We start from the raw sequence: 115343 nt of genomic DNA, 5'->3' as shown, positions 1-115343 counted from the left end.
CGGTCGACCGTAGCGCTTCATTGGTTTCTTGAGGAATTTCAATGCCGCCTTCTTGTCCCGCGTCTTGGTCACGAAGCTCTCGAGAACCTCGCCCTCACGATCGACGGCCCGCCAGAGGTAGTGCCGCTCGCCGTTGATCTTCACAAACATCTCGTCGAGATGCCATTGCCACTGCGGCCCAGAACGCAAGCACTCGGCACGTTTCTTGCGGATCTCGGCGTCGAACATCGGTCCGAAACGCTGCCACCAGAACCGGACCGATTCATGGCTGACGTCGATGCCACGCTCGTGCAGCAGGTCCTCGACGTTACGGAGCGAGAGCGGGAAGCGCACGTACATCATCACCGCCAAGCGGATGATCTCGCGGCTCGTCTTGAAGTATTTGAACGGGTCAGGTTTCGACATCAAGCGGCGCTAGTCGGCGCCCTGCCTCGCCGCAAGCCAGGTTCCTCTGACACCGCCCTCCGTCTTGTTCATCGACGAGGTCGATGCGGTCGGCTCCCGTAACGACGGCGACCGCCACGGGTCGAACTACCGCCGGCAGGTCATCAACGGCTTCCTGCAGCAGATGGACGCGATCTCCCAGCTCGAGGGGGTGATCGTCATCGCCGCCTGCAACTTCCCTGACGCCATCGACCCCGCCGTCCTGCGGCCGGGCCGGTTCGATCTTAAGATCGAGGTCCCGCTTCCCGATGCCGACGCCCTGGAGGGCATCCTGGCGTTACATCTGCGTGACAGATTTCCCGCAGCGGCGCTTGGGGACCTGGCCCGGGCCGCGGTCGGCAGCAGCGCCGCCGAGGTCGACGCGGCGATCCGCGCCGCCCGCGCCGAGGCACGGGCCGAGAATCGGGACTTGCGGCTCGAGGAGCTCGAAGCCCGGCTCGCGCCCGACGGACGCGGGCGCGGGACCCTGGAATGGCGCGTCGCGGTCCATGAATGCGGCCACGCGATCATCTGCGCTGCGCTTGGCCTCGGCACCGTCATGCGGCTCCTGGTTCGCCGCGATGGCGGCGAGATCCTTCGGAAACGCGGCCACAGCGAGACCCGGCTCGAGGATCTCGAGGCCGAGCTTGCCTACACGCTCGGCGGCCGCGCGGCGGAGCGGCTTGTCCTTTCAAGCCTCTCCGCCGGGGCCGGCGGTTCGGCCGACAGCGACCTCGCGATCGCCACGCGCCTCGCCGTCCACATCGACAGCCGCTACGGGCTCGGCGCCTGGGGGCCGATCCACCTGGGCGCCCCCGACGGCGCGCTCCTGCACGATCCCGCGACCCGCCAGTGCGTCCGCAACAGGATCGAGAACGCGGAACAGCAGGCGATGGCAATCCTCCGGGAAAACAGCTTCCTGCTGGGGCGGATGGCCCGGACCCTCACCGAAGAGCGGTTCCTGAGTGGCTTGGCGCTGGATGGGTGGCTCGGCCAAGTCCGCGTCGCAAGGCCCGAGTCCGGGGTGCCGCTCGATCCTTTGGCCGCGGAGCCGAGTTAATGAGGGAAGAGTGCGCGGGTGTGGACGCGGAGTTTCCCGAAAGAAACGGGCGCCGGACCGCAAAACTGAACGGTTCCGGGATGCGCTGGCGCAGGGCTTTGGCGTTGTCGCGACCATGTGAGATGCTCGCGCATGGGTGCCAGCGAGCTTTTTAAGATCACGCACACACCCGACGCGGGTGTACCGCGAAATGTACCTCGGATAGAAAGGAAGAAAATTTCATGTGCAAACCCAACAGCTTGGCCGAGTTCTGTGGCGGTGCTGGCAGACAAATTCGAACCAGTCTCAGCTAGGGCCGTGAAGCTGTCCCTTAGCCCGCGCAGAGACCGCGCCACTCGGCAAGAGCAGTGGCACGGTTGGCCTTGAAGAGGGGTCGGCTGGAGAGGCTGCGTTCCTGGTTGAAATGGTTGGTGACGGAGGCGTGGACGGAAGCGAACTTCTGAAGACTTCGCATCCGCCGGAACCGGAGCATGGCCCTCTCCCGTCGTCGGAATGGCAGGTGCGAGTTCTCCGCCCGGTTGTTCAGCCAGCGGCCCGTTTCCTGCCGGTCCTCGACACCGAGATCCTTCATCGCCGCGCCGTAGGACCGCAGCTTGTCCGTGACGTAGCGCGCGCATGGACCGTGCTTCTTCATTGCTTTCTTGAGGAACTTGAGCGCCGCCTTCTTGTCCCGTGTCTTGGTGACAAAGCTCTCCAGCACCTCTCCCTCGTGATCGACGGCGAGCCACAGGTAATGTCGCTCGCCGTTGATCTTCACGAAGATCTCGTCGAGGTGCCACCGCCAGTGGCTGGATTTCATGCCTTCGACACGGCGCTTCCGGATCTCGGACGCGAACAGCGGCCCGAAGCGATGCCACCAGAACCGTACCGTCTCGTGGCTGATCTCCACGCCGCGCTCATGCAGCAGGTCCTCGACGTTCCGGAGCGAAAGCGGGAAGCGGACGTACATCATCACCGCGAGGCGGATGATCTCGGGGCTCGTCTTGAACCACTTGAACGGGCTTTCTTTGGTCATGCCGAGAGGCTACCGAGCCCCCTGCCCCGCCTCAAGCCGGGTTTCTCTGACAGAGCCCTGGTTGATCAGATTCCCGCAGGGCGTTGTCAAAGGGACGGCGTGTCGGGAAGGTTGGAGTGTCTTCAGATCCACGGCTGCCTAGGCACTGGTTGCCGCCCAGTACAGAGCTGCGACAGTTCAGAAGGTGAACTTCGCTCCCAGAAACGGTCCGCTGAGCTCGAGTTCGTCGAACGGTCCGAACCGGTCAAGATCCCACGCCAAGTGTCTGTAACCGATCACCAGATCACCCCAGCCCATCCGGTAACCGGCAGAGGCAACCGCTTGCCAGGTCAGGTCGCTTTCCCCGGTGCCGATGTCTGCATAATAGGAGACATACCACCTCTCGCCGAAACCAGTGGTGCCGCGTAGACCGATCACGGCATCCCAGTTGGTCGCAACTGATTTTTCGCGAAGCGTCTGTCCGGCGATTGGGAAGCCGAATATTGCCTCGGTTGCATCCACTTCGACGGTGCCGTCGAACCACAGATAACGGATACCGCCCGCCGCATGCAGCTTTGTGCTCGATGTTTCGGCGATCTGGTACCCCGCTCCAAACGTCGTGGCGAAGGCCTTGAGGTCGATAGTGCCGCGCACCTCTGCGCTGAAGGGCCCCGATGTCGCAGTTGCACTGTTGGACTCGCCAATATCGATATAGAGCGCATCGGCGAACAGCGCCCAGTTCCCCCTCGTGGCGCCCAGAGTGGCCATCAAAGCGAATTTCAGGTTGCCAAGAATATCGTCGATCGAAAGGCTTACATCGCTTCCCGATGTCGTCTCTCCGCCAAGATCCGCACCCCAGAAGTAGGCTTCGGCGCTCCAGTCCCAGCCGCTCGACCCGGTGTCCTGGGCTGGAACGCATGTCGGCAGGAAAATCGCGGCACCAGACGTGATACACGCTAGTGAGACGAGGCATTTGAGGTTCATTTGCGATCTCGCAATTTGTGTGCCGATATTGATTTGTGCAGCACCAGGCTGCTGAAAGAAACCCGGTGCGGAGTTCTTCTCTAGACCTTTATCGGATCGCGCCTGGTAGCCCATACGTCGGTGGCGCGGTTCGAATGGCGGTGCAGGATCGATCGCGCTGCCACGACGCGTTCTTTGCGTGCTGGCAGACGAATTCGAACCAGTCCTCGCTAATCGGGTTGCATCTGTGAAGTGCTTCAGGCGGTTTGACCGCAGCGGCATCGGTGTCCCGGCCGGGTTCACTCTTCGCGCCGTGGTCGGCGCACCTGTCTGAACAGGGGCCGCCACAAGTTGGGACCAGAACAGGGTCGGCGCATCAATCTCAAAGGTAACGTGCTTTCCTTGGTGATCTTTGGAAGGAACAGCTGGTTCGACGATGTCACCGTGACCTGCGTCCTGGCAACAGCTGCGCCGACGATGCCAGCACGGCTCACCTGGAATTCCGTTCCATCGGTCCAGAGCCGGTGCAGGATCACCGCAAGGCGACGCGCTACCGCAATCTGTGCCCCCGGCGCATTTCCCGCCGCTAGGCGACCTGCATCGTCGAGATACCGCCTCCAGTGGCTGGACTTCATGCCCTCGATCCGGCGCTTACGGATTTCAAATGCGAAAATTGGACCAAAGCGATGCCACCAGAACCGGACGGTCTCGTGGCTGATCTCGACACTGCGCTCGTGCAGCAGGTCCTCCACGTTCCGGAGGGAAAGTGGGAACCGGGCGTACATCATCACCGCCAGGCGGATGATCTCGGGGCTGGTCTTGAACCACTTGAAAGGGCTGGGATTGGCCATTCGCTGAGGCAAGGCAGCGCCGTGCCCCGCCTCAAGCCAAGTTTCTCTGACAGAGCCGGACAATGCAGCATCAGAACACCGCGCGCACGCGAAGGCCGAGGACCAGGATTTCGTCCGTGTCCGGGTCATTGGCCGGGTTGGCGACATACTGCAGTTCCGGCGTGATCTGAAGGAAATCAGTGGCGTCGTATCGATAGAACGCCTCGATTGTGAACTGGTCTCGCGAACTTTCCGGGGCACGTCCCCAGTTCAGCCCGACCCCGGCAAGGTCCCTGCCATCGCGAGCGTCATACCCTGTTCCCAAGGTGACGCTCCGATCCATGGAGACGCCTCCGCCGTCGGCGTATCCCGCGCGGAAGAACGGCCGCCATGCTGCGATGCGGGTACTTGCGGCGAAAGAGACGCCATGGCCACCCTCGATCCCGTCGCTCGTCCGTTCGTCGATCTGCCAGAGGGTCAGCTGCACGGCATTGTCGAAGCGCTCGTCCCAATTCGGCGTCCAACCGACCGCGAAATGCTTGAAGGTCTCCCCGGTGTCGAAGAGCTCCTGCGCGCTGCCCACGGGATCGGAAGCGTCGCCGTTGGCGTTCCCGAAGCCGCCGAGCACCGCCCAATGGTCGTTCAACCGCCATTGCAAGGCCGCCCCAAGCCCCTGCCCTGGGCCGGCAAAGGTCTGCTGTTGCTCGAAGGCAAGGTTCGTGAAGCCTGTCCACGGACTTGCGAGGCTATTGACGTTTGTATAGTCGAAGACGTCAACCTGACCGAGGACAAAGCTTCCGCGGCCCCCTGCGAAACTCTGGCGCCAGTAGAAATTGGTCAACACCCAGCCTGCATCGCCAAAAGTCGAGGAGAAGAGCCCGGCGTATCCCAGAGAGGGTCCCAACGCCTGTGTCGAGATGTTGTCGCCGATGGCGGAGCGGTTCTCGATCTTGAATACCAGCGCCCCGTTGTTTGGCGTTCCTCGCCCCGTGGCCGTCCAGGTGCCGTATAGGCGAAAGACGCCGCTTGCAGCATCGGACGGGGTGCGATCGGAGTCCGTGCCGAGATACTGAGCCTGAAAGTCGAAACCGAATGACAGGCCGGTCCGGTCCTCGAGCTGCTGCTTCCAAGCGCTGTAGCCCTCCAACCGACCGGCGCCTTGACGTTCGGCCGTTGAAGCCAGGGTCCCCGGGACGCTGTTTGGGGTCGTGAAGCCATCCCCGACAAGATCCTGTGCCGAAGCGGCGCAAGCGGAAGATATGAATAGGAATAGCGCAAAGCAAAGGGACGCTGATTTGCCGCCCGTCCTCATAGAAAGCGTGTAAGGCACGCTCAAGCCAGGTGACTCCTGGTTGAAATGCGCCATTCCTTCCCCCTTCTTGCCTTCGAGGAACCGAGCTCGGCCCACGCCCCTCGCGGAACTGGCCTGCATTCGAGGCCAAGTCTGTCCCCCCAAATGCGGACCCTCTCTTGGCTAATGTCGACGCCGCGTTTGTGCAGGAGGTCCTCGACATTCCGGAGGTACAGCCGGAAGCGCACTTATATCTTCTCCGCCACAACAGCGGGCAAATAGGGGAAGTACCAGAAAACTGGCCCAGTTACCGGGGCTTGCGATGCCGGAGTAAATGTTGAGACGGGTTTGTAGACTGGCTGGCGGAAGGCATAGGCCTGACGCCCAACGCTCTCCCACTCTTAAGCTATTGATTTTATGTAATTTAGAAGGCTCCCTCTCAGACAGCGGGTGTTTTGGACGAACTCGTCTGGCACCGCATGATGCTTTCTTGGGAGGGCAGCTTCCGACCCATCTCAATCCGAGGTCTCGTGGATGCGACGCTTTCGCCTCCACGTGTAGTCCGCCATACCGAGATACCGATCGGTCCCATCCATCGGCGTTCATCCGCCGTACACCTCGACCAGCACCGGCTGCATCGTATAGCTGACAGAAACCGGGGCCTGTCCGTCGACATATCCGACGTCCTGAACCGAACTCTGAGCCACCATGGTTCCGGTGATCCAAACGGGGGTGAAGAGTCCATTGACCTCTATCCCCTCCGGATAAACGACATGGACGATCTGGTTGGCGGGCGGCGGAGGGGTGTGGATGCAGGCCCCGACCGTCGGCACGAGAAGGAACTCGACGGCCTTGCGGTCCTTGAATTGCAGGGGCAGCACATATCCGGGCAGGCGCACACTCGTGCCGACGAGGTCCTCGTTCACCGCCGAGGCCGCGGCTTCACGCTTCTCCATGATCGCCAGACGCGCGGCGAACAACCCGTCGACATTGAGGCCGTCCTTGGCCAGTTGTTCGCGTAACGCTTGCGCCTTGCTGCTTGCCTCGGCGTCATCGCTCCGCTCGGCCTGGGCCTCAAACCGCAGGATCTGACGGAGGCTGTCCATCTGGTCGTCGGTGAGGGTCTCGAACGGGTTCTCGATCACGGCGGCTGGGGGCGCGAGCGTATCCCAGGAGATCTCCTGAGGGTCAGCCGCCTGCGCCAGCCCCGGAGGAACGGCAAGCGAGAGCATCAAGACGAGACGGGCGAACATGGTCATGGAGAAATCCCCTTGATTTGTCATAGCCGAACCGACAGCCCGTCGGCCAGCGTCATGCGATAGACCCGGACTGCCGGGACAAGCGAGGCGAGAAGCCCTGCGCAGAAGATGACGAAAAGGGTGACCAGTTCGCGCGCCCCGAAGACATTCAATCCCAATCGCAGACCGAAGCGGGCAGAAAGGATCGGGTCGGTCACAAACGTGGCCACCGTAAGCAGAACAAGGCCCAGCATCAGCCCCGCGGCTGTGAGAATGGCGGCTTCGGTCACAATCAGGCCGAAGATGCGTGCCGGTGTCGCGCCGACAGACCGCAGGATCGCGAATTCACGGCGGCGGGTGTCGAGGGTTGCAGAGAGCATGACCACCATGCCGATCATTCCTGCCAAAGCCACGGCCCACGCCATCAGTCGCATCGCGCGCTCCGCTGTCCCGGTGATCCCCCAGAGCTCGGCCAGAGCGACCGCCGGGAGGACGGCGCTCAGGGCGTCGGTGGGGCGTTCGTTGACGGCCCGCTGCAGACCGAGGACATTCGTCCGATCTATCAGCCCAACGTAGACGGCATTGATCCGGTCCGGTTCGTGACCGTGTCCGACCTCCGTGCCTTCGTATTCGCCATGATCTTCGTGGTCTTCATGCGCCTCATAGTCGCCATGCGCGTCACGGGCGTCGTGCGCGTCATGGTCGTCGTGCGCGTCATCCTCACCATGACCGTTGGCGGGCGTGGCGGTCGAGTCCAGGGGGTCGGACAGCGGCGCGTCTTCCTGCGCATGAAGGGTGTCGAAGCCTTCGAGCGTAACGAAGACCATCCGATCAACTGCGGTACCGGTCGGCGCGAGCACGCCCGAGATGGTGAAGGGCGCGTCGTCGTGCAGGTCGAACGAGACCTCGCCGGAGCCATGGGCGTTGACGATCACCGCACCGGGGGCATAACCGAACCGCGCCGCGACCTCAGCCCCGATCACGGCGGCATCCGCCCCATCGCCGGTAAAGAACGTGCCAGCCGCCAGAGAGAGCGGCTGACCGCCGGAGTGCCGGAAGTGCTCGAAATACGAAGCATCTGTCCCGATCACCGGATAGCCGCGATGATTGTCGCCCATCTGGATCGGGACTGCCCAGGCCACCTCGGGCCGATCTTCCAACCACTCGAAGCTCTCCCATGTCATGCCTGTTCCGGTGCCGCCAACGCCGAAAACGGTGGCCATCAGGATCTGAACGGAATTGCCGCGCGGCGCCACGATCAGGTCGATCCCAGACGCGGAGTTGGCAAAGCTGTCGCGCGCGCCGTCCCTCAGCCGCTCGACACCGAGGATCAGCGCGACGCTGAGGCTGATGGCCAGCACGGTCAGACCGGCGACGAACTGGCGGTTCCACAGGCTGCGCAGGCTGAACCCCAGCATCAGGCGGCGCTCCGGTTCAGGGTGAGGAAGTCGACACCGCGGTCGAAATGACGCTCCAGGCTGCGGTCGTGACTGACAAAGAGCAGAGCGGCGCCCGCTTCGGCGCATTCCCGCGCCAGCAGGTCGACGAAGGCCGCCTTGGCCGCCTCATCGAGTGCCGAGGTCGGCTCGTCCGCCAGGATCAGGTCCGGCTTGCCGATCAACGCACGCGCGGCGGCAACCCGCTGTTGTTGCCCGACACTGAGCTCGTGGGCCTGCTTCGATGCCAGCGCAGGATCGGACAGACCCAATTCGTCAAGCAGACGCCGGGCCGTTCCCGCGGGATCGTCGCCGGCACGCGCGCGGCGACGCTGCGAGAATGTGCAGGGAAGAAGGACGTTCTCGAGCGCGCTCAGCCATGGAACGAGATTGAACACCTGAAAGATCATGCCGATGTGATCCACCCGGAACCGGTCCCGCGCACCCCCATTTACCGCGCCTACATCCTTGTCAGCGACCAGGATTGCCCCCGGTGAAACATCCACCACGCCTCCGATAGCCGAGAGCAGTGTGGATTTTCCGCTGCCGCTGGGGCCAAACAAGAAAACCCGCTCCCCCTGAGCAAGCGACAGGTTTGGTATGCGCAGCGTCGAATTCTCAGAGCCTGGCCAATTGAAAATCAGGTTTTGGACGAGCAACGCCCTCATTCGATACACTCAACCCGGCTACCTTGACACACCCCGCTTGGTCCAATGGGCCAAAACCCGACAACATGTATGAAGCAGCTAGAGCCAAGGGTAGAAGCCCCATTAAGACAGGTCATCTCCGCCTTAAGTTGATCAACAACGCCGGCTCGAAGCATTATGAAACAGTATCCTTTGGCAGCGTGTATTTGTAGATTCTCACTAATTCGCAACGGTAAACGTTGTGCTCTTGTCGAGAGGGTAGATGGGCTCCGTCAACTGCGTGTGCTCAAAAAGAGCAATGTCGCGACTGGTGGCTCCGGGAACATCAACGATCAGCACCTTGTCAGTGAAATTTTCATAGAACGCTCGGAAGTGATTCCCGCTTTTGACACCTATGACGTCATATTCCTGGATGGCGATGCCATGTGGCCTCGCTTGTGAATCGTCATAGGCCTGGACCAGGCCGGATATGACGATGACATCCACCGTATCCGCGATGACCAGCCTAACTGAGGGACCAAACGTGTAAGGGATACCGTAAGCGGTCCCCCCGCGAACGAACTCGTAGCCATCCGAAATTGACTTCACATAGGCCTTGGTTTTAATTGGTTCGCCTGCAATTGGCTCAAACTTGCCCCCGAGGTTCACATCGATTGTCGCTCCGACACCGGCAGCGACTGCGGCCTGTGCGGTTTCCGGATCGTGTATGGAAATGAAGGCGACTTTACCCAAGCCTTCTGTTTCCAAAAGGGCCCGCAGCAGGTGCGTCCCCGAGCCCCCCGCCCCACCACCGGGTTTATCCGCAGCGTCCCCAATCACAATCGGGGTATGATCGATGATATCGCCCTTCGTCGGCTGTTTGCGTTCGTAGCGGCCGTCTCTGTCGAGCATGGCCAGTACACTGTTCATGGTTGTGTCCAAATCATTCAGTGTATAAAAGGCCTCTTCCCTGTGATCCCATATCCACTGCGACAGTTCGTCCACCAGTTCTTGCGCCAGCTGAGCGTTCTTTTCGGTGGTGACCATCGGGTACACGCCGCAAAAATCGGTGTCCTGGTATGGGAAACCATGCATGACAGAGCAATTGAGAACACCGGGACGGTTTTCGATCTCAATACACTTTTCTTTGAGCTGATTTCCGAAAATGCCTTCCTCTTCGGTGTTACTGAGCGGCATCATCAGCGGCACCTTGCGATAGGCCGGGGTGGTATCCGACTCTCCTGCCAGGATCGCAGCGGCACGATACATTGCATCACGTGCAGCTTCATTCATATCCAGATGAGGATATTTTTTGCAGGCACTGAAGAAATTCATATTGTCCTTCATTTTGTCCGTGATCTTGCCATGCAGGTCGCCGGACCAGACGATCATCGTGTCCTTTCCCACAAGTTCTCGGACGGATTCCGCCAGATCTCCTTCAAGATCGGGCGTTTTATCGACAACACCTGCACCGTGTAGAGCGAGGTAAACGATGTCCAATGGCATCTGTGCTTTAAGCGTGTCGAGCATTTCTTTCTTCGCATCACTCCAGAATTGCGCATTCACCAGACCAAAGCTCGAATCTGGTCCGTATATTAGCCCCGGGAGCAAATCCCAGCCGTTTTCCTCGCACACATCTACTGCGCCGCCCAAGGCTGTTCCTCTGAGCGCCTTGATTTCATCACCCCGAAAAATACGCATGTTGTCCAGCGTGGTTTCGCCCATGCCTTCGGTGAGATAAGTGTTGGTTTCATGGAAGAAACCGACACAACAGACACGCAATTTTCCACTTTCTCCCGGTGAGCCAAGTAAAGGTGACGATATTGCAGTAACACCTGCAGAGACAGCCAATGTATTGAATGTTCTACGTTTCATGTATCGTCTCGTTCCCCCAGAATCCTCAAAAAGATGCTGCAGGCATTCTAGATAAACGCCTGTAGCAAAAAGTTCACTCAAGCGTGTTCTTGTAGATTACGCCGTCTTTCATGATGATTCTCAAGTTATCGACGTTGGTGACCGCCTTGAGGTCTTCAAGCGGGTTGCCATCGACCAGCAGAAGGTCAGCGTAACCGCCCACTGCAACCGTGCCAAGAGTGCCTTCCTGATAGGGGTTGCGCATATCGCCGCTCAGCTCGAACAACTCGCCCGCAGTGCTTGTCGCCATGCGCAGGATCTCAACAGGCTCGAACCACGGCAGCAAACGCTCCATCTGCTGCGTTTGTTTGGCGAGCTCTTCTTCGGGAAGGAAGAACAGGTCGGTCCCGTATGTCACCTTCAAATCGGGGAAATTCTTGATGGCTTTGTAGACCCGTTCTGTACCCTGACATACCAGCGCAAGCTTGGAGTTCGAGAAATCATCCAACTGTGGCTCTCTGCAGACTGTGAAGGGCTGGGTACTTAGGAAAACACCTTCGTCGGACATCCGCTGCAAGGTTGCATCATCCAGCAACTGGCCGTGCCCAACGTCCTTGATCCCCGCGTCAATCGCCCGGTTGATGGCGGAAGGGTGATACCCGTGAACGGTGACATAGGTGCCCCAATCGCCAGACGTATCCACGGCCGCCTTGATTTCATCAAAGGTGAATTGATTGCCCAGAAGAGGGTCCGCAGGGGACGCGTATCCGCCGCCGATCGCCAGTTTGATATGGGATGCGCCGTTTTTCAGGTTTTCGCGCACTGCTGCGAGCACCTGATCCACGCCATCCACATTATAGGCATGGCCCTGCCTTTCCCAATCGGGCGTCGTGCCGCCGAATTGAACATGGGGCTGGTTGCCGAACCGGAAGTCGAAATGCCCGGCTGTCTGGCCGATCAAGGCCCCAGGGGTATAAATCCTCGGGCCGGGAATAAGGCCTTCGTCAATGGCGGCCTTCAGACCGAAGACATTGCCGCCCATATCGCGAACACTTGTGATGCCACGCATCAACATGCCTTCGGCGTCCACAGTCGCGCGGATGTAGCCATAGGAAGCGTGACCCGTCAGCATTCGCATCTGAGAGATAGAGGAATAGGCCAGATGGGTATGTGTGTCGGACAGGCCCGGCATCAGCGTGCGACCGCCTCCGTCGATCACTGTGCCACCCGCAATCGCCAACGGTTCGGTCGACACTGCGGTGATAAGGTTGTCCGTCACCACGACGTTGGCATTCATGATCAAAGCTTCGTTCACGCCGTCAAAGACGTTGACGTTCGTGAACAGGATCGGCCCGGAGGCGTCTTGGGCGCCCGCCGGCAGGGCGACGCTGAAAGCGACGGCAAGCGCCGCGGTCAAGGTCTTCGGGTTTGGTTTCCGCATTGGACGTCTCCCGTTGTCGATGCAGCGCGTTCGATGGAGAGTTCGATCTGCGCTGTGCTGGATCGCCCCTCCACCGAATCCGTGGCTCTTACTCAGCTGGTTTGTCGAACACAGACCCGGAGAGGTCGAATTCATCGACCGCCCCGTCGCCCCGAATGAAGATCCGGTGGTTGAACCGCACGAAGTTGAGTTCGCCAGACGGATCTTCGAGCAATTCGCCAAGGGATCCCTCGTTCGGGCCTTCGGTGATGATAAAATAGCCCTCGGCCGTGTTGGCCACATTGGCAGGCGCGGGGTCCGCTCCCTTGGTCAATGCGGAGAACTGGACAAACACATATTTGTCGCCCTCTTTCCGGATCTCGATGTTCTGGGAATTCCCCTTGAAGACGCCGACGAAGGGATCGAGCACAGACGGATCAACGCCCGCTGCGACCGGAGAGTCGGCCTCGATTCCCGTGAAGGCTTTGACCATTTCGTCCGCAATTTTACTGTAGGCTTCGACTCCGCGATCGCTGTGGACCATGATCACCACCGCAAAGTCGTGTTCCGGGATCAGCTTCAGAAAAGACCGCGTGCCGGGCCAATTCCCCCCGTGGAAGGGGCTGGTGACGCCGCCGTAGTCGTGGACGAACCACGTCAGTCCGGTAAACTCGCCGGCCGCAGCGTCGACTGCCGGAGCATGGGCATAGTCCAGCGCTTCCATGGATAGCAGCTGGTTCCCGGAGGCGTCCTTGCCGTCCAGCTGAAAGCGGGCGTATTTCAACATGTCGGTAACCGTAGACCGGATTCCGCCGGAGGCTGCGGACTCTCTTATCAACGGAATGTAGTACGGCTTGAGATCACTGATGCTGCCTTCCCCGTAGATCGGCGGATGACCCCATGCGTAGTTTTCAGCCGGCGGGGTGGCGTCGTAATTAAAGGACGACGAATCCATGCCGAGCGGAGTCAACAGGTTCTCTTCGATCAGGGTCTCGATCGGTTTTCCGCCGACATGCGACACCACATGGGTCGCGAAGGTGATGCTGGTGTTGTTGTACATCCAGGTTTGACCAAACGGATAGATCTGCTCGACGTAAGCCGCCTGGAGCATGACCTTCTCGCTGATCGACCCACCCGGAGGAACAGGAAGGAACCCATGGTCGCCATACCAGCCAGCGTGATGGTGGAACAGGTCGACGACCCGCGCTTTCGACGTCGCGTCGGGATCCGCGACCCTGAACCACGGCAGGATGTCGACGACACGCGCGTCCAAATCCAGATCGCCCCGTTCGGACAGCTGCAGGGCCAGAGTCGAAAGGAAGGTTTTTGTCACAGAGCCAATTTGGAACTGCGTATCAGTGGTAACGGGCTCTCCGGTGGTTACGTTCGTGACACCGAGTCCGGCGCCGTAGGCGTTGGGCCCATGGATGACCCCGATACCAAGTCCCGGGATGTTCAGTTCCTTGATCAGTTCAGCAGCTTCGGCGACGACCGCATCAAAGGTCGCCTGGCCCTCTTCCTGTGTCATGGTCTGCTGTGCGAGTGCCGGTGTGACGCACAGTAGCGACGAAACAAGCAGGGCAGGTAGTGGTTTCATTCGGTTCTTCACTGGGTTTTTCCTTTTCATTGGAGTCTTCGCCGGATGTCTCCTGGCGGGACAACGATGGCTCTTCCCGGAGGGTTCTGTCTTCGCAGTGCAGGATCGCACAGGCAGAGCCTGCACGGCGAAGTTTCCCCGTTTACTGCTTCGCCATCTGCCCAAGGTAGAAGTAGTCGTAGAGCGACCGGGCGACCTCTGCAATTGCCCGATCCCTGTCCGGCTCGGATGTCTCGCTGCTCTTGGTGAACACGGCGATTGCGAACCGACGACCGTCGGGGAGCGTGATATAGCCGACGTCATTGGCCACTCCCCCTATGGTTCCGGTCTTGTGCGCCACGGGCGTTCCCCTCGGCAGCAGCCCCTTGAGCCGGGCAGCGCCGGTGCGCGTGCGCGACATGACATCAATCAGGAAGTCGCGGCTCTCGGCGCTGATCGCCGTGCCGCTGTCGATGGCAAGCAGGAGTTGCAGCATCGCAAGCGGCGTTGCGTGGTCGCGGGGATCCGCCTCGAAGTCCAGATTGCGGTCACCCATGATCGTCAGGAGCTCCGGCCGGGTCACGAAGGCCTCGGTGGCGACTTTCATCGTGGCTGGTCCCGGCAGGCCATAGAATTCCCCGATGATCTCGCCTGTCGTCCGATCAACCCTGAAATCGGTGATCCCGAGCCTGCGCAGATTTTCGGTCACGGCCGCGGGCCCGCCGGCCAGCCCCATCAAGGTGTCGGTCGCCGTGTTGTCGCTCTCGGTGATCATGATCTCCATCAGGTTCGCCACCGAAAGCTGAAGCCCGGGATGCACGAATGTGTCGCTCAGCGCAGCGTCCCCGATCATCATCATGTCGGGTGTGATGTCGACCATCTGGTCGAGGCTGAGTTCCCCCCTGTCCACGCGGTCCATTATCGCAGTGGCGATCGCAACCTTGTAGGTGCTGGCCATGGCGAAGGTCTCATCGCCATTGAACGCGATGACGTCGTCGCCGCCGATTTCCTGCGCCGCGAAGCCGATGCGCCCGGCAAGCCCCGTCGCGACCCGCTCGATCGCGGCCCCAACGGACTGCCCGTCGGATGTCTGGGCGTATGCCGGGGCGAAGGTCGCCGCCGCGGAAACCGCAAGGGCCATGATGGTGTTGCGAAGTTTCATTTCAGATATCTCCTGTCGGTGAGATCGATTTCAGGATTGTCCCGTTCGGAATTGAGAACCCGGAAAGCGCAGCCTGCGCGCAAGACCCGGGCGAAGGGCAGCCAGGAGTCGGAGATCAAGAACAGCATGATCCCGTCTCCTCGCCTGGATGTGTCGCGATCAGTTGCCACCGTCCGCGGGGAGGGCGGTGAAGTCACTGGGCATCCCGGTCGAGAATTCGGCATTCCACGCTTCTACCGAGACCGGCACGAAGCGCGGCGTGTCTTCGGGGTCAAACCGGATCGGCTGACCGGCGAAAACAGGAAGCACCTTGTCGTCACGCAACGCGACCTGACCGTTGACGATCACGGCCTTCATGCCCGTCGAAGGGACGGCACCCTTCTCGTAGGTCGAATTGTCTGTGAAGGTTTCGGGGTCAAAGACCACGATATCGGCGACCATGCCGGTCTGGATGCGACCGCGTTCCTGCATCGCCTTCAGGCCCGTATCCCCCAGATGCTTGGCCGCGTTATAGCTGAGGATCGAGATCAGCTGCATCATCGGGATGTTGTGTTCCCGACCGAAACGGATCGTGATGCCCCGGGTGCCCGCCGCGCGGGGGTGGGTGTTGCCGAGCTGGTCCAGCGGGATATCCCACGGGCCGAAATACGGTTCGGGCGGAAGCGCGTCGCTGGCCACGGTGACGCCCTTCAGCGTCAGCCATTTCGGCGCATCTTCGGCGGGCATCTTGAACACGACGATCGGCTTGGTCGGATTGGCGGCCATGTCGGTCTTGAACGTCTCCAGGGTGTAGTACTCGTTCGTGACCGGATCCAGCACTGTATCCTCATAGCGGTTGCCCAACTGCTCGACCCAGCTGTCCGGCTGCAGGAACGACGCATTCAACGTGGTGGACCCCGCAGCGTAGGGATAGATTTCACCCCAGATGTTGTGGCCCTGTTCCTGAAGCCCAACAATCATTTGCTGGGCAAGCCGCCAGCCGGGGTTGTTGAAGTGAAGAACGATCGCCGGGGCACCCAGCGCCAGGGCATTGGCGACGAGTTCCTGCGCACCGTTGTTCTCGGTCGTGTCGGTGCCAAGCGTGTAGCGTGTATGTGCGCCAGTCGGGCGGCCATAACGGGCACCGACCTTCTGCACCTCGAACATCTCGCGGGAAGAGACGCCCTCCCGCATATAGCCCACGGTGCTGCCAATGCCGGGTGCACCCGCCTGCAGACCCTTGTCGATCTCTTCGAGAATCGCGTTGCCCTGTTCCAGGGTCGGGCGCGTCACGCTCCAGCCCGATTTCTTGCGGGTTTCCAAAGCGGCAATGGGACCGTTTACCAGGAAATCGCCCTCTGCCCCGTCGAGCACCACCGCGCGGGCCAGTTCGTGGCTGACCGCGCAGCCATAATTGGCGTGGGACACACCGGCACGCGCCTCGTACCAGGCGGCGACATAGGATCCCGCACAGCCTGCCTCGAAATCCATGCTGCTGGTCAACCCGTCGCGCAAGCCGACCCGGTAGCCGATTGGCGTCTGCCAATGAAAATGGGTGTCGATGAAACCCGGCGCCACGATATGGCCGGTCGCATCCACCGTCTCGGCACCGGTCAGCGCGTCCTTGGTGATCGCGACAATCCGGCCATCCTTGATACCGACATTGGCGATGTCGTCATACAGGGTTTCAGGGTCCATGACCCTGCCGTTGTTGATCACCAGATCATAGTCTTGAGCCAAAGCCGGAACGGCACAGATGACACTCATCAAGAGGGTCCCGGCCAGGAGATGTCTTTGCTTCTTCATTGGTGTCTCCGCTTGGATTTTACTTCTATTCATTGCATTGGCACGAGGCTAGCGACCATCTTGAATGCACCATCAGATATTGGCCTTCCGGCACAGAGGCGGCGCAGCCCGGCGCCGCCACAAGCTGTCTCGATACTGGGGAAAGGTCCGACCATTCCCACCTCAACCCTCTGGCAACTCGACGGTTTCGGCGTCGAGGGTCCAGCCGCTCAGCATGCGCGACATTCCATCGAGGACGAATATGGTCTCATCGCTTGGCTCGACGCGCAGCAGCCCCGACACCCGAACCGGCAGATACAAGGATTCTACCTGCTGATCCGCGCGTAGTCTGACCCTGACGAGTTGGTTTGGCGGTGGCGGCGGAAGGTGGCTGCACATTCCGACCTGCGGCACCAGATAGCCGAACCCTCTGCCATCCGCGTCTGGTGGTGCAGGGATGATATAGCCCGAGATCGAGACCTCGACGCCGTCGAAAATGGGGTTCGTGGCCATGCGGGCGATCTGCCGCTTCCTGGCGACATCCCAGCGCTGCTCAAGCAAGGCACCAATATCGTGACCGCTCGCCTCGAGCTTTTCCTGAGCAGCAGCGCGGCGGGCTTCCAGACGCGTGCGTGTCTCCTCGTCAAGATCAGTGCCGGCGAGCTTCTCGTCCGACTGGACCAACACTTTCAACTCGTTCAGCATCTCGACCCCCATGGCTGCATAGGGGTCTTCAAAGGCAACGGCGAATGGGTCGGCAAGATCCTGAAACTCGATCGCCTCCGGTTCTGCCGATGCTTGTGTGGCGGCCAATAAGGCCGCCACGAAGACGGAAGTCAAAAACCGCATGGTCGCGACTCCTAGCTTGTATGTGATCACGATCAGTTGCCACCATCCACGGAGAAGGCCCCCGAGAAGTCGCTGGGCATCCCGGTCGAGAATTCGGCATTCCACGCTTCCAGCGAGACCGGCACGAAGCGCGGCTTGTCTTCGGGTTCAAACTGGATCGGCTGACCGGCGAAGACAGGAAGCAGCACATCGTCCCGCACGGTAACCTGACCGTTGACGATCACGGCTTTCATGCCCGTCGAAGGGATGGCACCCTGCTCATAGGTGGAATTGTCCGTGAAGGTTTCGGGGTCAAAGACCACGATATCGGCGACCATCCCGGTCTGGATGCGACCGCGTTCCTGCATCGCCTTCAGGCCGGTATCGCCCAGATGCTTGGCGGCGTTGTAGCTCAGGATCGACATCAGCTGCATCATCGGGATGTTGTTTTCCCGACCGAGTCGGATCGTGGCTCCTCGGGATCCGGCGGTTCGGGGGTGTGTGCCGCCCAGCTGGTCCATCGGGAAATCCCACGGGGCGTCGTACGGCTGTGCACCAACCCCATCGCTGGCCATGGTCACGCCCTTCAGCGTCAGCCATTTTGCCTGGTCTTCGGCGGGCATCTTGAATACGACGACCGGCCTGGTCGGTTCGGATGCGATGGTCGCCTTGTAGGTCTCGAGGGTATAGTACTCATTCGTGACCGGATCCAGAATGGTTTCCTCATAGCGGTTGCCCAGATCGTCGACCCAGCTTTGGGGCTCCAGAAACTCCGCATTGATCGTGGTGGAGCCTGCAGCATAGGGATAGATTTCCCCCCAGATGTTGAAGCCCCTTTCCTGCAACCCTGAAATCAATTCGTGTGTCACGCGCCAGCCGGGGTTGTTGAAGTGCAGGACAATCGCAGGCGCGCCGAGCGCGATTGCGTTTGCGATCAGTTCCTGCGCGCCGTTGACCTCGGTCGTGTCGTTGCCAAGCGTATAGCGTGTATGTGAGCCAGTCGGGCGGCCATAGCGTGCGCCAACCTTCTGCACCTCGAACAACTCGCGGGAAGAGATGCCCGCTCTCATATAGCCCGTGGTGCTGCCAATGCCGGGTGCGCCCGCCATCAGACCCTTGTCAATCTCTTCGAGAATCGCGTTGCCCTGTTCCAGGGTCGGGCGCGTCACGCTCCAGCCTGCTTTCGCCCGAGTTGTGTAAGCGGCTACGGGGCCGTTTATCAGGTACTCGGCGCCGTCTGACCCGTCGAGCACCATCGCCCGGGCGAATTCGTGGCTGACCGCGCAGCCATAGTTGGCCTGGGTCACACCCGCACGCGCCTCATACCAGGCGGCGACATAGGATCCCGCACAGCCCATCTCGAAATCCATGCTGCTGGTCAACCCGTCGCGCAACCCGAGGGAATAACCGATCGGCATCTGAAAGTGGAAATGCGTGTCGATGAAGCCCGGCGCCACGATATGGCCGGTCGCATCAATGGTCTCGGCACCCGTCAGCGGGTCCTTGCTGATCGCAACGATGCGCCCGTCCTTCACGCCGACATTGGCGATGTCGTCGAACAGCGTTTCCGGGTCGATGACCCGGCCGTTGTTGATCACCAGATCATAGTCTTGCGCGAAGGCCGCTGAAACGGTCAGCAGCCCGGCAATAAGTGTTGTTGTCAAAATGGTTGTTTTGGCTTTCATGGAGTGTTTCTCATCCACAGGTTGTTTTCTATCAGTTTGGAAGAGTTTCAGTTCACCACCGCATTACGGATCGCCCTGCCATTGGGAGCGTCCAGCACCAGCTCGCCATCGCGCACCGAGAAGCCGCCGTTCACGATCACGGTTTGCACGCCCACGGTCGGTTGATTGGCGTTCTCGAAGGTGGCCAGGTCGGCCACCGTGGCGGGATCGAAGACGACGATATCAGCGTCCATGCCCACTTGAAGCCGACCCTTGGTGCGCATTTGCGGCACGCTGTCTTCCAGCGTCTGTGCAGGCAGAAGCGACATCTTGCGGATCGCTTCGGAAAGCGACAATACCCCGCGTTCGCGCACATAGGACCGCAGGATCTTGGTATACGTGCCTGTTGACCGCGGATGGCTGAACACATTGTCGGGCAACGGCCATTCATCGCCTTCGTATAGCAGAATGTTGCCGTTTTCATCGAAATAGGACCAGAGCACGGAATCCGAGGCGATCGCTGTCGCGGGATTCGTCACCGAAACGTCCAGCAGCGACAGGGCCGCGGGATCGGACTCGTCCAGGAAATGCCAGACGATGAAGGTGCCGGGCTTGTTGGCCTGATAATCGGCAAGTTCATCCTCGGTCATCCGATCCGCGCCAAGCTGGAAGTTGTTGGCGGTCGAGTCCATCCGGTCGCGCCAGTCCGGGCCGCTGAACATGGCCGCGCCGACCACGGTGCTGGCTGCGCCGTAGGGATAGGCCTCGGTCGTGACGTTGATGCCCTGGGCCTGCGCCTTTTCCACCAGCGCCATCGTGGCCTTGATGTCCGACAGCGAGGTCGAATTGATGTGGCACAGATGCATGTGCGCACCTGTGATGGCGGCGAGGCTGATCAGCTCCTGGATCGCCTCAAACGAGCTTTGCGGCTCGGTGTTGCTGGCATACCGCACATGGGTATAGGTCGGGACATTGTATTTCTTGGCCAGTTCGGCCAGCGCGTAATACTCTTTGTGTCCAAAACCCGGCGCATAGCCGGCGTTGACGCCGATACCGAGCGCACCGTCCTTGAGGCCCTGTTCGAGCAGAGACATGATGCGCTCGGATTGTTCCGCGCTGGCGATGTCCTGCTTCCAGTCGGTGCGGCCCTGGGCATCCGTGAAAAACGCCGCCGTGGCCAATGGATCGGTATCGCTGAAGGTCGCAATCCGGCTGTGGGTCCAGCCTGCGGACGCGCCATAGTTCATCGGCAGTTTCTTCGTGGCCTGATCCTCATACCAGTCGCTGACCGGCACAATGCCGGATTCAAGCTCCAGCGCCGTGGTGACGCCCTGGATCACCTGCATCCGGTAGTCGCCGATGTTCTGGCCATGGGAATGCAGGTCGATGAAGCCCGGCGACACGACGTGGCCCGTGGCGTCGATCACCACATCACCCTCCAGCGGAAATTCACTGATCGCCACGATCTTGTCGCCCTCAATGGCGACGTTGCGAATGGCATCGAGACCGGTTTCGGGGTCGATCACCCGCCCGCCGGTGATGACGATGTCATTCGCCAGCACGGCCGAAGTCGACAACAGCAGAGCCACCATCGTGGCGGCTCCCAAGGTCCTTGTTCGCAGCATTTTCAGGCTCCCGCGCTTGCAGAGCTCACGAGCGCCGAGTACTCGTCGCCAGAATCTCTTCGTGCCTGGCCTGAGAGCTACCATGCCCGTGAGGTCAGGTCTTTGCATCTCATGCCAACGGTGGCACAATCCGGTCGCCCGGGGTTAACCCCTGAAAGATGAGGGAAGAGTCCGGATGAGCAAGCGATCTGCCCCGAAATTTACCCGAGCAATGTTGGTTTTGTTCCCGCTCGCCAAGGCATTCGCCTTGCGCGGCGGCGATATCGAAGCGTTGCTTGCCCGCAACGGGATTCCGCTCGTCGCGCTGAGCGATCCTTCGATGCTGGTTGAGGCGAGCGCCTGTTATGCTGCCATGGAGGACATGGCCGAAACCCTCGGCGACCCGTATTTCGGCGCAACGGTGGCGATCGAAACCGCCAGGAAGGGGACCCCCGGGCTCCGGGAGGCGGCGAGCCGTGCGCTCACCTTGGGAGATTTCCTCTCCCGGGTGGTGGTGGAAGTTTCGAAGCAAGTTGATAATGTACGGTATTCCGTATTCGTTTCGCACGACGTTGCAAGCTTGGAGATTCAGCGCACGATCAATGTGTCGAAGCCATCAAGACAGTTGGATGCAGTCGGCGTCGCCTTCTACGTGACCGTGATCAGACAGGGTATCGGTGGCACTTTTGACCCCAATGACATCGTCGTCACTGTGCCGACCACCGCAGGTCTTCCGCCGGGGTTTCTGCCGAAACAGGCGTTTATCACATCCGGGATCAACGGCTTGCGGATTTCGTTTCCGCCGCAATGGCTTTGGGCGCCATTCGCGCTGGACTGGGACCTGGTGGAAGCGCCACGAGGGGAATTCGCGCCCAGCGGCGCCAGCGAAGCAACCCTTTCCTATTTTCGCAGCGTGCTTGCGGATAACATCGCTCACCAAGATCTGAATCTTGATGTATTTGCCGCAATCTGTGGCCTGCATCCACGTCGTGTACAGCGCTTCTTACAGGCAACGGGCACCTCCTTCAGCCAGATGAAGGACGACGTGCGCCAGAGCGTCAGCGAAGACCTCCTGTCGAACACAGCGCTACCCATCTCGCAAATCGCCCTTCAGGTAGGCCTCTCCGGCCCGGCCGCCCTCGACAGGGCATTCAGGCGATGGACCGGCAAGACGCCGACAGGATTTCGGGCCGAATCCGAATCGGATCAGGATGCCCAAGTTGTGGATAACGGATCCGGGTCCAGTACCGGCAACGAACCGTAAAAGACGAGCCCAAACGCAGTGATGCACCGATCGTACCCTTCATGGCACTTAGCCCTCCGGCCCTCTAGCCCACCCGGACTTTCGCATCAGGTGGAGGATATCCGGGGGGTCACAGAAGCAGCGAACGGCGCCACGGCATCAAGGACGACTTTCAGAGCGCTTGCGCTCGAACCTTATATCCTGAACCTCGGCCGTTACCTGCAAGCCCGCCTCGCTTAAAGCCTTGTGAATGTTTGAAAAAAGCTCTTCGCGCCCGGCAAAGCTCGCCATGTAGCCGTCAAAGTGCACCCAAAGCGAATAGCGGTAGGGGAGTGACGAAGCGTCGGCCAGCCGGATCACGGGGGCCGGACGTGAGAGGAGCGCCTCACATTTCCGGGCCGCCTCCTCGAGAAGGGACTTCACGCGCTCCGGGTCCTCGTCACCGGAAACAAGGATTGTAAAGGTGTCCGCGTAAAGCTCACCAGGCTTCGGAAGAACCCGCAGGGTTTGACGTGCCAGCTGCGCATTCGGAACAAGGAAGATCGCTCGATCCCAGCCCCGAAGATGCGTCGCCCGCCAATCCATGTCGATAACCTCAGCGACGCTACCGTCCTCCAGCATCACCCAATCGCGGCGTCGGAAAGGGCGCTCGATGCCGAGTGCTACCCCTGCGACGACGTCTGTTAGCGTTTGCCGCAGCGCGAAGGCGAGGACCGCGGCAAACCCGCCAGTGACCACCGTCAGCCGTGGAAAATCGTTTGCGGCGAAGAAGACGAGCAGGCCTGCCAGGAGACAGACCCCATACAGAAAGGTACGGGAAAGCCGCGAGAGGCCATCGCCGTGCCCACGGTGCGCCCGTGAGACGGCCGCCGCCTCCACGAGCCTCCCCACGCTGAAGGAAACGGCAAGATACATGGCCAGCCTGACCAGCACACCCGGCTGGGCCAGCGCTTGATCCGGCACGAGGGCGTCGCGCAGGGCCTCGGCTGCTGTTCCAAGACTCCAGGCACCCGCCAGCACCAACGCAACCTCGATGATCGCCCTCGTAAACGGGTACTTCACCAAGACTCCATGCAGCGTGCGAAGACGGACAGAGAGGGCCCAAAGAGCGAACGCGACGATGGGCAATGCCACTTTCAGGAGGGTTTCGCCCGTCAGGGATGCCAAGGTCGTGTCAGCCAAGAGGATACCTCCATTCAATGGGAGGGCGACGCCCGTTCAACCTCACCTCGATCCGAGTTCGGTCCGGGTGAGCGTCGTCGTTTCCGGCAATCCAGGTCAACCAAGGGATCGTCTAGCGGATGGCCCTGTACGGACGGCGTCACCCCAGTTGCAATGGAATTCAAAACTCCCGATCGCCGCAAGGGCTCTCTGGAACGTCCGCTCACTCGATGATCTCAAGGGCGCCGCCGGCCCCGATGACAATCGCTTCGCCCAGCAATGTCGGGTTGCTGGCGGCATAGCTGTCCCCGACCAAAATACGCGTGCCGAGCAGTTGTACGACTTCGGGCGCATCGGAGAATTTGGTGTGATGGATCGAACTTGTGTCCCTCACCTGGCTCAGGTCGATGACGTTTACACCGAGTCGGGTCAATCGATCCGCGTCGATATTGCCAACCCTCGGGCGGCGGGCGAGAAATCCCGATAGGCGAAGTGCCTGGTCATCATCGGAAATGAGGACAAAGAACCGGCGCTTCTCTGGCGGTATGGAACTGACCTGTGCGGCAAACAATTCGTAGTCGATGTCGGGCGCCGCCAGAATGACATTTGCGAGCTTGCCGGTGGAATCGTAGACGTTCTGTTGGCTCCCACCCCGGATCGCTTCCATGGCTAGAAAGTTGCCCATGGAATGGGCCACGATGTCTATGGAGTCGAAAGATGACCGCCCCAGCGTGCTGGCAACCTCCGAAATCGCATCGCGGGCGATCAGGGCGCTGTTGATGTCGTAGACATAGCTGGTGAGGCGACCGTCGGAGGCCCATGAAAACAGCAGTGGAACACCATCATATCCGGTATCCTCGACGAATTGTGCGAGAAGCAGGGCAGCATCGGTCAAGGTCGAGTTGAATCCATGCACCCAGATCAACAGCTTGCGTTCGCCGCGCGGCCTTGTCCTGACGACCACCTCAGCCTCCGAGAGCAAACCCTTTCCGTCGAAAGTTTGCGGATTCGAAATGACGAAGTGCTTGTCGGGATCGGGTGGCAGGCTGCGCGGCCGTTCCACTTGACCGATCACGTGGTTCGGCGGGATCTGCACATCTACAGTCGCGAAGCTCAATTTCGCGCTGCGCTGCCCCGAGAAGAAGACCCCCGCCTCCGACGACGGGGCGCGTGTCGTTGCGATGAAGATCCTGTGCGTACGGAGCGATGCGTCCGGCCCTGCGCCCTGCATATCGGGCCCGACAGCGATCAGATGTCTCGGGGCCGAACATGCGCCTGCCGTTCCCGCCAGCAGAAATCCCATCACCGCACGCCGAGTAAGATCGAACCGCGGCTGGACCACGCCGGCATCTCGTCCGCGCGTCTTGTTCTGTCCTGTCACGGGCCCGACCTCGATGTTTCTCTCCAAGCGATCGGAAGCTGCAACCGCCTTGGCAAGATAAGTGCGTGCAGCCACTCGTGACTTGTCGTGGAAGATATCATCCAAGACGTGCCCGGGCACTCGCGCCGGTGTCATAGCATGGCGTTCAACGGCTTGGGAAGGGGCTGTTCAGGCCGATGAGATTGGGCCTTGGCAACGGAAGCGTGCGTTCTTTGGCAGCGCGGTTGGGGGGCTCCGGCCGTTCACCAGCAAAATCGTCGGCGGTGTCAGAGGAACCTGGCTTGCGGCGAGGCAGGGCGCCGACTAGCGTCGCTTGATGTCGAAACCTGACCCGTTCAAATACTTCAAGACGAGCCGCGAGATCATCCGCCTGGCGGTGATGATGTACGTGCGCTTCCCGCTCTCGCTCCGTAACGTCGAGGACCTGCTGCACGAGCGTGGCATCGACGTCAGCCATGAATCGGTCCGGTTCTGGTGGCAGCGTTTCGGACCGATGTTCGCCGCCGAGATCCGCAAGAAACGTGCCGAGTGCTTGCGTTCTGGGCCGCAGTGGCAATGGCATCTCGACGAGATGTTTGTGAAGATCAACGGCGAGCGGCACTACCTCTGGCGGGCCGTCGATCATGAGGGCGAGGTTCTCGAGAGCTTCGTGACTAAGACGCGGGACAAGAAGGCGGCATTGAAATTCCTCAAGAAATCAATGAAGCGCTACGGTCGCCCGCACATTTTCGTCACCGACAAGCTGCGCTCCTATAGCGCCGCATTGAAGGAGGTCGGTGCGGCCGACCGCCAGGCAACTGGTCGCTGGCTCAACAATCGGGCGGAGAATTCGCACCTGCCATTCCGACGACGAGAAAGGGCGATGCAGCGGTTTCGGAGGATGCGAAGTCTGCAGATGTTCGCCGCCGTCCACGCCTCGGTCGTCAATCATTTCAGTCAGGAACGCCACCTCTATTCGCGGCAAAACTTCAAGCTCAACCGCGCCGCCGCTCTCGCCGAGTGGCGCGGCCTCGGCGCGTCATAAGGGACAGCGATCCTGCCCTTGTGGAGACGGGTTCGAATTGGTCTGACACCACAGTCGCCGTTCATCTCGAGGATGTGGACATGGTGGGTCAGCCGGTCGAGTAGCGCGCCGGTGAGCCGCTCGGATCCGAAGACCTCGGTCCATTCGTCGAACGGCAGGTTCGATGTGATGATGATCGAGCCGCGTTCGTAGCGCTGCGAGATGATCTCGAAAAGGAGCTCGGCGCCGGTCTTGGAGACCCGGACCCAACAAGCGCGGGGGCCGCGGGAGACGCCGGACTGTGGGCCGGATCGAGCGCGGCGGTGGGGATGGCGGCGAACCCGCTCGGAGCCCACCAGGCCGGCTCGAGTTTTCGCCGGCTGCGCGGTCGCGCCTGCGGCTGCGTTCAACTCGGGGCGTGTCGGAGGTTGGGGCCACCCCTGCCCCGCCCCACCTGAGTGGTCCGTTTTGAGTGTTAGTGCATGATCGGCCTTTGGTCTATCGGGACGATGGTTTCAGGAGCCGGCGGACGGTAGCCCAGAGCACTGTGTGGTCGCTTCGTGTTGTAGTGCCTCCTCCATTGTTCGATCAGAATCTGCGCTTCTCGCAGGCTGTAGAAGATCTCCCCGTTGAGCAGCTCGTCGCGGAACCTGGCGTTGAAGCTTTCGCAGTATCCGTTCTCCCAAGGTGATCCTGGTTCGATGTAGGCCGGCCGGGCGCCGACGGCGGCAATCCAGTCCCGGACCGCCTGGGCTACGAACTCAGGACCGTTGTCGGACCGGATGTAGGCGGGCGCCCCGCGGAGAATGAACAGATCGCTGAGTGCATCGATCACGCTGGTGGCGTTGAGCCTGCGGTCGACCTTGATCGCCAGGCATTCCCGGCTGAACTCGTCGAGGATGTTCAACGTCCGGAATGCCTTGCCGTCGTCGGTCCGGCAATGCACGAAGTCGTAGCTCCAGACGTGGTTCCGATACTCAGGTCGCAACCGGACGCAAGACCCGTCGTTCAGCCAGAGCCTTCCCTTTCTCGGTTGTTTCATTGGCACCTTCAGCCCCTCCCGCCGCCATAGACGTTCGACGCGCTTGTCGTTCACCTGCCAACCTGCGTCTCTCAGCAGGGCTGCGATCCGGCGGTAGCCGTAGCGGCCGTACTGGCGGGCCAGCTCGATCATGTCGACGACCAGCCATTCCTCGTCGGCACGGCCGCGCGGCAGCTTGCGCTGTGTCGAGCGATGCTGGCGAAGAACCCGACACGCCCGACGTTCCGAGACGCCCAGATCTTCGCGGACAAGCTCGATGCAGGCACGACGGCGGGCGGGGCTCAGAAGTTTCCCCTTGCGGCCTCGGTCAGGATCAGCTTGTCGAGCGTCAGATCCGACACTGCCTTCCTGAGCCGTTCGTTCTCTTTCTGCAGCCGTTTGAGTTCCTTCAGTTGGTCGGTTCCCATACCGCCATACTGCTTGCGCCAGCGATAGTAGGTCTGCTCGGTAATGCGTACCTCGCGGATCGCGTCCACACGCGCCATCCCCTGTCCGACAAGCACCTCAACCTGCCGCAGCTTCGTGACAATCTCTTCCGGCTTGTGCCGCTTCGTAGCCATTCTGATCCTCCGTTTTCCTAAACATAACGGCGGACCACTTCATTGGGGGAGGATCACGGCGCTTCAACCGTCCGAGATTTCCGCACGCTTTCGGCCAATTCGGCGGCGAGCCTGTCCGGATAATTGGGACATATCTACATCTAGCCATAGGCAGAGCGGGCGAGGTTCGATGCAAAGGCGAGGCACGCATGACAGGCGATGACTTGAAACGGGAACGGCTCGAACGTGGGTGGAGCCAGCGCGACCTGGCTCGCCGCGCCGGGCTGCATCATCGCTCGGTGCAGTATTGGGAAGGGCAAGCGGAGATTGACCCGCTCGCCCATGCTGTCCAAGCAATCGCGCGGGCATTCGGCTGGCGAATTTCTCCGCACCAGCACGCACGCGCGCGATATGGGGTCTTAGACCGCGAGGCGGAGCTTGCCGCCATAGACCACTACTTCACGGGGGCGCTGCGGCGACGACTGCGCCGGATGGTCAACCGCCGAGTCATCTGCGGAGCCAAGACGCGCAAAGGCAAGCCGTGCCGGGCGAAGTCTGAGCCCGGCCGGAAGCGGTGCCGGTTTCACGGGGGCAAGAGCACAGGGCCGAGAACGTTGAAAGGCGTGGCCCGAATTGCCGAGGCTCAACGGCTGCGCTGGGCGCGGTGGCGGGCTGAGCGGGCAGCACCAAAATAATAACCTCGTCCTAGAACGGCGAGTGTGGACTTCGAGCCCAAATCGGCTGTTGGCGCGAAGACTCGGGTACCTCTGCCAGACCGGACAATCGGGTTGTTTGCCCGGCACCGTATTTCGTGGCAGGCTTCCGCGTGGGCGCTCACGACTACCCGACATACCCGACAATCAGAAACGCGCCCAAGCCCAGGGAGGAGCCGACAATGAACTTGCGACCCGATCCCACGTTTCACGCAACTTCGAAACTCGCCATGGAGGCACCGGCTGAGACGCTTGCCTTCACGCTCATGCTGAGCCCGGACGGTTCTCAGCCCGATGGCTTGGCGATCGTCGATGTCGACCCGAGCTCAGACACCTTTGGCCAGATCGTGCATCAGGTCATCATGCCCAACAAGGGCGATGAGTTTCACCATTTCGGCTGGAATGCCTGTTCCTCGGCGCTTTCGCCCCTGACCGGCCATGCCTTCCTCGAACGGCGCTACCTGATCATTCCCGGCATCCGCTCCTCGCGCATCTACGTCGTCGACGTGAAGGAACCGCTCAAGGCCAAGATCCACAAGATCATCGAGCCCGAGGAGGTCTTTGCCAAGACCGGCTATTCGCGCCCGCACACGATTCATTGCGGGCCCGAGGGTATCTATGTCTCGACCCTCGGCGGCGGCGGCAAGGACGGCACCGAGGGCCCTCCGGGCATCTTCATCATGGATTGCGAGAGCTTCGATGTGATCGGCCGCTACGAGATCGACCGGGGTCCGCAGGACAAGCAATACGATTTCTGGTGGAATCTACCGCGCGACTACATGGTCAGCTCCGAATGGGGCCTGCCGCCACAATTCGAGAACGGTCTCGTGCCCGAGGATCTCCTGTCCAACAAATACGGCCACCGGCTGCATTTCTGGAACCTTCGCGAGCGCAAGAATGTTCAGACCATCGACCTCGGCGAGAACCACCAGATGGCGCTGGAAGTGCGCCCCGCCCACGACCCGGTCAAGGAATACGGTTTCTGCGGCGTCGTGGTGGACACCACGAACCTCGAAGGCTCGATCTGGACCTGGTGGCGCGAAGGCGGCAAGTGGCACGCGAAGAAGACCGTGACGATCCCGCCGCAGCCGGCGAAGGCCGACGACCTGCCCGACATGCTGAAAGGCTTCGAAGCAGTGCCGCCGCTCGTGACCGACATCGACCTCAGCCTCGACGACAGGTTTCTCTATGTGTCCTGCTGGGGAACGGGCGAGATGCACCAGTACGACGTCTCGGACCCGATGAAGCCGAAGCTTGCCGGCAAGGTGGAGATCGGCGGAATCGTCAAGAAGGCGAAGCATCCGAACGGCAAGGATTTCGGCTACGGGCCCCAGATGGTGGAGATCAGCCGCGACGGCAAACGGGTCTACTGGACCAATTCGCTCTATTCGACCTGGGACGACCAGTTCTACCCCGGCGACCGGGGCGCGGCGATGGTCATGGCGAATGTCGGCGCCAAGGGCGGGCTGACGCTCGACAAGAACTTCTATGTCGAGTTCCCGAAAGGCTACCGCAGCCACCAGATCCGGCTCGAGGGCGGCGACTGTTCGACGGACAGTTTCTGCTACCCCTCCGTCTGACGCGTGGGCGGAATTGATACGGCAACGGCCCTGTGGTGGGCCGTTGTCGCTTCAGGCGTCTATCACGGGGTCAATCCGGGCATGGGCTGGCCGCTGGCGGTTTCGGCGGCGCTGCTGGAACGGAAGCGCTACAGTCTCTACAGCGCGTTGCTGGCGCTGGCCGCGGGGCATCTGCTCGCAATGGTGGCGATCCTGTTCCCGTTCACTGCGCTGCTGTTCCTCGCGAAATGGCAGCGCGAGATACAGGTCGGCGCGGCCTGCTTGGTGATTGGGCTCGGTGTTTACCTGGTCTTCAATCGCCGCCATCCACGCTTTCTCGCCCGCGTGCCGCCGACGCGGCTTGCGCTATGGTCCTTCCTCGCGGCTATGGCCCACGGAGCCGGCCTGATGCTGGTGCCGATCTATCTCGGCATCTGCCGCGCCACAGATACGGATGTCGGCCATCAGGCAGCGGCAGACCTGATGGCGGGCAATGCCGGGGTCGCGGCAGCGGTTGCCATGGTCCATACGTTTGCCATGGCATTTTCGGGCGGGTTGCTCGCGATTGGCGTTTACCACTGGCTCGGGTTGAGATTCCTTTCCAAGGGTTGGTTCAACCTTGATCTGGTATGGGCCCTGAGCCTCATTGTCGTGGGTGCAATCTCGCTGTTTGTACTTCTCTGATGCGCACGCTGTCTTCTCAAAGCGAGGGAGATTGCATGACCGTCTGCTTGGTCCGCTCAGCGGACCGACGCGGTTTGCAGACATAGCCAAAGCAATCAACAGCGGCGTGACTTCGCAAGGCGGGGGTAGGTGAATCTCTATGGTGTCAATCCCGGCGCAAAATTGGTCGGCGTAGCGGCGGAATAGTCCCCAACGGTTGGGACTATTGCGCGTCTTGACGCGTGTGCTCCCCACAAAGCTGACGCGCGGCAAGGCGCACTGGCCGAAGGCCAGTCCGGGCAGCATCGATCGTTGTGAGATCAGGTTTGGGCCTTGCGGCTCTGGCGCAGCCTGAAGCTGTCGCCGTTCATCTCGAGAATGTGGACATGGTGGGTCAGGCGGTCGAGGATGGCGCCCGTGAGGCGCTCGGATCCGAAGACCTCGGTCCATTCGTCGAACGGCAGGTTCGATGTGATGATGATCGAGCCGCGTTCGTAGCGCTGCGAGATGATCTCGAACAGGAGCTCGGCGCCGGTCTTGGAGAGGGGAACGAAGCCGAGTTCGTCGATGATCAGCAGATCCTGACCGGCGAGGCCCTTCTGCAGGCGCTGCAGCCGGCGGTCGTCGGCGGCCTCGATGAGTTCGTGGACCAGGCTTGAGGCCATGGTGAAGCGGACCTTCAGGCCCTTCTGACAGGCGGCGAGGCCGAGCCCGAGGGCAACATGCGTCTTGCCGGTGCCGCTCGGTCCCAAGGCGATAACGTTCTCGCGACGATCGACGAACTCGCAGCGCGCGAGTTCCATCGCCAGCGCCTTGTTGAGCGTGGGGATTGCCTTGAAGTCGAAGCTGTCGAGGCTCTTCGTGGCGGGGAACTTCGCCGCCTTGATGCGGCGCTCGATCATCCGGCGCTCGCGCTCGATCAGCTCGAGCTCGCAGAGCCTGAGCAGGTACTGCACATGATCCTTGCCTTCGGATGCGCATTGTCGGGCCAGCTTGGCATGCTCGTTCTGAAAGGTCGGCAGCTTGAGCTTCTTGAGATGATGCTGGAGCAGCAACTGGGGCGTGTCGCTCATGTCGTCGCCCCGGGCATCAGGCTCATGTAGCTGGCCGGCTTCGTGGCCTCGCCGTGCTCAACCTGACGCAGACCGACGTCTCGCGCGTGGTCAACGAACAGATCGATGGTCCCCTCCTAGAACTCGTTGAGGCCCTGTCCCGTGACGCAACGAGCGTGGCAGATGAGCTGCTTGCCAAGCTAAGGGCGATCGCGGCTCGTGGCTTGGTGCGGTCAGTAATGCCCGAGCGAGCAGACACGGCGATCGGTCGGACGCTGGACCACGGCGCTCGCACTTACTGATGCGTCCATTTGCGTTACGAGACACGGGCAGAGGCCCAGGAGGGTTTTCAGATGCGCTTGCACAGGCGTTGGAGCAGGGAGAGCGATGGCGCGCGCTCCCGGTGCAAGGCCAAAATCCCGGTTGAGCGCAGCGGCTAGGGCGGCGACGGTATTCGCGCGCCTAGGTGCTCGCGCCGGAACAACCCGATCGGCGACCTCGTCCCAGTTCCTAGCTCCCGCACCCATCGGGCAGAATGGATGTAGACAATCCAACGTGCTTTTCCCGGCTGGCAATCGCTACTCTTAATCCCCTGTCTATTAATCTCTTTTCCCGCGAACAAGCCGAGTCGCGGATGTCTTGGAAGGGAAGAGGCGCGAAGACTGGCGTTCTCTCCAATGGTGATGCCCAAGGACCGATGAATTAACCTTGCGTCAGTTGTTTTCAGCGATGGTTGGTTACATGGTTTGGAAAATCGTCATACCTCTGCGCGCGACTGCACGCCAACGCGTGCGGTTGCGGTTTATCTGCCTTGGTGTTGATGTGGCGTTGATGTGGATTGCCCATAAGCGAAATGCCCCGCGTGATGCGGGGCGTAACGCTTTGGTATTACTTGCTATTTTTGGTTGCGGGGGTAGGATTTGAACCTACGACCTTCAGGTCATGAGCCTGGCAATCGCCACCCGATCTTGCTCCCCGGGCATGGACGAAGCGACAGTGTCTCTGTTCAGCTATGTGACGCCGAGGGTCGCCCCTCGATCACATTGGAAGGGTTGCTCCGTGCAACCTGATCCAGAACCTGTTCTCGGCCCGGTCTGAGCGACCAACGGGTATTTGCGCTGGACCCGCCCAGGATCGAGGCGCAAGTACCGTTGGAGCCGACAAGTCCGGTTGATGCCCAACGGTGCGCGCCCCCGCCGTCAGCCCAACCGCCGCCGTTCGTTGGCCAATCCCGACGCAATCGGGCAAGCCCGACTTGACTTCACGTTGCCGGCAAGCATTCGTGGCGTCCCTTCCTTTTTCGTGAGGTTTCCCGAATGCGCACCAGTGCCACTCATCCCCTGCAGATCGCCACCGTATCGCCCAAAGCCGGGATGGGCCGAGTCGGCATCACGTTCTGCCCTGGCAAGAGGCAGCCGCATGCCGCAACCGGCGCTTGGGACCGACAGCTCGACCTGGACCTTGATGCATTAGCCGCCTGGGGCGCCGTCGCAGTGGTCTCTCTCGTCGAGTCGAGCGAGTTGACTGAGCTAGGTGTGCCCAACCTCGGCGCGGAAGTTGCCGCACGGCACATGGACTGGCTGCACCTGCCTATTCCGGACTTCTCCACGCCATCGGCGAAGTTTGAAGCTGCTTGGCGCAGTGCTGGAGAAGACATTCGCGGCCGCCTGCGCGCGGGTTTCGATATCGTCGTCCACTGCAAGGGCGGGCTCGGTCGGGCAGGAATGATCGGTGCTCGCCTCATGGCAGAACTTGGCGTATCTCCCGATCAGGCCGTGGCGGAGGTGCGCGCCGCCCGGCCCGGGGCGATCGAGACCGCCGCCCAGCTGGAGCATGTGTTGACCACCCCGCCGGTTCCGGAAGTTCAACCTGCCACGTCCTTCGAAGCGATCCGGGATCGTGCGGTGGGCAGCCTGCTCGGACTGGCCATGGGCGATGCCGTCGGCACGACCCTCGAGTTCAGATCCCGGGACAGCTACCCTTACCTCACGGACATGATCGGTGGCGGTCCGTTCGGCCTTAAGCCGGGCGAATGGACCGACGATACGGCGATGGCGCTCGCATTGGCCGACAGCCTCGCCGCGAACCCCGAACTTGACCCAAAGGACCTGATGACGCGTTTCTCCGACTGGTGGCGGAAGGGGGTCTATTCCTGCACCGGGCGCTGTTTCGACATCGGGATCACGACGCGCCAGGCAATCGGACGCTGGGAGAAAAGCGGCGATCCCTATGCAGGCTCCACCGATCCCATGACCGCTGGCAATGGCAGCCTGATGCGCCTCGCCCCCGTCGCGATCCGCCACTACAAGGATCGCGCCAAGCTCCGTGATGTCGCCGCCCGCCAGAGCCGGGCCACCCATGCCGCCTCCGAGGCGGTCGACGCCTGCGTGGCCTATGCCGAGCTTCTCGCCGATGCGATCGAAGGGGCGCAACGTTCGGCCGTACTTGCTCCGCGGGCGGGGTTCACGGGCAAGGTCGGTGCGTGCCTCGCAGGCGGCTGGCGCGGCAAGGCGCGCCGCGATGTCCGGGCCACCGGCTACGTGCTGCATTCGCTCGACGCCGCCCTTTGGAGTCTCGGAGCCTCGCCCGGGTTCCGGGGCGCTGTCCTCAGGGCCGCCAATCTCGGCGAGGATGCCGACACCACGGCGGCGATCACCGGGCAGCTGGCCGGGGCATTGGCCGGTACCACCTCGCTGCCATCGGACTGGTTGACGCGTCTCGCCTGGGCCCCGCGCATTCGCGGCATCGCCGAGACCCTCCTCTGATCCGTCGGCGCCGTCCTCACTCTCGGCTACCGTCCTCCCCGTCCCCGAGCGCATCCGTGAAGAGCTGGATCTGCTCAACCAACTTCTGCCGGGCTTCGATCAGGAACTTCCTCGTGGTCTCACACGTTTCGCTTTCCAGAATCTCATCCGCGGCCTTCACATATTCGCGGAATCGTTCGCGCAGCTCCCATGCTTTCTCCAGGGCGTAGCGCTCGGCTTCGGTGGCCGGCCCCTTGAGCAAGACCTCCCCGGACACGAAGTCGACCTCGATGTGGTCCGGATGCGGCAGCGGGATCTCGGCCGCCTGCGCCCGATCGGGGTTGCGCTCAAGTGCGCGGAGCCTCGTTTCATGGCTCTGCTTGTATTCGATCATGGTCTCAATCAGACGCTCATGCTGACGCCGGTCATAGTTTTCGACCTGGCCGGCCGCGTCCACGATCAACCTTGCGGAGCCAATCACGCCCTGCATGGCCTTGTTGATATGTTGGCGGATGACGGCCTGGATCGCCGGCATCTCGCGGTCCTCCCCGTTTTCGCGATACTTGACGGAGCGTTCGAGTTCGGCGCGCAGGCCTTCATGGAAGCGATAGCCATCGGGGCTGAGCCGCCGCGTCTTCGCACCGATCGGCCGCCCCCGGGGGTTGCCCGATACTCCTGGCTGGAAGCGGTGTTCCGCCGGCGGCTGGCCATACCCGACGCCCGCGCTTTTCGAGAGCTTCAGTTTGTTGATCGGCGGTAGCCCGAGGGCCGGATCGAGCCCGCCGACACCCGGCTTGCTCTTTTTCTTCCCAAGCGCATTCCTACGCGTCTCCTTGGCTTTTGCGGATTTCGACGCGCGATCTTCTTGCAGCGTCACGCCGTCGCGCTCGGTGTCCCGCTTCACATCGGGTTGCTCTTCGTCATGGTCGCTCATTGGTCAGCCTCCTCGTTATCTAGCCGGCGCGGCCAGCCGCAGACCAGCTGCACCGCATCTTCCTTCGTCGCCTTCTCAGCCCGCGCGAGGATCAGGTCGCCGTAGCGCGGATCGAGTTCGATCAAGGCAGCGATCCGCCCGGTCCTTTCGGCGGCGACCAGCGTCGTCCCCGACCCGCCGAAGGCGTCGAGAACGATGTCACCGCGCCCGGTGACGTCGCGGATCGCATCGGCCACCAGCCGCACCGGCTTGACGGTCGGGTGGGAGGCGAGATCGGAGCGGCCCTCCGCGGTAAGCGCTGTCGCACCGGGATATTCCCAGACATTGGTGCGGTAGCGCCCGCCCTCGCCGAGGCCGAACGTGTTGACATGGGGGGCCGTGCCGGCCTTGAAGACGAAGACCAGCTCGTGGCGCGACCGGTAGAAGGTGCCCATGCCGCCGTTCGTCTTGGCCCAGACGCAGAGGTTCTTGAGGACCAATCCGGCATCCCTGCCAGCGCGGACCATCTCGACCATGTGGCGCCAGTCCATGCACACCATGAGGATTGCCCCGTCGTGGCAATGACCGGCCATGCGGTCAAGAACGGTGCGCAGGAAAGCGGTGAACTGCATGGAGGTCATCTCGCCGACGGCCATATCGAATTCGCGGTGGCGGATCTTGCCGCCGCCGCTCACATGACCCTCGATCGGCACGTTGTAGGGCGGATCGGTGAAGACCATGCGCACCTTGCGGTCCTCGACAAGTACCTCGTAGGCCACGGGATCACGCGCGTCTGCGCAGAGGAGCCGGTGCGCTCCGATCTGCCAGAGGTCACCCGGATAGACGCGCCGCGGCAGAACCGCCGGGAGCAGATCGTCCTCCGGATCATCAAGCGCCTCCGGATCCTGCGCGCCGATCCGGTCATCGATTTCGGCCAAGGTGAAGCCGGTCACCTCGACCTCAAAGGTGAGATCCGGCTGGCTGAAGAGATCCTTGAGTTCCTCGGCCAAAAGATCGTCATCCCAGGTAGCGTCTTCGGCCAGGCGATTGTCTGCGAGGACGAAGGCGCGTGCCTCCTCGGCGCTCAAATGCGTCACCCGGAAGCAGGGCACGAACGACATGCCAAGACGTTTCGCCGCCTCGAGCCGCCCGTGCCCAGCCAGCACCATGTTGTCCTCATCGATCACGATCGGCGCGTTGAAGCCAAGGCTCTCGATCGAGCGCATGAGTGTGCGGATCTGTTTTTCGGGATGCTTGCGCGCATTGCGTCCAAAGGGCCTGAGCGCCCCTGGGTTCAGATATTCAATGCCCTGATCAGGCAAGATAGCCTCCAAATTGTTCCAGGAGCGATCTCCCGGTGAATGCGGGCAGACCACGACCATGAAGATGCGGGCAGTCCCGCAACCCCGTGGGCGCGATCAAAGCTGTGAGGTGGAGGAACGATTGGCCCGATCTACGACACTGTTGACCTTCGCTCTTCGCCTCCATCGATCCGGTCGTGTGGATCGATTGCAAGCCTGAGAACAAGGGGCGAACACGTCAACAGATTTCGCTGTCAGTTTTCCATTTTTTACAAATATTAACAGTGCTTTATCATGAACATGATACTTCTGCCATCGGCGCCGCATCGCGCGGCGGGCAATGAATATCACGGTCATGATAATTTCCTACAAAACCGAGCAAGCTCCAGCGCAAACCATTGGACTTCGAGCCCAAGTGAAGCGATGACTGATTCGCCTCGCCCACTCGGGGTTCGTCCTCGTAGCAGCGGCCAAACGAGCGCCGCCGGGCAGGAGGATGGACCATGTTCGATAAAGATCCGATGCAGTCCAATGTGCAGGCGCGGCTAGTCTGGCGCGTTCAAAAGAGGAGGCTGCCAAGCGTCCCGGACATCGCCGCGGCCGACCGGCAGACCCTGATCGCCTGGTGGCGGCAGATCTTCGGCTCCAACGTCCCGAAAGGGCTCAGCCAGGGTTTTCTGCGCCGCTTTCTCGCCTTCGAGCTCCAGTCCCGCCAGCACGGGGGGCTTCCAACGTCGCTCCTGGCCCAGCTCCGAAGGATCGACCTCGGCCACGAGCGACGGCCGACCGCATCGCTCCAGCCCGGTGCGCGCCTCCTGCGCGAGTGGAACGGTGTGACGCATGTGGTCGAGATGCTCCCGCGGGGGTGCCTTTGGAACGGCAAGTCCTACCGCTCCCTTTCGGCCGTCGCCCGCGCGATCACCGGCGCGCAGTGGTCGGGCCCGCGGTTCTTCGGCCTGACCGATCCGCGGACAGTCACCGACCAGAACAAGTCCCGGCGGACCACGAGGCCCGGTCTTCCGGTATCGCGGAGAGCCACGTGACCAAAGGTCCCACCATGATCCGTTGCGCCGTCTACACCCGGAAATCGTCCGACGAGGGGCTCGACCAGGCCTTCAACTCCCTCGATGCGCAGCACGAGGCCTGCGCGGCCTATGTCGCGAGCCAGAAGCACGAGGGCTGGAAGCTGCTTCCTGCCCGTTTCGATGATGGCGGCATCTCCGGCGGCACGCTCGACCGCCCGGCTCTGCAGCGCCTCCTTGCGGAGATCGATGCTGGCCGCGTCAACATGGTGGTGGTCTACAAGATCGATCGGCTGACCCGGTCCCTGGCCGATTTCGCGCGGCTGCTCGAGCGCCTCGAAGCGCGCAACTGTTCCTTCGTCTCCGTCACGCAGGCCTTCAACACCTCGACTTCGATGGGACGGCTGACGCTCAATGTCCTGCTGTCCTTCGCCCAGTTCGAGCGCGAAGTGACCGCCGAACGGATCCGCGACAAGATCGCGGCATCGAAGAAGAAGGGGCTCTGGATGGGCGGGCTTGCCCCGCTCGGTTATGACCGCCATCCCGATCCGCTGCGCCGCGAACTCGTGGTTAAGGCGGACGAAGCCGTCTTGGTGCGCAGGATCTTCGGCTTCCGGCGCGACGGGCTCGATCTCGGCGAGATCGAGGCCCGATGTGCGGCAGAGGGTATCTGCTCCAAGCGGCACCACTTTGCGTCCGGTGCCGAACGCGGCGGCGGTCGCCTCACGCGCGGGCAAATCCACTACATCCTCACGAACCCGGTCTACCGCGGGCTGATCCGTCACAAGGACGCCTGCTACGCTGGGACCCATCCCGCAATCATCGACGACGAATTCTGGCGGGTGGTCCAGGATGAGTTGCAGAAAGCTGCGCGCAAGCCGAGAGGGACAGCAGGTCTCTCACCACGGCCCGTGCAGGCAAAGATTGAGAGCGATCGGAATCGGCCCGCCTCGGAACACGTTGCGCCACTCAAGGGCAAGATCCGCGACGACACCGGGGACCTCCTCACCCCGACCCACACCCAAAGGCATGACCGCCGCTATCGATACTACATCTCCAATCGGCTTCTCTCCGGTGGCGCGGATCGCACGGCTTGGCGAATTCCATCCCGCTCGATCGAGAGCGCCGTTCGGGCTGCCGTCACCGCGCATCTCGTCGATGCCGCGCGGAGCCACCGACTGCTCGCCGCACCCGACGCCGCGCGCTCCCTCGAACTCGCGGCGCGGGTCGAGGATCGAATGGTTCGCCCGGAATCCGAGATGGCGATCGAGACACTTGCGCTCGTTCAATCCATAACGATCGCGCCCGGTAATCTCGACATAGCTCTCGATCCCGCGGTTGTCTCACACGCCCTTGATCTGGCTGGTGGGGAAATCTCCGAGGCGGCACTACGCTTTAACTGCAAATCCCGGGTTCGCCGGCGCGGCGTGGAGACAAAGATCGTTGCAGGTCAGATACGCCCTTTTCCTGACCAGACCTTGCGCCGGACCTTGGCCCTGGCGCATCGCTGGGTTGGAGATCTTCGATCAGGCAAGGGCCTCACCGAGATTGCGGCCGAGGGCGGGCATGCCGACTCCTATCTGCGCACCCGCGCGCCCTTCGCGTTCCTCTCCCCGAAGATCCAGGCCGCGATCCTGAACGGCACCCATCCACCCGACCTTACCGCCGAACGCCTTGCGCGCACACCTATTCCGCTCGACTGGGCCGAGCAGGAAGCCCAGTTCGGCTTCGCTTGAGATCGTCTCCGGTTCAGCAGGAATAGCTTCCGCACCCGGCCTGGTCGGCCGGCGCGTCATTTTGAATTTCCCTGTTAATTCCCTGTTTCCGGGGCAGGCCCCGAAAAACCGAAGCGTCTCGGTTGGCCGACTGAGACGCCTACGCATTCCGACCCACATGAGGCCGGTATGATCCGGTCTCGCGCGGCGCTTCGCAGTGCCAAGCCGCGGTTATGTCGCGAAGAAATGGCGCGCCATGCAAAAGTAACTGCACAATCAGGGGTGGCTGGCGGAGAGAGAGGCAGCCACAGTATATTCCGAGACAATCCAGAGACGTCCACGCATGCCATTGTTTATTGACATGTTTTATACTTCTGTGTCCTGACTATTCCAGTGCTATCTTGGGCATTCCGGCGCTTGCTGGGGGAAGAAAAGGGGGAAGTGGATCGTGACAGCCAAGGCGCGACGAAGCGCAAATGCTCTGACGGCGGCAAAGCTGACGGCGAATCTGGAACCGGGCAAGTATCACGACGGCGGCGGTATCGGGCTTTATCTCCGCGTTGACCCAAACGGAGCGCGGTTCTGGGTGCAGCGCATCACCATACAGGGGCGACGGCGTGAAATCGGGCTGGGGAGCCCGCCAATCGTTTCACTTGCGACCGCACGGCGGAAGGCGACCGACAACAAGCGGCTGGCCGTGGAAGGGGGCGACCCGCTGGCCGAGAAACACAGGGTCCGCGACGCCCTGACCTTCAGGGACGCGATGGAAAAGTATCTGGCGAAGAAATCAGCCGAGTTTGGCAACGAGAAACACCGCAAGCAATGGCGGGCGACGCTCGACACCTACGCAGTCCCGGTTCTCGGCTCCATGCCGCTGCAGGCAATTGAGGTGCGCGACGTGCTGCGCGTGCTCGAACCGATATGGCTTACCAAGACGGAAACCGCGTCACGACTTCGCGGACGTATCGAAGCGGTTCTAAGCTGGGCGACCGTTGCGGGCCACCGCTCGGGCGACAATCCAGCGCGCTGGGGTGGTAATCTGGCGGAACTTCTGCCGAAACCCTCAAAGGTTGCAAAGCCCGACAATCACCCCGCACTTGCGCTGGCCGACGTGCCGCGCTGGTGGGCGGCCCTTAGCCAACGCGAAGGAATAGCAGCACGGGCGCTGCAGTTCCTGACCCTGACGGCGGCGCGGTCGGGTGAGGTGCGCGGTATGACCTGGGGCGAGGTGGAGTTTGAGGGCTGGGACAAAACTGACAAAACCGACAAAACCTCTCTCGCAATCCGAAGCGCGGTTTGGGTTATCCCGGCGGGGCGGATGAAAGCGAAACGGGAGCACCGCGTTCCGTTGACGCGGGAAGCGGTCGCAATCTTGCTCGACGTCTCCGGCATGCCCTACGGCGACGGCTGGCAGAAGCCTGCTGCGAGCGCGCTGGTCTTTCCCGCTCCTCGCGGCGGCAAGCTATCCGATATGACAATATCAGCCGTCATGCGGCGGATGCAGGAAGCCGAGGAAAAGGCGGGGCGGGAGGGATACCTTGACCCGAGAAGCAAGAAGCCTGCCGTGCCGCATGGTATCCGCTCGACCTTTCGCGACTGGGCGGCGGAACGGGGCTATGAGCGCGACATGGCCGAAATCGCGCTGGCCCATACCGTCGGCAGCGAGGTGGAGCGCGCTTATCGTCGGAGCGACATGCTCGAACGGCGACGGGCGATGGGTGAAACTTGGGGGCGGTTCGTGCGCGGCGAAGAGGGGGCCAAGATTGTGCCCATAGGTGCGTTTTGACGCCGCACGGTGGTCGAGAGGCGAATCAACCGCCTGTCTGGGGGACATGACTCGCCGCGTAATTCCGGCCTTGTCGCCAGCAGCCGCAAACATGAGCAAAAAAAAATCACCAGCGCCTAATCGGACAAGGGGCGCAACCCGATGAAATCGTGCGGCTCCTCAAAACCCATAACTTATGGCTTTTCCTGTAAGTAGATGAACTAAAAAGAAATTATTGCGACTGCTTCGGCATTCGTTAATGTCTAGCTACTGGCTGATGCGAAACAGCTAATGGCCCCCAAGGCGGATTGCCGTCCGCCAAGGGAGCCGGGGTATAGGAGTATTGATGCCACCTATACCCCATTTCTCGCTCAACGCGGGTCGACTGGCAACCACAAACGCGGACCGGTGACCCGGAAACAGGATGGGGACAGATGAAAATCCTCCGACTACCCGAATTGAAGTCTCTCACCGGTCTTTCGCGGTCGACCATCTACGCCAAGATAGCTGACGGCACCTTTCCCGTTCCGATCAAGCTCGGGGCTAGAGCCGTGGGCTGGCCTGAGGTCGAGATTGCCGCATGGCTTGAGGGTCGCAAGGCCGACCGGGACGCGGCGTAATTCCGTGCGAAAAACCGATGGGGTCCGGAACCTGTGTCGACAGGAGTCGGACCGGAGGAACCGCTCAGCGTTTGCGGCGGACACTCCGATTCCGCCGGAACGGACAGAATTACAGGCCGAACAGGAAACAGCCGACAATTACGCACATGTGGTCGTTCGCCTCGGTGACAGGTGGCGTGTAGTCACATGTCGGGACGACCTACAGTGGATACTGCAACACCGAAAAAAAGGCGGCGCAGAGCGGCCCTGGCGCGGCAAGAGATACTTCCGTACCCGCGCGGCCCTAATCAAAGCCTGCGCCTCGTTCTGCGCGCCTGTTGACCCGGCCGCGCTGGCTGTATTGCGGGCACTTCCCGAGCATTTCGGAGAGGTGGCATGACGAACGCGCGCACCCTGACCGAAGCGCTAGGCGGGCGCTGGCATGGCTCCTACGGGCTTGCCTTCTGCCCGGCGCACCGCAACACCCGCACTCCCGCGCTGTCCCTGTCGGACGGAGCCGGGGGGCGGCTCCTGGCCCGCTGTCACGCGGGCTGCCGCTTTCCCGCGATTGCCGATGCGCTGCGGAGCCGAGGACTTCTGGACGGGGGCGTTTGCGCCGCCCCCGACCCTGCGGAACTGGCGCGCCGACGCGCCGAGGAGCAAGCCGAGGCCGAGAAGCGCGGGCGGCAGGCGCAAGCCCTCTGGCGGGAAGCCGGACCGATTTCGGGCACCATTGCGGAAGCCTACCTGCTCGGGCGCGGCATCACCTGCGCACTGCCCGACACGCTGCGCTTTCATCCGTCATGCTGGCACAAGAGCGCGCGGCGCTTCCCGGCGCTGGTGGCGCGCGTGGACGGGGCCGAGGGGTTCGCGGTGCATCGCACGTACCTTGCACCCGATGGCCCCGGCAAGGCCGAAGCAGAGCCCGCCAAGGCGATGCTCGGGGCCGTTAAGGGCGGCGCGGTGCGGCTCACTGACGGGCCGGGGACGCTGGTGGTGGCAGAGGGCGTAGAAACCGCCCTGAGCCTTGCCTGTGGGCTTCTGCGCGCCCCGGCGACGATATGGGCGGCGCTGTCAACGTCGGGCATGCGGGGGCTTCGGCTTCCCGCTCGACCGCAACGGTTGACCATCGCACACGACGGGGACGTAGCGGGCCGCTACGCCGCGCATATCCTGGCCGAACGCGCGCACGCGCTCGGCTGGGCGGTATCCTTTCTTCCCGCGCCGTCGGGGCGCGACTGGAACGATGTTCTCCGCATGAAAGGTGGTGACGCATGAACGTGCTCGCACACCAAGAAATCCCCTTTGAGCCCGATTGGCCAGCCCCCGACGACCGGCTCTTGCGCGCGGAAATGGCTGCCGCGCCGGAACTGCCACTGTGCGATGTGCTCGGGCCGCGTCTGGCGGCTTGGGTCAACGATGCGGCCAAGGCAAAGGGCGCACCGGCCGACTTTGTGTTCGCCGCGCTTCTGGCGGTCGCGGGAGCGACTATCGGCAATGCGCGCTGGGTGTCCCCGTGGCGCGGTTGGACCGAACCGCCGATAATATGGGCTGCGTGCATCGGACTGCCAAGCGCCGGGAAAAGCCCCGCAATCGACGCGGTACTTGCGCCGTTGCTCCGAGCGGAACGGCCGATGCGTGAGCGTGCGAATGCCGAACTGGCCGCATGGGAAGAAAGCGCCGAGGTTGCGAAGCTGGTGGAATCCGTATGGAAGGAATCCGTCAAGGCCGCAATCAAGGAAGGCAAGACTCCGCCCGCGAAACCGGTAGGCGCAACCCTCGCCGCAAAGCCCCATATCCCCCGGCTCGTCGTGAATGACGGCACAATCGAGAAGCTGGGCGCGATTGTCGCACGGCAACCGCGCGGGCTGCTGCAAACCCGTGACGAACTGGCGGGATGGCTTGAGGGGATGCAGCGCTATTCCGGTGGCGGGTCTGACCGCCCGTTCTGGCTCGAAGCCTATGGCGGGCGCGGCTTCACGGTGGAGCGCATGGGGCGTGAACCGCTGACCATTGACCGGCTCGCAATTGGCGTTGTTGGCGGCATCCAGCCTGACCGGCTGCGGAGCCTCCTGTTCAAGGCCGACGATGACGGGCTATTAGCGCGCTTCCTGCCGATATGGCCGGAACCCGCGCCGCTTAACCGCCCCAGTGCGTGGGGCGATGACGCATTGATCGACGCAGCGTTGGCAAGACTGCTGTCGCTCGACCTCGTGACCGAAGCGAACGGCGAAACCCACCCGTCTTTCCTGCAATTTACGGAAGGCGCACGCGACCGGATGGATGACTTCCGGCGCGCAGTGCGGGAATGGGAAGCCGGGGCTGAGGGATTGCTGCTTTCCTTCATCGGGAAGCTGCCGGGGTTGGTGGCGCGCCTATCGCTGGTTCTGGCAGTCCTCGACTGGGCGGCAGACGAGGCAGATGAGCCGCGCGAAATCACGGTCGAGCACTTTGGCCGCGCCGCGCAGCTGGCCGAGATGTATCTCCTGCCGATGGCACGGCGCGCTTATGCTGAGGCATCGGACTCGAAGCCGCTCCGCGCGGCGCGGCGACTGGTTGAGATAATCCGGGAAGCCGAATGGCAGCAGTTTACATCGCGCGATGTTCTGCGGCTCGACCGACAGGGGCTCGGCGCGGCGGCCGAACTCAATCCCGCCCTGACGATGCTCGAAGACGGCGACTGTATCCGGCCGGTCGAACCCCCGCCCGCTCCGCGAGGCGGCAGGCCGCAGCGCCTGTTTCTGGTGAATCCGGCGATTCATGCTGAACGAAAATGATGAGATGGCAGCAGGCCGCGAAGCAGGCGAGCTAGACGCTGGCGCAACCGACCGATGTAGGACTACCCGGTCCAGAAATCCGGGTATTGTCAGTTTCGTCAGTTTTGTCCCAGAGGGGAGCGGGCGTTGCCCCGCTCCCGGTGTCTGCCGACCATCCGTCTGCCGAAGCCTCTGTAAGCAGCGCAAGCCCGAACTGCGACGCGCGAACGTGGACGGGGCGCGTCGTGTCACTGTCTGAAAAGCAGCGACCGTGGAATGGGATCGCATACGCCAAGTCGGCGGCTGAATTTCGGCGATACTGACGGTTGGGTACAACCGTGCGAAGGATGAAACCGCTTTTCCTCTTCCAATCCTGAACTTGACCCGGCCATGCGCCGTAGAGATTCAGCGGGACATGATGCCAGCGCCCAAACCGAGCGGCTCGGACCCTAAGGTTAACCCTCATGATTTCTTGGTGGATAAGTGCAACATAAAATATTGATAATAATATACAAAGTTTGAAACTTTTGAGGTGAGGGGGCTGATTTCGAGTCAATCGTCAGGCTTAGAGAAAACACAACGGAATATCATACTGTTCCCGCCACATACTGTGGATACCGCTGGGCGGCGTCTCGCGTGATCCGGGGGGCGGCAGTGGGTGCCCCCGGCGGCGGCGGGAAGCCAATCCAAGGGGCACCTAGTTCAGACGCGGATCACCTAGCAGCTCGACGGCATATTGATAGCACGCCAAACTAATGCCGGGCACGCGATTAATAACGGCTTCAGGATAGCGCCCTTCGGCTTCGAACAACTCAATGTCCTGACGGTTCATGCTCGCCGCCAACGACGCGCCCGTGCACCTGCAATACTCGGTCGCGAAGAGCGACGCTCGATCTGCATCGGCTCCTTCGGAGATCATCCGTTCTGTTGTGCCGGGAACGCATGTGCGCATGGAGCCTGCGACGAATTTTTCGACATCTTCGGGGCTCAAAGTCTGGGCTGCTACGGGAGCCGGGGCAGACAGGCTGATAAGCAGAACAAGAAATCTTATCTGATTTTGAACTACCATCGGATGGCCCTCTCCTCAGAGATTGGCGTCATGATGTTGCGCGCAGCAGCCTTGGGACACGGCCATCGGGCAAGACCCGCCTTTGGCCAATGAACGCGCCGCGAGGAACGTAACAACAACCAATAAGATCGCGCGCATAATGGCAGGCTAACCTGTCACGAACATTCGGGAAAGATGCTTCGGTTCTGCCAGACGGCGGATTTCGAGTTTCTCTATTGCCAGCGCGCCATTGATGCACCAGCATTCGGCCCCAGGCATACATGAACGCTCGTTGGATGAGGGTGGTCTTATGAGACGTGTAATGGGCTGGTTATTCGTCGTGCTTGGCCTACTGATGGTTCTGGGCAGCGTGTTGTCGATGACCTTTTCCCCGGAGCCCGCATCAGGTGACCCGTATTTCGATGCCGGGTCTGTCGTCGGTCAGGTGGTTGCGATGCTGCTTCCGTTCCTGATCGCATACTTTTTGCTACGCAATCCGAGATCATGACATCTTCGCGACCGACCTAAGGGGCATTGGCTAGGTACTGAGTCTAATAAGGCGGCGCACCCGCGCGAAGATGCGGATATTCGGCCGGATTCCGAGGTGTCCAGCACCTAAAGGGGGAATTTTTGGGGGAAGATGAAAAATCTAAACTCAGAAAACCTTGTAATTTCAATCATATAGTAAGAAGTTGTGGCGGAGAGAGAGGGATTCGAACCCTCGAGACGGTTCCCCGCCTACACACTTTCCAGGCGTGCGCCTTCGACCACTCGGCCACCTCTCCGTTCGGCGCTGTTTATACGCGGCGCATGGCGTTGTGCAAGGGGCCGTCGGCGAAAACTATACGGTCATCCGCGCGCCGAGTTCGACCACCCGGTCCCGCGGGAGGCGATAGAAATCTGACGGATCCGCGGCGACACGCGTGAGGGCGATGTAGATCCTGTCAAGCAGGCGCAATACCCCGGCACGGGCGCCTAGAACCACCTTGCGGCGGCCGAGGAAGAACGAGGTCTCCATGACGACGAACTTCAATCCTTCGCGGCGGGCCTGGCCGAGCGCGCGGGCCACGTTCGGCGTCTCCATGAAGCCGAAGCGAAGCCTTAGCCGGGCGAAGCGTTCGTTGATTTCCTGGTACTCCGCGCGTTCCTCGTCGCCGACATGCGGCACCCGCGCCGTCTCGACGGTCACGATGATGTTGCGCACATGCATGACCCGGTTGTGTTTAAGATTGTGCAGGAGCGCCGGCGGGACCGAGCTCGCATTCGAGGTGAAGAACATCGCCACCCCCGGCACGACCTGGGCCGAGCTCGTGAGCATCGATGAGGCGAAACTCTCAAGATCCACCTTCTGTTTCTGGCTCAGCGCGAGCGACAATTGTGTTCCGCGCCACCAGTTTGCCATCACCAGGCCGAGACCGGATGCGATCAGGACGGGCACGTGACCGCCATCGAAAAGCTTGAGCAGGTTGGACTCGAAAAACGCCGTCTCCAGCACCAGGAACGGGACCGCCACGAGGATCGAAACGAAAAGCGGGATACGCCATCCGCGACTTGCAAAGACCACGGCCAGCACGGTGTCCACCAGCATCGCGCCGGTGACCGCGATGCCATATGCGGACGCGAGCGCCTTGGACGTGCCGAAGCCGAATACAAATGACAGCACCCCAATCAGCAGGAGCGCGTTGACGGCGGGCAGGTAGATCTGCCCGCTTTGGGATTCCGACGTGTGCCGGATCGTCAGACGCGGCAATAGGCCAAGCTGGATGGCGGCGCGCGCCATGGAGAACGCGCCGGTAATCACCGCCTGGGCGGCGATGACGGTCGCGGCCGTGGCAAGTGCGACGAGCGCGGGCAGGAGAGCGGGCGGCACCAGGTTAAGGAACGGATTCACGAGCGCGAAAGGGTCGCGCAGGACCAGAGCCCCCTGGCCGAGGTAGTTGAGGACCAGCGCCGGGAACACCAGCGCAAACCATGCGAGCATGATCGGCCGGCGTCCGAAATGGCCGAGATCGGCGTAGAGCGCCTCGGCCCCGGTCACGGCACGGAAGATCGCGCCCAGCACCACGAAGGCGAGCAGACGGTGCTCGATCAGGAAGCTGATGGCAAAGCGGGGATCGAAAGCCGCGAGGACGCCGGGTTCGGCCGCGAGCTGCAGCGCCCCGGTGATGCCCATCGTCAGAAACCAGACCACGGTGATCGGGCCGAAGGCAAAGGCGATTGCGCCGGTACCGTAGCTCTGGATCGCAAAGAGCGCGATCAGGATACCGATCGTGACCGGCAGAACGAAGGACTGGAAATGTGGAGCGACAAGGCCGATCCCATCGACGGCCGACAGCACCGAGATCGCGGGCGTGATCACCGCGTCGCCGAAGAAGAGGGCCGCACCAAGGATGCCGAGCACGAGGACGGGAATCGAGCGCCGTCCGATCGCCAGCCGTGCGAGCGTGTAGAGCGCGAGAATGCCGCCCTCGCCCTGGTTATCCGCGCGCAGCAGGATCAGGACGTACTTGACCGTGACGATGATGATCAGCGCCCAGATCAGGAGCGAGATCACGCCGATGACCTCGGATCGCACGAGCCCGTCCTGAGCCACCGGCCGCAATGCCTCGCGCAGCGCGTAAAGCGGCGAGGTGCCGATGTCGCCATAGACGACGCCGATCGCGCCGAGCGTCAGGGTGGCCAAGCCCCCGGTGGGCTCGTTATGTCCGTCGCTCACGACGTCGCGCGGCGCCGCGCGGCGCCGGCCCCGGTGATCGGGGCAAGTACGGGCTGGGTCATCTGTTGTTTCGCTCCGCCGGAGTGCCGTGATCGGGCATCGCCAGGCAGCTGTTCGGGCAGGTTGGGTGCCAAGGCACCGCAGGGCTCCGAATGATCGCGTCCGGCAGGAGACGCTCTGTGGGGAGACCGGTCACGTCAGGCAGAACGACTCGATGCGATATCCCCGTCGGCGGAGTATGCCGCATTGCAGAAATTCGTCAAGCGGCCTTGGCGGCGGCGTTCAATCCGACAGGAAGACGCTGACACGTCGATTCTGCCGGCCCTTTTTCTCGACCTTGCCAATCGTCACGTGCCCGATCTCGCCCGTGCGTCCGACATGGGTGCCGCCGCAGGGTTGCAGGTCCACCTGGTCGGCGCCCGCTCCGATCCGGATCAGCCTGACCCGCCCCTGCCCCACCGGCGGCGCGACGGACATGGTCTTGACGAGACCCGGATTGGCGGCAAGTTCAGCGTCGGTGATCCAGTCCTCGCCCACCTTCAGATCGCGGGCCACCAGCGCGTTCAGTTGCTCTTCCAGTGCCGCCACGTCTTCGGGTGGCTCCGGCATGTCGAAGTCGAGCCGGCCCTTCCGATCGCCGATCTGGCCGCCGGTCACCGGCAGCGGGATCACGACCGACAGAAGATGCAACCCGGTATGCACCCGCATGTGCCGGTAACGCCTGTCCCAGTCGAGCCGTTGCAGCACCGACGCACCTGCCGGCGGCAGCGCCCCCGGCGTTTCGGGGACGAGGACCACGGCACCGCCCTCCCCCTTGATCGCGGTGGATATGGCGACCTCTCCGCCGTCCCAGTCGAGCCATCCCGCGTCCCCCGGCTGACCGCCGCCGGTCGGATAGAAGAGGCTCGCGTCGACCACGATCCCGCCCTCGGGGGTCAGACCCGTGACGCGGGCCGGTGCCTTGCGCAGATAAGGATCGTCACGAAAGAGAAGGTGCGAAGTCATAGGTCGTCACCGTCGCCGCCATCACCATCAGGATCGTTGTGAACGAGAAAGCTGTCGGCCGGACCTTGTGATGACGGCTTCGCCTCAGCCTGCTTCGGTCCGCTCCGTCGGGGCACCGACCGGCTCCCGACGAGCGCCTCGGGATTGCGGATCCAGAGGTCGCGCTGCGCGAAGGGAATCTCGATCCCCTCTGCAGCGAAGCGTTCGGTGACCTCGTGCAGGATCTCGGTCTGCACGTCGAGCTTGTAGTTCACGTCCGACAGGATTGCCCGGACCTCGAAGTTCAAACTATCCGCGCCGAGCGCCACGAACTGCACCGAGGGCGCGGGATCGACCATCACCAGCGGCTGCGCTTCTGCTATCTCCAACAGGATCGCCTGCACCCTGCGGGTGTCGCTGCCATAGGCGACGCCGACCGGAACGATCAGCCGCCCGGTGAGGTTGCCACGCGTGAGGTTCGTCACCACGCCCGAAACGAGATCGGCGTTCGGCACGATCACGTCGGTCCGGTCGAAAGTCTCGATCCAGGTGGAGCGAACAGAGATCCCCTTCACGGTGCCGAACTGCCCGTTGACGTCGATCATGTCGCCTTCCGAGATCGGCCGCTCGATCAGCAGGATGATGCCCGCGACGAAATTCGAGACGATGTTCTGCAGGCCAAAGCCGATACCGACCGAGAGCGCACCGGCAACGATGGCAAGCGACGACAGGTCGATGCCGGCGCCGGTGATCGCGACCAGCGCGGCGAGGAAGATCCCGACATAGCCGATCCCGGAGATGAGCGCGTTCTGCACGCCCTTGTCGAGCCGGGTGCGCGGCAGCACCGCCGCCTTGAGCGCCGCCTGCGTCATCCGCGTGATCATGAAGCCGATCAGGAAGATCAGCAGGAAGGTGATCATGACCGTCGGCGACAGCCGGATTCCTCCCATCGTGATGCCCTGGCTGAACCGGGTCCAGGCTTCGGACAGGTCCGCGACCCGCGCCCCCCAGATCAGCGCGAAGACCGGCAGCGCCAGCAGCGTCAACGCAAATCCGGTGAGGACCGGGAAGAGCGCCTCGCGCCCCTCCTCGCCACGGCCGGTGACAACGAGATAGACGTCGGATACGAAGCGTTGCAGCAGAAGGATCAGGCCCATAAGGCCGAGCGATTTGGCCGTCGGCCAGATCAGCGCGTTTGCCGCCGCGACATAGCCGATGAGCGCCAGCGCCGGCGCCAGCACCGACACGACGATCACCGCCGTGCCGACGAGGCGCAGGATCCGCTTGCGGAATTCCACTCCGCCGTCGGTCACCGCAATCATGCCTGATCGCGGGCGGATGAGCTGGCCGAGCCGGAACAGGAACACCGCGACGATACAGACGAACGGCGCCGCCCAGACCGCCTGCGCGGCCATCGACAAGGGCGGTCGAACCTCGGTGATGAACGCGGTGCGCAACGCCTCCAGCGCCAGCATCAGCGCGATCATGTTCACATGGAACCGCGCCTCCAGCGGGCGTTCCGTCAGAAACGCACCTCCCTCGACGCGAAAGAGCCAGCTTCCGATCCAGCGGGTCGTGAAGAAGAGGAAAGCCGCCCGGGGCAACGCGCCGACCAGCGCCCCGCTGCGCGTTCCGGTCATACTGGTGTTCTCGATCGCGAGCACGAGCAGCACCATGCCGCCGACCGGAACCACCACCTGGCCGAGCGACAGGATCGCCGCAGCGATATTGCGCCGGCGGATCGAATCGCCGGTTGCAATCCGCGTGACCAGCCGCTCCATGAACTGCGGCCCGCGCAGCATGAGGACGCCGGCGATCGCGAGGTACAACAGGATCACCGGCAGGTTGTTCTGCAGTTCGGTCCGCCGCACCGGGTTCTGCCAGGCCTCGCGGGTCTCCGACAAAAGCGTCTTGAGCCCTTCGGTCAGCACCGCGAACCCGGCCGGCCAGTTGCCCGGATTGACCGGCGTTGGTGACAGCCGCAGAAGCTCCGAGGCCTGCCGGGCGCGGATCACCGCGTCGATCTGGCGGATCAGGCCGTCGGCACGACTGCGCGCCTCCTCGGCCTCCAGCCCCGGCGCCTGCAGCTGCGAGAGCTGGTCGTTCAGCGCCTTGCGACGGGTGGCAATCTCGGGCGCGTCCGGCTTTTCCTCACTCGGCGCCGGGCCAAGCGCAGCGATCTGGTCCTTCACCGTGTCGATCTGGGCGGCATTGGCGCTTTGAGCGGCGGAAAACTTCGCCCGCCAGCCGACGAGCTTCTCGCGCAAAATCTCGAAAGCCTGATTGCTCGCCGCCTTCGCGGCCAGGGCCGCTTCCGCGAGTTTCGCGTCGGTCTCCCAGTCATCGTAATCGGGCTCTTCGACCGCCTGTTGCGCCGCGGCCGCCACGGGAAGCAGCGTGAGTACGGCCGCAGGCGCCGCGCCGAGAACCAGCGCCAGCAGGAGGAGCCGGAACCAGCGCATCAGTCTTCGAACACGCTCGGCAGCGCGCGCGCCGCCTTGTCGAGCCAGTGCGGCACCGGCAGCCCCTTCGCCCGCAGGAAATCGGGATTGAAGAGCTTCGACTGGTACCGCTGGCCATAGTCGCAAAGCGGCGTGACGATGGTGTGACCCGGCCCCATTTCGCGGGCCATGCGGATCGCGCCGGCAACGTTGATCCCGGTCGAGCCGCCCATGCAGAGCCCTTCCTCTTCGAGCAGGTCGAAGACGATCGGCAGCGCCTCGGAATCGGGGATGTTGAAGGACATGTCGGGGCGGAAGCCCTCAAGGTTGGCGGTGATCCGCCCCTGCCCGATCCCCTCGGTGATCGAGGAGCCCTCGGCCTTCAGTTCTCCGGTCGTGTAATAACTGTGCAGCGCCGCGCCGTCAGGATCGGCGAGCGCGATCTTCACGCCCTTCGGCTGCAGCGCCATCGCCACCCCGGCGAGCGTGCCGCCCGAACCGACCGCCGAGACGAAGCCGTCGATCCGGCCGCCGGTCTGCTCCCATATCTCCGGTCCGGTCGTTTCGACATGGGCCTGGCGGTTGGCGACGTTGTCGAACTGGTTGGCCCAGATCGCGCCGTTCGGCTCGGTCTCGGCGAGCTTCGCGGCGAGCCGGCCCGAATAACGCACATAGTTGTTGGGGTTCTTATACGGCGCGGCCGGAACCTGGACCAGTTCGGCACCCGCGAGCCGGATCATGTCCTTCTTCTCCTGGCTCTGGGTCTCGGGGATCACGATGACGGTGCGGAATCCCATTGAGGCACCGACCAGCGCGAGCCCGATCCCGGTGTTGCCGGCAGTGCCCTCGACGATCGTGCCGCCGGGCTTCAGGAGCCCCTTCGCCACCGCGTCGCGGATGATGTAGAGCGCGGCGCGGTCCTTCACCGACTGGCCGGGATTGAGGAACTCCGCCTTGCCGAGGATCTCGCACCCCGTCAGTTCGCTTGCCTTGCGGAGCCGGATCAGGGGGGTGTTGCCCACCGCAGCGGCGAGATCGCTGTAAACACGCATGGCCAAACCTCCTGTCGCGTGCCCCATACCTAGGCCGGGCGACAGCGGACCTCAAGCCCCGCCGGCATCCTCGCGCAGCGCCGGCCGGCGGGCGGCGAGCCAGTGCGCCAGAAGCACCAGCGGACCGGCGGTGATCTCGCCGCTCGCGACCAGATCCATCAGCATGTCGAACGGCACGACATGGGCCCGGATATCCTCGTTCTCGCCCTGCGCGCCGCCGATCCCCACGATGCCGTCGGGCAGGTTGGCAAGGCCGACATAGGTGTAGAGGAACTCGGCCTTGGCGCCCGGCGAGGGATAGAAATGCGCCGCCGGCAGGAGGTCACGCAGCTCGAGCCCCGCCTCCTCCCGCGCCTCGCGCCGGGCGGCATCCTCGGGTGTCTCTGCCCCGTCGATCCGGCCGGCGATCGCTTCGAGGAGCCAGGGCTGCGGGTCGCCGCGCCCGTAAGGCCCCATCCGGAACTGCTCGATCAGGAGCACGCGGTCGCGGAAGGGGTCGTAGGGAAGCACCACCGCCGCGTCGCCGGACATGAAAACTGCGCGGTTGAGGGTCGGGCTCATCGTGCCGTCGAAGCGGCGGAACCGCAGGTCGTATTCCTCGACCGAGAAGAAGTTCGAATAGACCTCGGCGGCGCAATCCTCCTCGACGTCTCCCGGCTCGGCCCGGCGCCGGAGCCGGGTCGGACTGCCCTCGCGCTGCGCCCTGAGACGCGAGTCTCCGCGCACCAGCATCATCGGGTACCGCGCGAGGATCGCCGCGGCATCGGCACGGCCGATATGCCGCATGACGTCGCCTGCCGTCGTGACGACGACGTCGCCCCAGCGCGCCACCCAGTCATCGAGACTCCAGGGCGCGCCCTCCTGCCACAGGTCGGGCTCGGGATAGTAGACCCGCGCGGTCGCCGCACCGGACGCGGTCTCGACCGTGACCTCGCGGGTTCCATAGGCAAAACCGCACTCGTAGAAATCGAGCCGTGCCACATCCGCCGCGTCCAGGTCTCGAACATAGATGCCGTCAGCGACGCCCTCGGCCTCGACGAGCATCGGGAAGGACTTTCCCTCGGCCCAGAAGACCGCATGGCCCGCCAGGCGTGCCGGCTGCACGGTTACATCGCGCCCAAGCACCGCGCGCAGGAGTGGCAGGTGACACAGCGTCCCGTAGAAGAAGAATGCACTCACAGGTCTCAGTTCCAGCGCCGGGCCGCCCATTCGGAAAGAAGTCCCGCCAGTGCGCCGCCGACGACGAGAACCATGATCACGTCCCAGGCAATCAGCGAGACGGAGAACTCCACCGCGAGGTCGAAGATCCCGACAATCGCCTCCATCGGGGACTTGTAGGCCGGCCGGAAGGCCAGGCGCAGCATCTCGTAGGTCGAGAAGATCAGAAGCGCGAGTCCGACAGCGCAGGCCGAGGTCTTGATCCCCGAGTTCACCGCCATCCAGTTGCCGCGCCCGGCATCCGGCCCCATAACCCGCCAGCCGGCCACCACGCCGATCAGCGCGGAAACGAACGAGAAATACCCGAACTGGGTACCCTCGGGCATGTGCGGCTTGAAGACCTCCGCGGCGAAGAACGCCACGACCGCGAAGGCGAAGGCGGCAAAGAGCTTAGCTGCTGTGGGCATCTAGACTGCTGGCCTCGAGATTGTGATCTGCGTCACGTCGCAGTTTCCGCCGTGAAACGCCCCCGCGCAAGAGGCGAGGTAGAAATTCCACATGCGCTGAAACCGGGTATCGAATCCCATTCCGGCGATTTCATCCCAATGCGCGTTGAAAACCTCGTACCAGCGGCGCAGCGTCTGGCTGTAGCTTTCACCGAATTCGACCGACCCGACCAGCGCCAGCCCGGCATCGCGGATTTCCCGCTGAAGCGCGCTCCGCGACGGCAGCATCCCGCCCGGGAATATGTATTTCTGAATGAAGTCAACGCCTTTCCGGTAGATCTCGAAGCGCTTCTCCTGAAGCGTGATGATCTGCAGCGTGGCGTTTCGCCCCGGCTTCAGGCGCTCGCGGAGCGTGTCGAAATAGACCGGCCAGTACTTTTCGCCCACCGCCTCGAACATCTCGATCGAGGCAATACCATCGAACGTGCCGCGTTCGTCCCTGTAATCTTGAAGCCTCACGTCAACCCTGTCCTGAAGCCCCGCGCGGGCGATCCGCGCACGCGCGTATTCAAGCTGGGCCTGCGAGATCGTGAGCCCCGTAACCCGCAGCCCCCGCTCCCGCGCCGCGTATTCGGCGAAACCGCCCCAACCGCAGCCGATCTCGAGGATGTGGTCGCCCGGCTTCGCGCCCATGCCGTCGACGAGCGAGGCGTATTTCTGCTTCTGCGCCGCCTCGAGGCTCTCCTGCCCGGTTTTGAACAAAGCGGAGGAATAGGTCATGCTCCGGTCGAGCCATTTCTCATAGAACTCGTTGCCGAGGTCGTAATGGTAGGCGATGTTGCGCTTCGCCTGCCGGCGTGAATTGGACCGCAGATGGTGCCGCATGCGCTCGTAGGCCCGCAACACTCCCATTCCGGGAAAGCCGTCGTAGATCTCGTCATTGTCGCAATGGACGAGATCCATGAACGCCATGAGATCCGGCGTCGACCAGCCGCCATCGAGATAGGCGTCGGAAAAGCCCAGATCGCCCTCGCGGATCAGCCGCGCGAAGATGTCATCGTCATGGACATGGATCTCGGCGACCGGGCCGGGATTCGCGCCGTTGGCGCGGAACCTGCGGCCATCGGCGAGCACGAAATCGAGCCGGCCATTGCGCATGCCCTGCGCAATCCGGAAGACCTGCGCGAAATACCGCGGCAGACCAGACTGTCCTTCGGTGGTCGTCAACGCTTCCATCGGGACCTCCCTGATTACAAATATATCCTTGAAATCAAACACGACAACCGGGTTATCTCGCAGGCGCAGCATCCATCCCGCGATAGGCATCGAGAGCGCGTGCCCGGCTCGCCGCGAGGTCGGTCAGCGGAGTCGGGTAGCGATCGCCCGGCGAGAGGTTCCAACTTCGCGGAGCGGCTTTGAAATACTCAAGCGCCGTCTGGGGCGGCTCTGCCTGCCCCTCCGCGATGAACGCCGCCCGATAGCCGCCGTCCCGATCGAAGCGTTCGGCCTGCAGGCGCGGATTGAAGATCCGGAAGAAGGGCGCGGCGTCCGGCCCCGATCCGGCGACCCATTGCCATCCCAGCGCGTTCGCGGCCGGGTCCCAGTCGGTGAGACACTCCTGAAACCAGTCGAGCCCGACGCGCCAGTCGGTCAGGAGGTTCTTGGTCAGATAGGAGGCCGCGATCATCCGCGCCCGGTTGTGCATCCGGCCGGTCACGAACATCTCGCGCATCGCCGCATCGACGAAGGGCTCGCCCGTCATCCCGCGCCGCCATCGCTCGGCATCCGCGTTGTCGCCGCGCCAGGGAAAGGAGTCCCATCCCGTTCGCCAGTTCGCGCGGTCAAGGTCCGGCGCGTGGTACATCAGGTGCCAGGCGAATTCGCGCCAGCCAAGTTCGGAGAGGAATTTCTCCGCCCCCGGCCGTCCGGCCTGCCAATCCCCGAGCGCCGCCAGCCAGACGGCACGTGGCGATATCTCACCCGAGGCAAGGTTCTCCGACAGGCCCGACGTGCATTGTCGCGCCGGATGATCCCGCCCTTCGGCATAGTGCTCGAGTCGCTCGGCGCGGAACCTTTCCAGACGGTCGCGGGCCGCCGCCTCGCCGACCACGGCATGTCGCGCGAGGATTTTCGCGCCGCGATCCAACGCCGCGCCCATGTTCCAGCCCCTCAACGACTCCGAGGCGGGCCAGCTCTCCGGAGCGACAAGCGATGCCGGCAGCGGCAATGCCTCGCCCGGATTCCGCCCGCGGATCGCGCGCCAGAAAGGGGTGAACACCTTGTAGGCCGCACCCGATCCTGTCGAGACGTCCCAGGGTTCGAATACAGTCGCGCCGGCGAAGCTTCGCGCCTCGATCCCCGCGACCTTCAGCGCGGTTTTCACCGTGCGGTCCCGCGTGATGCCGTCGCGGTCGTAGACCCTCTGCCAGAATACCGCACTAGCCCCGACCTCGACTACGGTCGCGCGCAGCACATCCAGCGCCGTCCCCCTTCGCAGGATCAGGCGCGAGCCGGTCGCCTCCAGGGCCCCGACGAAGACGCGCAGCCCCTCGCCGAGCCGCCATTTCGCGGCCGCCCCGAGCGTCTCGACGGTTTCATCATGGATGAACAGTGGCACGACCGGCCGTCCGCTCGCCGCTGCGGCGCAAAGCGCCTCATGGTCGGATAGGCGCAGGTCGCGGCGGAACCAGAGGATGACCGGAGCTCTTCCCATTTCGCCTCCCTCGCGGTGTGACGCTCCCGGCGGCACCAGCGGCGCAGCGGCGCGGCGCTTACAGGACCCTGTCCAGGGCCGCGATCAAGCGCGCGACCTCGTCGGAGGACGTGTAGTGGACCATCGACAGACGCAGCACGCCCTCGTCCAGATCGACCCCCATCGCGGTCAGGGGCCGGACGGCGTAGAAGTCTCCGGCCCAGCAGTTGATCCCGTGGTCTGCTAGCGCCGCCGAGACCGGCTCGGCAGCCCGGCCCAGCGCCACGGCGACGGTCGGCGCCCGCCCCGCCGCGTTGCGCGGACCAATGAGCCGTACATCGTTGCGCGCCCCGAGGTAATCGAGGAGCGGCTGGCAGGCGGCAATCTCCTGCGCTCGCATCAGGTCATGCACCGCCCCGGCGCGCTTTGCCGCGTCGGGCTCGGGGGCGAAATGGTGATCGTGGAGCGCATCGAAATAGTCCGCGATCCCGGCCGAGGCCGCAATCTGCGCGTGATCCGGCCCGGCCGGCGTGAACCGCTTGTAGAGCACATCACCGTTGAAATAGTGCCCCTGGTTGGGCAGGCGCATCCCGAGATCCTCGCGGATCGCCATGATCCCCTGATGCGGCCCGTAGACCTTGTAGGCCGAGAAGAGGTAGATGTCGGCGCCGAGCGCCGCGACGTTCGGAATGCCGTGCGGCGCGTAGCTCACCCCGTCGACGCAGGTGACCGCGCCCGCCGCATGCGCGAGGGCGACGATCTCAGCGACCGGGTTGATCTCTGCCACCACGTTCGAGCAATGCGGAAAGCAGACGAGCCGAACCTTTCCGTCCGCCAGCAGCGGGACAAGACGCGCGGGATCGAGATGCCCGGTCTCCGGGTCAATCTTCCATTCGCGGATCTCCACCCCCTCCTCGCCGAGCCGCCGCCAGGGACCGGAATTGGCCTCGTGATCCTGATCGGTGACGACGATGGCCTCGCCGGGCTTCAGGTGGCGCCGGAAGGCCTGGGCCAGCACGTAGGTGTTTTGCGTCGTCGAGGGGCCGAAGCTTAGCTCATGAGTCTTGATCCCCATCATCGCGGCGAGGCGCGCCCGCGCCTCGTCCATCTCCTCCCCGCCCGCGGCCGAGGCGGCATAGGGGCCGTAGGGCTGCACCTTGCGTTCCCGGTAAAACCGCGTCAGCCGGTCGATCACCGGCTGGCAGGCATAGGAGCCGCCGGCATTCTCGAAGAACGCGCGATCCCTCAACGCGGGCTCCGAGAAGGTCGGAAACTGGCGGCGGACGAAGTCAAGATCGAGCGGCATGGTCCCTCCCGGAGCCGATTCCCGAACCGAACCCTGCCCGCTGGCGATCCGGCTTGCAATGCCGCGCTCCGCGGCGGCGAAGCCGGGACTCGATGACAGTTTTATGACGAACATGGCTGTATTGGTCGCAATCCGACTGGTGAATCGTCGCTTTGGTGCCAACCCTGCGGGAGGCCTTCCGACATATCCGGTCGCGCAGGGGGGAAAGGCCGGTTCCGGGCCAGGGGAGAGGCACCGGATCAGCGGACCGGACCGTTCTGTGGATCATTCCACACGGACAGGGACATGAATATCAAACCACCATTCACGGATATCGAAATCCGCAAGGCCGCGTCGGGCTTCTACGAAGGCTACAGCGTGCCGATCGCACTCATCTCGAAAGTTTCGATGACGCTTCTCGTGATCTGGGCGCTGGTCTGGCCGGCCAACGCCAACGGCGTGCTTGGCAGCCTCAACTGGCGCATCCTAGAGGATTTCAACGCCTTCTACATCCTCATCGTCGGCTTCTTCGCCTTCTTCCTTCTCGTCATCGCGGTCCTGCCGCGGACCGGGCGGCGGGTGATGGGCAAGGCCGGTGAGAAGCCGGAGTTCTCCGATTTTTCCTGGTTCTCGATGATGTTCGGCGCCGGTCTCGGCGTCGGCCTCATGGTCTTCGCCACCGCCGAGCCGCTCGGCCTCTGGGGCTCCAACCCCCTCGTCGTCGCGGGCGCGGTCGCGGGCAACACGCCCGAGGCGCTGGAATCGGGTTACCGCTACACCTTCCTGCACTACGGCTTCCATGCCTGGGCGATCTATGTCGTCACCGGGCTCAGCCTTGCCTACTACGCCTATACGCGTGACATGCCGCTGACGATCCGCTCGGCGCTGACGCCGCTGTTCGGGCGGTTCGTGAACGGCATCTTCGGCCATCTCGTCGACGTGCTCGGCGTCGTGGCGACCATTCTCGGCGTCTCCGTGACGATCGGCTTCGGCGTCAGCCAGTTCATCGACGGCATGTACGCGATCACCGGCATGGAGTGGATGATGGACATGGGCGGCGAGACCCCTGCCCCCGGCACCGTCGGGCTCATCGCCGGGCTCGTTGTGATCATGGCCATGTCCGTCCTGTCGGCGGTCTCGGGCGTCGGGCGTGGGGTCAAGTACCTCTCGAACCTCAACCTCGTCCTGTCGATCCTGCTGCTGCTGGTCTTCGTCGCCTTCGGCTCCTTCGCCTTCGCGATGACGACATACGGCGCGGCCTTCATCGACTACATCCAGCACTTCGCCCAACTCAGCTTCGGCCCGCATCTGCCGCTCTCCGAAGCAGAATTCGCCGCGAAACTCCCGGCCGAGGCCGCGCCGCTGGCGGGCGACCTCTATGCCGGCGCGACCAATGCCTGGGGCTCGCTCGACGGCTTCAAGGGCGATCTGACCGGCGCCGCGGCGGCACTTCCGGCCGCAACGCAGGAAGCCGCCTATGCGGCCGGGACCGAAGGCCGGCTCTTCGGCTGGCAAGCCGGCTGGACGACCTTCTACTGGGCCTGGTGGATCGCGTTCTCGCCCTTCGTCGGCCTCTTCCTCGCCCGCATCTCGCGCGGCCGGACCGTGCGCGAGTTCATCGTCGGCTGCATCTTCGCGCCCGCGCTCGTCTGCTTCGCCTGGATGACCATCCTCGGCGGAACCGCGATCGACCTCGAACTGTCGGGCGTGGCGCAAGGCTCGATCCTCGCGGCCTCGAACACCGCGAAGCTCTTCGTGACGCTCGGCCACATGCTCTCGGGGACGTTCCTGAACGTCATCACCGTGATGTGCGTCGTGCTGATCCTGACCTTCCTCGTGACCTCGGCGGACTCCGGCATCCTCGTGATGAATACGATCATGTCGGGCGGCGAGCAGGAAACCGGCATCAAGCACCGTATCGTCTGGGGCGTGATCCTGACGCTGGTCATCGGCACGCTGCTGATCGCCGGCAAGAACGGCGCGGGCGCCGACCCGATGGAGGCGCTGAAGAGCGCGATGATCATTGGCGCGCTTCCGTTCACCATGGTCATGGGCCTGATGTGCGCTTCGCTGGTCAAGGCGCTCTACCGCGACGGGCTGCGCGAGAAGCATGCCGAGCGGATCGAGAATCCGGCGGAATAACCACGCTCGACGCATGCACCATGACGGCGCCGGATCTCCGGCGCCGTTTTCATTGAGGCGCGCGGCCGCCCATGGCGGTGAGCCAGCGCAGCGGCCGGCCATCTGTCACCGCGAGGCCGAGTGCGATGCAGAGGGCGCCAGGCCATACTTCCGCCCCGAGCCTCTCCCCGAGGAACGCGGCACCAAGCCCGATCGCGAAGGGCGGAATGAGCAGCGTGACCAGCAAGAGGTTCGCCGCCCCCGCCCGTGCGAGGATCGCGAAATAGAGCAGATAGGCGAGCGCGGTGGACATCACCGAAAGCGCGACCAGCGCCCCCAAGGTGGTCGTCTGCAACGCAAGTGCGGGCGGCCCGTCGACAGCGACCACGACCGGCAGCATCAGCACTGTGCTGCCGACCAGCATCCCGAGCGCATTCATGATCGGCGGCTGTCCCGACAGCATCCGCTTGGCCCAGACGCTCGCAAGGGAATAGGACAGCGCCGCGCCGATCACGGCCAGTTGCGAAAGGCTGCGCGGGTCGAGCGTCATCAACGCGTCGCGCCCCATGATGACCGCCACGCCGAGGACGCCGAGGCCGGCACCGGCGATCTTGCGCGCCGTCAGCGGTTCATCGGCCAGAAGGAGGCCCGCCACCACCGCTCCGAATACCGCCGTGGTGGCGTTCAGGATCGAGGCGAGGCCGCTCTCGATATGGGTTTGCCCCCAAGAAGATGAGCGAGAAGGGAATCGCATTGTTCAGAGCTCCCATGACGAGGTAGGCCAGCCAGACCCGGGCGGATCTGGGTATCTCGATCCCATTGCCCAGCACCGCCGCGAGAAGGACCGGCACCGCCCAGAAGACGCGATGCAGCGTGATTGTCAGCGGCGGCAGTTCTCTCAAGGCGATCTCGGCGAAGAAGAAGGACCCGCCCCAGACCATGGCGAGCGCGACCAGCATCGCGCCGGACGTCACCTGCAGGGTCGGAGATACAGGTCTGGTCATTTCGAGCTCCCGGATTGCTCCCTGAATGGTTGCCATCGGGACACGGAAGTCGACCCGGTTCCTGCGCAACCGTCGGCGGGCGTCACCGCCGTACACCGACACTACTGCAATGAAACGCGCTGAGATCTCATATTATATTGTTAATTCAATCAGATGCATCTCATTGTGAAGGCAATGGCATTACGTTTTGGAGCCTTGCGCGCGCCGCTGCCCATCCCTATATTGGGCCCGTTCGGGACTTCCCGGACTATGGACATAAACGCGCTCGTAATAAGCGGATCGGACCCGGGGGCGGTACCCGGCGGCTCCACCAAATCCCTCGTTGGGGGCATCAGGGGCCGAAACAGGATCGACGAACGTCTAAAGGGGTTTGCTTTGTCCCGGTGAGGTACCACCGTTATCGGTCCGAAAAGTACAGTTGCCAACGACAACCGTGCTCCGGTCGCTCTGGCTGCTTAAGCAGCTCGAAGACCGAAACTTAAGCCCTTGCGCCTAGCAGCGTAAGGCGGGGTTCGCAGGCACCTGGCAACAGAAGCCTGCACTTTTCCCTTAACGCTTCGTCAAGACCTCGGAGGTAGGCTCGTCTCGACCGCCATATCCCGGCAAAGGACGGAGTGTCCGGCAGTGACGAAACTGGAATTTCTGCGCGACTGGTATCATCGGGTCTGGATCGAGGCCGACCTGAACGCGATCGACCGCTATTTCGCGCCCCGTGCGGGAGCCGACGGGATCCTCCCCGACGGCCAGGTCGGAGTCGAGGATTTCAGGGCGCTGGTGCCGGCGCTGCTGTCGCTCGTGCGCGACCTTGCGATCGACATCGACCGCAGTATCGAGACCGGCGAATGGCTCTGGGCACAGATCACGGTCCGCGCCGTCACGGCCCACGGCATGGACCCGATCCGCGCCAGCGGTCAGGTGATGGTTCGGATCGAAGACGGCCACATCACCGAGGCCTATAACTGCTTCGATTTCATCACGTTCTTCGAACAGGCCGGCCTCCTGCCGAAGGACGCCTTCCTGCTACTCCTGTCAGGGGAACGGCTCGGCTGATCCCCAGGATTCCAGCGGGGCTTGCCGGGCGGCTTCGGCCGGGGGATCATCGCCTCCATGAAGGCTGCATGGGCTGTTTACATCGGATGTCTGGTCATGGCGGTGTTTCGGCCCGCCATCGCCTCGGCCTGCGACGTGGCGCTCCTGCTGTCGGTCGATGTCTCGGGGTCGATTGACCGTGGAGAATACCGGCTTCAGGTCCAGGGGATCGCCGACGCATTGCGCGATCCGGAGGTGGCCGATGCGCTGCTACTCGGCCAAGTCGCGCTGTCTGTCGTGCAGTGGTCGGGCACCGCACAGCAAACCCAAGTACTGCCGTGGCGGCGGATGCTTGCCCCGAAGGATACCAATGACTTCGCCATCCGGGCGGAAAGGCTCGCACGGGCCTACTCCGGCTCGGACACCGCCGTCGGCGAAGCGATCGCCTATTCGGCCGGGCAGTTCGCCGCCGTATCCGATTGCCGCCGCAAGGTCATCGACATCTCGGGCGACGGGCCTCAGAACGCGGGCTTTCCGCTTGCCCCGGAACGCGGCGCGGCCGAGCGCGCCGGGATCGAGATCAACGCCATCGCGATCGAGGATGTCGGCCGTGCGAACCCGATCACGGAGTTCTACCGCCGCTTCGTCATCACCCGGAACGGTTTCGTGATTACCGCGCGGGGCCTGTCGGACTACCCCCGCGCGATCCGCGCCAAGATCCTGCGCGAGATCGCCAAGCCGCTCGGCTGAACTCTTGACGAACCCGGCCGCGAATGCGATTCTTGCCGCATGGGGCATCGCGACCGCGCCCCGTGAGGCCAAGGCCCAAGCGTCGCATCCTTCGTTAAGTAACAGAAAGGATGCCCTATGCCTGGCTTCTCTTCGATCTCCCCCAGCCAGCTCGCCCGCCTCGTCGGCACCCCCGACTGCCCCGTCCTGATCGACATCCGGACGGAGTCCGATTTTTCCGCCGATCCGCGGCTGATCCCGGGCGCGTTCCGCCATGCCTTCGACCGCATCGAAGAGCTTGCCGGCGGGCTGACCGGCAAACGCGCCGTCGCGATCTGCCAGAAGGGCCAGAAGCTCTCCGAAGGCGCGGCGGCGCTCCTGCGCTGCCACGGCGTCGCCGCCGAAAGCCTCGAAGGTGGCGCGCTGGCCTGGGCGGCCGAAGGGCTGCCGATGCTCCCCGCCGCCACCCTGCCCGGCTCGCGGCTCTGGGTGACGCGGCACCGGCCGAAGATCGACCGCATCGCCTGCCCCTGGCTCATCCGCCGCTTCATAGACGCGCAGGCGCGGTTCCTCTTCGTCGCGCCCTCCGAGGTTGCCGCCGTGGCGGACCGCTTCGGGGCCACGCCCTACGACGTCGAGGGCGTGCCGTTCTCGCATCGCGGCGAGCTGTGCAGCTTCGACGCCCTCCTCGACGATTTCTGCCTGCATACGGAGGCGCTCGACCGGCTCGCGCTCGTCGTGCGCGGCGCCGACACTGACCGGCACGACCTTGCGCCACAGGCGGCCGGGCTCCTCGCGATCTCGGTCGGGCTGTCGCGGCAGTACCGCGACGACCTCGCACAGCTGGAGGCCGGAATGACGGTCTACGATGCGCTCTACCGCTGGGCGCGCGACGGGTATGAGGAGGGGCACGATTGGCCAGCGACGCGCAGGGCGTGAGCGCCACTGAACCGCTCTGGCGGGTCTTCGCGCGGATCGGTTTCCTGTCCTTCGGAGGGCCGGCGGCGCAGATCGCCCTCATGCACCGCGAACTCGTCGAGACCCGGCGCTGGCTCGGCGAGGCGGAATACCTGCGGGCGCTGTCGTTCTGCATGCTCCTGCCGGGACCCGAGGCAATGCAGCTCGCGACCTATGCCGGCTGGAAGATCGGCGGGGTCCGCGCCGGGCTTCTCGCGGGGCTGCTCTTCGTCGCCCCGGGCGCGGCGGTGATCCTCGCGCTCGCGGCGGCCTACGCCGCCTATGGTCAGGTGCCGGCAGTTGCGGCTCTGTTCGTCGGCGTCAAGGCGGCCGTCGTCGTGATCGTCGTCGAGGCGCTTCTCCGGGTCGCGCGGCGGGCGCTGAAGGGGCCGCGCGAGCGCGCGATCGCTGCGCTGTCGTTCCTCGCGATCTTTGCGCTGGGCCTGCCTTTCCCGGCCATCGTCGCGACCGCCGCCATCGCCGGCGCGACGCTCCTGCCCCGCACCGCCGCCGAAGCCGCGCCCCTGCCCCGGCATCCTCGGCTCGCCGCCACGCTCGCGACAGGACTCGGGCTCTGGTGGGCGCCCATCGGGCTTCTCGCGCTAGCCGGGCAGGATTTCCTGGTCTCGCTCGGGCTCTTCTTCTCCAAGCTCGCGGTCGTGACCTTCGGTGGTGCCTATGCGGTGCTGGCCTACATGACGCAGGCCGTGGTGCAGGATTACGGCTGGATCGGAACGGCCGAGATGATGGATGCGCTCGGTCTGGCCGAGACGACCCCGGGACCGCTGATCCTCGTCACCGAATTCGTCGCCTATCTCGCCGGTGCCGCACACGGCGGCGCGGACCTCGCGGTCGCGGCCGCGGGACTGGCGCTCTGGGTGACATTCACGCCGTGCTTTCTCTGGGTCTTCGCCTTCGCGCCCTATATCGAATGGATCTCGTCCCGCCCGCGGCTCGGCGCGGCGCTGGCGGGGGTCAGCGCCGCCGTCGTCGGCGTGATCGGCACGCTCGCACTTTGGTTCGCGCTGCATCTCTTTTTCGCCGAGATCACCCCCGGCCCGCTGGCGCTGCCACTCCCCGAAATTCTCTCGTTCCGGCCAGTCCCGGCCCTGATCGCGGCGATCTGCGGCTGGCTTCTTCTGGTCCGCCACTGGGGAATCGTGCCGGTCCTCGCGATTTCGGCCGCGCTCGGGACGGTGCTGTCGCTGGCGCCGTGAACGCCAGGGAAGAGAGCCGCGCGCGCGGCTCTTTCAATCCGTTTCGAATCCCTTATGCTGGCGCTGAAACGAACCGGAAAGCGCGCCACATGTCTAAGTCCATCGACTACGGGAACCTCATGCATCGGGCCATGCGGGGTCTGATTCTCGAGGTGCTTCGGGCGGTCGAGCGTGAGGGGCTGCCCGGCCAGCACCATTTCTTCATCACCTTCGACACCCGGCATCCCGAGGCAGAACTCGCCGACTGGCTGCGCGAACGCTATCCCGAGGAAATGACGGTGGTGATGCAGCACTGGTACGAGGGGCTCGACGTCGACGAGGACGGCTTCGCGATCACGCTGAACTTCGGCGATTCGCCCGAGCCGCTCTACATTCCCTTCGACGCGATCCGCACCTTCGTCGATCCTTCGGTCGAGTTCGGCCTGCGCTTCGAGACCCAGGATCTCGACGAGGACGACGAAGAGGACGAAGACGAGGACGACGAACTCGACGAGGCGGACTCGCGCAAGGAAGCAGAGGTGGTGAGCCTCGACAAATGGCGCAAGTAGCCGGGAAGCGACTTTAGCGCCACCGTTACCGACATCGTCCTTGGCCTGCGGCGCGGAATCGCTTAGCTAGTGCGCGATCTCTGCATAAGGACCATGTCTATGCCCCAAACCCGCACCGAGACCGACAGCTTCGGCCCCCTGGAAGTTCCTGCCGACAAGTACTGGGGCGCACAGACCCAGCGCTCGATCATGAACTTCCCGATCGGCTGGGAAAAGCAGCCGGTGGCGATCGTGCGCGCGCTCGGCGTGATCAAGCAGGCCGCGGCCGAGATCAACATGGCGACCGGCAAGATCGAGCCTGAGATCGGCAAGGCGATGGTGCAGGCGGCCTCCGAGGTCGTCGCCGGCCGGTTCGACGACAACTTCCCGCTCGTCGTCTGGCAGACCGGCTCGGGCACCCAGTCGAACATGAACGCAAACGAGGTGATCTCCAACCGCGCGATCGAGATCCTCGGCGGCGAGATGGGCTCGAAGAAGCCGGTCCACCCGAACGACCACGTCAACATGGGCCAGTCCTCGAACGACACCTTCCCGACGGCGATGCATGTCGCGATCGGCATGGTGGCGCGCGACGTGCTCGTGCCGGGGCTCGAGAAGCTCCACGCGGCGCTCGCGGCGAAATCGGCCGAGTTCAAGGACATCATCAAGATCGGCCGCACCCATACCCAGGACGCGACGCCGCTGACGCTCGGCCAGGAATTCGGCGGCTACGCGCACCAGGTCGCCCAGGGCATCATGCGGGTGAAGAAGGTGCTGCCGGAGATCTACGAGCTGGCACAGGGCGGCACCGCGGTCGGCACCGGGCTCAACACCAAGAAGGGCTGGGACGTGGCGATCGCCGGCAAGATCGCCGAGATCACCGGCCTGCCCTTCGTTACCGCGCCGAACAAGTTCGAGGCGCTTGCCGCCCATGACGCGATGGTGATGTTCTCGGGCGCGCTGAAGACCGTCGCCGCCTCGCTCTTCAAGATCGCCAACGACATGCGCCTTCTCGGTTCCGGCCCGCGCTCGGGCCTCGGCGAACTGATCCTGCCCGAGAACGAGCCGGGCTCCTCGATCATGCCGGGCAAGGTCAACCCGACCCAGGCCGAGGCGCTGACGATGGTCTGCGCCCATGTCATGGGCAACGACGCCGCGGTGGGCTTCGCGGGCTCGCAGGGCCATTTCGAGCTCAACGTCTACAACCCGATGATGAGCTACAACGTGCTCCAGTCGATGCAGCTTCTGGGCGATGCGGCGTCGAGCTTCACCGACAACATGGTGGTCGGCACCGAGGCCAACATCGCGCGCATCGACCGGCTGATGAAGGAAAGCCTGATGCTGGTCACCGCGCTCGCGCCGACGATCGGCTACGACGCGGCCACCAAGGTCGCCAAGACCGCCCACAAGAACGGCACCACGCTGCGCGAGGAGGCGATCAACCTCGGCTTCGTCGACGGTGAGACCTTCGACCGCATCGTGCGCCCCGAGAACATGGTCGGCCCGGAGGACTGAGACCGATGGCCGAGATCGTCAACCTCCGCAACGCGCGCAAGACCCGGGACCGGGCTCGGGCCCGTGCGGAGGGAGACGAGAACGCCGTCCGTTTCGGCCGCACCAAGGCTCAGAAGCAGCGCGAAAAGGCCGAGGCCGACAAGGCCCGCGCCGAACTTGACGCCCTTCGCCGCGAGAGACCGGACGAGTGAGCCGTCCGGTCAAACGCTCGCTGACGCTGAACGGTCACCGCACCAGCGTGTCGCTGGAGGACGAGTTCTGGCTGGCTTTCCGCCGAATTGCCGATGATCGCGGTGTGCCGGTAAACGCGCTCGCGGCGGAAATCGACGCAGGCCGCGGCATAGACACGGGGCTCGCTACGGCAATCCGGCTGTTCGTGCTTGCCGCCCTGCAGGAGCGGCTCGACGCCCGTCGGGCGTGCTGAGGTCAACCGGCTGAGCAGGGATAGAGCGCATCGCGTAGCCGATCCGCGAGGTGCTGTTCCTCTTCCTCACCCGCGGTCAGATTCGCCGCGCGCGTATTTCTCGCCTTGAGCTCGCCACCGAACAGATCCTGCATCTCCTCGCGCGATACCGCCGCCGGCACGGGTTCGACGTCCGGCCGGTAATGAATGCCGATCAGACGCCAGGCCGGAACGGCTATGCGCAAACGCCCGGGCGCGGCGACCATCGACGCGGCCAAAGACTTCTTGGTCACGGTTTCCCCCAAAGGATTCTCGGCCGAACTGGCAGATTTCAGCCGACGTCATTCAATGTTTCGGAAACGGCCAAAACGAGCGGGATTCGGCCGTAAACTCACAACGCGCACACGAATCACCGATTGGTTCGCCCAAATTGCACCAAAAAAGCCTGGTCGATCAATTCAAGGCTGTATTACAGGATTGTTTCAGATTCTTCACAAATCATGACGTAGCGTCACGCCGGGCAACGCGAATCCGGATGCCGTTCCGCGACCGCACGGTCAAATGCGCGACCGGAACCGGTTCTGCTCCCTCGACCGGGGCGAAGCGCACGTGCTTTACCAGCAGCGCGAGAATGAGCGGGCCTTCCACCATTGCGAAGCCGGCCCCGGGGCAGACACGCGGCCCGGCCGAGAACGGCAGATACCCGTCGCGCGCCGCGTCGCGCCCCGCCCGGCTTTGCCAGCGATACGGATCGAACTTGTCCGGCTGGTCCCAGATCCGCTCGTGCCGGTGCAGATGCCAGGGCGACAGGACGATCTGCGCGCCGGGTGCGAGCGGGCGGTCGCGAAACCGCTCGGGGCAGCGATTCTCGCGCACCATCATCGGCACGGGCGGATAGAGCCGCAGCGCCTCGCGGAACACGTCCCGCGTGAAGGACAGGCCAGACAGCATTGAAAAGTCTTGCTGATCGCCAACCGCTGCCGCCTCCGCCGCGACCCGGTCCTGGGCATCGGGGCATACCGCGAGCAGGTAGAGCGCCCATGCCAGTGCGGACGCCGAGGTCTCGTGGCCCGCGAGAAAGAAGATCGCGACCTGATCGACCATTTCGGCGGTATCGAAACAGGCACCGGTCTCCGGGTCCGGCGTGGTCATGATCTTGGTGGCGAGATCATCCGGCGCCTCTCCGGCGCGGATCGCGGCCATCCGCTCCTCGGTGAGGCGCGTGATGAGCCGGCGGATCGCCCGCGCGGAGGCCCGCGTCCGGCCCCCGTGAAAGCGCGGCAGCAATGCAGGCAGCGGCAGGAAAGCGGCAAGGTTCAACAGCGGCTGGGCCCGCTGGTAGCCGCGGAACTCGCGAAAGACCTCGGCGGCGAGCCGGTTCTCGATCGGGATCGAGAAGAGCGTGCGGAAGATCACGTCGGCGGCGGCATGGCTCATCTCCTCCTCGATCTCGACCTCCGTTCCTGCGCGGGCGATGAGACGGTCCCGTGCCGCGAGTGCCGCCGCGTGCATGGCCGGGAACGTCTCCTTCAGGCGACCACGCTCGAAGGCGGGGTCGATGATCCGCCGCTGCGCCTCCCACTCAGCGCCGTTTGTGACAAAGACCGAGCGGCCGAGGAGCGGCGCAAGCCCCTCGCGCACCCGGTCGGATTTCGGGAAGTCGCCCGGCCGTTCCTTCAGCACCAGATCGACGAGGGCGGGATCGTTGCACAGATACGAGCGGAAGAAAGGGGTACGGAACTCGGCCATCCAGGCACGGTAGAGCCGCGCCGGCTGGGCCGAGAGGATATCGGCGCGAAAGAGCCGCAGGTAGCGCCAGAGCGAGACCTTGTCGGGGCGCGCAACAGGTTTCGGCGGGATCATGCGACGTCCCGGAAGCGGTTGAGCGGCACCTCGATCCGGCTTTTCGAGGGTGTCCGGTTCCGGAACCGGGCGGCTAGCGTTCTTGGACCCGCGGTGATCTGGAAATAATCGTAGTCGCCCGGCCGGTCGAAGGCGCAGAGATACTGGAAATGCAGCCGGAAGAAGCGCCAGCGCAGCGCCCGCCAGCGCTCGGGGCTCAAGGTCTGGGTGAAGGCGGCCGAGATCACCAGCGGCCAGCGTTTGCCCTCCGGGGCCACGCCGCAGACGCTAACCGGATCGCAGAGCGCGAAGGCGCAGCCGTCGCCGGGTGCAGTGACGTCGACCCAGGTCAGCTCGTCGCGGGCCGAGAGAAAGGCGAGATCGCCGCGCAGCCGCCGCGCGCGTGGGAGGAAGGCCGCCATCGGCACGACATGACCGAGCGACAGGAAGCCGAGCGCCGGGCCGTTCGCGGCCACCCTGCCCGCCCGGATAACGTCGGCAAGGACCGAGACCGCGAGATGCGCGCCCGAGGAATGCCCGACGACCAACACCTCGTCCCAGTCCTCGGCAAGTGCCGCAGAGATGCGTTCGCCGAACTCCGCGAGCCTGACTTCCAGCGCCTCGGGCACCGCTCCGCCGTCCTGCGCGGTGAACGCGTAGTCGTGCATCAGGTAATATGCGTAGATTCGCCCGTCCGCCTTGCGAAAGCGCCAGAGCACTGCCCAGACGAGCACCGGCATGGCGAGCCAGCCGATGCTGGCAGGCAGCCCGGCCGCCGCGAAAACCGTCGCGCAGAGCCAGGCGCCGCCCCAACCGGCGAGGAGCGCGAGCGCGAGCTGCGCGAGAAGCGCCACCACCGGGAAGAGCGCCGCGATGCTCGGACCCTTCCTCAGCCGCACGAGGCGAAAGATGGCGCCGGAGCCGACATAGGCCCGGACCGTCCGCGCCAGTTGAAGATAGGTCGCGAGGATTCCGTGGCTCATCGACTCGCGCACGATGTCGGACCAGACCAGAACCTCGATCTCCGCCGCGACCTCGTGACCCTCGGTCGTCGCCGCGACCTTCCAGCCGTGTCCTTGCCCGGCTTTCCCCGCCAGCGCGATGTCGTAACCGCTGATCGCCGCCTGGGCCGCGCTCTCGGTCCGGTAGAGCTCTCGGTAGCGCCGGGGATGAAAGGGATCATAGCCGGGTACATAGAACACCCGCCGCCGCCTCACCCGATCCGGGTCCCTGCCCTGCATGCCGCCGCCTGCCTCCTGCTCCCGCGCGATGCTAGCGAAGAACGCGGCGGGACACAAAGCCCCGCGCCCCCGGCGCTCAGAGGTCCTGGCCGGCCAGAACCGCACCCGCCGCCTGGCCGAGCTGGCGCGAGACGTCGACGAAGACGGCGTTGTATCCGGCGAACAGCGCCCGGTTCAGATCCTGCCCGGGCTTACTGCGCGAGAACGCGATATAGTCGGCCATCTCTGCATCCGAGAGCGGCGCATAAGCCATCGCGAGATAAGAGTGGATCCAGACGTCCGTCTCCTCCCGGATCGCGTCTTCCTGAGCCCAGACCTCCGAGATGATCTCGGCCTCGCCCATCTCGGCACCGAGCGCGCCAGCATCGCCAAGCCCGCGGTAGAAGGCGAAGTTCGCGTTCAGCCCCCCGGAGACATTAGTCTCCACGAGGTCGTTGACCTCGACGAACTCCTCGACGAGCGACAGCCGCGGATCGCGCTCCGCGCGCATCTCCTCGAGCTTGAGGCGACTCGCATCCTCGACCGCCTCATCGAGCAGCGCCCGGCGCGCCGAGATCTCGAGCGTTGTCACCCGGCGCCCGAGATCGGAGGAGAAGAAGTCCAGCATTGCGGCGATGTCGACCGGCTGGCGCGTCAGCTCGGCTTCGAAGGCGGCGTTGAAGTCGGGGAGCATGCGATCGGGCGCGTATATGTTTTCGACCGCGTCCGCCCATTGCCGGCCGCCGGATCCGGGGAACATATCCTCCTCGAGGTGCCGGCCGTAGGCGTGGCCTTCGTCGCTCATCACCGCGAAGACCTCGGTGAGTCGCAGCACCTCCTCGAGGGAGGCGGCGTCTCCCTCCGACGCGACCGCCGGAGCGGCAAGCAATGCGACGGACAGAATCGGTGCGAGAAGGCGGCGGAGCATGGCGGTACCTTGGTCGGGCAATGGACAACACCTAGTCGCGATGCGTTGCGCTGCCAAGCGGTAGCAGCAGAACTTTTGATGGCGACGCGGCATCTTGGCTCGACTGAAAAAAACGGGTTGCGCATGTCGTCGCCGACAGATAAATCCCGCCTCCACGACGACCCCCGATGCGGAGAGGTGCCGGAGCGGTCGAACGGGGCGGTCTCGAAAACCGTTGTGGGTGTGAGCCCACCCAGGGTTCGAATCCCTGTCTCTCCGCCATATCACCTAAATATCTCTATTAAATTCAATGAATTGCCCCTGACCGGCTGCATTCAATCCGCCATTTTGACCGCCATTTTAATTCCGCATGACCTTGGACGCGGCGATAAAATGTTGCGGGTTATGCTCGCCCAATTCCCGCACCGGTCCCAAGCCAGCAGGTCACAGGGATTGACCCCACCCCCGGTAGTCCATAGTCACCCCGCCACTGATTTCCTCTGATTGTTTTGGCCATGCCTGCAAACCGTGCCCGTCAGCCTTGCGGACAAAGCGGACCTTGACGGTCCAGGTCTGCACGGAACCTCGCCATGATGGTCCAACCACGCACGGGCGGCATGGGCGCTCGGGGTCAAATGAAGCAGCCGGACTTGCCAGATATGCCAGGCCGTGAAATCGTTGGCCCATGGATGATCCTGCTTCAGTCCTTGCACCCGCGGGTCGGGAATATCGTGGTTCGACCACCGATCCTTTGCGTTGGACGACCTGGAGCCCAAGAAAAGGCGACATCCTTGTCTGCACGCCGCCCAAGTGTGGAACGACCTGGACACAAACCATGCTTGCGATGCTTGTCAATGGCAGTGCGGATCTGCCGGACAAGGTACCGGTGCTGTCTCCGTGGGTTGACGCGGACCTTGGGGTTTCCGCCGATGAAGTGGCGACGACGCTGGCGGCACAAAAGCAGCGGCGGGTGGTGAAGACGCATACACCGGCAGATGGGTTTCCGATCTGGGAGGGTGTAAAAGTCATTGCTGTATACCGACACCCACTGGATGTCTTCTTTTCCCTACGCAAACACGAAGCCAACAAAAGAGTTGTCACGCCGGATCACCCGATGAGCTTGCCTGTCCCGGATTCCATCTGTCGGTTTATCAATGATCCAGTGGACCCGGACGATTTTGACAAAGACACATTGGCGTCCTTGACGCTGCACTATTCCGAAACGGTCCTTTCAGGACGCTATCCAAACCTGGACGTCTTTCACTATTCGGACATGTTGCGCGACGGTCACCGCACTGTGCAACATCTGGCCAAGGCTGCTGGCATTGAGGCCAGCGCAGAATTGATTGATCAGGTCGCAGCAGCCACGGTTTTCGGGGCCATGAAGGCTAGAGCAGTCGACTATGCTCCCGTGGGCGGAACCGGCTACTGGAAATCCGACGCCGGATTTTTCGACTCCGGTAGCTCTGGCAAGTGGGAAGGCCAGCTCTCGCCAGCAGAGATCGACCTTTTCAATACACGCCTTGCTGAACTTGTGCCCGACGAAAAGGCGCGAACTTGGCTGCTCGCGGGCGGCAGTTAGAGAGAACAGCCGACTCGGTTGCTCTGAGCTCGGCGTGGTCAATGACGCGGTCGAAAACCGGTAATCGCACTTCCAGAGATCATGTGTCCGATGAAACGTCCGCTCCGGGCTCGAAGCGGACCAACAGGTTTCGAAACATGGCCATTATTCTGGTGCTGCCCGCTCGGCCCGCCATCGCGCCCAGCGCAATCGTTGGGCCTCGGCAATCCGGGCCACCCCCTTCGATGGTCTCGGCCCCGTGCTCTTGCCCCCGTGGAACCGGCATCGCTTCCGGCCCGGCTCAGACTTCGCCCGGCACGGCGTGCCTTTGCGCGTCTTGGCGCCGCAGATGACGCGGCGGTTGACCATGCGGCGCAGCCGTCGCCGCAACGCCCCCGCGAAATAACGGTCTATGGCGGCAAGCTCCGGCTCGCGGTCTAAGACCCCATATCGCACGCGTGCGTAGTGGTGCGGGGAAATGCGCCAGCCGAACGCCCGCGCGATTGCCTGGACGGCATGGGCGAGTGGATCGATTTCCGCTTGCCCTTCCCAATACTGCACCGAGCGATGATGCAGCCCGGCGCGGCGGGCCAGGTCGCGCTGGCTCCACCCACGTTCGAGCCGTTCCCGTTTCAAGTCATCGCCTGTCATGCGTGCCTCGCCTTTGCATTGAACCTCGCCCGCTCTGCCTATGGCTAGATGTAGATATGTCCCAACTATCCGGACAGGCTCGCGGCCGAATTGGCCGAAAGCGTGCGGAAATCTCGGACGGTTGAAGCACCAGAAGCCCCGTTGACGCCGGTACCGTCCGAATTTTCAGGACGGGGCGTGCGAGATTTTCGGACGGGGTTCTGTTTTTCCTCCTGCCAGCGCATGAACGATTTGGTCGCGGGTTTGCCATCCCGCGTCGGTTCCTCCTCCAACGCCCACTTCGCCGCCTTGCCGATTCCGGACGGGCCAAGATGCCCGCCCTCCGTCAACCGGATGAAGCCGCGCTCGACAAGGTCTCGAAACGCTGTGTGCGCCGTGTCCTTGCTCACGTTGAGCGCCCGTGCCGCGTCCCGCACAGAGAGGAAGATGTCGCCGTTGTTCGCGCCGTTGAAGCGGCGGCGAAGCTCGATGTAGAGCGCACGCGGCGTCGGCTTCATCGTCGCCCATCGGTCAGTGTCCCTGCGGAGGCTGAATCATGTCGCAGATCCAAGATCAATGGGTCCTGACCCAAACGTGGACATATGCGCAGTTGCGGATTACAGAACTTGGTATTGAACAATTGCCGTCAATTCGCTCAAGGAAAACGGCTTCGGTAGGAACACCGAGTTCGGAATTCGCTCCCTTGTTTCGGTCAGGCTCTCTTCCGAGTAGCCGGAAACGAACACGACCCGTGTGTTCGGTCGCGCCTTCAGAGCCTCCCTTACCCATGTCGGACCATCCAAACCCGGCATGATCACGTCCGTAACAAAGACATCGACTGCGAGCGTTTCATCCTCGAGCGTTTTGAGGGCGTCTTCAGCGCTCTCTGCCTCGATCACGGTATAGCCACGCATCCGAAGTGCCCGGCTGGCAAACGCGCGCACGGGCGCTTCATCCTCCACCAGGAGAACGACACCTTCCCCCGATTGCGAACGGCGACGTGGAGTGGGTGTCAGTTCCGTCGCCGCAACCTCCACCTCCTCTGCCTCGTGAGCAGGAAAGTAGAGCGTGAACGTCGAACCCTGCCCCACCACGCTGTCGCAGAAAATGTATCCTCCGGTCTGCTTGACGATTCCATAGGCTGTAGAGAGACCTAGACCGGTTCCTTCGCCCTGCCGTTTCGTCGTGTAGAAAGGCTCGAAGATCTTCTGCAGCTTGTCGGGGGCGATCCCGACACCGGCGTCGGTCACCCGCACCGCGACGTAGTCGCCCGGAGGAATGGTGGCGCGGTCCCGCTGGAACTCATCGATGATCGTCTGCATCTCGGTTTCAATCCGGATCTCGCCGCCGTCCGGCATCGCGTCCCGGGCGTTCACGACAAGGTTCATGATCACTTGCTCAAGCTGCCGCTTGTCCGCACGGATCGTACTCAACGATGGGTCGTGAATCAGGCTCAGGTGGATCCGCTCGCCGACAAGACGGTTGAGCAGATGCGCGAGGTCGGACAATGCGTCGCGCAGGTCGATCACCTGCGGCTTAAGTGTCTGCTTGCGGGAAAAAGCGAGAAGCTGACCGACGAGACTCGCCGCGCGGTTCGCGTTCTGATTGATCTGAACCAGATCCGCATAGTCGGGGTCGCTCCGATCGTGGCGCAGAAGCAGCAGGTCGCAATGCCCCGATATCGCCGTCAGCAGGTTGTTGAAATCATGCGCCACGCCGCCTGCGAGCTGGCCGATCGCCTGCATCTTCTGGCTTTGGACAAATTGTGCCTCAAGCGTCTTCAACTGTGTAGCGTCCGACAGCACCGCCACCAGCGCCGGGCGTCCGTCCTCGATGTTCCGCGTGAGCGTCACTTGCAGGTAGACATCAGCGTCGGCATTCCGCACGCGCAAGACCTCCGGTCGCCGGTCGGCGCGCCCCGCCAGAGCGTCGGCGAGCCAGTCGTCGACGGGGCGTCCCAGTCCTTCAAGCAGAGCGGCAAATCCGGTTCCCGGCGCGATCTCGCCCAGGAGATCGCGGGCTTCCCGGTTGGCCTCTCGCAATTCCCCCGCCGCGCTCAAACGCAGGAGCGCGACCGGGACGGTCTCGAAGGCCGTCGGATCACTGGTTAACGACGGGGTCCCGTCCGACGCCGGAAGCAGGTAGATCTCGCGCCGCCCCCCGGCGCTCTCGATCTGCGCGGCGACCGCGCGGATCGGGCCTTCGGCGCCGGCGACCACATGCTCCTGACCCGGGCGCACGGGCAGGTCGCTGAAGATCCTGTCGATCGTCTTGACCCTGTCACCGAGCAGCCGCCGCAGCGCGTCGTTCATGAAAAGAACCGTCCCGCTCTTCGATACCGTCATCATCGGCAGGCTGATCGTTTCCGCACCCCGACCGCCGACCAATCGCTCGGCCATGTCTTCGAGCCGCCACAGGAACGCCCCCTCGCCGATCCGATGTACGGCGAGACGCACATGCCCCCGCCGGGTCACCAGATCCTCGCGCGCCGAACCGAGAGCCTCGGCCCGGTTCTGCATCCGGTGCAGGAGCGCGGCGGGGTTTGCGATGACCTCGCCGAGGGTTCGGGTCAAGGACTGGCCGCCGCGGCTACCGAACCGCTCCAGCGCGGCACCGTTCTGCGTGCCGATCTCGCCGTCGCCGTCGGTGGTGAAGCTTGGCGAGGCGTCGTTGGCAATGAAATCGGCGATCTGCTGATGCAGGTCAGACCGGGCATGGCCGTGACGCAGCGCAAGGCCGCCGATCAGGGCGGAAAGCGCGGCGAAAGCGCCTGCGGCGGAAATGACGGCGATGCCCGCGACGTGATCGGCGACGAGCCAGGCGATGACGGACGACAGTGCGGCAGCGGCGACAAGATACGCGTTGCGCGGCGCAAGCCGCAGCGCCGTGCGGGTCAGCGGATGCGGAGAGAGCGCCCGATGCGACACAAGCGTGACTCCTTTCAGATTCGGTTCCCGCAATTGAGGTCAGAAATGCTTAAGTCGCAATTAATCGGCACAAAACACAACCATTAAGTGTGTTTTGTTGCCCTCAGTCGCGCATTAGCAAGGCGCCGAAAAACCCGTCGCTGTCGTCGAGTGGCGAATAGAGACGGTTCGTGACCAGCCGCCATCCGGGCGTGCGGGCGAGGAATGCGGCGACCTGCGCCCGGTTCTCTGCGCCCAGCAACGAGCAGGTCATGTAGGCCAGCGATCCGCCGGGCGCGACATGGCGGGCGGCGGTGTCGAATATCCGGGCCTGAAGGCCGACAAGCTCCGCAAGCCGATCCGGCCCAAGCGTCCACTTCGCCTCAGGCGCCCGGCGCCAGGTTCCACTGCCGCTGCAAGGCACGTCGATCAGCACGAGGTCGAACGCGCCGGTCGCGAGCTGCGCGCTGTCGCGGATCTCGATCCTCGCACCGGCGCGGCGGGCGCGCACCGGCAGATCCCGCATCCGGGAGGGGGCGGCGTCATGGGCGACGTAGTGCCCGCGATTGCGCGCCGCCATCGCGAGCGACTTGCCGCCACCGCCGGCGCAGAAGTCGAGAACGCGCATCCCCGGCTTGAGCGGAAGCGCCTCGACGGCCGCTTGCGGGGCCGCGTCCTGTAATTCCACAAGGCCGTCGGAATAGGCACCTGAATTGCGGATTTTCTGCGCGTTTCCAGTCACTTTCAGCGCATGGTTCGCAAGCGGATGCGGGATACTCTCGATCCCTTCGCGTGCCAGAGCCTCACGAATCTCGGCGCGGCTGCCGCGGGCCGCGTTGGCGCGGAGGATCACAGGCGCGCGGTGGCGCATCGCTTGCATCACTTGCGCGAAATCCTCGCCGAGCGCATCGCGGAGCGCGGGCGCGAGCCAGTCCGGGCAGTCGAGTGCCACGAGCTCCGCCAGTGCTTCGTAGGATGGGGCCGAGGCGAGGTTGGCCGCTTCCTCCGCACTGAGCGGAGCCGGTGCGTAGCCGTCGCCGGAGAACACTTCACCGACCGGTCGTCCCTCGGCCCTGAGCGCGCCGATCATCAGCGCCCGGCCGCTTTCGGCACCCCCGGACAGGGCCACGAAAGACCGCCGGCAACGCAGCGCGTCGAAAACCTGATCGCGGATGGCAGCACGGTCACCGGAACCGGCGAAACGGTTCGCCCGCGCCCAGCCCGTCAGCGCCTGCTCGGCCGCCGCACCGCCAAGGATGCGGTCGAGGATCTCGATCGCCGCGCCGATCCGGGCCGCAGGGGTCATCGCCGTCCATCCGCTTCGCTGTGGGACCGCCGCTCGAACGGTGTGCCCTGGAAAATGCCACGGCCGCAGGCTCGGGCCGTCGCGCCGCATCGGCGCGGGCGCAACCTATCGCGGTGCTCGGCCGGAGGGAAGCCGCGCCGGCCCGACGGTGCACAGCGGGCGGTCATCGACGTGTGGTGCGCCGAACCGGGATCCGCAATCCCAACAGGCTCGCGGTCGCGAAGCCCATTCTATCCATGAGGGAGAGGCAGACGCTGTCCATGATGTCAGAGATCCCGGACCCTGTCGGCTCGAAGCGGGCAGCAAAGATAGACGCCGAACTCCCGGCCGATATCGGCGCTCACACGGGCATGGACGCGCCCCTGCCGGTCGAGGAATCGCTGCTCGTCCTCCACCGGAAACACGCCTTCGTGCCAGATGCCGGCATGGATGTAGATGCCCTTGGAGCCGTCGCCCCAGAAGGCGACGACCTTCTCGGGCGAGAGGTTGTCGCCGGGCAAGGCCGCGGGCACGATGAACGGCTTGCGGTCCAGGGGATAGAAGAGCTGCCCGCCGTCGGGATGGTAGTTCATGTGCCACAGCAGCACCTGGTCCCGCGCGGCCGTCCGCCGGTCGGTCCGCGCCTGTTGCGGATCGGCCGACCAGCCGAGGACGTAGTGCCCGTTCACGGCCTCGTTCTCGCCGTAGAGCACGTCGCCCCGCCAGTCGCATCTGAACGTGCCCTCGACATACCCGCCCTCGTCGCCGGTGCCCTCGTCGATCGGCCGCCAGCCCTGCTGCGGCCAGCGGGTGATCCCGATCTCGAAATCGTCGGGATCATCGACGAGGCAGCCGTAGCCCCTGAGCGAGACGTCGGTCGCCCGGATGAGCGGCACTTCGTGCCAGGGCAGCGAGGGCTTGCTCGACGCTTCGAAGATGTACTCGGGCTTGCTCACGCCCCGGCTCCGCAATGGGCATCGACGATGCGCTGCACCATCGGCGCGAAGTGACGGAAGGGCGGCGTCGCCATGTCCGCCCGCTTGCCCGCCTCGTCGAGATAGCGGACCTGGATGATCTGCTTCAGGTTCGGGTTCTTCTCGAACTCGGCGACCTCCTCGGGGCTCATCGGGCCGCCCTGAAGGTTCAGCGAGTGGATTGAGGCCTCCGACAGGCGCTTGAAATACTCCGGCTTCGTCGCGCAGAGATAGCGCTTGGCGGCGACGTGGTAGCGGACGCAATCGGTCACGACGGTCGGGAAGAACTGCTCCAGCACCTTCGCGCCGGCCTCCTCGTGGTAGCGGTCCTCGGTGTCCTCCATCGTGAAGGTACCGAATTCGCTGGTGAAATGGCCGATATCGTGAAGGAGTGCGGAGACGATGATGATCTCGTCCTGGCCGTTCTCCTCGGCGATCGTTGCGCCCTGCAGCATGTGCTCGGCCATCGTCACCGGCTCGCCGAGATACTCCTCGCCGCCGCGGCGCTCGAAGATGTCCTCGAGGAACGCGACGATGTTCGCAGGCGTGAGCGTGGAGAAATCCGGCCGGGTCATTCGGCGGCCTCCGCGAACGAGCCGCTGAGTGCGGCGAGCTTCGACAGGAGCCCGTCCTTGTCGGCGTAGCAGCCCTGAAGCCAGCGGGTTCCGGTGCCGGAATAACCCTTGCGGGCATGGAGGACGCGGGTGTTGTCCACCACGAAGCTCTCACCGGGATTGAGCCGGAAGGTCACCTCCATCGTCGGGTCGTCGATGATCTCGCCGAAGCGGCGATAGGCGGCGTAATAGGTTTCCATCTCGTCGAAACGCACGTCGGTGATCGCGGCGGTGGAGCGGTTGTTGAAGCGCACCGCGACCAGCTCGCCATCCGGTGCAAGCTCGATCATCGGTCGGCGCGAGCGCAGCACGACGCCCTCGGAGCCGGCATATTCGAACCGGGCGCAATGGCGCGAGAGGACGTCGAACCAGTCGGGGTTCTCCGCCTTCAGCCTCTCGGCCGCACGGAAGCCGTCGACGACCATGTTCTCGCCGCCCGCAGCCGAGCTTTCGAGGCAGTAGAGCACCTGCACCGAGGGCACCGGATCGCGGTACGGGTTGTCGGTATGGGCCTGCAGCCCGAGCCCGGTATAGGCGAGATTGGTCGGGTTGACCTCGGTCCGGACCTCGAAATGGCGGCCGTAATTGGTCTCGCGCACATAGCCGAAGAGATCGACCACGTCGAAGAGCGCGCCGTCACGAACCGGGCCGTTCGTGAGCTTGCCGAAGCCATAGCGCGCGACTTGGGCGAGCCAGCCGCGCAGGGCGGCGGGGTCGGATTTCACGACGGCGAAGTCTGCGACCGGAACGGCGCTCATCAGGCCGCTGTCCCAGGTCTCGATCCGCGGCGCGGTCCGGCCCCTGCCCTGCGCATGGGCGCGGTCATAGGCATGAGCAAGAAGCCAGGCGATGTCGTAATCGACCGTCTTGCCCTCGGGCGTGAAGGTCACGCGCAGCTTGTCGCCCGCGACCTCGGCCGATGCGATCGCCGTGTCGGCGGGAATGTCGCGGAGCGCGATCAGCCGCTGGCCATTGCCCGGCGAGCGGGTCTCGGGATCCCAGGCGTTGTCCCTGAGCCAGATCGCGTGGAAGCGGACGGGGGCGGTGGTGCCAGCGGACAGCGCGATGGAACGCGCGTCGGCGGCAATGGTGACGTCATACATGGCGAAGCTCTCTCGTGTTCGCGGGGAGTGTTTCCGCTGGCACTGTCCCCGGTTTCATGCATAAACACAATTAAGCTGTTTCCGCACCAAGGGAACGTTTTCGTTATGCCTTCTGCCGCGCTCGACAACTTGCCGCTGGAATGGATCCGCGCCTTCGAAGCCGCCGGACGCTCCGGCAGCTTCACCGCCGCAGCTCAGGAAACCGGCCTCACGCAGGCGGCGATCAGCCAGCGCATCGGCCATCTCGAGGAGCGGATCGGCGCGCGGCTCTTCACCCGCAAGCCGCGCGGCGTGGCGCTGACCGTCGAGGGCGAGGCCTGGCTGCCCTATGTCACCAATGCGCTGACCATGCTCCGGCAGAGCTCCGACGATCTCTTCGGCGTGCGCCACCGCAAGATCGTGATCCTGGCCAGCGCCTCAGTGATCCAGCTCTGGCTCGCGCCCCGCCTCGCGGCGCTCGATCCCGGCGCGCGGCTCGATATCTCGTTCTCGACCATGATCCTGCAATCCGATTTCGACGAGCAGGACGCGACGGTCGAGATCCGCTACGGCGACGGCAACTGGCCCGACCGCTACCGGGTCCGGCTCTTCGCCGAGAGCCTGAGCCCGGTCGCCGCGCCCGCGATCGCGGCCGGGGGATCGTGGCACGATCTGGCGAAGATCGCCCTCTCAGGCCCGCGCTCCGGCTGGCAGGAGTGGGCGCGCCAGACCGGCGATCCGGCGACACCGGTGCCGACGCTCCGGTTCGACAGCCACGCGGCGGCGCTGGCGGCGGCCGGCTGCGGTCTCGGCGTACTGCTGGCCTCGCTGCCACTCGCTGCCGAGGCGCTCGCGGACGGGACGATCGTCCGGCTGAGCGAGCGAACGCTCGCGCCACGGGAAAGCTACTGGATGACCGCGAGCAAGAGTGCGATCAGCAAGCGCCAGTGGGACAGCCTCGCGGCGGCGTTCGCGAAGCCCGGCACCGTGACCGATCCAGGCTAGGCGCCGCCCGGCGCCCGCAAAGGAAAAGGGGGCCAGTTGGCCCCCAGTTTCGCCGTCCAGGCTCGTGATTGATACCGCTCGGTTTTTTGCCTGTGTCCTGAACGTCGGTGGGGGGCGAGCGCACCCGCCCCGGAAAGGGTCACCGGAGTGACCGGTAATAGCTGCCCCGCGTCAGCTGCACCCGGAGGTCCCGCCGCAGGTGTTGCACTTCATGCAGGTGCCGTTGCGCACCAGCGTGTAGTTGCCGCATTCGCCGCAGGGATCGCCCTCGTAGCCCTGCATCTTGGCCTTGGTGCGGGCGTCCATCGACACCGTGCCCGTGGCGATCGCCGTGGTGGAGGCGGCCAGCACCGCCTGCCCGCCCGGCACCAGCGTGTTGAGCGCCGCCACCGGATCGCCGGCAAGCGCCGTCGCCCCCATGCCGCCCTGCAGCACCACCAGTTCCTGCGGCAGGCGCTTGCGCAGATACCCGGTCGACGAGATCTGCTTCAGCACCTCGAGCGATTTCGACGCGGTCTTCTCGCTCACCTCGGCGACGTTCGACTGACCTTCGTCCTTGCCGCCGCCGAGATCGTCGAAGCTGGCGCCCTGCGGTTTGACATGGGCGAGGTCGGTGCGGTCGAGGTAGCTCACCGCGAGTTCGCGGAAGATGTAGTCGAGGATCGAAGTCGCCTGCTTGATCGAGTCGTTGCCCTGAACCATGCCGGCGGGCTCGAACTTGGTGAAGGTGAAGGCGTCGACGAATTCCTCCAGCGGCACGCCGTATTGCAGGCCGACCGAGACCGCGATGGCGAAGTTGTTCATCATCGCCCGGAAGCCGGCGCCTTCCTTGTGCATGTCGATGAATATCTCGCCAAGCGAGCCGTCCTTGTACTCGCCAGTGCGCAGATAGACCTTGTGGCCGCCGACGATGGCCTTCTGGGTATAACCCTTGCGGCGCTCGGGGAGCTTCTCGCGGTGCGAGCGCACGATCTCCTTGACGAGGATCTTCTCGACGATCTTCTCGGCGAGGACCGCCGCCTTCTCCTGCGCCGACCCGGTGGCGAGGATCTCCTCGGCCTCCTCGTCGTCCTCGACGAGCGCGGCCGCGAGCGGCTGGGAGAGCTTCGAGCCGTCGCGATAGAGCGCGTTGGCCTTGATGCCGAGCGACCAGCTCAGTTCGTAGGCCGCGAGCGTGTCCTCGATCGTCGCGTTGTTCGGCATGTTGATCGTCTTGGAGATCGCGCCGGAGATGAACGACTGCGCGGCGGCCATCATGTGGATGTGGCTGTCGACGCTGAGGAAGCGCTTGCCCTTTTTGCCGCAGGCATTGGCGCAGTCGAAGACATTGTAGTGCTCCGCCTTCAGATGCGGCGCGCCTTCGAGCGTCATGGTCCCGCAGACATGGTCGTTCGCGGCCTCGATCTGCTTGCGGGTATAGCCGAGGTGGCGCAGCAGGTCGAAGGTCGGATCGTTCAGCTTTTCCGCCGGAATTCCAAGGGTTTCCTGGCAGAACTTCTCACCGAGTGTCCACTGGTTGAAGACGAAGCGGATGTCGAAGGCCGAGGGCAACGCGGCCTCGATCTTGTCGAGCTCCGCCTGGCCGAAGCCATGGCCAATGAGGGAAGTGTGGTTGATGCCGGCGCAGTTGCCCAAGGACGCGTGGCCGACGGCATAGGCGATGATCTCCTCGATCTCGGCCGAGCCGTAGCCGAGCGTTTCCAGCGCCGCCGGCACCGAGCGGTTGATGATCTTGAAGTAGCCGCCGCCCGCGAGCTTCTTGAACTTCACCAGCGCGAAGTCCGGCTCGATGCCCGTGGTATCGCAGTCCATGACCAGACCGATCGTGCCCGTGGGCGCGATGACGCTGGTTTGTGCATTGCGATAGCCGTTCTTCTGGCCCAGCTCCAGCGCCTCGTCCCAAGCAGATTTCGCAAGTTCCACAAGGCTTTGATCGGGGCAGTTCGCGTGGTCGAGCGGCACCGGCTTGACCGCGAGATCCTCGTAGCCACCCGTGCGCCCGTGGGCCGCGTTGCGGTGGTTGCGGATCACCCGCAGCATGTGTTCGGCGTTCTTCTTGTAGGACGGGAAGGCGCCGAGCTCGCCCGCCATCTCCGCCGAGGTGGCGTAGGAGATTCCGGTCATCAGCGCGGTCAGGGCGCCGCAGAGAGCCCTGCCCTCGTCGCTGTCGTAGCCGAGCCCCATGTTCATCAGGAGCCCGCCGATATTGGCGTAGCCGAGGCCCAGCGTCCGGAAGTCGTAGCTGCGCTGGGCGATCTCCTTCGAGGGGAACTGCGCCATTAGCACCGAGATTTCCAGCGTCACGGTCCAGAGCCGCGTGGCATGCACATAGGCCTCGGCGTCGAAGCGGCCCTCCTTGTAGAAGGTCAGGAGGTTCATCGAGGCGAGGTTGCAGGCCGTGTCGTCGAGGAACATGTATTCCGAGCACGGGTTGGAGCCCCGGATCTGCCCGTCGGCCGGGCAGGTATGCCAGGCGTTCACCGTGTCATGGAACTGGATGCCGGGATCGGCGCAGGCCCAGGCGGCATGGCCGATCTGCTCCCAGAGATCGCGCGCCTTCACGGTCTTGGCGACCTTGCCGTCGGTGCGGCGGATCAGCTCCCACGGTGCGTCGTCCTTCACCGCCTTGAGGAATGCGTCGGTCACCCGCACCGAGTTGTTGGAGTTCTGGCCGGAGACCGAGGCATAGGCTTCCGAGTCCCAGTCGGTGTCGTAGGTCGGGAACTCGATCGAGGCATAACCCTGCTTGGCGTAGTCGAGCACGCGTTTGACATAGGTTTCCGGGATCGCGACCTTCTTGGCCGACCTGATCGCGGTTTTCAGCGCCTCGTTTTTCGCCGGATCGACGGCATCCTCGGTCGAGCCGTCCCACTGGCGGATCGCCGCAAAGATCTCGTTTAGCTGGCGCTCATGCATCTTCGAGCCGGCGACGAGGGCCGCGACCTTCTGCTCCTCGATGACCTTCCAGTTGATGAACTGCTCGATATCAGGGTGATCCATGTCGCAGATCACCATCTTGGCCGCGCGCCGCGTGGTGCCGCCAGACTTGATCGAGCCCGCCGCGCGGTCGCCGATCTTGAGGAACCCCATCAGGCCCGAGGACTTGCCGCCGCCCGAGAGCTTCTCACCCTCGCCGCGGAGCGAGGAGAAGTTGGTGCCGGTGCCCGAGCCGTACTTGAAGAGGCGCGCCTCGCGGACCCACAGGTCCATGATGCCGCCGTCGTTCACGAGGTCGTCCGAGACCGACTGGATGAAGCAGGCATGGGGCTGCGGATGCTCGTAGGCCGAGTTCGACTTCACCAGTTCGCCCGACTGGAAATCGACATAGAAATGGCCCTGGCTCGGACCGTCGATGCCGTAGGCCCAGTGCAGGCCGGTGTTGAACCACTGCGGCGAGTTCGGCGCGGCCATCTGCTCGGCCAGCATGAAGCGCATCTCGTCGTAATAGGCGCGGGCATCGGCCTCGGTCGAGAAATAGCCGCCCTTCCAGCCCCAGTAGGCCCAGGCGCCGGCGAGCCGGTCGAAGACCTGCTTGCCCGAGGTCTCGCCGGTGAAACGCTCCTCCTCGGGCAGCTTGGCCAGCGCGTCCGCATCAGGAACCGACCGCCACAGGAACTCCGGAACGCCCTTTTCCTTGACCTTCTTCAGCCGCGCCGGAACGCCCGCCTTGCGGAAGTACTTCTGCGCGAGCACGTCGGAGGCGACCTGGCTCCAGCCCTCGGGCACCTCGACGCTGTCGTTGCGGAAGACGACCTTGCCATCGGGGTTTCGGATCTCGGAGACCGTGGTGGTGAACCCGATCTCGGAATAGGCGTCGGCCCCTGCCTTCGTGAATTTGCGTTCGATCTTCATGTCTGCCCCGTCTTCCGTCGCGTTATCACTTGCACGGCACGCCCTCTGGGGAGCTTGGCCGCAACCGGTGCCCGAGGATGAGCGCAGGGACAAAAAGCCTTGGCGGCGGATCGCTCCACTGCACAGGGGCCGTATGATCGTGCGGCCGTAATCGCTGATGTTCTGTCCCCGTCGCGTCAGCCACTAAATCTTGTGGCTGCCCCGTCGGCTCATACAAACTGACGTATGGAGCGGGTGCGGGTCAACAGAATTTTGAGGTTTTTTCCGAGAGATTTCGGTTGACCGGCAAAGCCGCCCGACCGGCCTGCCCGGGCTTCCGATTCACCCACAGCAGGACAACGCCGACTGGCCGGCGGAAAACCGCTTGTATGCAAGGACTTTGGCGCACCCGGCCACGCGATACGCACAAAAACATCCACAGCCGGCAAGCGCGCTGGCACCCGCCAGTCTGCCCGTGTCCCGTGACAATTTGACGACGGTCGAGCGGCAGTTCGGTCTGTTCAAGCTGGATGGTGGGGGCGAGAAGATTCGAACTTCCGACGGTGACGTCCCCGGTGTTGGTGTAGGTGTCGGTGGCCGTCTTGCAAAGTCGCGGTTCCATCGAGAGTTATGTCTGTATCTGGAGCATCCGCAGGCCGGATGCGTGAATCGAAGTTCATAGGCGCATCGGCCGCGCCGAATGGATATTGTTTGAGTATCGTCCTTCCGTCGATCTGCTCTGTCATCTATTTCTTCGTCGAGAACGTCATATACAGAATATCCCCGCAAGTACTTAGGAGGCCGTGAGCGGAGAATGTATCGCCCGTTCCATCGGGGTCTTCATAGTTGAAGTAAACCAGAAGTCGGGGGCGCTCCAAAAGACGTCGCCACCAGCTAACGTTGTCTTTCTCTGTGTCGTCCGCCCAAGGGTTTTTCTCCGGATCCGAAACAACACCGCAACACGCCGGATCCGCCGATTGCATCTGCTCCATGCTTGGTATTTCCAGGTTTCTTGCAGAGACCCAGTTACTTTTTATTGATGTTCGGAGTGTAGCCAGCAACTCTTGATCGTAAAGTCGTCGCCCGAGTTTGGGACAATCAAAATCGGACTCCCGCCATCCTTCAGATAGTGTCGAACTCGGGGTAGCGATCATTAGCATCGCAAACGCACAGACGGAATGTGTTCGCACTTGAACTCTTGTCCTCTAACTGTGCGCAGATTCGTCGAGACTGGCCAGAAGAAGCGAAATCGTCAGGGTATAGCCAGCAAGAACAACACAACCGCAAGTCGTCGAGCGCAATAAGAGGTGGGATTCGGATTCTGTCAAGCGGAACATGAGGAAGGGTCGGCGGCTTCGGCTGGTGCCACGCTGCCATGAGAGCAGCCGGAGCTCGCGCCTTGGAACCACCACGCCGTCGAGACCGAGTTTCGCATCGTTGCCCTCGGCTAAGGAGAGGATGTCGAGAACTTGTCCGAGTCGCACGAGTTCCGCCTCGGAGTGCGCCTCTTCGGGCGAGATGTTGACGACGTGGCCGCCCGCGATCCCGGCGACCGGAAGCCGGTCTAGGGGGGCCAAGAGTGATTTAGCGGGGTTCCCGGGCGGTGCCGACATTGAGGCGGGCCGCGTGGATGTCGCGGCCGCCCGCGCTGAAGGCGGCGATGTCGGCTTGGGGAAGCCCGTTCTGTTGTTCCCTGTCAAGAAAATGGATTGGATTGAATCAGACGGTCGGCTCGGCGGCAGGCGGTCAGTATGCGGACTTTGCAAACCAACCTGTAAACCGGGGGCGCAAATCGGCGCGGCCGGGACGGATGGAAGCCCGCAGGCCATTAAAGTTCCTTGGAAAAAATGGTCGGGGCGAGAAGATTCGAACTTCCGACCTACGGTACCCAAAACCGTCGCGCTACCAGGCTGCGCTACGCCCCGACGTCTCGTCTCTAGCGGCTTGGCACGCCAAGGGAAAGAGCTAAGGTTGCCCGCAGGGCCAGAGCGCCGTCGCCTGGACGAGCCGGGGATGGCGAAGTTCCGCGCCTGGCACGAGGCCGAGTTCGGCCGCGCGCCCCCCAGCGATCTCGAGAACCATAAGCGTCTCGGGTGGTCCGGGAATCGGGGTCTCGTCGCCGGGCACCGCCATCGCGTGGACGCCATTGACCCGGCCGTCGGTGCCGATGAAGACCATGTCGAGCGGAATGAGCGTGTTCCTCATCCAGAACGCGACCGCCTGCGGCCGCTCGTAGATGAAGAGCATGCCGGCATCGGCCGCGAGCGCCTCGCGGAACATCAGGCCGCGGGCGCGTTCCTCCGCATCGTCGGCGATTTCGATCGCGAATTCGGCGGCACCGCCCGGCCAGCGGAATGCCGCGACCTCGTCGCCGCAGCCGGCCGTTGCCGGTCCTGCAAGGCACGCAGCGATCTGGAATGCGGCGACTGCCCTCGGCGTCATCTCTTCTCGCGCTGGGCGGCTTCCCAAGAGGCGACCTGCGCGGCCATCCGCCCACGCTTGCCCTCGATCACCCTCAGGCAAACCGCCTCGCCGGGCTGGAGGTCGGCGAACCCCGAACGGCGAAGGATCTCGATATGGATGAAGACGTCCTCGGGACGGCCATAGACATTGGCAAAGCCGAAGCCCTTGGCCTTGTCGAACCACTTCACGCGCGCCGGTTCCAGCGGCAGCGCCGCGATCTCGGCGGCATCGCTGTCGCCCAGGTCCTCGATCGGCACCATATGCTCGTTTTCCGGCGGCAGGATCTCGCGCACCTCGACGGCCTGCGCGCCGCGCGCGGTCTGCTGGACGATCACCGTGATTCGCGCGTTGTCTGCGACCGAGCTCTGGCCGAAGTTCCGCAGAACATTGGCGTGAAGCAGGATGTCACCGCCGCTGCCGTCGGCGATGATGAAACCAAATCCCTTCGCTGGGTCGAACCATTTCACGCGGCCGATGACCTCGTGCTGGCTCTGTTCTTCTTGCGTCATAGTCCGTTATTTCCCATCCCGGCCCGCGTCTCGCCGGCGGCGATCAGAGGGTCGGTTTCAAGTTCACGCACATAAGGTCAACTCACTGGCAAAGCACCAAACGACGATCAGGGGCTCAACCGTGTTACGGTCCACTCCTCCTCAATAGCCGCACGGCGCCACTGGAAGCGGTCGTGCAGCCGAAAGGCCCCATCGGCCCAGAACTCAATCTCCAACGGCTTGAGCCTGAATCCGCCCCAGAAGGGCGGCCGCTCGGGTGCGACACCATGCACCGCCGTCACTCGTGCCACTTCGGCCATCAACCTGCCCCGAGAGGCAAGCGGTTGCGACTGACGCGACGCCCAGGCGCCGAGCCGGCTCTGCAACGACCGTGAGGCGAAATACTCGTCCGCCATTCGCCCCTCTTCGCGACTGGTCAGACCCCGTACACGGATCTGCCTGCGAAGTGATTTCCAGTGCATCACGAAAGCCGCCTTCCCGGCAACATCAATTTCGCGCGCCTTGGCCGAACCATAGTTCGTGTAGAAGAGAAAGCCGTCCGCCTCAATCTCTTTCAGGAGTACCATGCGGGCATTCGGCAATCCCCCGCCGTCGACCGTGGCCAGGGCGATCGCGTTGGGATCGTTCGGTTCCGTCGACTCGGCCTCGGCCAGCCAGGCGCGCGCGATGGCGAACGGGTCATCGCCGGCGAAGATGCCGCTGCGGTCGGTCATGGACTGCCTCTCCCTCTCCGGTCGCCCGCCGGTTCCCCGGTCTGTCGTCGGTTGTATTCTTGGCCGCTCCGCCCTGCCCTTGAAGCAGGTCTGAACTTAGCCTAATGCTTTCGCACTCGATACAAAAGTAGCCGGGAGCAGAAATGGCGACCAAACTGATGGCCGGTAAGCGCGGCCTGATCATGGGAGTGGCGAACGACAAGTCGATCGCCTGGGGGATTGCCAAGGCTTGCGCCGAGCAAGGGGCCGAGATCGCCTTCTCCTACCAGGGCGAGGCGCTGAAGAAACGCGTTGAGCCGCTTGCCGCCGAGATCGGCTCCACCGAGATCATCGAGTGCGACGTCTCGGACGCCGCCTCGCTCGACGCGCTCTTCGCGCGGCTCGAGAAGGTCTGGGGCAAGCTCGACTTCGTCGTCCATGCGATCGGCTTTTCGGACAAGACGGAGCTGCGCGGCCGCTACGTCGACACCGGCGCCGAGAACTTCCGCATGACGATGGACATCTCGGTCTATTCCTTCACCGCCGTCTGCAAGCGCGCGGCGGCGATGATGCCGGACGGCGGCTCGCTCCTGACGCTGACCTATTACGGCGCCGAACGGGTGATGCCGCATTACAACGTGATGGGCGTCGCCAAGGCCGCGCTCGAGGCCTCGGTGCGCTACATCGCCGAGGATCTCGGCAAGGACGGCATCCGCTGCAACGCCATCTCGGCCGGCCCGATCAAGACGCTCGCCGCCTCCGGCATCGGCGATTTCCGCTACATCCTGAAGTGGAACGAGCTCAACTCGCCGATGCGGCGCAACGTGACCCAGGACGATGTCGGCAAGTCGGCGCTCTACCTTCTGTCCGATCTCGGCTCGGGCGTCACCGGCGAGACCCACCATGTCGATTGCGGCTATCACGTCGTCGGCATGAAGGCGGTGGACGCGCCCGACATCGACGTGGTGACGGGGCGTGGAGGCAAGGAGACGGCGTAATGAGCGATCGGCTGCCGCACGAGAAGGGCTTCCACGTCTCCTGGGACCAGATCCACCGCGACGCGCGGGCGCTGGCGTGGCGGCTCGACGGCAAGGGTCCGGACGGCGGCGCCTGGCGGTCGGTGGTGGCGATCACGCGGGGCGGCATGGCGCCGGCCATGATCGTCAGCCGCGAGCTCGACATCCGCGTCGTCGACACGATCTCGGTCAAGTCCTACAACCACCAGGACCAGAGCCAGCCGCGCGTTATCAAGGCGCCGCAGGCGGAGATCATGGGCACGGATGGCGAAGGCGTGCTCGTCGTCGACGACCTCGTCGATACCGGCAAGACGCTGGAACTGGTGCGCAAGCTCTATCCCAAGGCGCATTTCGCGACCGTCTATGCCAAGCCCGCCGGCCGGGCGATGGTCGACACCTATATCACCGAGGTCAGCCAGGACACCTGGATCTTCTTCCCCTGGGACATGGCGCTGCAATACGTCCAGCCCTATCGCGGCGCGGACTGACGCCTGCGCCCGGCCGGACCTGCGGATGCCTCCGTCGGGGGTATTTTAGCAATGAAGAAGAGCGGGGGCAGCCGCAGAGTTTCAAGCGGGCGCCCTGCCGGTGACGGTGGCAAACCGATAGGCCGCAGATCCTGCCCGAACCGTCAATCCGCGACCAGATCAAGGCGGGCACCTTCCCGGTGCGGCTCAAGCGCGACGCGTGGGGCAACTCGCCGGATCGCGCCACCACGGGCCGGGTGATCGCCAACTTCAAGCAGGTGGTGAAGGAAGGCGAGCTGCGCATGCATCCCCATATCGGCGGGCTTGTGGAACCGGAGCTGCTGGAGAAGATGCGTGAGGGACAGGCGGCACCTTCTGCGGGCGCAAGGCCCGCGTAGAAAGCAGCGCGGCTGCCCTGTCCCGGATCGGCGGGGGCAGTCGCAGGGCCGGCCGACCATCTTCTGACCGGCGCAAACAGAATCGAAGGAGCGGACAAATGGGGATCATCATTTCCACACCCTGGCGAGCCACGGAACGGACGCTGGACACGCCCGCGGGCGATGTGAGGGAGATAGACCGCCGGATTAGCGACTATCTTGACAAGATAAAGAGCGACGCGACGACCGCCAGTATTTTCAGGGTTCGCGATGCGCATCTGGCGGGTCGACCCAAGCCTCCCATCGATATGACTGCCGACATCCGCGCGCGGGTGCCGGAGGAGATGTATCCACCTGTGCTGGTTGCGGATACCGACGACGGCTTCGACGATTTCGACGGCGGCTATGGGCAAGGCCACATCGTCAGCCAGGCCTTCAGGGATGCGGTCGAGAGCCTCGACAAGGATGTGCATCAGTTCGTTCCGATCGAGATCCGCCGCAAGGATGGCGGGCTGCATGACAAGCGGCCGTTCTACATCCTTCGCGTCACCCGGCTCCTGGACACGATCAATCTGGACGAAAGCCCGCAACTGCAGCGGGCCGGCGGCAACCTGAAGAACGAGCCGGTGACCGAGAGGACCATGTTTCATCTCGGCGACACGACCTTTGCCGTTCACGCCGACCGGATCGCGGGGATGGGGCTTTGGCGAGACGTCAGAAGCCCGATGCACGTTCTGGTTTCTCAGCACCTGATTGACCTCATCAAGGCCCGTGGCCTGACCGGGTGGCGTGCGCGCTCTACCTTCACCGAACTCTGATTTCCGGGAGGCGTTGATGATGTGCTGCGCCCCGAGCGTCTTGAACACATTCTGCCGAAGACAGGCTCCGCGGAGGACGTGGATGCCACCTGCCTATTCATGGCAGCAGGCGCGCCATTGGCTCCACAATGAGCGCGGCGGCGCTTGCCGCCGGGACGCCGGGCGTATTTAACTTCGGGGCGCGCTTAAGCCGGAGGACCGATGCCCCTGCCCCTCAATCCCGACATGGCCCGGACCTTCCCGCCCCCGGTGATGGAGGCCCGGCGCTGGCTCGACGGCGTCACCTTCCCGCCCGACCGGCCCTTGATCAATGTCAGCCAGGCCGCGCCGATGGAGCCGCCGCCGGAGGGGCTCCGGCAGGCGCTCGCCGAGGCCGCGATCAACGATCCGGCGGCGCATCTCTACGGGCCGGTGCTCGGCCTGCCGGCGCTCCGGGCCGAGGTGGCGGCACAATGGTCGGCGGCCTATGGCGGCGAAATCGCGGCGGCGGAGGTTGCGATCACCCAGGGCTGCAACCAGGCCTTCTCTGCGGTCATGGCGACGATCGCCCGGGCCGGGGATGAGGTGATCCTTCCAACCCCCTGGTATTTCAATCACAAGATGTGGCTCGACATGCAGGGGATCGCTGCGGTCCCGCTTCCGACCGGACCCGGGCTGATCCCCGAGGCCGAGGCGACGGCGCGGCTCGTCACCGAGCGCACCCGCGCCATCGTCCTTGTCACCCCGAACAATCCTGGCGGGGTCGAGTACCCGGCCGCAACGCTGCGCGCCTTCTACGAGCTGGCGCAGGCGCGGGGCATCGCGCTGATCCTCGACGAGACCTACCGCGATTTCGACTCGCGCGCGGGTGCGCCGCATGACCTCTTCGCCGATCCGGACTGGCGGGGCACGCTCGTCCATCTCTATTCCTTCTCGAAGGCCTACCGGCTGACCGGCCACAGGGTTGGCGCGATCGTCGCCGACCGGGCTCGGCTTGCCGAGGTCGAGAAGTTCCTCGACACGGTGGCGATCTGCCCGAGCCAGCTCGGCCAGATCGGCGCGCTTTGGGGGATGCGCAACCTCGGCCAGTGGGTCGCGGGCGAGCGCGCCGAGATCCTCGCCCGCCGCGCCGCCATGACCGCTGGGATCGCGCGGCTCGAGGGCTGGCGGCTCCTGGGCTGCGGCGCGTTCTTCGCCTATGTCGAACACCCCTGCCCCGTCGCCGCGCCCGAGCTTGCGCAGCGGCTCGTGCGCGAGGCGGGCGTGCTCCTCCTGCCCGGCACGATGTTCATGCCCGAGGGCGATCCGGCCGGCGCGCGCCAGCTCCGTATCGCGTTCGCCAATGTCGGGGTCGCGGGCGTCGACGCTCTGATCGACCGGCTGGCCGCGTTCCGCGCCTGATCGGTCACACGACCGGCGAGAGGCCGGCGGCGGCCAGGGCCGCTCCCATCAGACGACCGAGGCGCGGGGCGACGATGAGGAGCGCGCCCGCCATCGCGAGGCCGAGCGCAAGCGCGTAGAGCCCGAGGAACCCCGAACGGCCGAGCGCGCTGGCGAGCGGCTTCGCGACGCCGAGGAAGCTCGCGTAGAGCCAGGACACCGAGGACACCGCGCCGAGAAGGCACGCCGGCACCGCGCAGCGCCGGCTCCCGCCGCGCGGTCCCTTGAGCATCGGGAACAGGATCCAGTGCAATGCCGCCCCGTTCAGCGCGAGGACGGCGACGACGGTGATCTTGGCCACGAGCTTCGGCCGTGCCGCGATCTCGGTGGGCGAAGATCCGGTGTCGAGCCAGATCACCGCGGCCCCGGTGACGAAGAGCGCGGCGAGCGCGCAGGAAGCGGAGATCCTCGCTCATCACGAGGTAGAGCGCGGCGGCGAAGCCCATAAGGTGGCCGAGGATCAGAAGGACGCGAAGGGTTTCCTTAGGGGTTCCGCTAATTCGTGAGTGTTTTAATCGGGTATTTTCTTCCCGATACCCTGTCTAGGCGCGCCCGGCCCGTGACGAGCCTTGCCCCGCCCTGCCCGCTGGCCTAAACACCGGGGGAACTGGTCTTTCGGGAGAACCGCCGCCATGTCGAACCCGCTGCGCAGCAAGAAGCGCGGAAACACCATCATCTGGATCCTCATGGCGATGCTGATCCTCGGCCTTGGCGGTTTCGGTGCGCGCAATTTCGGTGGCTCGGTCCGGACGATCGGCACGGTCGGCGAGCGCGAGGTCGACCTGCGCGATTACGCCCGCATGCTGAACCGCGAGATCGCCGCGGTCTCGGCCCAGATCGGCCAGCCGGTGAGCTTTTCGCAGGCGCAGTCGCTCGGCATCGACCGGTCGGTGATGGCGCGGGTGATCGCCTCGGCCGCGCTCGACAACGAGGCCGACCGGATCGGCCTCTCGGTGGGCGATGGCGAGGTACGCAAGCGCATCCTCGGGATCGAGGCCTTCCAGGGGCTCGACGGCAAGTTCGACCGCGACGCCTATGCGCTCACGCTGAAACAGGAAGGGCTCGGCGAGGCCGAGTTCGAGGCCAAGTTGCGCGACGAGACGGCGCGGACGCTCCTGCAAGGCGCGCTCCTCGGCGGCACCGCGGCACCGGAGGCGGCGGTCGACCGTGCCGCCGCCTGGCTGACCGAGACCCGCAGCTTCACGCTGGCCGAGCTTGCCGCACCGGACCTCGCCGAACCGGTCCCGGCTCCGGCCGAGGCCGAGATCCAGTCCTATTACGAGGCCCATCCCGAGGCCTTCACCCGGCCCGAGACCCGGCGCATCAGCTATGTCTGGCTGTCGCCCGACATGCTGGCGGACAAGGTCGAGCTCGACGAGGAGGCATTGCGCGCCAGCTACCAGGAGCGGATCGACGAATTCGTCACGCCCGAACGGCGGCTGGTCGAGCGTCTGGTCTACCCGGACGAGGACGCGGCCAAGGCCGCCAGGGCAAGGTTCGACGCGGGCGAGGCGACGTTCGAGGACCTCGCACGGGAACGCGGGCTGACGCTCCCGGACACCGATCTCGGCGAGATGTCCGAGGCGGCGCTCGGCGCGGCCGGCGCGGCGGTCTTCGCGCTCGGGGAGCCGGGCGTGGTCGGACCGCTTCCGTCGGAACTCGGACCGGCACTCTACGCGATGAACGGCATTCTCGAAGCGCAGGAAGTGACCTTCGAGGAGGCCCGTCCGGACCTCGCCGCCGAGGCTTCGGCTGACCGGGCGCGGCGGATGATCGCGGACCGGACCGACGCGATCGAAGACCTGCTGGCGAGCGGTGCGACGCTCGAGGAGGTCGCCGACGAAACCGAGATGGAGCTTGGAGAGGTCGCGTTCGACGCCACGACCGAAGACGGGATCGCCGCCTATGGCGCCTTCCGCGATGCCGCCCAAGCGGCGACCGACGCGGACTTCCCCACCCTTACCGCGCTCGACGATGGCGGCGTGTTCGCGCTCCGGCTTGACGGGATCGACGCACCGGCGCTGCGGCCGCTCGACGAGGTCAGGGAGGCCGCCGCCGAGGCCTGGACCCGCGACGAGACCCACAAGCGCCTCGTGGCGCGCGCCGAGGAGATCAGAACCGAGCTTGCGGCGGGCAAGGCGCTTGACGCGACAGGGCTCGTGACGACGCGCTACGAGGATTTTGCCCGCGGCGGCTTCATCTCCGGCGCATCGGCCGAGGTCGCCGAACGGGTGTTCACGCTTGCCGAGGGCGAAGCCGCTGTCGTCGAGGCGCCCGACATGGTGCATGTCGTGGCACTGACCGGGATCACGGCGGCTTCCGCCGACAGCCCTGAGCTGACCCGGGCGCATGACGCGCTCGAGGCGCAGTTCGGCCAGTCGCTGGCACAGGACATGTTCGAGCTCTTTACCGGAGCCCTGCAGGCCGAGGCCGGCATCCGCATCGACCAGGCGGCCGTCAATGCCGTCCACGCCCAGCTGAACTGAAGGAACCGCCCGTGGCTCTGATCTCGACTTTCGAGGCCTTCGAGGCCGGCTGGGCACGCGGCGAGAACCAGCTTGTCTTCGCCCGTCTCGCGGCCGATCTCGACACGCCGGTCTCGCTGATGCTGAAACTCGCCGACGCGCAGGCGATGAGCTTCATGCTCGAAAGCGTCACCGGCGGCGAGGTGCGCGGGCGCTACTCGGTCGTCGGGCTGAAACCGGACGTGATCTGGGAATGCCGCGGCGAGCGGAGCCGGATCAACCGCGAGGCGCGGTTCGACGCCGAAGCCTTCGAGCCGCTCGACGGCCATCCGCTCGAGACGCTGAGGGCGCTGATCGCGGAAAGCCGGATCGAGATGCCCGAGGGCCTCCCGGCGATCGCGGCGGGGCTTTTTGGCTATCTCGGCTACGACATGATCCGGCTGGTGGAGCACCTGCCGAACGTCAAGCCCGACCCGATCGGGGTGCCCGATGCCACGCTGATGCGCCCGACCATCGTCGCGGTGCTCGACGGGGTGAAGGGCGAGGTCACGGTCTGCTCGCCGGCCTGGGTCGGCTCGGGCCTCTCGGCGCGCGCGGCCTATGCGCAGGCGGCCGAACGGGTAATGGACGCCGTGCGCGACCTCGAACGCGCGCCTTCGGGCGAGACGCGCTCGCTCGGCACCTCCGCGCATCTCGGCCCGCTCAGTTCCAACTTCACCCCCGAGGGCTACCGGGCCGCGGTCGAGAAGGCCAAGGACTACATCCGCGCGGGCGACATCTTCCAGGTCGTGCCCTCGCAGCGCTGGACCGCCGATTTCCGGCTGCCGCCCTTCGCGCTCTACCGCTCCTTGCGCCGCACCAATCCCTCGCCATTCCTGACCTTCTTCAATTTCGGAGGCTTCCACATCGTTGGCGCCTCACCGGAGATCCTCGTACGGCTCCGCGGCGGCGAAGTCACCGTGCGCCCGATCGCGGGCACCCGCCCACGCGGCGCCACGCCCGAAGAGGATCGCGCGCTAGAGGCCGATCTTCTGGCCGACAAGAAGGAACTTGCCGAGCATCTGATGCTCCTCGACCTCGGCCGCAACGATGTCGGCCGGGTGGCGAAGATCGGCACCGTGCGCCCGACCGAGAAGTTCATCATCGAGCGGTATTCGCACGTCATGCACATCGTCTCGAACGTGGTCGGCGAGATCCGCGAGGGCGAGGACGCGCTCTCGGCGCTTCTCGCGGGCCTGCCGGCCGGCACGGTTTCGGGCGCGCCCAAGGTGCGGGCGATGGAGATCATCGACGAACTCGAGCCCGAGAAGCGCGGCATCTACGGCGGCGGCGTCGGCTATTTCGCGGCCAATGGCGAGATGGACATGTGCATCGCGCTGAGGACCGCCGTGGTCAAGGACGAGAAGCTCTACATCCAGGCCGGCGGCGGCGTCGTTTACGACAGCGACCCGGAAGCCGAGTTCCAGGAAACCGTGAACAAGTCCAAGGCGTTGCGGCGTGCAGCTGAAGACGCAGGCCTGTTCGCCCGACGCGGAAACTCCTGATACCGGTCTAGATTGCGGCCGCGAGGCGCCGCGGCGCGGCGCCTACTTCCCTCCCAGCATGATCGCCGAAACCGGAGCGACGGCGGAGCCCTTGGCCCCCGCCTCGATCCATGTCTTGAGCGCCTCCAGCGTTTCCGGCGCGGTGCTCGCGACAATCGTGACCGCTCCGGTTCGCGACGCCTCGAACCCGGCACGGTCGAGGCTCCGTTCGATCACCGCCGCGCTCTCGCCCTGAGCATCGAGCGCGCGATAGACTTCGACATGCGGAAGGTTCGCGGTGACCGCAGCCTGGCGTGCCGGGTTGAGACCGCGGTCATAGGTGATCAGACCGCGCCCCTCGTCGGCTAGCAGCGCGGCCAGATGCTCGGCAACGTCGCGGTCGTTCTGAAAGGCCGCGTCGGTTTCTCCGATCAGCGCCACCGCCTCGGGCAGCGCCTGAACCTGGCTCTGATAGCTGACCTCGAGGTCGCTGGCCGTCGCGCCCGAGGGAAGTTCGGGCGCAAGGATTGCGACTTCGTGGCCGGCGAGCCGGTAAAGCTCGGCCCGCCTGGAGGCATCGGGCAGTGTCGGGTCGATGGCGATCGTGACCTTCATGCCGAGCGTGGCAAGCGCCGCGGGCTCCAGACCGCCCGAGGCAGGGCCGCGGTCGAGCAGGACCACCGCCAGAAGCGGCTTCTTGTCGGGATTGAAGAACGGGGCGGCGAAGGCGGCAAGCGTGATTTCGGTCTCCGCAGGATCGGCAGCGGCCTCCTCCGACTGCGGTTCGGTTGCCGGGTCTTCGGTTGTCGTCGGGCGATTGACCGTCACCCCGGTCGCACCCTCGCCAAAAACCGGCTGCCGCGCGGCGTCGGCTCCGAAGGAGGGCGCCGGCTTGAAAGCCCCCGAACCGGACTCGGCCTGAGCCAACTCAGTCTCTGCAGCTTCGGACGGCTGGACATCGCCGGCGGAACTCTGCTCGTCGATCCGGCCCGCGCGAAGCACCACCGGCGCTTCCTCGGTCACCGCCGGATCGAGCTGCGGCGTTACGGCTTCGCCCGGGGGAGGAACCGGAATCGCGGCTTCGGGGGCGGGCGCATCGGCCACCGACGCCACGAGGATCGGTTCGGGAATCCCGAGCGCGGTTGGCGCTGCCGACTGGCCTTCCGGAATACCGGCGGAACTGCGATCCGTGAGCGCGAGGACGGGCTCCTCTTGAGGGGCCGCCACGACAGGCGTCTCCGCCTCGGCGGGAGCCGGTTCCGTCCCGGGCAGGACCGGATCTTCTTCCGGCTTCGGCCGTGCGAACTCCGATCCGGCGGGGACTTCGACCACCGGCGTCTCCGGGACGTCGGATTCTCCCTCTGCGGCCGTATCTGCGACATCGGACTCCACCGGTGTGCTCGCCGGTTCGGCCTGCATCGGATCGTTCTGCGGCTCGGGCTGGGACATCGGCTCGGGTGCCGCGTCGGCCGCCTCGGGCACCGCCGCGACCGCAGGCGATTCTGGCGCCGCTTCCACCACCGGAGCCGGCTCCGCCGTGGCTTCCGGCGCGGTCAGTCCGGCCGGGGCGGGTTCCGGCTCGGAAGCCGGTTCAAGGGCGGCAACGTCCGGTGCCGGCGCCGTAGCGGGCGGCGCCATAAGCGAAATCACCGCGAGACTTGCGACCGAAGCGAGCGCCCCGTACAGCAAACCGAAAAGATATCCTCTGCCCACGCCTGCCTCCGACGCCTGTATGCTGTCTTTGACCGCTTCTTGCCTTGACCAGGCCTTGCGGCTCTGACCATGTATAGCCCGTCCCGAGGGCACGTTCACCCCCTGATCGCGCCCGGCACGCACGAAGGTCCGCCGATGTTGCTCCTGATCGATAACTACGACAGCTTCACCTACAATCTCGTCCACTATTTCGGCGAGCTTGGCGCCGAGGTCACGGTCCACCGCAACGATGCGCTGAACGTGCAGGAAGCAATGGCGTTGAAGCCGCAGGCGATCGTGCTGTCGCCCGGTCCCTGCGACCCCGATCAGGCCGGAATCTGTCTCGCGCTGACCGAGGCCGCGGCCGAGACCCGGACGCCGCTGCTCGGCGTCTGCCTCGGGCATCAGACCATCGGCCAGGCCTTCGGCGGCAAGGTCGTGCGCTGCCACGAGATCGTGCACGGCAAGATGGGCGCGATGCACCATGCCGGAAAGGGCGTCTTCGCGGGCCTGCCATCGCCCTTCCAGGCGACGCGCTACCACTCGCTCGTGGTTGAGCGGGCAAGCCTGCCCGATTGCCTCGAAGTCACCGCCTGGCTCGAGGACGGCACGATCATGGGGCTGCGCCACCGCGAGCTGCCGATCGAAGGCGTGCAGTTCCACCCCGAATCGATTGCCTCCGAACACGGCCACCAGATGCTGAAGACCTTCCTCGACAACGCGGGCGTGCCGCTGAAGGAGCCGGCATGACCGAGGATATCCGCCCGCTGATCGGCCTCGCCGCCGACCGTCCGCTGACGCGCGCCGAGGCCGAGGCAGCCTTCGAGGCGTTGTTCGAGGGGGCAGCGACCCCGAGCCAGATGGGCGGCCTCCTGATGGCGCTCCGCACCCGCGGCGAGACCGTCGAGGAGATCGCCGCGGCGGCGCGGGTGATGCGGGCGAAATGCCACAAGGTCCGCGCGCCCGAGGGTGCGATCGACATCGTTGGCACCGGCGGCGACGGCAAGGGCACGCTCAACATCTCGACCGCGACGGCCTTCGTGGTGGCTGGCGCGGACGTGGTGGTGGCCAAGCACGGCAACCGCAACCTGAGCTCGAAATCCGGGGCGGCGGATGCGCTGACCCAGATGGGCGTCAACGTGATGATCGGCGCGGAAGCCGTTGAAACGGTTCTGGAAAGATGCGGTATCGCCTTCATGATGGCGCCGATGCACCACCCCGCGATCCGCCATGTGATGCCGACCCGCGCCGAGCTTGGCACCCGCACCGTGTTCAACCTGCTCGGACCGCTGACCAACCCCGCCGGCGTGAAACGCCAGCTCACCGGCGCCTTCTCGCGCGCCTGGATCCGGCCGATGGCCGAGACGCTGGCGGCACTCGGCTCCGAGCGCGCCTGGCTGGTACACGGATCGGACGGGACCGACGAGTTGTCGATTGCCGGGAAAAGCTGGGTCGCGGCGCTCGAGGATGGCGCGGTGCGGGAGTTCGAACTGCATCCCGAGGAGGCCGGCCTGCCGGTCCATCCGTTCGAGGCGATCATGGGCGGAAGCCCCGAGGAGAACGCCGCAGCCTTCCGCGCGCTGCTTGCCGGCGACAAGGGCGCCTACCGCGATGCCGTGCTGCTGAACGCCGCCGCCGCACTCGTCGTGGCGGGAAAGGCGGCGGAGCTGAAGGAAGGCGTGGCAATCGCCGCCGAGAGCATCGACAGCGGCCGCGCGAAGGCGAAGATCGAGGCTCTGGCCGAGGCGACCCAGACGGCATGATCCCGCCCGCCTGGGCCCACCTGCCCTTTTTCACGCGCGACTGGCCTCGCATCGAGGCCGCCCTCGCCGCCGATCCGCGCGAGGTCCTGCCGCCTGAGCCCGAACGCTTCGCCGCGCTCGATCTCGTGGCGCCCGAGGCGGTGCGGGTGGTGATCCTCGGCCAGGACCCCTATCCGACGCCCGGACATGCGCATGGCCTGGCTTTCTCCGTGGCGCCGGAGGTGACACCCCTGCCCCGCTCACTCAACAACATCTTCAAGGAGTTGCAGGACGATCTTGATGTACGCCCCGCAACCGGCGACCTGCGCCTCTGGGCGCGACAGGGCGTGCTTCTCCTCAACACCAGCCTTAGCGTTCCCGCCGGCAGCGCCGGTGGCCACGCCCGCCTCGGCTGGCAGCGCCTCGCCGAGGAGATCCTCGCCGAAATCTCCGACAGCCCGCGTGCGTTCCTGCTCTGGGGCGCGCATGCTCAGAAGCTGAAGCCACAGATCCGCCCCGGCGATCACCTGATCCTCGAAACCGCCCACCCGTCACCGCTCTCGGCGCGGCGCGGCTTCTTCGGCTCGCGCCCCTTCAGCCGGGTGAACGGCTGGCTTGCGGCGCGGGGCGAGCCGGCGATCGACTGGGCCGGCTGATCCATCGCGGCTGAGGGTCGCACCCCCGCCTCCGGGCAGGTTATTTCGGCACTGCGCGGGCTCTGGGGCTTTTCCGGCCCGCAAGCGGCGGGTAAGAGGGAGCATGGACATTCTCGACAAGATCAAGGCCTACAAGCTCGACGAGATCGCCGCCGCCAAGGCGGCGCGTTCACTCGCCGAGATCGAGGCCGAAGCCCATGCCGCGAGCGCGCCGCGTGGTTTCGCCACTGCACTCACCAACGCCGCAAGGCGCGGGTACGGGCTAATCGCGGAGATCAAGAAGGCGAGCCCGTCGAAGGGGCTGATCCGGCCCGATTTCGATCCCCCGGCCCTCGCCCATGCCTACGAGGCGGGCGGCGCCACCTGCCTTTCGGTGCTGACCGACCGGCCCTCCTTCCAGGGCGCACCCGGCTTTCTCACCGCGGCGCGGGCCGCGGTGACGCTACCGGTCCTGCGCAAGGACTTCATGTATGATCCCTACCAGGTCGCTGAGGCCCGCGCCCTCGGCGCCGATTGCATCCTGATCATCCTCGCCTCGGTCTCGGATGCGCAGGCGGCCGAGCTCGAGGACGCGGCGTTTGGCTGGGGCATGGACGTGCTTCTCGAAGTCCACGACGAGGAGGAACTCGACCGCGCGCTCGCGCTGAAGTCACCCCTCATCGGCGTGAACAACCGCAATCTCAAGACTTTCGAGGTCACTCTTGAGACGACGCGCCGGCTCGCGCCGCGGCTCCCGGCCGACCGGCACCTGGTCTGCGAGAGCGGGCTCTTCACGCCGGCCGATCTTGCCGAGATGGCCGCCTGCGGCGCCCGGAGCTTCCTCATCGGCGAAAGCCTGATGCGGCAGGAGGATGTCGCCGCGGCGACGCGGGCGATCCTCGCCGATCCCGTTCCGGCGGAGCTTTGACCATGGCGCTGACCCATTTCGACAGCGAGGGCCGCGCGCATATGGTCGACGTCTCGGACAAGGACGTGACCGATCGGGTTGCGGTGGCCGAGGCGCGCGTCGTGATGAAGCCGGAAACGCTCGCGCTCGTCACCGAAGGGCGGGCGAAGAAGGGCGACGTGCTCGGCGTCGCGCGGCTTGCCGGGATCATGGCGGCCAAACGCACCGCCGAACTGATCCCGCTTTGCCATCCCCTGCCGATCACCAAAGTGGCGATCGAGCTCACTCCCGATACCACGTTGCCGGGGGTTCGGATCGAGGCCACCGTCAAGACGACTGGCCAGACCGGGGTCGAGATGGAGGCGCTGACGGCGGCTTCCGTGGCCGCGCTCACCGTCTATGACATGCTCAAGGCCGCCGAAAAGTCGATGATCGTCGACGGGCTGCGTGTGATCCTGAAGGATGGCGGTAAATCAGGACGTTACGAGGCGTCCTGAAAACATCGGAGGCTCTTGCATGATTTCCGTCGACGAGGCCCTCTCCCGGCTCTTCGCGCTCTCGGCGCCGCTCGGCTCGGAGACCGTGCCGCTTCGCCACGGCGCCGGGCGGGTGCTCGCGGAACCGGTCGTCGCAGGGCTCGACCAGCCGCCCTTCGCCGCCTCGGCGATGGATGGCTACGCGATCCGGGAGACCGATCATCGTCCCGGCGTGCGCCTTAACGTCATCGGTGAAGCCGCTGCTGGCCTTGGATTTTCCGGAACCCTTTCCCACGGGGAGGCGGTGCGGATTTTCACCGGCGCGCCGGTGCCAGAGGGCGCCGACCGGGTCGTGCTTCAGGAGGATGTCAGCCGCGAGGGCGATCGCATCACGCTCACCGGGCCGCTCGAGCATGGCGCCAATATCCGTGCCGCCGGGCAGGATTTCCACGCAGGCGACCGGATCGAGGTACCGCGCCGTCTGTCGGCGACCGATCTCGCCCTCATCGCGGCGATGAACGTGGCCGAGCTCCGGGTGGCGCGGCGTCCCATTGTGGCAATCATGGCGACCGGCAACGAACTTGTTATGCCCGGAGAGGCACCGGGGCCGGACCAGATCATCGCCTCGAACGGCTATGCACTCGCCGCGATGGCCGAGGCGGAAGGCGCCGAGGTGCGGATGCTGCCCATCGCCCGCGACAGCGAGTCGTCCCTGCGCCACACGCTGGCGCTGGCCGAGGGCGCAGACCTCATCGTGACCATCGGTGGCGCTTCGGTGGGCGACCATGACCTCGTCGGCAAGGTCACCGCCGACCTCGGGATGGAGCGGTCCTTCTACAAGATCGCAATGCGGCCCGGAAAGCCGCTGATGGCCGGGCGCCTGGCCGGCTCCACGCTGCTCGGCTTGCCGGGAAATCCCGTATCTTCTGTCGTTTGTGGCCATGTCTTCATGTTGCCGATGCTGCGCGCGATGCAGGGCTTGCCGGCGGCGCCCGCGCCGGTCCGGCGCGGCGTTCTCGCGGCGCCCGTCGAGGCGAACGGACCGCGGGCGCACTACATGCGTGCGCGGGTCGAGCAGCGCGACGGTGCTTGCCTGATCCATCCCTTCGAGCAGCAGGACAGCGCGCTTCTCACGGTCCTTGCCGAGGCCGATGCGCTCCTGATCCGGCCGGTCGGGGACGGGCCGCAACCGGCTGGCACGGCTGCGGAATTCATTCCGATCTGAGCGGCGCGGCCGAATACCGGCGGATTGACACAAAAAGAGAACACGCGTAGAACATCCCTTGAACAGCACCGACATCGACAAGGGGATGATCGCAATATGCTGACCCGCAAGCAGCTGGAACTACTCGACTTCATCCAGAGGCGCATGGCGCGCGACGGCGTACCGCCCTCGTTCGACGAGATGAAGGACGCGCTCGACCTGCGGTCGAAATCCGGCATCCACCGCCTGATCACCGCGCTCGAGGAGCGTGGCTTCATCCGCCGCCTCGCCCACCGCGCCCGCGCGATCGAGATCGTGAAACTGCCGGAGGCGATGGAGAAACCGGGTTTCTCGCCGCGGGTGATCGAGGGCGACCGCAAGGCGCCGCCGCCGGGCGCGATGGCGGTCAGCGAGATCCACGCGCTGGAACTGCCGGTGATGGGGCGCATCGCCGCCGGCGTGCCGATCGAGGCGATCTCGGAAGTCTCGCACCATGTCGCGGTGCCGGGGTCGATGCTCTCTGGCAAGGGCCAGCACTACGCGCTCGAGGTGAAGGGCGACTCGATGATCGAGGCCGGGATCAACGACGGCGACATCGTGGTGATCCGCGAACAGTCGACGGCGGAGAATGGCGATATTGTCGTGGCGCTGGTCGAGGGCCACGAGGCGACGCTGAAGCGCTTCCGCCGCCGCGGCGGAATGATCGCGCTCGAAGCCGCGAACCAGGCCTACGAGACGCGAGTCCTGCCCGAGGACCACGTCAAGGTGCAGGGTCGGCTCGTCGGGTTGATCCGCAGCTACTGAGGCTTTTTGGCGCGGTCGCGGCGTTCCGGGCGGCGGTTCCAGAGCCGCTCGCCGGACGCCTCGCGCGCGCTGACGATGCGGAGCCCGTCCGGCCCGGCATGGATCGCGAGCGCCCCGGTGGCGCGTAGTTTGGCGGCATCGTAGACCCGGCAGTCGCTTGCGGGCGCGCCGCTCCAGTTCTCCGACAGGATGACGAGCGCCCCGCCGCTGCAGGACCCGGCCGCGCGCTCCGCTGCCCCCTTGCCGGTGAAATGCAGCGCCGTGACGCCCGCCAGTTCGGCCGAAAGTGCGCCCTTGACACCCGCGAACCCGGGCCGCGCGTAGGCGACTTCCTGCAACGCCATGTCGCCGTCATCCTCGAGCCAGCTTTTGGCGACGAAACCCGCGCCCTTGGGCTTCGAGAGCGCCCGTCCCGCCTCTTCCATCAGCCCGACGATGGCGCCGTCGCCGGAAACGAGGAGCGTCGGCCGTTCCGCACCGGCCCAGAGCCCGAGCGCGACCGCCACGAGCGCCGCGCCGGTTCCACGCAGCCACAGAGCCCGGCCGATCAGCGCCGCGATGCCACCGAGGGCGATCAGCGGCAGCGCCGCATCTGGCGGCGTCGGCACAGCCACGACCGCACCGTCAAGGCCCGCGACCCAGTCCGCGACCGCGAGAATGAGCGCACAGCCCTTCTCCATCGCCCAGAGCGCCGGCGCCGCGAGGCCGAGAGGCGCGAGCAGCGCCGCGACGACTCCGGCCGGCATCACCACCATGCCCATGATCGGCACCGCGAACATGTTGGCGAGAAGACCATACTCCGCGATCCTGTTGAAATGTGCCGCCGCGATCGGCGCGGTGGCAAAGCCCGCCGCCGCCGAGGACAGGATCATCATCGCCACCGGCCGCAGCGGCCGCGGCACCCGGTTCTGGACCCGCGTCCAGGGCTGGAAGGCGACGATCAGCGCGACGGTGGCGCCGAACGACATCTGGAAGCCGGGCTCGACGAGGCTCTCCGGCTCAAGCACCAGCACGATCAGCGCCGCCAGCGCCACCGACCGGAGCGAGATCGCCCGGCGGTCGGCCAGTACGGCGACCAGCATCACCGCCGCCATGATGAAGGCGCGCCGGGTCGCGACGTTCGGACCGGCGAGCACGAGGTAGAACGAGGCGGCCAGCAATGCGACCCAGGCCGCGATCTTCTTCGAGGGCAGGCGTAGCGCGAGCGGCGGCGCCAGCGCGAGCCCGTAGCGGCAGGCGGCGAAGACGAAGCCGGTCAGGAGCCCCATGTGCAGCCCTGAGATCGAGATCAGGTGCGACAGGTTCGAGCCCCGAAGTGCATCGTTCGTAGCCGCCGAAACCCCCGACCGGTCGCCGGTCATCAAGGCCGCTGCGAAGGCTCCCGCCTGCCCCTCCATCCGCGCCTGCATCGCGCCCGAGAGCGCCATCCTGAGCCGGAACGCCAGAAGCGCCATCCTGCCCTCGGGCGCTTCCAGCGCCAGAACCGGTGTGCGGGTGTAGCCGACCGCGCCGAGTCGCGAGAACCATGCCAGCCGCTGGAAGTCGAAGCCGCCGGGCTCGACCGGGCCTTCGGGCGGCGAGAGATGCGCGGTCAGGATCACCCGGAGGCCAGGCTGCGGATCGATCTGCTGCTGCATGCCATGCAGCGCAATCCGAACGCGCGTCGGTGTACGGTCCGGCGCCACGTCCTCGAGCACGACCCGGTCGAGTGTCAGCCGTGGCTGATCGGAAAACGAGCGGTCGATGTCGACGATGCGGCCCTCCACGGGGCCGTAGTAGCGGAAGGACAGGACCGGCGCGGCCACCAGATGCGACCGGACGGCGGCGAGGACCAGCCCCGCGACCAGGAGCGCGAGCGCCAAGGCCGGCGCGCGCCAGAGATCCGGCCCGCGCAACGCGGCAACCGTCAATGCCACCGCGATCAAGACCGCGGCCGATAACAGCGCCGCGCCGGGCTCGGACCCGAGCGTGAAGTAAAGACCGATGCCGCAGCCAAGGAGCACCGGCGCCCAGGGCATCACACCGCCCCGCGCCAGGTCGAACCCCTCCCGCATCGCCGCCACCAGCCGCACCTTGTTTCCCTGTCCGGCTTTGCCTAATGAACGCGGACCAGCCTGAACGCTCATGGTTTCCGAAAGGTTAATCCGTCCATGTCCGAGATCGTCACCCGCTTCGCCCCCTCGCCCACGGGTTACCTCCATATCGGCGGCGCCCGGACCGCGCTCTTCAACTGGCTCTATGCCCGCGGCCGCGGCGGCAGGTTCCTCCTGCGCATCGAAGACACCGACCGCGAGCGGTCGACGCCGGAAGCGACGGCGGCGATCCTCAAGGGGCTGACGTGGCTCGGTCTCGACTGGGACGGCGAGGTGGTCAGCCAGTTCGAGCGCCGCGACCGCCATGCCGAGGTGGCGCGCGAAATGCTGGCGCGCGGCGCGGCCTACAAGTGCTTCTGCAGCCAGGACGAGATCGAGGCCTACCGCGAGGCCGCCCGCGCCGAGGGCCGCTCGACGCTGTTCCAGAGCCCCTGGCGCGACGCCGATCCGGCGACCCATCCCGACGCGCCCTATGTCATCCGGCTCAAGGCGCCGCGCGAGGGCCAGACCGTGATCGAGGACGCGGTGCAGGGCACCGTCACCTTCGGCAACGACCAACTCGACGACATGGTTTGTTTACGCTCCGATGGTACGCCCACCTACATGCTGGCGGTCGTCGTCGACGACCACGACATGGGGGTTACGCATGTGATCCGGGGAGACGACCACCTCAACAATGCCGCGCGGCAGGTGCAGATCTACCGGGCCATGGGCTGGGCCGAGCCGGTCTGGGCGCATATTCCGCTGATCCACGGGCCCGACGGCAAGAAGCTCTCGAAGCGCCACGGCGCCGTGGGCCTCGAGGAATACCAGGCGATGGGCTATCCGGCGGCGGGGATGCGCAACTACCTCACCCGGCTTGGCTGGGCGCATGGGGATGCGGAGTTCTTCACCGATGCCGAGGCCCGCGAGTGGTTCGACCTGAAGGGAATCGGGCGGGCACCGGCACGGCTCGACTTCAAGAAACTGGAGAATCTCTCGGGCCAGCACATCGCCGCGACTCCGGACGCAGAACTTCTGCCTGAAATTGAGGCATATCTGGAGGCCGCAGGCGCCCCAAAGCTTTCGCAGGCGCAGAAAGACGGTTTGTCGCGGGCGCTCTACTGCGTCAAGGATCGCGCCAAGACTTTCCCGGAACTCATTGAAAAGGCGTATTTCGTTCTGGGAGAGCGCCCCTTCGCCCCGGACGAGAAGGCGGCCAAGGCACTGGATACGGTATCCCGTGGTATACTGAAAGAATTGACGCCGCACCTGCAAAATGCTAGCTGGGAGCGCGACATGCTGGAGGCCACAGTGGCCGGCGTCGCCGAGACTCACGGAATGGGACTCGGCAAGATCGCCGGACCGCTCCGGGCGGCCCTGTCGGGGCGCTCGGTCAGTCCCAGCGTTTTCGACATGATGCTCGTGATCGGGCGCGAGGAGACCATCGCCCGGTTGAAGGATGCAGCGGCCTGACCGCGCCTCTGGCGCCACGGTCGCGAGGGAGACCCCCGTCCGGCGTTTCCGGGCGGATGATGGCAAGGGAGCTGGGATGGACAAGATGATCAAGACCGCGACGCTGAGCTTCAACGGCAAGAGCATCGAACTGCCGATGCTGCAGCCCACCGTCGGGCCGGAGGTCATCGACATCCGCAAGCTCTACGCCGAGGGCGACGTCTTCACCTACGATCCGGGCTTCACCTCGACGGCGGCCTGCGACAGCGCGATCACCTATATCGACGGCGACAAGGGCGAGTTGCAGTATCGCGGCTACCCGATCGAGCAGCTTGCCGAACAATCGCATTTCCTCGAGGTCTGCTACCTGCTTCTCTACGGGGAACTGCCGAACGCGGCCCAGATGCAGGACTTCGAACACCGCGTCACGAACCACACGATGGTGCATGAGCAGATGCACTATTTCTTCCGCGGGTTCCGGCGTGACAGCCATCCGATGGCGACCATGGTCGGCGTCGTCGGCGCGATGTCGGCCTTCTACCACGACTCGACCGACATCTCCGATCCCTGGCAGCGCGAGGTCGCGGCGATCCGGATGATCGCCAAGCTCCCGACGATCGCGGCGATGGCCTACAAGTACTCGATGGGTCAGCCCTTCGTGTATCCGAAGAACTCGCTCGATTACGCTTCGAACTTCCTGCACATGTGCTTCGCCGTGCCCTGCGCGGACTACGTCGTCGACCCGATCCTGTCGAAGGCAATGGACCGGATCATGATGCTGCACGCCGATCACGAGCAGAACGCCTCGACCTCGACGGTGCGGCTCGCGGGCTCCTCGGGCGCCAATCCCTTCGCCTGCGTCGCGGCCGGTATCGCCTGCCTCTGGGGCCCCGCCCACGGCGGCGCCAACCAGGCCTGCCTCGAAATGCTGCGCGAGATCGGTACGGTCGAGAACATCCCCGAGGCGATCCGCCGCGCCAAGGACAAGAACGATCCGTTCCGCCTGATGGGCTTCGGCCACCGGGTCTACAAGAACTTCGACCCGCGCGCCAAGGTGATGAAGGAATCGGCCGACGAGGTGCTCGACCTTCTCGGCATCCACGACAACGAGACTCTGAAGGTCGCGAAGGAGCTTGAACGCATCGCGCTCGAGGACACGTACTTCGTCGAAAAGAAGCTCTACCCGAACGTCGACTTCTATTCGGGCATCATCCTCGAGGCGATGGGCTTCCCGACCTCGATGTTCACGCCGATCTTCGCGGTTAGCCGCACCGTCGGCTGGATCTCGCAGTGGAAGGAGATGATCGGCGATCCGACCCAGAAGATCGGCCGGCCGCGCCAGCTTTATATCGGCCAGACCGCACGTGACTACGTCGCGGTCAACGATCGCTGAGTTCTGAGGCGGTTCCCGATTGGGAAAACCGAACACCGGAACCTGCCCGCGCGAAGCGGGCAGGTTCTTTCGTTTCGGCATCTGCGTCGAGGCCGAACCTGCCGGCCCGGTCCTGCGTCGCAACGCGTCGCGCCACAGTCGTCCGACGTCTGCGTCTACCAATAGGCCGGGTTGTCAAAGGCGGCGACGCAGCGTGACGGCCCCTTCATCGGATCGAGCGGCCGCGCGGTCAACGACTGTGCGAGCCAGCCCTCGGGCTGGCTGAGCCTCAACGGCGCCCGCGCTTGGTCCTCCGTGATCGGCAGGAACCCGACCCGGGCGTAGTATCGCGGATCGCCGTAGGTCATGGCGACGTCGACGCCGCGGCGCCTGAGCGCGTCCAGACCGTATCTCAACAGGCTCTGCCCGATTCCCCTGCCTTGCCGGCCGGTCTCGACTGCAACCGGACCGAGGAGAAAGACCGTGCGGCCATCCTCAGCGTAGGTCAGGCGGGTGAAGAGGATGCACCCGGCAAGCGCCCCGTCGTCCAGCGCCGAGAACACGAAGAGATCGTCGTCGGGCGTCGTCGCGATGAGCTTCGCCCCCAGTTCGCCGATCAGCCGGCCTTCGTCGGGTCCTTCCGACGCCGAGAAGGTCGCCGCAAAGAAGGCGATGATCTCGTCGGTCCGGTCCTTGTAGTCTGAGGTGAAGTCCATGCCCGTCTCCATCCGCTCGGGACACCGGGCATAGCTTTGTCCGCCGCAGATAGCAACAAAACGCCCGACCTTCGGCCCCGCTCAGGCCAGCGTCGTGCGGTGGCTGAGCGGCGAGATACCGAAATGGCTGCGGAACACCTTGGAGAAATGCGACGTCGAGTTGAAGCCGCAGGCCATCGCGATCTGGGCGATGGATTCCTCGGTCTGCACGATCAGGTTGCGCGCCCGGTGGAGCCGCATCTCCACCACATAGCGTTTAGGCGACGTGTTGAGGTACTTGCCGAAGAGCCGCTCGAGCTGGCGCGTCGAGATGCCAAGCTCCTCGGCGATCTCGCACGGCGCGAGCGGATCCTCGATACTGTCCTCCATGAGCTGGATCGCGCGGGTCAGATGCGTGTTGCGCATCCCGTGGCGCGATTGCAGCGAGACGCGCTGCGCGGCCGAGCCCTCGCGGACCGCGTTGTAGACCATCTGGTCCGCGACCGCGGTGGCGAGCCCGGTGCCGTGGTCGCGGGCGATGAGGTGCAGCATCAGGTCCGCCGCCGCGGTGCCGCCCGAGGCGGTGACGAATTTCTGGTTGGCGACGAAGACGTTGCGCACCAGCGGCACGGCCGGGAACTTCTCGGCGAAGAGATCGTGGAACTCCCAATGGATCGCGGTCTCGACGCCGTCGAGGAAGCCGGCCTTGGCGAGCACATAGGCGCCCGAGCAGATCGCGCCGATCTGGGTTCCGCTCGCCCGTTCGCGGCGGAGATAATTCAGCACTGCGGGCGTGGTGTGGTTCTGGACATGGATGCCGGAGATCAGGAACAGCCGGTCGTCGCGCTCCAAGGGCTCCAGCCCGCGGTCGACCAGCGTCACCGCCCGGTTCGACGAGGTGGCCGAGGTGCCGTTCTCGGAGGCGAGCGACCAGCGAAAGAGCGGCTTGCCGGAGACGAGGTTGGCGATGCGCAGCGGTTCCAGCGCGCAGGAGAACGCGAGATGCGAGAAGTTCTCGAGGAGCAGGAAGACGAAATGCGCGGTCTGGGTCATCGCCGTGGTCCTTGAGAAAAGGGGGGCGCCCGGCAAGGCGCCCCCGGAGGTCAGGTCAGTTGGCGGCCGCGCGGGCGGCTTCGAGCCAGCCGTCATATTCGGCCTGGTGGGCTTCGATCCAGGCCGCGACATGGCCGTCGATCACGTCCGAGCTGTCCTCGCCATCGGCGATCAGCTTGTTCTGGGCCGAGATGTCGTTGATGTCGATCGTGGCAACCTCGAAGAGCTTCGCAGCGGCCGGATTGGCCGCGAGGAAGTCGTTGCGCGCCACGATCCGCAAGCTGTCGAGGGCGAAGCCGAGGTTCTTGCCTTCGAACTCGGTTTCTCCGGTCGCGCCGTCCGGCAGCGAGGTATAGGGCACCGAGAGCCATTCGACGTCCTGGCCCGGGACCAGCGCGCCCGAGACCCAGTAGGGCGTCCAGGTGTAGTAGAGAACCGGCTCGCCGTTCGCTTGGCGGGCGATCGTGTCGGCGATGATCGCGTTGTATTCGCCTTGGTTGTGGTTGACGGTATCGCGCAGACCGAACTCGGTCAGCTGGTGCTCGATCACGCGCTCGCAGCCCCAGCCCGGCACGCAGCCTGCGAGGTCGGCCTTGCCGTCGCCATCGGCGTCGAACTTCGCGGCAATCTCGGGATCCTTGAGCATGCCGAGGTCGGTGATCCCGGCATCGTAGCTCGCCTTGTCGACAAGATAGCCCTGGAGCGCGCCCTCGACCATGGTGCCGACCTTGGTCATTGCGGCTTCGCCGCCCGCTTCCTGGAAGAAGGAATCGTGAAGCGTGTTCCAGTGGACCGGATAGAAGTCGGCGTCGCCGGTTCCGACTGCCAGGTGCGCGGTCTGGGCGGTGACCTCCTGCGGCTCGGCCACCGTGTAGCCGAGATCCTCGAGCGCGCGGTAAAGGACGCGGGCCTGGAAGAATTCCTCGATGTAGGATTGCACGACCGGGCGCACGGTGACGCCTTCGCCAGGCCTTTCATTGGCCATGAGCGGCGACGCGGTAAGCGCCAGCGCGAGGGCGGTCGAGATGGTGAAGTGTTTCATGTGTCTCCTCCGGGTTGAACGTGTGAATTCGGGTGGGTCAGCCGCGCCCCTTGACGAGGCCGACCACCAGCCCGACCGGGCCGGCCTGCCACCAGTGGCGATGCCCGCGCGCGCGCCCCGACCGGCCCAAGCCTTGCGTGATGCGGTCGAGCACGATGGCGAGGATGACGATGCCGAGGCCGCCGACGATCGCCTTGCCGGCATCGAGCCGGCCCATGGCGCGCAGGACCTCGTTGCCGAGACCTTTGACCGAGATCATCGAGGCGATGACGACCATCGACAGCGACAGCATGATCGTCTGGTTGAGCCCGGCGAGGATCGTCGGCGTTGCGAGCGGCAGTTCGACCTTGAACATGATCTGGTTGGGCGTGGCGCCAAAGGCGCGGGCCGCCTCCACGACGCTCGGGTTCACCCCCCGGATGCCGAGCGAGGTGAGGCGCACGAGGGGCGGCAGCGCAAAGATGATCGTGACGATCACGCCCGATACGTTGCCGATGCCGATGAGCATCACGACCGGCACGAGATAGACGAAGGCTGGGATCGTCTGCATCGTGTCGAGGACCGGGCGGATCGCCGCCTCGAACCGGTCGGACTTGCCGGCGAGGATGCCCAAGGGAAGGCCGATGATCACGCAAAGGATCACCGACGAGATCACGATGGCGAGCGTCGTCATGGCCAGAGACCAGGCCGCCGGATCGAGGAAGCCGAGCGCCACGAGGCAGGCCGCGACAAGGATCGCCACGCGCCGCCCGGCGGCCTGCCAGGCGATCAGCACCAGAAGCACCAACATGATCACCGGCGGCACCGCCTGAAGCGCGGCCTCGATCCGGATGATCATGCCGTCGAAGAAGCCCTTGATCGGCTGGATCGCCTCGCGGTTCGCGATCGCCCACTGCTTGATGCCGTCGGTGCGGCCGTCGACGTCGAGATCGACGGAGGAGAACGGATCGAGCCAGTTGAAGGTCTTGTCCTCGGCCATCACGCCACCTCCATCGCGGCGTCTTCGCGCCCTTGAATCCCGCGCAGAAGCGCCTTCTTGGTCACCACGCCGACATTGGCGCCATCCGCCTTGACGAGGATCGGATGGTCGGTGCCGATCGCGAGGTCTACGAGTGCGTTGAGCTTGTCCTCGGGTCGCGCCACCGGCCAATGCGCCGGATCACCGTCGCCGTTCGCCTGCCGGTACTGGGCGAAGGGCTGCATGACGCGCGCCGCTGTCACCAGGTCGAGCTTGGAGATGCCGGCGACAAAATCGGCGACATAGTCGTCGGCTGGCTCGGTCACGATCTCCTCCGGCGTGCCGATCTGCACCAGCACCCCGTCCTTCATGATCGCGATGCGGTCACCGATGCGGATCGCCTCGTCGAGATCGTGGGTGATGAAGACCGTGGTCTTGTGAAGTTCCGCCGAGAGCTCCATGAACGTCGTCTGGAGCTGACGGCGGATGAGCGGATCGAGCGCCGAGAAGGGCTCGTCCATCAGAAGGATCGTCGGGTCGGCGGCGATGGCGCGGGCAAGGCCCACGCGCTGCTGCATGCCGCCCGAGAGCTCGTCGGGGTATTTCTGGTCCCAGCCCGTGAGGTCCACAGCGTCGATCGCGCGCTTGGCGACCCGAACCCGCTCCGCCTCGTCGATGCCGCGCACTTCGAGCGAGAAGACGACATTGTCGCGCACCGTGCGGTGCGGCATCAGCGCCATGTTCTGGAACACCATGCCGATCTTCTGCGCACGGAGCGCACGCAGATCCTTGGCCGACATCGCGTTGACGTTCTGCCCCTCGATGAAGACCGACCCGGCGGTCGGCTCGATCAGCCGGTTGATATGGCGGATCAGCGTCGACTTCCCGGAGCCCGAGAGCCCCATGATGCAGAAGATCTCGCCGCGCCCGACGCTGAAGGAGGCGTCGCGCACGCCGACCACGCAGTCGAAACGGTCGCGAATCTCCTCCTTCGACAGGCCCTGCTTCAGGACAGCGTCCATCGCCTGACGCGACTTCTCGCCGAAGATCTTCCAGATCCCGTCGCAGCGGATAACGGCTTCTCGTGTTGTCTCGGTCATGCGGTTCCTCCCCGGCCGGACTAAAAGCACAGATTTTAATTGTAGACAATATGTATTTTTTGAGACTACAAGATGCACGCGGTTACTGTCCGAAGCCAATCGAGAGTCGGACAGGCAGGAGGCAACGGTGAGCGACGAGACGAGAAGCAAGAAGGCGATGTGCGCGGAGGATCTCCGGCGGCGGATTCTGACCCAGGCGCTGGAGCCGGGCTGCTATCTCGATGAAACCGAGATCTCCGAGGCTTACCAGATCTCGCGCCCGCCCCTGCGGGAGATCCTGCGCCAGCTCGCGGGCGAAGGCTATGTGGTGCTGCACGAGAATCGCGGCGCCCAGGTCGCGCCGATGACCCACAAGACGATGCGCAATTTCTTCGTCGCCGCCCCGATGATCTATGCCGCCGTGAGCCGTCTCGCCGCCCAGCACGCGACGCCCGCGCAGATCATGCGCCTGAAGGATGCCCAGCTTCTCTTCCGTGCCGCGATTCGCGACGGCGACGCCGCGACGCGCGCACTGATGAACGAACGCTTCCACGCGATCATCGGCGAGATGGCCGACAACGAATACCTGAGCCCAAGCCTCCGCCGCCTGCTGATCGACCACACACGGATCGGCATGACCTTCTACAGCCCGCGCAACCGGGCCATGGCCGAGCAGCGCGCGGTTGCGGCCGACCAGCATGACCAGTTCATCGCGCTGATCGAGGCGGGCGACGCCGATGCCTCCGCCGATCTGGCGATCGCGCATTGGGAATTGTCGCGGGCGGAGATCGAAAGCTTCGTCACCCCCGCAGGGATGCAGATACCGCTCGGCCGCGCGCCGGGCGCCGAGCCAGAAAGAGGAGCTTCATGAAGTTCGAGGGCATCTACACGCCCGTCATCACGCCGCATCGTGACGACGGATCGATCGACCGCGACGCGTTTGCGGCGCAGATCGAGCACCTGATCGCCGCCGGCGTTCACGGCCTGATCAACGGCGGCTCCACGGGCGAATACTACGCCCAGTCGATGCAGGAGCGGGTCGAACTTGCGGCCTTCGCGAAGGAGGTCATCGGCAAGCGGGTGCCCCTGATCGTCGGCACCGTGGCGATCCGGCTCGAGGACTCGATCATCATGGCCGAGGCGGCCGCCAAGATCGGTGCCGATGCGCTGCTCGTGGGCTCGCCGCCCTACTCGGTGCCGACCGAGCGCGAGAACGCGCTGAACACGCTCGCCATCGACCGCGCCGCCGACCTGCCGGTGATGCTCTACAACTACCCCGGCCGCATGGGCATCAACATGGGCGAGGAGTTTCTCGACCGCGTC

At 64.5% G+C, this 115343-nt stretch carries 103 protein-coding genes, 4 tRNA genes, 1 other RNA gene and 3 pseudogenes (2 of these 111 only partly in view); 46 read left to right on the top strand and 65 right to left on the bottom strand.

Annotated features, from left to right (window positions below; translation table 11 throughout):
- Positions 1–405, bottom strand: partial view of an IS6 family transposase gene (locus tag OEZ60_RS01910; protein WP_263332652.1) — the 5' portion only. The gene continues 303 nt to the left of window position 1, outside the view; 405 of the gene's 708 nt are visible here — the first part of the coding sequence; the start codon lies at positions 403–405; its stop codon lies beyond the left edge, outside the window.
- A 64-nt stretch (positions 406–469) separates the two neighbouring features.
- On the opposite strand from OEZ60_RS01910, the gene OEZ60_RS01905 reads away from it, so the two are divergent.
- A complete protein-coding gene (locus OEZ60_RS01905; RefSeq protein ID WP_263332650.1) occupies positions 470–1483 on the top strand; it encodes an AAA family ATPase in 1014 nt (337 codons plus the stop codon).
- A gap of 310 nt (positions 1484–1793) precedes the next feature.
- Here the strand turns inward: OEZ60_RS01905 and OEZ60_RS01900 are convergent, their stop codons facing one another.
- The 17 genes and pseudogenes from OEZ60_RS01900 to OEZ60_RS01820 all read right to left on the bottom strand — a co-directional run bounded on the left by OEZ60_RS01900 (position 1794) and on the right by OEZ60_RS01820 (position 20721).
- On the bottom strand, positions 1794–2498 hold the full coding sequence (locus OEZ60_RS01900) for an IS6 family transposase (RefSeq protein WP_263332648.1): 705 nt from the start codon (positions 2496–2498) through the stop codon (positions 1794–1796).
- A 177-nt stretch (positions 2499–2675) separates the two neighbouring features.
- Positions 2676–3575, bottom strand: a complete 900-nt coding sequence (locus OEZ60_RS01895) for a hypothetical protein (RefSeq protein WP_263332646.1) — start codon at positions 3573–3575, stop codon at positions 2676–2678.
- A 464-nt stretch (positions 3576–4039) separates the two neighbouring features.
- Positions 4040–4291, bottom strand: a pseudogene (locus OEZ60_RS22330) (IS6 family transposase); the annotation flags it as partial.
- A 70-nt stretch (positions 4292–4361) separates the two neighbouring features.
- Positions 4362–5636: a carbohydrate porin gene (locus OEZ60_RS01885; protein WP_263332642.1), complete on the bottom strand. Its 1275-nt coding sequence runs from the start codon at positions 5634–5636 to the stop codon at positions 4362–4364.
- 71 nt (positions 5637–5707) lie between these two features.
- A pseudogene (locus OEZ60_RS01880) lies at positions 5708–5809 on the bottom strand (IS6 family transposase); the annotation flags it as partial.
- Positions 5810–6163: 354 nt separating this feature from the next.
- Positions 6164–6820: a DUF3299 domain-containing protein gene (locus tag OEZ60_RS01875; RefSeq protein ID WP_242500673.1), complete on the bottom strand. Its 657-nt coding sequence runs from the start codon at positions 6818–6820 to the stop codon at positions 6164–6166.
- 20 nt (positions 6821–6840) lie between these two features.
- Positions 6841–8217: an ABC transporter permease gene (locus OEZ60_RS01870; RefSeq protein WP_242500674.1), complete on the bottom strand. Its 1377-nt coding sequence runs from the start codon at positions 8215–8217 to the stop codon at positions 6841–6843.
- A complete protein-coding gene (locus tag OEZ60_RS01865) occupies positions 8217–8903 on the bottom strand; it encodes an ABC transporter ATP-binding protein (protein WP_129635681.1) in 687 nt (228 codons plus the stop codon). The genes OEZ60_RS01870 and OEZ60_RS01865 overlap by 1 nt, the downstream gene beginning before the upstream one ends.
- 198 nt (positions 8904–9101) lie before the next feature.
- The gene (locus OEZ60_RS01860) at positions 9102–10736 is read right to left on the bottom strand and encodes a M81 family metallopeptidase (protein WP_263332634.1); all 1635 of its coding nucleotides are present in this window, start codon (positions 10734–10736) and stop codon (positions 9102–9104) included.
- Positions 10737–10809: 73 nt separating this feature from the next.
- Complete coding sequence (locus OEZ60_RS01855; protein ID WP_263332632.1) at positions 10810–12156, bottom strand: metal-dependent hydrolase family protein; 1347 nt, start codon at positions 12154–12156, stop codon at positions 10810–10812.
- Between the two features lie 88 nt (positions 12157–12244).
- Positions 12245–13732, bottom strand: coding sequence for a serine hydrolase domain-containing protein (locus OEZ60_RS01850; RefSeq protein WP_263332630.1), 1488 nt, complete (start codon positions 13730–13732; stop codon positions 12245–12247).
- A gap of 142 nt (positions 13733–13874) precedes the next feature.
- Positions 13875–14873, bottom strand: a complete 999-nt coding sequence (bla, locus tag OEZ60_RS01845; RefSeq protein ID WP_263332628.1) for a class A beta-lactamase — start codon at positions 14871–14873, stop codon at positions 13875–13877.
- Entirely contained in the window at positions 14870–15001 is a 132-nt protein-coding gene (locus tag OEZ60_RS01840) for a hypothetical protein (protein ID WP_256369785.1), read from the bottom strand. The genes bla and OEZ60_RS01840 overlap by 4 nt, the downstream gene beginning before the upstream one ends.
- A gap of 31 nt (positions 15002–15032) precedes the next feature.
- Positions 15033–16658 carry an amidohydrolase family protein gene (locus tag OEZ60_RS01835; RefSeq protein ID WP_263332625.1) on the bottom strand — a complete coding sequence of 542 codons (1626 nt, stop codon included), beginning with the start codon at positions 16656–16658 and terminating at the stop codon, positions 15033–15035.
- Between the two features lie 162 nt (positions 16659–16820).
- The gene (locus tag OEZ60_RS01830; protein ID WP_263332623.1) at positions 16821–17486 is read right to left on the bottom strand and encodes a DUF3299 domain-containing protein; all 666 of its coding nucleotides are present in this window, start codon (positions 17484–17486) and stop codon (positions 16821–16823) included.
- A 32-nt stretch (positions 17487–17518) separates the two neighbouring features.
- Complete coding sequence (locus tag OEZ60_RS01825; RefSeq protein WP_263332622.1) at positions 17519–19150, bottom strand: amidohydrolase family protein; 1632 nt, start codon at positions 19148–19150, stop codon at positions 17519–17521.
- Positions 19151–19197: 47 nt separating this feature from the next.
- Positions 19198–20721 (bottom strand): amidohydrolase family protein, encoded by a 1524-nt coding sequence (locus OEZ60_RS01820; protein ID WP_263332620.1) that lies wholly within the window; start codon positions 20719–20721, stop codon positions 19198–19200.
- Positions 20722–20929: 208 nt separating this feature from the next.
- On the opposite strand from OEZ60_RS01820, the gene OEZ60_RS01815 reads away from it, so the two are divergent.
- A complete protein-coding gene (locus OEZ60_RS01815) occupies positions 20930–21997 on the top strand; it encodes an AraC family transcriptional regulator (protein WP_263332618.1) in 1068 nt (355 codons plus the stop codon).
- Positions 21998–22135: 138 nt separating this feature from the next.
- Here the strand turns inward: OEZ60_RS01815 and OEZ60_RS01810 are convergent, their stop codons facing one another.
- Together OEZ60_RS01810 and OEZ60_RS01805 are read right to left on the bottom strand one after the other, a co-directional pair.
- Complete coding sequence (locus tag OEZ60_RS01810; RefSeq protein WP_263332616.1) at positions 22136–23158, bottom strand: mechanosensitive ion channel family protein; 1023 nt, start codon at positions 23156–23158, stop codon at positions 22136–22138.
- Positions 23159–23360: 202 nt separating this feature from the next.
- Positions 23361–24623 carry an alpha/beta hydrolase gene (locus OEZ60_RS01805; protein ID WP_263332614.1) on the bottom strand — a complete coding sequence of 421 codons (1263 nt, stop codon included), beginning with the start codon at positions 24621–24623 and terminating at the stop codon, positions 23361–23363.
- A gap of 211 nt (positions 24624–24834) precedes the next feature.
- Here OEZ60_RS01805 and OEZ60_RS01800 point away from each other — a divergent pair, with 211 nt between their 5' ends.
- Entirely contained in the window at positions 24835–25542 is a 708-nt protein-coding gene (locus tag OEZ60_RS01800; protein WP_263332612.1) for an IS6 family transposase, read from the top strand.
- On the opposite strand, the pseudogene OEZ60_RS01795 reads toward OEZ60_RS01800, so the two are convergent.
- The 3 genes and pseudogenes from OEZ60_RS01795 to OEZ60_RS01785 form a co-directional block, all read right to left on the bottom strand.
- Positions 25470–25790, bottom strand: a pseudogene (locus OEZ60_RS01795) (ATP-binding protein); the annotation flags it as partial. The gene OEZ60_RS01800 and the pseudogene OEZ60_RS01795 sit on opposite strands and share 73 nt — an antisense overlap.
- A gap of 206 nt (positions 25791–25996) precedes the next feature.
- Positions 25997–27123 (bottom strand): IS3 family transposase gene (locus tag OEZ60_RS01790; protein ID WP_263332610.1). Its coding sequence is split into 2 segments (ribosomal slippage): positions 25997–26859 and positions 26859–27123, totalling 1128 coding nucleotides; the frame shifts between segments, so codons are not numbered across the junction.
- A 140-nt stretch (positions 27124–27263) separates the two neighbouring features.
- The gene (locus tag OEZ60_RS01785; protein ID WP_263332609.1) at positions 27264–27455 is read right to left on the bottom strand and encodes a hypothetical protein; all 192 of its coding nucleotides are present in this window, start codon (positions 27453–27455) and stop codon (positions 27264–27266) included.
- On the opposite strand from OEZ60_RS01785, the gene OEZ60_RS22260 reads away from it, so the two are divergent.
- The 3 genes from OEZ60_RS22260 to OEZ60_RS01775 all read left to right on the top strand — a co-directional run bounded on the left by OEZ60_RS22260 (position 27369) and on the right by OEZ60_RS01775 (position 30058).
- A complete protein-coding gene (locus OEZ60_RS22260) occupies positions 27369–27797 on the top strand; it encodes an HGGxSTG domain-containing protein (protein WP_411709777.1) in 429 nt (142 codons plus the stop codon). The genes OEZ60_RS01785 and OEZ60_RS22260 overlap by 87 nt on opposite strands.
- A gap of 200 nt (positions 27798–27997) precedes the next feature.
- Complete coding sequence (locus OEZ60_RS01780; RefSeq protein WP_263332607.1) at positions 27998–29395, top strand: selenium-binding family protein; 1398 nt, start codon at positions 27998–28000, stop codon at positions 29393–29395.
- Between the two features lie 81 nt (positions 29396–29476).
- Positions 29477–30058, top strand: a complete 582-nt coding sequence (locus OEZ60_RS01775; RefSeq protein ID WP_263332605.1) for a hypothetical protein — start codon at positions 29477–29479, stop codon at positions 30056–30058.
- Between the two features lie 299 nt (positions 30059–30357).
- On the opposite strand, the gene istB is transcribed toward OEZ60_RS01775, so the two are convergent.
- Together istB and OEZ60_RS01765 are read right to left on the bottom strand one after the other, a co-directional pair.
- Entirely contained in the window at positions 30358–31110 is a 753-nt protein-coding gene (istB, locus tag OEZ60_RS01770) for an IS21-like element helper ATPase IstB (RefSeq protein WP_263332603.1), read from the bottom strand.
- A gap of 881 nt (positions 31111–31991) precedes the next feature.
- Positions 31992–32071 (bottom strand) — tRNA-Met (locus OEZ60_RS01765).
- Positions 32072–32405: 334 nt separating this feature from the next.
- On the opposite strand from OEZ60_RS01765, the gene OEZ60_RS01760 reads away from it, so the two are divergent.
- Positions 32406–33854, top strand: coding sequence for an ADP-ribosylglycohydrolase family protein (locus OEZ60_RS01760; protein WP_263332601.1), 1449 nt, complete (start codon positions 32406–32408; stop codon positions 33852–33854).
- A gap of 16 nt (positions 33855–33870) precedes the next feature.
- On the opposite strand, the gene OEZ60_RS01755 is transcribed toward OEZ60_RS01760, so the two are convergent.
- Positions 33871–34767, bottom strand: a complete 897-nt coding sequence (locus OEZ60_RS01755; protein WP_263332599.1) for a DUF5681 domain-containing protein — start codon at positions 34765–34767, stop codon at positions 33871–33873.
- Complete coding sequence (locus tag OEZ60_RS01750; RefSeq protein WP_459178382.1) at positions 34764–35972, bottom strand: site-specific DNA-methyltransferase; 1209 nt, start codon at positions 35970–35972, stop codon at positions 34764–34766. The genes OEZ60_RS01755 and OEZ60_RS01750 overlap by 4 nt, the downstream gene beginning before the upstream one ends.
- Positions 35973–36550: 578 nt before the next feature.
- Here OEZ60_RS01750 and OEZ60_RS01745 point away from each other — a divergent pair.
- From OEZ60_RS01745 to OEZ60_RS01720, 6 genes are all read left to right on the top strand, one after another.
- On the top strand, positions 36551–37090 hold the full coding sequence (locus OEZ60_RS01745) for a DUF2924 domain-containing protein (RefSeq protein WP_263332595.1): 540 nt from the start codon (positions 36551–36553) through the stop codon (positions 37088–37090).
- On the top strand, positions 37087–38805 hold the full coding sequence (locus OEZ60_RS01740; protein WP_263332593.1) for a recombinase family protein: 1719 nt from the start codon (positions 37087–37089) through the stop codon (positions 38803–38805). The genes OEZ60_RS01745 and OEZ60_RS01740 overlap by 4 nt, the downstream gene beginning before the upstream one ends.
- 427 nt (positions 38806–39232) lie before the next feature.
- Entirely contained in the window at positions 39233–40570 is a 1338-nt protein-coding gene (locus OEZ60_RS01735; protein WP_263332591.1) for a tyrosine-type recombinase/integrase, read from the top strand.
- A 413-nt stretch (positions 40571–40983) separates the two neighbouring features.
- Positions 40984–41169 (top strand): helix-turn-helix transcriptional regulator, encoded by a 186-nt coding sequence (locus OEZ60_RS01730; RefSeq protein WP_263332589.1) that lies wholly within the window; start codon positions 40984–40986, stop codon positions 41167–41169.
- Positions 41170–41544: 375 nt separating this feature from the next.
- Complete coding sequence (locus OEZ60_RS01725; protein WP_263332587.1) at positions 41545–42426, top strand: toprim domain-containing protein; 882 nt, start codon at positions 41545–41547, stop codon at positions 42424–42426.
- Complete coding sequence (locus tag OEZ60_RS01720) at positions 42423–43925, top strand: YfjI family protein (protein WP_263332585.1); 1503 nt, start codon at positions 42423–42425, stop codon at positions 43923–43925. Before OEZ60_RS01725 ends, OEZ60_RS01720 begins: the two co-directional genes overlap by 4 nt.
- A gap of 676 nt (positions 43926–44601) precedes the next feature.
- Here the strand turns inward: OEZ60_RS01720 and OEZ60_RS01715 are convergent.
- Positions 44602–44973, bottom strand: a complete 372-nt coding sequence (locus OEZ60_RS01715) for a hypothetical protein (RefSeq protein ID WP_263332583.1) — start codon at positions 44971–44973, stop codon at positions 44602–44604.
- 301 nt (positions 44974–45274) lie between these two features.
- On the opposite strand from OEZ60_RS01715, the gene OEZ60_RS01710 reads away from it, so the two are divergent.
- Positions 45275–45460 carry a hypothetical protein gene (locus OEZ60_RS01710; protein WP_263332582.1) on the top strand — a complete coding sequence of 62 codons (186 nt, stop codon included), beginning with the start codon at positions 45275–45277 and terminating at the stop codon, positions 45458–45460.
- 187 nt (positions 45461–45647) lie between these two features.
- Here the strand turns inward: OEZ60_RS01710 and OEZ60_RS01705 are convergent.
- From OEZ60_RS01705 to OEZ60_RS01655, 10 genes are all read right to left on the bottom strand, one after another.
- Positions 45648–45737: transfer RNA gene (locus OEZ60_RS01705), tRNA-Ser, on the bottom strand.
- A gap of 56 nt (positions 45738–45793) precedes the next feature.
- Positions 45794–47635: a potassium transporter Kup gene (locus tag OEZ60_RS01700; protein ID WP_263332580.1), complete on the bottom strand. Its 1842-nt coding sequence runs from the start codon at positions 47633–47635 to the stop codon at positions 45794–45796.
- Positions 47636–47950: 315 nt separating this feature from the next.
- Positions 47951–48673, bottom strand: a complete 723-nt coding sequence (locus tag OEZ60_RS01695) for an alanyl-tRNA editing protein (protein ID WP_263332578.1) — start codon at positions 48671–48673, stop codon at positions 47951–47953.
- The gene (locus OEZ60_RS01690) at positions 48670–51114 is read right to left on the bottom strand and encodes a DUF3772 domain-containing protein (protein WP_263332576.1); all 2445 of its coding nucleotides are present in this window, start codon (positions 51112–51114) and stop codon (positions 48670–48672) included. Before OEZ60_RS01690 ends, OEZ60_RS01695 begins: the two co-directional genes overlap by 4 nt.
- Positions 51114–52145, bottom strand: a complete 1032-nt coding sequence (locus tag OEZ60_RS01685) for a cysteine synthase A (RefSeq protein ID WP_263332574.1) — start codon at positions 52143–52145, stop codon at positions 51114–51116. The genes OEZ60_RS01690 and OEZ60_RS01685 overlap by 1 nt, the downstream gene beginning before the upstream one ends.
- A gap of 51 nt (positions 52146–52196) precedes the next feature.
- Complete coding sequence (locus OEZ60_RS01680) at positions 52197–53324, bottom strand: NUDIX domain-containing protein (RefSeq protein ID WP_317852805.1); 1128 nt, start codon at positions 53322–53324, stop codon at positions 52197–52199.
- Positions 53325–53329: 5 nt separating this feature from the next.
- The gene (locus OEZ60_RS01670) at positions 53330–53770 is read right to left on the bottom strand and encodes a TrgA family protein (RefSeq protein ID WP_263332572.1); all 441 of its coding nucleotides are present in this window, start codon (positions 53768–53770) and stop codon (positions 53330–53332) included.
- A complete protein-coding gene (locus OEZ60_RS01665; protein WP_263332570.1) occupies positions 53771–54985 on the bottom strand; it encodes an SAM-dependent methyltransferase in 1215 nt (404 codons plus the stop codon).
- A 52-nt stretch (positions 54986–55037) separates the two neighbouring features.
- The gene (locus tag OEZ60_RS01660) at positions 55038–56462 is read right to left on the bottom strand and encodes a cryptochrome/photolyase family protein (RefSeq protein WP_263332568.1); all 1425 of its coding nucleotides are present in this window, start codon (positions 56460–56462) and stop codon (positions 55038–55040) included.
- Positions 56463–56520: 58 nt separating this feature from the next.
- Entirely contained in the window at positions 56521–57747 is a 1227-nt protein-coding gene (locus tag OEZ60_RS01655) for an aminotransferase class V-fold PLP-dependent enzyme (protein WP_263332566.1), read from the bottom strand.
- Between the two features lie 285 nt (positions 57748–58032).
- On the opposite strand from OEZ60_RS01655, the gene OEZ60_RS01650 reads away from it, so the two are divergent.
- Complete coding sequence (locus OEZ60_RS01650) at positions 58033–59868, top strand: BCCT family transporter (RefSeq protein WP_263332564.1); 1836 nt, start codon at positions 58033–58035, stop codon at positions 59866–59868.
- 49 nt (positions 59869–59917) lie between these two features.
- Here OEZ60_RS01650 and OEZ60_RS22230 read toward each other — a convergent pair whose 3' ends face one another.
- Positions 59918–60502 carry a DMT family transporter gene (locus OEZ60_RS22230; RefSeq protein WP_317852804.1) on the bottom strand — a complete coding sequence of 195 codons (585 nt, stop codon included), beginning with the start codon at positions 60500–60502 and terminating at the stop codon, positions 59918–59920.
- Complete coding sequence (locus tag OEZ60_RS22225; RefSeq protein WP_317852803.1) at positions 60477–60851, bottom strand: DMT family transporter; 375 nt, start codon at positions 60849–60851, stop codon at positions 60477–60479. Before OEZ60_RS22225 ends, OEZ60_RS22230 begins: the two co-directional genes overlap by 26 nt.
- 191 nt (positions 60852–61042) lie before the next feature.
- On the opposite strand from OEZ60_RS22225, the gene ssrA reads away from it, so the two are divergent.
- The 9 genes from ssrA (at position 61043) to OEZ60_RS01600 (ending at position 67249) form a co-directional block, all read left to right on the top strand.
- Positions 61043–61394, top strand: a transfer-messenger RNA (tmRNA) gene (ssrA, locus tag OEZ60_RS01640).
- An 81-nt stretch (positions 61395–61475) separates the two neighbouring features.
- On the top strand, positions 61476–61901 hold the full coding sequence (locus OEZ60_RS01635; RefSeq protein ID WP_263332562.1) for an ester cyclase: 426 nt from the start codon (positions 61476–61478) through the stop codon (positions 61899–61901).
- Between the two features lie 96 nt (positions 61902–61997).
- The gene (locus tag OEZ60_RS01630; RefSeq protein WP_263332560.1) at positions 61998–62630 is read left to right on the top strand and encodes a DUF1194 domain-containing protein; all 633 of its coding nucleotides are present in this window, start codon (positions 61998–62000) and stop codon (positions 62628–62630) included.
- A 117-nt stretch (positions 62631–62747) separates the two neighbouring features.
- On the top strand, positions 62748–63548 hold the full coding sequence (locus OEZ60_RS01625; RefSeq protein ID WP_263332558.1) for a sulfurtransferase/chromate resistance protein: 801 nt from the start codon (positions 62748–62750) through the stop codon (positions 63546–63548).
- The gene (gene chrA / locus OEZ60_RS01620) at positions 63524–64783 is read left to right on the top strand and encodes a chromate efflux transporter (protein WP_263332556.1); all 1260 of its coding nucleotides are present in this window, start codon (positions 63524–63526) and stop codon (positions 64781–64783) included. The genes OEZ60_RS01625 and chrA overlap by 25 nt, the downstream gene beginning before the upstream one ends.
- 89 nt (positions 64784–64872) lie before the next feature.
- Complete coding sequence (locus OEZ60_RS01615; RefSeq protein WP_263332554.1) at positions 64873–65331, top strand: SspB family protein; 459 nt, start codon at positions 64873–64875, stop codon at positions 65329–65331.
- Between the two features lie 99 nt (positions 65332–65430).
- Complete coding sequence (fumC, locus tag OEZ60_RS01610; protein ID WP_263332722.1) at positions 65431–66825, top strand: class II fumarate hydratase; 1395 nt, start codon at positions 65431–65433, stop codon at positions 66823–66825.
- Positions 66826–66830: 5 nt separating this feature from the next.
- The gene (locus OEZ60_RS01605) at positions 66831–67016 is read left to right on the top strand and encodes a DUF4169 family protein (RefSeq protein ID WP_263332551.1); all 186 of its coding nucleotides are present in this window, start codon (positions 66831–66833) and stop codon (positions 67014–67016) included.
- Positions 67013–67249, top strand: a complete 237-nt coding sequence (locus OEZ60_RS01600; protein ID WP_263332549.1) for a ribbon-helix-helix domain-containing protein — start codon at positions 67013–67015, stop codon at positions 67247–67249. Before OEZ60_RS01605 ends, OEZ60_RS01600 begins: the two co-directional genes overlap by 4 nt.
- Before the next feature lie 2 nt (positions 67250–67251).
- Here the strand turns inward: OEZ60_RS01600 and OEZ60_RS01595 are convergent, their stop codons facing one another.
- The 4 genes from OEZ60_RS01595 to OEZ60_RS01580 form a co-directional block, all read right to left on the bottom strand.
- Complete coding sequence (locus OEZ60_RS01595) at positions 67252–67521, bottom strand: hypothetical protein (protein WP_263332547.1); 270 nt, start codon at positions 67519–67521, stop codon at positions 67252–67254.
- A 205-nt stretch (positions 67522–67726) separates the two neighbouring features.
- Positions 67727–69091: a cytochrome P450 gene (locus tag OEZ60_RS01590; protein WP_263332545.1), complete on the bottom strand. Its 1365-nt coding sequence runs from the start codon at positions 69089–69091 to the stop codon at positions 67727–67729.
- Positions 69088–70311 (bottom strand): hypothetical protein, encoded by a 1224-nt coding sequence (locus OEZ60_RS01585; RefSeq protein ID WP_263332543.1) that lies wholly within the window; start codon positions 70309–70311, stop codon positions 69088–69090. The genes OEZ60_RS01590 and OEZ60_RS01585 overlap by 4 nt, the downstream gene beginning before the upstream one ends.
- 76 nt (positions 70312–70387) lie before the next feature.
- A complete protein-coding gene (locus tag OEZ60_RS01580) occupies positions 70388–71218 on the bottom strand; it encodes a DUF2059 domain-containing protein (RefSeq protein WP_263332541.1) in 831 nt (276 codons plus the stop codon).
- Positions 71219–71389: 171 nt separating this feature from the next.
- Between OEZ60_RS01580 and OEZ60_RS01575 the strand changes: the two genes are divergently transcribed.
- Both OEZ60_RS01575 and OEZ60_RS01570 read left to right on the top strand, forming a co-directional pair.
- A tRNA-Ser gene (locus OEZ60_RS01575) sits at positions 71390–71479 on the top strand.
- Positions 71480–71882: 403 nt separating this feature from the next.
- Positions 71883–72779, top strand: coding sequence for a sulfotransferase domain-containing protein (locus OEZ60_RS01570; RefSeq protein ID WP_263332539.1), 897 nt, complete (start codon positions 71883–71885; stop codon positions 72777–72779).
- Positions 72780–72923: 144 nt separating this feature from the next.
- Here OEZ60_RS01570 and OEZ60_RS01565 read toward each other — a convergent pair whose 3' ends face one another.
- From OEZ60_RS01565 to tmpA, 7 genes are all read right to left on the bottom strand, one after another.
- Complete coding sequence (locus OEZ60_RS01565) at positions 72924–73409, bottom strand: helix-turn-helix domain-containing protein (RefSeq protein ID WP_263332537.1); 486 nt, start codon at positions 73407–73409, stop codon at positions 72924–72926.
- Between the two features lie 65 nt (positions 73410–73474).
- Positions 73475–73906 (bottom strand): helix-turn-helix domain-containing protein, encoded by a 432-nt coding sequence (locus tag OEZ60_RS01560; protein WP_263332535.1) that lies wholly within the window; start codon positions 73904–73906, stop codon positions 73475–73477.
- Positions 73907–74005: 99 nt separating this feature from the next.
- Positions 74006–76315 (bottom strand): ATP-binding protein, encoded by a 2310-nt coding sequence (locus OEZ60_RS01555; RefSeq protein WP_263332533.1) that lies wholly within the window; start codon positions 76313–76315, stop codon positions 74006–74008.
- A 103-nt stretch (positions 76316–76418) separates the two neighbouring features.
- Entirely contained in the window at positions 76419–77600 is a 1182-nt protein-coding gene (locus tag OEZ60_RS01550) for an RsmB/NOP family class I SAM-dependent RNA methyltransferase (RefSeq protein WP_263332531.1), read from the bottom strand.
- 266 nt (positions 77601–77866) lie between these two features.
- Entirely contained in the window at positions 77867–78535 is a 669-nt protein-coding gene (locus OEZ60_RS01545; protein ID WP_263332529.1) for an ureidoglycolate lyase, read from the bottom strand.
- The gene (gene tmpB / locus OEZ60_RS01540; RefSeq protein ID WP_263332527.1) at positions 78532–79128 is read right to left on the bottom strand and encodes a (R)-1-hydroxy-2-trimethylaminoethylphosphonate oxygenase; all 597 of its coding nucleotides are present in this window, start codon (positions 79126–79128) and stop codon (positions 78532–78534) included. Before tmpB ends, OEZ60_RS01545 begins: the two co-directional genes overlap by 4 nt.
- A complete protein-coding gene (gene tmpA, locus OEZ60_RS01535; RefSeq protein WP_263332525.1) occupies positions 79125–80270 on the bottom strand; it encodes a 2-trimethylaminoethylphosphonate dioxygenase in 1146 nt (381 codons plus the stop codon). The genes tmpB and tmpA overlap by 4 nt, the downstream gene beginning before the upstream one ends.
- Positions 80271–80375: 105 nt before the next feature.
- On the opposite strand from tmpA, the gene OEZ60_RS01530 reads away from it, so the two are divergent.
- Complete coding sequence (locus OEZ60_RS01530) at positions 80376–81254, top strand: LysR family transcriptional regulator (RefSeq protein ID WP_263332524.1); 879 nt, start codon at positions 80376–80378, stop codon at positions 81252–81254.
- A gap of 171 nt (positions 81255–81425) precedes the next feature.
- On the opposite strand, the gene OEZ60_RS01525 is transcribed toward OEZ60_RS01530, so the two are convergent.
- From OEZ60_RS01525 to pdxH, 6 genes are all read right to left on the bottom strand, one after another.
- Positions 81426–85106, bottom strand: coding sequence for a vitamin B12-dependent ribonucleotide reductase (locus OEZ60_RS01525; RefSeq protein WP_263332522.1), 3681 nt, complete (start codon positions 85104–85106; stop codon positions 81426–81428).
- A 1184-nt stretch (positions 85107–86290) separates the two neighbouring features.
- Positions 86291–86662: a hypothetical protein gene (locus OEZ60_RS01520; RefSeq protein WP_263332520.1), complete on the bottom strand. Its 372-nt coding sequence runs from the start codon at positions 86660–86662 to the stop codon at positions 86291–86293.
- A 271-nt stretch (positions 86663–86933) separates the two neighbouring features.
- Positions 86934–87010: transfer RNA gene (locus OEZ60_RS01515), tRNA-Pro, on the bottom strand.
- Between the two features lie 40 nt (positions 87011–87050).
- The gene (locus tag OEZ60_RS01510) at positions 87051–87527 is read right to left on the bottom strand and encodes a DUF192 domain-containing protein (RefSeq protein ID WP_263332518.1); all 477 of its coding nucleotides are present in this window, start codon (positions 87525–87527) and stop codon (positions 87051–87053) included.
- Positions 87524–88057, bottom strand: a complete 534-nt coding sequence (locus OEZ60_RS01505; RefSeq protein ID WP_263332516.1) for a cold-shock protein — start codon at positions 88055–88057, stop codon at positions 87524–87526. The genes OEZ60_RS01510 and OEZ60_RS01505 overlap by 4 nt, the downstream gene beginning before the upstream one ends.
- 107 nt (positions 88058–88164) lie before the next feature.
- Positions 88165–88770 (bottom strand): pyridoxamine 5'-phosphate oxidase, encoded by a 606-nt coding sequence (pdxH, locus tag OEZ60_RS01500; protein ID WP_263332513.1) that lies wholly within the window; start codon positions 88768–88770, stop codon positions 88165–88167.
- A gap of 143 nt (positions 88771–88913) precedes the next feature.
- Between pdxH and fabI the strand changes: the two genes are divergently transcribed.
- From fabI to OEZ60_RS01475, 5 genes are all read left to right on the top strand, one after another.
- A complete protein-coding gene (gene fabI / locus OEZ60_RS01495) occupies positions 88914–89747 on the top strand; it encodes an enoyl-ACP reductase FabI (protein ID WP_263332511.1) in 834 nt (277 codons plus the stop codon).
- On the top strand, positions 89747–90253 hold the full coding sequence (gene gpt, locus OEZ60_RS01490) for a xanthine phosphoribosyltransferase (RefSeq protein ID WP_263332509.1): 507 nt from the start codon (positions 89747–89749) through the stop codon (positions 90251–90253). The genes fabI and gpt overlap by 1 nt, the downstream gene beginning before the upstream one ends.
- A gap of 179 nt (positions 90254–90432) precedes the next feature.
- The gene (locus OEZ60_RS01485) at positions 90433–90630 is read left to right on the top strand and encodes a hypothetical protein (protein WP_263332507.1); all 198 of its coding nucleotides are present in this window, start codon (positions 90433–90435) and stop codon (positions 90628–90630) included.
- A gap of 98 nt (positions 90631–90728) precedes the next feature.
- Positions 90729–91427, top strand: a complete 699-nt coding sequence (locus tag OEZ60_RS01480; protein WP_263332505.1) for an imm11 family protein — start codon at positions 90729–90731, stop codon at positions 91425–91427.
- A gap of 201 nt (positions 91428–91628) precedes the next feature.
- Positions 91629–92807 (top strand): aminotransferase, encoded by a 1179-nt coding sequence (locus OEZ60_RS01475; RefSeq protein ID WP_263332502.1) that lies wholly within the window; start codon positions 91629–91631, stop codon positions 92805–92807.
- Between the two features lie 4 nt (positions 92808–92811).
- On the opposite strand, the gene OEZ60_RS01470 is transcribed toward OEZ60_RS01475, so the two are convergent.
- Entirely contained in the window at positions 92812–93147 is a 336-nt protein-coding gene (locus OEZ60_RS01470; RefSeq protein WP_263332500.1) for a hypothetical protein, read from the bottom strand.
- Here OEZ60_RS01470 and OEZ60_RS01465 point away from each other — a divergent pair.
- From OEZ60_RS01465 to trpE, 3 genes are all read left to right on the top strand, one after another.
- On the top strand, positions 93140–93352 hold the full coding sequence (locus OEZ60_RS01465; RefSeq protein WP_263332498.1) for a hypothetical protein: 213 nt from the start codon (positions 93140–93142) through the stop codon (positions 93350–93352). The two genes, OEZ60_RS01470 and OEZ60_RS01465, sit on opposite strands and share 8 nt — an antisense overlap.
- 126 nt (positions 93353–93478) lie before the next feature.
- Positions 93479–95332: a SurA N-terminal domain-containing protein gene (locus OEZ60_RS01460; RefSeq protein ID WP_263332495.1), complete on the top strand. Its 1854-nt coding sequence runs from the start codon at positions 93479–93481 to the stop codon at positions 95330–95332.
- Positions 95333–95343: 11 nt separating this feature from the next.
- Entirely contained in the window at positions 95344–96855 is a 1512-nt protein-coding gene (gene trpE, locus OEZ60_RS01455; protein ID WP_263332493.1) for an anthranilate synthase component I, read from the top strand.
- Between the two features lie 42 nt (positions 96856–96897).
- Here trpE and OEZ60_RS01450 read toward each other — a convergent pair whose 3' ends face one another.
- Complete coding sequence (locus tag OEZ60_RS01450) at positions 96898–98547, bottom strand: divergent polysaccharide deacetylase family protein (protein WP_263332491.1); 1650 nt, start codon at positions 98545–98547, stop codon at positions 96898–96900.
- Between the two features lie 135 nt (positions 98548–98682).
- Between OEZ60_RS01450 and OEZ60_RS01445 the strand changes: the two genes are divergently transcribed.
- The 7 genes from OEZ60_RS01445 (at position 98683) to lexA (ending at position 104294) form a co-directional block, all read left to right on the top strand.
- The gene (locus tag OEZ60_RS01445; protein WP_263332489.1) at positions 98683–99276 is read left to right on the top strand and encodes an anthranilate synthase component II; all 594 of its coding nucleotides are present in this window, start codon (positions 98683–98685) and stop codon (positions 99274–99276) included.
- A complete protein-coding gene (trpD, locus tag OEZ60_RS01440) occupies positions 99273–100289 on the top strand; it encodes an anthranilate phosphoribosyltransferase (protein ID WP_263332487.1) in 1017 nt (338 codons plus the stop codon). Before OEZ60_RS01445 ends, trpD begins: the two co-directional genes overlap by 4 nt.
- On the top strand, positions 100286–100924 hold the full coding sequence (locus tag OEZ60_RS01435; RefSeq protein WP_263332485.1) for a uracil-DNA glycosylase: 639 nt from the start codon (positions 100286–100288) through the stop codon (positions 100922–100924). The genes trpD and OEZ60_RS01435 overlap by 4 nt, the downstream gene beginning before the upstream one ends.
- Positions 100925–101027: 103 nt before the next feature.
- Positions 101028–101831 carry an indole-3-glycerol phosphate synthase TrpC gene (trpC, locus tag OEZ60_RS01430; protein ID WP_263332482.1) on the top strand — a complete coding sequence of 268 codons (804 nt, stop codon included), beginning with the start codon at positions 101028–101030 and terminating at the stop codon, positions 101829–101831.
- Between the two features lie 2 nt (positions 101832–101833).
- Positions 101834–102307: a cyclic pyranopterin monophosphate synthase MoaC gene (gene moaC / locus OEZ60_RS01425; protein WP_263332481.1), complete on the top strand. Its 474-nt coding sequence runs from the start codon at positions 101834–101836 to the stop codon at positions 102305–102307.
- 19 nt (positions 102308–102326) lie between these two features.
- Positions 102327–103511: a molybdopterin molybdotransferase MoeA gene (locus OEZ60_RS01420; RefSeq protein WP_263332479.1), complete on the top strand. Its 1185-nt coding sequence runs from the start codon at positions 102327–102329 to the stop codon at positions 103509–103511.
- A 96-nt stretch (positions 103512–103607) separates the two neighbouring features.
- Positions 103608–104294 carry a transcriptional repressor LexA gene (gene lexA, locus OEZ60_RS01415; RefSeq protein ID WP_263332477.1) on the top strand — a complete coding sequence of 229 codons (687 nt, stop codon included), beginning with the start codon at positions 103608–103610 and terminating at the stop codon, positions 104292–104294.
- Here lexA and OEZ60_RS01410 read toward each other — a convergent pair.
- Positions 104288–106348, bottom strand: a complete 2061-nt coding sequence (locus OEZ60_RS01410) for a ComEC/Rec2 family competence protein (RefSeq protein WP_263332720.1) — start codon at positions 106346–106348, stop codon at positions 104288–104290. The genes lexA and OEZ60_RS01410 overlap by 7 nt on opposite strands.
- A gap of 96 nt (positions 106349–106444) precedes the next feature.
- Between OEZ60_RS01410 and gltX the strand changes: the two genes are divergently transcribed.
- On the top strand, positions 106445–107842 hold the full coding sequence (gene gltX, locus OEZ60_RS01405) for a glutamate--tRNA ligase (protein WP_263332474.1): 1398 nt from the start codon (positions 106445–106447) through the stop codon (positions 107840–107842).
- 76 nt (positions 107843–107918) lie between these two features.
- Positions 107919–109214 carry a citrate synthase gene (locus tag OEZ60_RS01400; RefSeq protein ID WP_411709772.1) on the top strand — a complete coding sequence of 432 codons (1296 nt, stop codon included), beginning with the start codon at positions 107919–107921 and terminating at the stop codon, positions 109212–109214.
- A gap of 155 nt (positions 109215–109369) precedes the next feature.
- Here the strand turns inward: OEZ60_RS01400 and OEZ60_RS01395 are convergent, their stop codons facing one another.
- The 5 genes from OEZ60_RS01395 to OEZ60_RS01375 form a co-directional block, all read right to left on the bottom strand.
- Positions 109370–109909, bottom strand: coding sequence for a GNAT family N-acetyltransferase (locus tag OEZ60_RS01395; protein WP_263332472.1), 540 nt, complete (start codon positions 109907–109909; stop codon positions 109370–109372).
- Between the two features lie 81 nt (positions 109910–109990).
- Positions 109991–110941 carry a GlxA family transcriptional regulator gene (locus OEZ60_RS01390; RefSeq protein WP_263332470.1) on the bottom strand — a complete coding sequence of 317 codons (951 nt, stop codon included), beginning with the start codon at positions 110939–110941 and terminating at the stop codon, positions 109991–109993.
- 55 nt (positions 110942–110996) lie between these two features.
- A complete protein-coding gene (proX, locus tag OEZ60_RS01385; protein ID WP_263332468.1) occupies positions 110997–111983 on the bottom strand; it encodes a glycine betaine/L-proline ABC transporter substrate-binding protein ProX in 987 nt (328 codons plus the stop codon).
- A gap of 37 nt (positions 111984–112020) precedes the next feature.
- Positions 112021–112962 (bottom strand): ABC transporter permease, encoded by a 942-nt coding sequence (locus tag OEZ60_RS01380; RefSeq protein ID WP_263332466.1) that lies wholly within the window; start codon positions 112960–112962, stop codon positions 112021–112023.
- Positions 112962–114041 carry a quaternary amine ABC transporter ATP-binding protein gene (locus OEZ60_RS01375; RefSeq protein WP_263332464.1) on the bottom strand — a complete coding sequence of 360 codons (1080 nt, stop codon included), beginning with the start codon at positions 114039–114041 and terminating at the stop codon, positions 112962–112964. Before OEZ60_RS01375 ends, OEZ60_RS01380 begins: the two co-directional genes overlap by 1 nt.
- A 157-nt stretch (positions 114042–114198) precedes the next feature.
- Here OEZ60_RS01375 and OEZ60_RS01370 point away from each other — a divergent pair, with 157 nt between their 5' ends.
- Both OEZ60_RS01370 and OEZ60_RS01365 read left to right on the top strand, forming a co-directional pair.
- Positions 114199–114891 carry a GntR family transcriptional regulator gene (locus tag OEZ60_RS01370; protein WP_411709775.1) on the top strand — a complete coding sequence of 231 codons (693 nt, stop codon included), beginning with the start codon at positions 114199–114201 and terminating at the stop codon, positions 114889–114891.
- Positions 114888–115343, top strand: the 5' portion of a protein-coding gene (locus tag OEZ60_RS01365; protein WP_263332460.1) for a dihydrodipicolinate synthase family protein. It continues 447 nt past the right edge of the window; 456 of the gene's 903 nt are visible here — the first part of the coding sequence; the start codon lies at positions 114888–114890; its stop codon lies beyond the right edge, outside the window. Before OEZ60_RS01370 ends, OEZ60_RS01365 begins: the two co-directional genes overlap by 4 nt.

Origin of the sequence: Albidovulum salinarum, assembly GCF_025673475.1 — a bacterium.
In the GTDB taxonomy this organism is placed as follows: Bacteria; Pseudomonadota; Alphaproteobacteria; order Rhodobacterales; family Rhodobacteraceae; genus Albidovulum; species Albidovulum salinarum.
Note: the sequence above shows the minus strand (reverse complement) of the source record. Positions and strands in the feature narration are given on the sequence as shown.

Coding starts and splice junctions, on each gene's coding strand:
- OEZ60_RS01900 (WP_263332648.1), bottom strand. CDS start 2,498: ATGACCAAAGAAAGCCCGTTCAAGTGGTTCAAGACGAGCCCCGAGATC.
- OEZ60_RS01895 (WP_263332646.1), bottom strand. CDS start 3,575: ATGGGCTACCAGGCGCGATCCGATAAAGGTCTAGAGAAGAACTCCGCA.
- OEZ60_RS01885 (WP_263332642.1), bottom strand. CDS start 5,636: ATGGCGCATTTCAACCAGGAGTCACCTGGCTTGAGCGTGCCTTACACG.
- OEZ60_RS01875 (WP_242500673.1), bottom strand. CDS start 6,820: ATGACCATGTTCGCCCGTCTCGTCTTGATGCTCTCGCTTGCCGTTCCT.
- OEZ60_RS01870 (WP_242500674.1), bottom strand. CDS start 8,217: ATGCTGGGGTTCAGCCTGCGCAGCCTGTGGAACCGCCAGTTCGTCGCC.
- OEZ60_RS01865 (WP_129635681.1), bottom strand. CDS start 8,903: ATGAGGGCGTTGCTCGTCCAAAACCTGATTTTCAATTGGCCAGGCTCT.
- OEZ60_RS01860 (WP_263332634.1), bottom strand. CDS start 10,736: ATGAAACGTAGAACATTCAATACATTGGCTGTCTCTGCAGGTGTTACT.
- OEZ60_RS01855 (WP_263332632.1), bottom strand. CDS start 12,156: ATGCGGAAACCAAACCCGAAGACCTTGACCGCGGCGCTTGCCGTCGCT.
- OEZ60_RS01850 (WP_263332630.1), bottom strand. CDS start 13,732: ATGAAACCACTACCTGCCCTGCTTGTTTCGTCGCTACTGTGCGTCACA.
- bla (WP_263332628.1), bottom strand. CDS start 14,873: ATGAAACTTCGCAACACCATCATGGCCCTTGCGGTTTCCGCGGCGGCG.
- OEZ60_RS01840 (WP_256369785.1), bottom strand. CDS start 15,001: ATGCTGTTCTTGATCTCCGACTCCTGGCTGCCCTTCGCCCGGGTCTTG.
- OEZ60_RS01835 (WP_263332625.1), bottom strand. CDS start 16,658: ATGAAGAAGCAAAGACATCTCCTGGCCGGGACCCTCTTGATGAGTGTC.
- OEZ60_RS01830 (WP_263332623.1), bottom strand. CDS start 17,486: ATGCGGTTTTTGACTTCCGTCTTCGTGGCGGCCTTATTGGCCGCCACA.
- OEZ60_RS01825 (WP_263332622.1), bottom strand. CDS start 19,150: ATGAAAGCCAAAACAACCATTTTGACAACAACACTTATTGCCGGGCTG.
- OEZ60_RS01820 (WP_263332620.1), bottom strand. CDS start 20,721: ATGGTGGCTCTGCTGTTGTCGACTTCGGCCGTGCTGGCGAATGACATC.
- OEZ60_RS01815 (WP_263332618.1), top strand. CDS start 20,930: ATGAGCAAGCGATCTGCCCCGAAATTTACCCGAGCAATGTTGGTTTTG.
- OEZ60_RS01800 (WP_263332612.1), top strand. CDS start 24,835: ATGTCGAAACCTGACCCGTTCAAATACTTCAAGACGAGCCGCGAGATC.
- OEZ60_RS01780 (WP_263332607.1), top strand. CDS start 27,998: ATGAACTTGCGACCCGATCCCACGTTTCACGCAACTTCGAAACTCGCC.
- OEZ60_RS01775 (WP_263332605.1), top strand. CDS start 29,477: ATGGGCTGGCCGCTGGCGGTTTCGGCGGCGCTGCTGGAACGGAAGCGC.
- istB (WP_263332603.1), bottom strand. CDS start 31,110: ATGAGCGACACGCCCCAGTTGCTGCTCCAGCATCATCTCAAGAAGCTC.
- OEZ60_RS01760 (WP_263332601.1), top strand. CDS start 32,406: ATGCGCACCAGTGCCACTCATCCCCTGCAGATCGCCACCGTATCGCCC.
- OEZ60_RS01755 (WP_263332599.1), bottom strand. CDS start 34,767: ATGAGCGACCATGACGAAGAGCAACCCGATGTGAAGCGGGACACCGAG.
- OEZ60_RS01750 (WP_459178382.1), bottom strand. CDS start 35,972: ATGCGCTCGATCGAGAGCCTTGGCTTCAACGCGCCGATCGTGATCGAT.
- OEZ60_RS01745 (WP_263332595.1), top strand. CDS start 36,551: ATGTTCGATAAAGATCCGATGCAGTCCAATGTGCAGGCGCGGCTAGTC.
- OEZ60_RS01730 (WP_263332589.1), top strand. CDS start 40,984: ATGAAAATCCTCCGACTACCCGAATTGAAGTCTCTCACCGGTCTTTCG.
- OEZ60_RS01725 (WP_263332587.1), top strand. CDS start 41,545: ATGACGAACGCGCGCACCCTGACCGAAGCGCTAGGCGGGCGCTGGCAT.
- OEZ60_RS01720 (WP_263332585.1), top strand. CDS start 42,423: ATGAACGTGCTCGCACACCAAGAAATCCCCTTTGAGCCCGATTGGCCA.
- OEZ60_RS01715 (WP_263332583.1), bottom strand. CDS start 44,973: ATGGTAGTTCAAAATCAGATAAGATTTCTTGTTCTGCTTATCAGCCTG.
- OEZ60_RS01710 (WP_263332582.1), top strand. CDS start 45,275: ATGGGCTGGTTATTCGTCGTGCTTGGCCTACTGATGGTTCTGGGCAGC.
- OEZ60_RS01695 (WP_263332578.1), bottom strand. CDS start 48,673: ATGACTTCGCACCTTCTCTTTCGTGACGATCCTTATCTGCGCAAGGCA.
- OEZ60_RS01690 (WP_263332576.1), bottom strand. CDS start 51,114: ATGCGCTGGTTCCGGCTCCTCCTGCTGGCGCTGGTTCTCGGCGCGGCG.
- OEZ60_RS01685 (WP_263332574.1), bottom strand. CDS start 52,145: ATGCGTGTTTACAGCGATCTCGCCGCTGCGGTGGGCAACACCCCCCTG.
- OEZ60_RS01670 (WP_263332572.1), bottom strand. CDS start 53,770: ATGCCCACAGCAGCTAAGCTCTTTGCCGCCTTCGCCTTCGCGGTCGTG.
- OEZ60_RS01665 (WP_263332570.1), bottom strand. CDS start 54,985: ATGGAAGCGTTGACGACCACCGAAGGACAGTCTGGTCTGCCGCGGTAT.
- OEZ60_RS01660 (WP_263332568.1), bottom strand. CDS start 56,462: ATGGGAAGAGCTCCGGTCATCCTCTGGTTCCGCCGCGACCTGCGCCTA.
- OEZ60_RS01655 (WP_263332566.1), bottom strand. CDS start 57,747: ATGCCGCTCGATCTTGACTTCGTCCGCCGCCAGTTTCCGACCTTCTCG.
- OEZ60_RS01650 (WP_263332564.1), top strand. CDS start 58,033: ATGAATATCAAACCACCATTCACGGATATCGAAATCCGCAAGGCCGCG.
- OEZ60_RS22225 (WP_317852803.1), bottom strand. CDS start 60,851: ATGACCAGACCTGTATCTCCGACCCTGCAGGTGACGTCCGGCGCGATG.
- OEZ60_RS01630 (WP_263332560.1), top strand. CDS start 61,998: ATGGCGGTGTTTCGGCCCGCCATCGCCTCGGCCTGCGACGTGGCGCTC.
- OEZ60_RS01625 (WP_263332558.1), top strand. CDS start 62,748: ATGCCTGGCTTCTCTTCGATCTCCCCCAGCCAGCTCGCCCGCCTCGTC.
- OEZ60_RS01615 (WP_263332554.1), top strand. CDS start 64,873: ATGTCTAAGTCCATCGACTACGGGAACCTCATGCATCGGGCCATGCGG.
- fumC (WP_263332722.1), top strand. CDS start 65,431: ATGCCCCAAACCCGCACCGAGACCGACAGCTTCGGCCCCCTGGAAGTT.
- OEZ60_RS01605 (WP_263332551.1), top strand. CDS start 66,831: ATGGCCGAGATCGTCAACCTCCGCAACGCGCGCAAGACCCGGGACCGG.
- OEZ60_RS01590 (WP_263332545.1), bottom strand. CDS start 69,091: ATGATCCCGCCGAAACCTGTTGCGCGCCCCGACAAGGTCTCGCTCTGG.
- OEZ60_RS01585 (WP_263332543.1), bottom strand. CDS start 70,311: ATGCAGGGCAGGGACCCGGATCGGGTGAGGCGGCGGCGGGTGTTCTAT.
- OEZ60_RS01580 (WP_263332541.1), bottom strand. CDS start 71,218: ATGCTCCGCCGCCTTCTCGCACCGATTCTGTCCGTCGCATTGCTTGCC.
- OEZ60_RS01570 (WP_263332539.1), top strand. CDS start 71,883: ATGGATGATCCTGCTTCAGTCCTTGCACCCGCGGGTCGGGAATATCGT.
- OEZ60_RS01565 (WP_263332537.1), bottom strand. CDS start 73,409: ATGACAGGCGATGACTTGAAACGGGAACGGCTCGAACGTGGGTGGAGC.
- OEZ60_RS01560 (WP_263332535.1), bottom strand. CDS start 73,906: ATGAAGCCGACGCCGCGTGCGCTCTACATCGAGCTTCGCCGCCGCTTC.
- OEZ60_RS01550 (WP_263332531.1), bottom strand. CDS start 77,600: ATGACCCCTGCGGCCCGGATCGGCGCGGCGATCGAGATCCTCGACCGC.
- tmpB (WP_263332527.1), bottom strand. CDS start 79,128: ATGACCCGGCCGGATTTCTCCACGCTCACGCCTGCGAACATCGTCGCG.
- tmpA (WP_263332525.1), bottom strand. CDS start 80,270: ATGTATGACGTCACCATTGCCGCCGACGCGCGTTCCATCGCGCTGTCC.
- OEZ60_RS01530 (WP_263332524.1), top strand. CDS start 80,376: ATGCCTTCTGCCGCGCTCGACAACTTGCCGCTGGAATGGATCCGCGCC.
- OEZ60_RS01525 (WP_263332522.1), bottom strand. CDS start 85,106: ATGAAGATCGAACGCAAATTCACGAAGGCAGGGGCCGACGCCTATTCC.
- OEZ60_RS01510 (WP_263332518.1), bottom strand. CDS start 87,527: ATGACGCCGAGGGCAGTCGCCGCATTCCAGATCGCTGCGTGCCTTGCA.
- OEZ60_RS01505 (WP_263332516.1), bottom strand. CDS start 88,057: ATGACGCAAGAAGAACAGAGCCAGCACGAGGTCATCGGCCGCGTGAAA.
- pdxH (WP_263332513.1), bottom strand. CDS start 88,770: ATGACCGACCGCAGCGGCATCTTCGCCGGCGATGACCCGTTCGCCATC.
- fabI (WP_263332511.1), top strand. CDS start 88,914: ATGGCGACCAAACTGATGGCCGGTAAGCGCGGCCTGATCATGGGAGTG.
- gpt (WP_263332509.1), top strand. CDS start 89,747: ATGAGCGATCGGCTGCCGCACGAGAAGGGCTTCCACGTCTCCTGGGAC.
- OEZ60_RS01480 (WP_263332505.1), top strand. CDS start 90,729: ATGGGGATCATCATTTCCACACCCTGGCGAGCCACGGAACGGACGCTG.
- OEZ60_RS01475 (WP_263332502.1), top strand. CDS start 91,629: ATGCCCCTGCCCCTCAATCCCGACATGGCCCGGACCTTCCCGCCCCCG.
- OEZ60_RS01460 (WP_263332495.1), top strand. CDS start 93,479: ATGTCGAACCCGCTGCGCAGCAAGAAGCGCGGAAACACCATCATCTGG.
- OEZ60_RS01445 (WP_263332489.1), top strand. CDS start 98,683: ATGTTGCTCCTGATCGATAACTACGACAGCTTCACCTACAATCTCGTC.
- trpD (WP_263332487.1), top strand. CDS start 99,273: ATGACCGAGGATATCCGCCCGCTGATCGGCCTCGCCGCCGACCGTCCG.
- OEZ60_RS01435 (WP_263332485.1), top strand. CDS start 100,286: ATGATCCCGCCCGCCTGGGCCCACCTGCCCTTTTTCACGCGCGACTGG.
- trpC (WP_263332482.1), top strand. CDS start 101,028: ATGGACATTCTCGACAAGATCAAGGCCTACAAGCTCGACGAGATCGCC.
- moaC (WP_263332481.1), top strand. CDS start 101,834: ATGGCGCTGACCCATTTCGACAGCGAGGGCCGCGCGCATATGGTCGAC.
- OEZ60_RS01420 (WP_263332479.1), top strand. CDS start 102,327: ATGATTTCCGTCGACGAGGCCCTCTCCCGGCTCTTCGCGCTCTCGGCG.
- lexA (WP_263332477.1), top strand. CDS start 103,608: ATGCTGACCCGCAAGCAGCTGGAACTACTCGACTTCATCCAGAGGCGC.
- OEZ60_RS01410 (WP_263332720.1), bottom strand. CDS start 106,348: ATGCGGGAGGGGTTCGACCTGGCGCGGGGCGGTGTGATGCCCTGGGCG.
- gltX (WP_263332474.1), top strand. CDS start 106,445: ATGTCCGAGATCGTCACCCGCTTCGCCCCCTCGCCCACGGGTTACCTC.
- OEZ60_RS01400 (WP_411709772.1), top strand. CDS start 107,919: ATGGACAAGATGATCAAGACCGCGACGCTGAGCTTCAACGGCAAGAGC.
- OEZ60_RS01395 (WP_263332472.1), bottom strand. CDS start 109,909: ATGGACTTCACCTCAGACTACAAGGACCGGACCGACGAGATCATCGCC.
- OEZ60_RS01390 (WP_263332470.1), bottom strand. CDS start 110,941: ATGACCCAGACCGCGCATTTCGTCTTCCTGCTCCTCGAGAACTTCTCG.
- proX (WP_263332468.1), bottom strand. CDS start 111,983: ATGAAACACTTCACCATCTCGACCGCCCTCGCGCTGGCGCTTACCGCG.
- OEZ60_RS01380 (WP_263332466.1), bottom strand. CDS start 112,962: ATGGCCGAGGACAAGACCTTCAACTGGCTCGATCCGTTCTCCTCCGTC.
- OEZ60_RS01375 (WP_263332464.1), bottom strand. CDS start 114,041: ATGACCGAGACAACACGAGAAGCCGTTATCCGCTGCGACGGGATCTGG.
- OEZ60_RS01370 (WP_411709775.1), top strand. CDS start 114,199: ATGTGCGCGGAGGATCTCCGGCGGCGGATTCTGACCCAGGCGCTGGAG.